Consider the following 115343-nt stretch of genomic DNA (forward strand, 5'->3'; position numbering starts at 1 on the left):
TAATGTGACAATAAAGGGAGGTTGAGATACATACACGGTGGGAGTGTGTATGTATTTATTATAATAATGAATAAGACAATCAAACAACAAGTAATCGCACTATCAACAAGTCTAGTGATTTTAGGGAGTGTACCTTTATCAGCATCAGCAGAAGAGATAAACAAATCTCAAACTGATCAACTTAATATTGCCCAGGGAGAACATGGAACGAGCGGATTAAATTATTCTAATTTCAAGTTGGAAGTTCCTGATCATGTACAAATTAACGAAGCAGAAGTATCTGAAAATGAAAAAATGCTTTTAGAAGAATATAAGCATAAACATGATGAAACAGAAGAATTAAACAAAATGCAAGATGCTAAGAAGGGACAAGTAGCAGAAAAGGAAGCTATTTCAAACATTGAAAAGGCATTTGAATCTGTAGATGGTCGAAATGATGGGTCTGATCGTCAAATGAAACCTGTTGCAAAGCCAAGAGGTATTCAATATAGTGCACAGAGTACGAAGAAATATGGAACACTTGCAGGAGTTCCATTTGTGGAATGGATTGTTCCAGCAGGAAATCCTGATATTCGTCCTGCAAATCCGATGAAAGCACGTTACATTACAATTCATGAGACCGCAAATACAGCCGCTGGTGCTAATGCTGAAAATCATGCGAAATATTTATACAAGCAAGCAACTGAAGGCACTTTCCGAACAGCTTCATGGCATTTTACTGTAGATGATAAACAAATTTATCAACACTTACCAACAAACGAAAATGGTTGGCATGCAGGAGATGGAGATGGTTCAGGAAACAGGGAGTCTATCGGTATCGAGATTGCGGTTAACCAAGACGGTGATTACAATAAAGCGTTAGAAAATGCAAAACGACTTGCAGGTTATTTAATGAACAAAGAAGGAATTGGTGCAGATCATATTTACAAGCATCAACAATGGAGCGGGAAAAAATGTCCTGACATTTTAATTTCACGTGGTAATTGGGCTGGTTTCGTACAAGGAATTCAGTGGTATGCAAATATAAATGCGCAGATTGATACGCCTTTACAAGATAAAAATGACTCATTTAATCCAAATGAAAATAATCCAGCTGAACCTAGCATGGAACTAGTGGTAAATGGTAGTGGCATCAATGTACGTAGTGATGCGGGTATTGAACATCGTGTTGTACGTAAAGCTTCAAACGGAGATCGTTACAAAGTATTAGCGGTTAAAAATGGTTGGTATAAAGTAGGTAATGGAGAATGGATTTTCTATGACCCAAGTTGGATTAAAATTAACTACAATGTACCAAAGGAAGAAGTACAAAAACCAAAAGATGATATTACAGGTGGCTGGTTTGAAGGGCATATTCGTAAATTAAACAGTCTAGGTATTATGCAAGGCGAAGGTAATGGTGTATTTGCGCCATATCGAAATGTAACGAGAGCGGAGTTTGCGAAATTAATCTCGAATGCTCTTAAACTACCAGAGGGAAATAAGTCATTTGTAGATATTAATGAGGCACATCCATCACTTCATGACGGTATTAAACGTTGTGCAAGTGCAGGAATTATTAATGGTCGTGGTGAAGGGATTTTTGATCCTAACTCACCAATTACTCGTGAAGAAGTATCTATTATGATTGACAAAGCATTACGATATAAAGGAATTACAGGTGAGTTAGTAGCATTACCATTTACAGATAAGCATTTAATAACATACAAAGAATCGGTTCAACGATTATACAGTCTAAAGGTAGTTAATGGTATTGGAAATAATGAGTTTGATCCTCGAGGCACAGCAACTCGTGGTCAGGCAGCTGCCTTTATTGTGAAGATGTTAGATTCAATGCAAAAATAAAATGAAACTTTAATCAGTGAGGGTCACTCGCATTGCAATCGAGCAGTTTATTCACCGAATTTTGAAATGAGAGTGTTACTGCCCGCAAATAGCAGAAGAAATTGTATGTAGAAGCTGACATTGGTAGAAGTAAAAAATAAGAAGAGTTTGAAAGGAGCTATCCAAAATAATAATTTGGAATAGCTCCTATTTAGTAGGAAGAACAAATTGTATTTGATAGATTGTAATGTAGAATGCCCTTCCAAGCCCCTCATAAGCCCCTCATAAGCCCCTCATAAGCCCCTACCAAGTAATAAATCACTAAGAAAAAACAAAAACAAAAACAACTACAAGAACAAAACAAGCACGAAAAAATGAAACCGGCGTTGTAGTAGTAAAAAAATTGTAATTCGAATGCCAAAACCATTCCCGTATGCCTATCTTTATAATGAAGGATTAAAATTTTCCTATTTACTAGCAAAGAGTGGAGGGAAACATATGGCGGTATACCGTAATGTGCAGGTGAACTTTTGGCAAGATGAATTCATATTAGATTTAACGCCAGAGGAGCGTTATTTTTACATATATTTGTTAACTGGTACGAAAACAAAGCAATGTGGTATTTACATATTACCGAAGCGTGTGGCAGAGCTTGAAACAGGTTATAGTATGGAGACTGTTGAGAAGTTGCTAAACAGGTTTGTTGAGTATGGAAAGATTTTATATGATACGGAAACGAAAGAGGTATTCATAATAAATTGGTTACAATATAACCCTATTTCAAATACGAATGTGGAGAAGTGCGTATTACGTGAGTTAAAGACTATAAAAAGTAATGAGTTCATACATATATTTTTACGTAAATGCCTTGAAGAAGAATACAAGATTCCATTATTATTGCAGCATTTTGGTATGCCAAAAGAAGAGGATAATAGTAGTTCACAAGTAGTTATTGAAGAGAAAGAAGAAGCGGAAGAGATAGAGGTGGAAACCATAGAAGAGGACGTTCCAAATAGTGAAGTTTATAAGTTTTATGAACAAAATATTAGTAGTTTATCCCCATATATTGTGAAGGAATTGAAGAATTGGATACAAAGACTTTTTGGAGAGAAAGTGTTAGAGGTACTTAAAATTGCGTTTGAAAATAATAAGAAAACGTTAGCTTATGTGAAGGGGATTTTGAGGAATTGGTGTAGTGAAAAATTAAAGGATTTTAGTGGGGAGAAGTGCGTAATGGGAAGTTTAGAGAGAAGGAAATGTATTTTGAGTAGTGTATTTTAATTTACATTAACTTAACATAGAATGTATGTTCGTTTTTGTGAGATTTATGCTATACTACCATTAAATAAGGGTATTTTTATAATAGATAAAAAGATGCGGGGGGTACAAAGTTTGACTACTAGTACATCTGAGTTGTTTCAATATATTAATATGACAGAAGAACAGAAACAATTATCACAACGATATTTACAGACAAAAGAAGAAGAGATTTTAAAAGATATTCAACTAACGACAATTCGTGATCAAAAAAGAAGCGATTTTGCGGAGCGATTTATAAACGATTTTAGGAAAGTGCATAAACAAGATCCGGATTTTTTTCGATTATTTTACCATATACTCGAGGAGCAATTATTAAATGTTCTTGTAGTCCGTTTTGCGCATGTCAGTTTTTCTAAAATGAAGATTTATTTAGAAAAAAGTGCACTTCCTTTGGACAAACTTGTAGCAATCGCATGCAAATATTTATCCAGTATTTCAAGTTATGTGAATGAAGCAGATGTTTTTCTTAGAGAGTTAACAAGAGAGAATCCGAACTATATAGAGGGACAATTACATACTTTACCAACTAATCAGCAAGTAACATTACTTCTTGTAATGTTTGATGTAGATTATGAAAAGTTTCGTACATATAGTTCTTTATTGAATGAGAGGTTAGAAGAACATACAGAATTTATATTGAAACTGCTAGGGGAAGAGGAAAAGGTTGAAGCAGTTAAACGGTATTTAAAAGGTAAAGATGATAGTGAAGTATTTATAGGTGGGAATTTACCGGAACATATTTGGCGGCTATTATTTTGTGTTCATAAATATTCGAATGTTGCGAGGCGATATATTGAAATATTGGCGAAGAAAAATGTTTGGGGTTTTATAAACTATGCAACACGTTATATGTGTCACACTCTCGGTCAGTCTCAAAACTACAAAAAAACTGGTAGTGTAAATAGAGAAACATATGAAGAAATTCAAAGTTTTTGTACACAGTTTTGGATTTCTAAGGAACGATTTTTTGCGCATCGTCTAAGGCAACATGATTTGAATAGTGAGGATTTTTGTAAGACGTATGAATATGAATTGCTATGCTTTATGTTGGAGGAAGATCCTGAATTTATTCAATGTACTTTGCAATATGTAAGTAAAATGAATTATCTCATCATCGCACGCACGTTAGCTGAAAAAGGATATGAGCTAAATATAGGGAAAATGCGAGAAGAATTTTTTGTTGCTGCTTTGCAAATAAAATTGTCTACAGTGCGGGATACATATCGTGATTATTTACTAGGGAAATTGTCACTTGAGGATATGGAGCAAATACTTAAAAATCCGAAATATAGAAGTATGTATTGGGGTATGCCGGTGTTAGAGGTTGCGCTTCTTTGGGATATAGATGATGTAGCGAAGAGGGAAGCTGTACTTACACTACAGTTTGGAGATGAAGATAGTGTTAATTTATACGAACTTCTTTACGAATGTTCTATCAGGGGAGTAGAACCGAAACAAGTATTAGAAGATCTGCTTTCGTATGGATTAAGTAAGGAAAAGCTTATCGCTTATGCAGTTGAAGAAGCTGCATGCTACAGTGAAGAGCGAAATAAGGCGAAGGAAGCGCTTGTTTGTGTAATTGTAAAAGAACAAGCGTACATCATTGAACGATTTGATGAGTATTCTGCTGTGGCCAAAGCATATATTTTAGAAGAGTTAGCAAAGGATAACATGATTAAAATGCGTCCAATTTTAATTAAAAGCTTAGGAGATTCATCTAAAAAAATGCGTGAGTCTGTAGTTAAACTGCTTTCAAAAGATGTAGAAGCTGCAGCAGATGTAGCAGTTGAACTTCATAATAAAAAGAAAATTGTTCGTGAAAATGTGATGAAAATACTTATAGAGTATAAGCTTGAAAAATATACGAAACTTGTACAGGAAGCTTTGCAAGAAAGTAAAAATGAATCTTTCGCAGGAAAATTCTCGTTTTTATTTCAAACGGAGGAAAAAAAGATAGAAGAACTATGTGCACGTATTTTAACTGAACAAACAAGAAATTCACTTCTGCAATTGATTGGGGATGAGCCACAAATCCGTTTACGTGACTCTGATGAAATTGCTGATGCTGCAATTCCGTTAGCCTATTTACAACAGTATATTTCAGATGCTGTTATTGAGAAGAAAGAAACAGCAGAAGTAATTGGTAGAGCTTTAAATGAAGAGGACTTAAAAGAATATGTGCAAACAATATATCAAATATGGATTTCTCAAGACGCAGATGTGAAGAAACGTGGAATTCTTTCGTTATACGGAATGTATAGTGACGACAAAATGGTCGACATACTTATAAAGCAAATTGATGAATGGGTGCTTCAAATGAGAGGAAAGATAGCAGCGGATGCCGTTCGTGCTTTAGGTTTGTCTTCATCTAAGCTTGCACTTATGTCTATTCATGCAATAGCATTTAAATATAAACATAAGCAAGTACGTAATGCAGCAAAAGAAGCGCTAAGTCTTGCTGCGAAAACACGTGGTATAACAGAGGAAGAGCTGGAAGATCAATTGGTGCCGGACCTTGGCTTTACTATACATGGTGAAAAAATAATTGATTTCGGGAATCGAAGTTTTACTGCTATCTTAACTACAGAGTTAAAAATTGAATTAGAGACAGAAGAAGGAAAACGTATGAAGTCACTTCCAAAGCCGAATGCAAAAGATGATGTAGAAAAGGCTGAAGAGGCTAAAAAAGAATTAGCCTCTTTAAAGAAGGAACTCCGAAATACTCTTTCCATGCAAAAACAACGATTGGAAACGGCACTTTCATTAAAGCGTTATTGGTCACATAATGCATGGAAGTCTGTATTTATGGATAATCCAATTATGAAGCAATTTTCTATTTCACTCATTTGGGGTGAGTATAAGAAAGGGAAGTTGCTAAAGGCATTCCGTTATGCAGAAGGTGGCGTGTTCTGTACAATTGACGGGAAGAGTTATGAACTTTCATCTGGCACTGTTATTGGTTTCGTTCATCCATTAGAATTGCCTGAGGCGGAGAAGGAATTATGGAAAGAGCAATTAGAAAGTGCGGGAATTGTTCAGCCGTTCCTACAAATTGAGCGTCCAGTGTTTGTAGTAGAAGAGAATGATGGGAGTGCTATTGAGAGATTTGGCGGTATTTTACTAAATGGTCGTTCGTTATTCGGTAAGATGACGAAGCTTGGATGGATCCGTGGGTCTGTTCAAGATGGCGGTGTATATTATACATTTTACAAAGAAGATACTCGTACCGGATTAGGCGTGCAATTGTCATTTAGCGGAGCGCCGATTGGTTATGAAGATGAAGAAGATGTATGTGTATTTGACATTCAATTTTATAAAGCAGGTACAGTGAATCGTGGTTCATATGAATACGATGAGATTGATGATGAAAGACGCATTGTACCAAAAGAAGTAGATAAACGCTTCTTTAGTGAAATGTTATATGATGTGCAAGTAGCGACAGATTCAAATCTTGGGCATAATGAAAGTTGGCGTAGCGAACGATAAGAAAACCCCCTTCATTGGTAGGAAAATGAAGGGGGTTTTTCAATGTTTCAAAAGGTTCTTTCATAATAAAAGCGAATTAGGGGGAAGAGGATTTTTATCCTTTTAGAAGGGATTGGTATCATGATCAAATAGATGATTGGGTAAATGGAGAGTATCATACGACTACACTGAATACAGCGGGAATAGAAGGGAAAATGTTAACGTTACAGCCACGGTAATGATAGAAAAGACTTTTACTATATGTAAGAGTCTCTTTTTTTGTAAACGCGACAAAATTTGACAAAAAAATTTGCAGGAACTTGTTATAATTTCTGTTGGAATATTTTGTTTAATGAGAAATGGGTGTATAGCGTAAAAGATTTCGATGTCATACAAATACATTTTTTGTTTTACATTCAAGGATTTCATAAGAGAAGAATTACAAAAATGAATGACATGGAGAAGTCATAGGGGGAGAGGAGATTTAGCATGAGTATTAAAGTAATAAGAGCAACAGGGGTAATGGGAGGAGCAGCAAGAGTTGCTGTAAAGGTAGATAACGAAGTAGTAATGAAACTTGAGAATAACGAAGAATATACGCTTCCTTTTGAATTAGATGAAGCGAATATTAAAGTAAAACAATTCTTTTTTGGAAGTAAAGAAAAGAAAGTAAAGGATGGCGATGTAGTAGAAATTAAGATAAATAGTATTGCTATGCTATTACTGATGGTGTCAATGATGGCTGTTTTATTTGGTTCGTCAATTGGTATAAATATTGTTGTTTTTGGTATGATAGGAGCTTTAGTTACATTAGTATACGGATTGAATAACTGGTTTCGTTTAGAGGTTAAATAATTATTGTATATATATTTATTTCAGTTGATTTACTATACATGGGATGAAAATATTTTTAAGTGGGAAATGGGGAGAATCAGTATGAAGAAAATGGTTGTAATATCTAGTTTGGCGCTAATAGTAGGTTTAACAACTGGTTGTAGCAGTGAAAAAACAAGTGGACCTAAAACAGTATCTGTAAAAAAAGAAAAAGAGTTAGTAGCGAAAGATATTTTTAAAAAAGCAGCTGACGGATTAAAACAAGAGGAATATCTTACATTGACATCTCTTATGTCAATGAAGGGGAGCGGCCAATCAGAAGAAATTAAAATGAAAATACAAATGGAGCCGAAACTGAAGAATTCTAGAGCTGAAATGAAAATAAGTGGTACAGATATTGTAACGTATGAAGTAGATGGAAAGGTCGCTGCTCAAGTGAAAAACCCTGATACAGGAGAGTTAGTTACGATACCTAATAATCAATTTAATGTAAATGATGTAATGGTCAGTAAAAATTTACTTAATGAGTTAGATTTACCGGAAGCTTTGGCTAAGAAAATGAAAGCAAAGAAAGATGGAGACACATATAAACTTACACTTGAATTAAAGGGAAAAGAAGCGGTAGATACGTTACAAAAAATTAATGGAGATATGAAAAAATTAACGGAAGGATTTAATATGGATGCGTTTAACATTGAATATATAATAACAAAAGATTATAAATTTGAAGAGATGCGAACAACTATAAAAGTGAGTGAAAGTAACTCAGATAAAAAAGCTAGTACAGATAAGGAAAAATTGGATGCAGTTGTGAGTATAAAGATTGATTCATATGAAAAGTTTGATTCAATTAAGTTACCAGAAGGGATTCAATAATTTCAATCGTAAAAGGATAAAAAGGAGCGGAAATCTGCTCCTTTTTTATTTTTCCTACTATTTTTAGAAGATTTATATGAATATAGTTGAACGGCACTTCATTTTTTTCTGGAATAAATGTGAAACGTTGTATAAAATAATCAAGAAAGGCAAAAATTATAGGGGGAAAGTTGTGAAGAAAAATAAGAGTTTAATAAGTTTTTTAGGAGTGTTTATTATGTTGTTTTCTTTTTGTTTTCAAGGAAATGTACAGGCAGATGTAAATACTGTTCAATCTGGAAAAATCAAATCAGGAAACGTAACAGTATGGGAAGTTGGAAATGTAGCGAAAGTATTAGCGGATGTGGAGCGCTTAAATTTAAATACAGTAAATGTACCGATTCAAGTAGATATCCCAAATGTGACTTCTACTAACATGGTAATTAATCAAGCGCAAAAGCAACAAGCTATTATTTTAATTCAAGAATTATTAAAGCGTAATATTCAAGTTATAGTGGAACCGTTCCCATATATTCAGCAGGGGAATGTTGGAGAGACAGAATGGAACCCAAGTAACATTAATGATTTCTTCTGGAATTGGAAGACGGTTATTCTGCAAGATATTTTTAATTCCATTACAAGTAAATACAATGTGTATGGACTAAAGATTGCTTCTAATTTCGTGAATATGGAGTATGCAGAAGGATACTGGAGCGATACAATTGATTTTGTTCGTAATCAGTATAAAGGAAATATTTTGTATCAAATGAACTGGTGGTTAACAGCAAGCTGGGATCCTTCTTATGAAGAGAAGTTTATAGAGAAAATAAACCGTCCGTATTTAAAGAAGGTAGATATTGTTAGTATCGATAGTTGGTTTGAAGTTTCTGGAAAAAGAAATCCGTCATATGAAGAAGTGAAGCAAAGTTTATTTGCGACGACAGTATATAATCGTGGGCAAAATGTTGTTCAGCAATTGGAACAATTACATAATGCAACAGGAAAGCCAGTTTACTTCGGTGGATTTAACGTTCCAGCACGTGAACTTGGATTACAAAATCCATGGAATCCAGATGTTTCAAATGTGTTTTCGAAAGATGTACAATTAAATGGATGGCGTGCTTACCGCGATGTATTAGAACCGAAACCATATTTTAAAGGTTTTTCAATTTGGTTTATTGGCTCTAATGATAGTACACATGCGTATCAAATACATAGTAAAGAAGCAGAGACAGTTATTAACGGGTGGTACCGAAAATAATTTTTATAAAATAGGTAAGTTTTGAAGTTTACTACATATATTTCTAGTGAAAGGCCTTTCACCATCTTATCACCTAGGGGGCAATCATAATGAAATTTTTGTCTTACCTTACAGTAATTTTGGTGATTCTCGGCGGTTTGAATTGGTTGTTTGTAGCGTTAGATTACAATGTAGTTGAGAAATGGTTTGGTTCTATGCCGGCGCTTGTGGACACTATTTATTGGCTCATTGGTCTTTCTGCTATTTATCAAATTTTTGATCGGTTCTTCACGGACAATTAGCAATTATACTTTATTACTAGAGTGTTAAGTACGATTATGTACTTAACACTTTTTTGTATGTTTATAAAAATAGTTTGCACATGCAAGCGATTCCATTGCGTCTTGCGCCGTAATAATAGAAAACAAATTGACCACGTATTATATTTTGGGTTATAATTCAGAAAGTTTAAAAATTAATAAAAATGAGAAATAGGGAGGTTATGAGGGTAATGGAGAGAGTCTATAATTTTTCAGCAGGACCATCAATACTCCCTTTGCCAGTTTTAGAGAAAGTGCAAAAGGAGCTTGTAAATTATAACGGGACAGGCATGTCTATTATGGAAATGAGTCATCGATCTTCTTATTTTCAAAGTATTATAGAGGAAGCGAGTAACTTACTTCGTGAATTAATGAGCATCCCTGATGAGTATGATGTTTTATTTTTACAAGGCGGTGCGTCATTACAATTTTCTATGATACCACTGAACTTAATGAATACGTATAAAAAAGCTGGATACGTACTAACTGGCTCATGGTCTAAAAAGGCACTGCAAGAAGCCGAAAAAGTTGGGGAAGTACAAGTGATTGCTTCTTCCGAGCAAGAGAAGTTTACTACGATTCCTAAACTGGACGGTTTACTAAGCGATGAAAAACTAGATTATGTACATATTACAACGAATAATACAATTGAGGGGACAAAATATGTGGATATTCCACATATAGAAAGAGTGCCGCTCGTTGCGGATATGTCTTCAAATATTTTGTCAGAACAATATGATGTTTCGAAGTTTGGTCTTATATACGCGGGAGCACAAAAAAATTTAGGACCAGCGGGCTTAACGATTGCTATTATAAAAAGAGATTTAATTGGGGGAGCAGATCGCTCTTGTCCGACAATGTTAAATTATGAAACTTACAGTAAAAATAACTCCTTATATAATACACCGCCATCCTTTAGTATTTACGTAACAAAACTTGTACTAGAGTGGTTGAAAGAGCAAGGCGGAGTATCTGCGATTGAAGAACAAAATAGAATGAAATCTTCACTTATTTATCATTTTTTAGATGAATCTAAATTGTTTACTTCACCAGTTGATCCTGCGTATCGATCACTTATGAACATTCCATTTACAACACCGTCAGAAGAACTTAACAATGAGTTTTTACAAAAAGCGAAGGAACGCGGCCTTGTTACGTTAAAAGGACATCGCTCAGTTGGCGGTATGCGTGCCAGTATTTACAATGCGATGCCAGCACACGGCGTAAAACGATTAGTAGATTATATGAAGGAATTTGAGCTTGAGAATAGATAGGGAGATGGGGATATGTTTCGTGTTCAAACGTTAAATCAAATTGCAGAAAAAGGCTTGCAAGTTTTTACTGAAGAACGTTATGAAGTAGGAGATAGAATCAATCATCCAGATGGAATTTTGCTTCGTAGCTATTCTTTACATCAAGAAGAGTTTTCAAAAGACTTAAAGGCGATTGCAAGAGCTGGCGCTGGTGTAAATAATATTCCTGTCGAGAGATGTACAGAAAAAGGAATTGTAGTATTTAACACGCCGGGGGCAAATGCAAACGCTGTAAAGGAACTCATTATTGCCAGTCTTATTATGTCTTCACGCAACATTATTAATGGTGTAAGTTGGACGAAAAACTTAGAGGGTGAAGAAGTACCACAGCTTGTTGAATCAGGAAAAAAACAATTTGTTGGATCAGAAATTGCAGGGAAACGTCTAGGTGTTATCGGACTTGGCGCAATCGGTGCTTTAGTTGCGAACGATGCGTTAGCGTTAGGCATGGATGTTATCGGATATGATCCTTATATTTCAGTTGAAACAGCTTGGCGTCTTTCTACACATGTGCAAAGAGCATTTAGCCTTGATGAAATTTTTGCAACGTGTGATTATATTACACTGCATATTCCTCTTACGAATCAAACGAAGGGGATCATTGGGGAACACGCTGTAGAGAAGATGAAAAGAGGGATGCGTCTATTTAATTTCTCTAGAGGAGAACTTGTAGATGAAAAGGTTCTTCAAACAGCATTAGAAGAAGATATTATTACACATTACGTAACGGATTTCCCGAATGAAAATGTAATAAAGATGAAAAATGTAACAGCGACGCCTCACCTTGGCGCATCAACGTCTGAATCGGAAGAAAATTGTGCAGTAATGGCGGCGCGTCAATTACGTGAATATTTAGAGACAGGAAATATTCGTAATTCAGTAAACTATCCAAACGTAGAATTGCCGTATATCGGAAAGAAACGAATTACAATTATGCATCAAAACGTCCCGAATATGGTAGGGCAAATTACAGGATGCTTAGCGGAACATCATATTAATATTGCCGATATGATTAATCGTAGTAAACATTCTTGGGCATACACAATGATTGATATCGATAACGGAATTGATGATATAATAAAAGAGAATATTGTGGAAAATATAAGCAAAATTACAGGTGTTGTAGCCGTTCGAATGATTGTGTAAAGGAGAGAGGAATGTGGCAAAAATCCGACCGTTTCGGGCCATTCGTCCAGTAGAGGAAAAAGCAGCACAAGTTGCAGCTTTACCGTATGACGTATTAAATAGTGAAGAGGCAAGGGAAGTTGTAAAAGGGAATCCATATTCTTTCTTGCATGTTGATAAAGCAGAAATTGATTTAGACCCTGCACTGTCACCGTATGATGATCGCGTGTATGAAAAAGCGGGCGACAATTTAAAGCAATTTATACGAGAAGAAGTGTTCATACAAGATGAAGAGCCAGCGCTATATATTTATGAACTGACGATGCAAGGAAGAACGCAGTCAGGCCTTGTCGTTTGTACATCTATTGATGAGTATGAAGATGATACAATTAAAAAACATGAAAGAACACGTCATGAAAAAGAGTTAGATCGTATTCGCCACGTAGATGTGTGTGACGCAAATACAGGTCCGATCTTTTTAACGTACCGTACAAAAGATGAAGTAAAGCATTTAATTAGAAGCTGGAAAGAAGAGCATGCGCCAATTTATACATTTACAGCAGAAGACGGTGTTAAGCATGTTGCGTGGAAGATTGCAGATGAAGATGTAATTACGACTTTAGTAAACGCATTTGAAGATATTCCTAATCTTTATATTGCAGATGGGCATCACCGTTCTGCATCAGCTGCAAAAGTAGGACTTATGCGAAGAGAACAATATCCAAATTACACAGGAGAAGAGGAATTTAACTTCTTCTTATCCGTTCTATTCCCTCATGATGAATTATCGATTTGGGACTATAACCGAGTTGTGAAAGATTTAAACGGTTTATCAGAAGAACAGTTTTTAAAACAAATCAAGCAATACTTCTATGTAGAAGAGGCACCTGTTTCTCCGTATAAACCAAATGAACCAAAAACATTTGGAATGTATGTAAATGAGAAGTGGTATAAGCTTACTGTGAAAGAAGAAACATTTGATGCGAATGATCTTGTTAGAGGTTTAGATGTATCTATCCTGCAAGATCATTTATTAAGCCAAGTACTTGAAATACATGATCCGCGTTCTGATTCACGCATTGATTTTGTTGGCGGAATACGGGGGCTAGAAGAACTAGAACGCCTTGTGAACAGCGGCGAATACAAAGCAGCATTCGCATTATATCCGACATCTATGGAAGATTTATTAGCAATCGCAGATGCCGGAGAAGTCATGCCGCCGAAATCAACGTGGTTTGAACCGAAACTGCGTAGTGGGTTGTTTGTTCATTCTTTAAAGTAAATATTGACTTCTATAGTTTTGAAAAACCGAAATGATTTGAGTTTCGGTTTTTCTTATTTTGGCTCAGTTAACGTTTAATGTTGATTTTCATGTTAAGATTGAAATATGTAACAGCAGGTCGCTACAAAAAAATGGAGGAAATACGATGAAAATGCATCTTCAAAAAAGTTTTTATGTTGAATTGAAAAATGCAATTCGTTGTCATTATAACGAACTTTTAACTAGGTGCGGTGTTGACACAATATATGGGTACTCCATATTAACAGACGATTGTGTCAATAGCATTGGACCAGTGGCTAATGAAGAAAGACTAATCAAAGTTAATAAATCGGACCCTTTATACAATTATTATAGATACGGAGCTGTTGAGTGGAGCGAATGGGACGATTTTGGAATGTTTGATGAAGTGAAAAAAATTATTAAGAAATATCATAATATTGTCGAAGATGACTTTAATATACGAGTAAATACACTGTTGAAAGAAACGTTAAATGTGTTAATGGAACTTGAATCAGAAGGATTGTTTGGAGATAGAGATGATAATCGATTTATTGTCATTTGTGTAACTGATTCTTCGAACGAAATCATGATTGAATCAGCTCGATTGCTTAATACATTAAAGACATACGAAGAATATGCTTCAGAATTTGCATAAGAATAAATATAAGTAAAACTGCTCTCTATAAGAGGCGATTTTCATTTGATCGAAAGTCACCAATTAATAGTAACGATTCGTTGTGACGTAACAATTGAACAATTAGAACCTGATGAAAAAAACGTACAAAGATAATTGCGATGTTTACATGTGTGAATCAAGTTGGAAAAGAAGTTATGAAGGGAAGTTTTTCGGGGATTATTCTTTAATAGGAGAAGTAATGAATAAGTGGGTTCTCCATGCCTCTCAGGCTTAGCGTTTTAATTCCCCCATAACGTATATTCTGTTCTTTTCTTAACTATTAGAAAATAGTTGAATAAGCTCGTCAACAAAAAGGACATTCCGAGTATTACAAGAAATGTCCTTTCTGCTAAAATGTAAGGTATTTTGCTAAAATTCAAACTCTAAAATCAGTTTACTAGTTTGACCTGTAAACTGATAATTATAGGACCCTCTCAGATTTTCTAAGTTACCGGTAGCTTTAATAATTGTTCCTGGGGAATCTAAATTTCCTTTATCAAATATTCCTTGCTCTATAGCTGTGAATGTCCCTTGTTGCCCCTTATAAATTCCTTCAAAGTGTAAAAATCCAGAAATTTTAGCCGTAGCCAAGTGACCATCATTTATATTTGAGTCTACATAATATAATAAGTATTCAACAAAAGCTTTTCCTTTTAATTCTCCATCAATATCATATTCAACATGGGCAATATTAATAGGGAAATCTTTTCTAGTATCATCAATTAGTTTTTCATCCCATTTACTTACTGTAAATGTTACTTCCATACACGTAAATCCCCCTTTATCATTAGATAAGTAATCTTCATATCATTTGAAAAGTACCAATTCACAGTCATATCTTATAGGAGTGTTTTTTATTTATTTGAGTCCTGTCATATCGTTATCTGCTCCTCCCCACGAAGGACTTACTGTCGCCACGGTATCTCCTGGCTGTAATCTCTTTGGTTTTTTTAACATGTTAACTCCGCTCCTACATAATGTAATGGACTACGATTATACAAACTGTATCATTGAAAAACATGATGTATGACATTAGTTTCTTCATCATCAATCCGTTTACCTGCTGGGATTCAAGAATTCAGTCTTAGTGTTGAATATAGGAATAACCGATTTATATTTGAAAATTACAGTATGCAACATTGCATGAGGAAAACGGTTGTTATTTTCACTACCTGTAACTATAATGATTACAGGTTGGTCGATACCAATCAAAAAAATAAAATCATCATGAATGGAGATGTTTCATAATGGGTATGAAAAAATTAATTTTAGCAGGTGCTTTAGGGATCGCAGCATTATCAGGAACAAATTTACCAGGACTAGAAGTAACAAAAGCGAGTGCAGCTTCTATTGAATCGAATTTCTCGACGTTAGAAGGACGAGTAGTAGAAGTAGATAACGGTGTAATTGTTGTAAAATCTAAGCAATATGAGGAACCGGTTAGTGTGTATATTGATTCACTTTCAAATGTGAAAGTAGGAGATGAAGTAAAAGCTACTGGATCTATGATGCGTAATTTTACAGAATATATGGTTGCAACTGCAGTTGAAAATACAACAAACAATTTAGGTATGCACATGAAAGAAGATGGCTCACCTAATTATGTAATTGGAGAAGTATCAAAAGTAGGAACGATGGAAGATGAGGGAGACGGTGCTACTAAATATGTTGTAGTTGAGTATCCATCGCTAAATGGAAAGAAAGCTATTATTGATGTTTTCTTAACAAAGGGACAAGTATTTAATGCGGGTGAGAAAGTGAAAATTGATATGAAGTATGTAGGCTGGGGTGGTATTTCTATTAACTGGAACACAGTTGATCATATTGAAAAAGTTCATGAAGCAAAGACGAACGCTGAAAATAATGACGATGTATGGATTTGGTCTTAATAAGGCGAGTATAGGTCGTTATTTGCAATTTTCTCCAAACAATACATGTAAAAACTAAATGTATCATGCAGTACCCATCTCATTGCGTATAACAATTAGATGGGTACTTTTTTATTTGAAATTTGCGCAAGTCAATGTTCAGCATTTCTTTTTAAGAGTAAATTACGGTTGAAATCAAAACTTTATTTGCAGTATATAATAAATAATGTTGATTTTTTATCTTATATTAAAATAAAAACAAACCACTGTTCGATTTGAATATTCCACGATATAATGGTGAGAGTTTATGACAGAATAAATATTTACATAAGAAGTGAGGTACTGTATGAAAAAAAGAACGACAGACATTATTTTTATTATTATTGGTGCATTTCTTTTTGCGTTAGGTGTCAATTTGTTTGTTATCCCGAACGAGTTTGGTGAGGGTGGGGTAACAGGTATCACGATTATTACGTACTATTTATTTGAATGGTCACCAGGTTTAGTTAACTTAATTTTAAATGCGATTTTGTTAATAGTAGGTTATAAATTTTTAAATAAAATCACAACAATTTATACGATTATCGCTGTAGTGACTAACTCGCTATTTCTTCATTTAACAGAAGGCTGGACAATTGCTTCGGATGAAATGCTTGTAAATGCCATTTTCGGAGGAATATTTATCGGGTGTGGTATTGGTCTTATCATTCGCGTTGGTGGAACGACAGCAGGTACTACGATCTTAGCAAGAATGACGCATAAGTATTTAGGCTGGAGTATTAGCTACGGTCTACTGTTCTTCGATTTAATCGTTGCGTTTTCATCTTATTTCATCATTGGTGCAGAAAAACTGATGATAACAATTATTATGCTATATGTAGCAACGAAAGTGATGGAATTTGTAATTGAAGGGTTAAATCCGAAGAAGGCTATTACGATTATTTCTGATAATCCAGATGAAATTGCCGGGAAGGTGACAACCTTAATGGGGAGAGGGGTTACCGTGTATTCAGGTCATGGCTATTACACGAAAACGCCGAAGGATATTCTTTATGTTGTTATTAATAAGCAAGAAGTAGTGAAGCTAAAACGGATTGTTCAAACTACGGATCCGGCGGCGTTCATCGCTATACACGATGTTCGTGATGTGTTCGGAGAAGGATTTGTTGATATTTCGAAGGCTTAGAAATTGTTTTTGATTAAAATAATTTTAATACTAAAACGTGAGAATCTATTTTGAATAGTCTTTTTTCAAAATAGATTCTTTTTCTTTTTCTTGCAAAAAATTCAATTGTTTCTTAAGGTAAGGATGTAGAAGGATGAACAAGAGAGGGTTTAATGAAGATGATACATATTTTATTAGCTGATGATGATAAGCATATTAGAGAGTTGTTGCATTACCATTTACAAAAAGAGGGGTTTAAAGTTTTTGAAGCAGAAGATGGAAAGGTAGCGCAAGACGTTTTAGAGAAGGAAAATATTCATCTTGCGATCGTAGACATTATGATGCCGTTCGTTGATGGCTATACGTTATGTGAAGAAATCCGGAAGTATCATGATATACCGGTTATTTTATTAACGGCGAAAGATCAGTTAGTTGATAAAGAAAAAGGATTTATTTCTGGTACGGACGATTATATCGTAAAACCATTTGAACCAGCTGAAGTGATTTTCCGTATGAAAGCTTTATTACGACGTTATCAAATGCTGAGTGCAGATATTATTACGTTGCACGGAACGACAATTGATCGAAAAGGTGTAGAAGTAAAGTGTAACGGTCAAACAATTTTGCTTCCTTTAAAGGAATTTGAGTTATTATCACAACTTGCTAGTTATCCTGGAAGAACATTTTCAAGAGAAGAGCTAATTGAATTAGTATGGGGAATGGATTTTGAAGGAGATGAACGAACAGTTGATGTTCATGTGAAAAGGCTGCGAGATCGTTTCTCAAAACGAACGGATGATTTTCAAATTACGACAGTGCGCGGCCTCGGGTATAAGTTGGAGTTGAACTAAGATGAAATCACTATATTCTAGATTTGTATTTATGACGGTCGGCATTATGCTACTTAGTAGTATTATCGGCTTTTTATTAACGAACGTATATTATCAAGTGAAATTAAAACCGTATAACAGTGAAAAGATTTTAAAGTATGCTGAAGAAGTTAAATCGTTATATGAAAAGCAAAGTGAAGAAAATCAAGAGGCGTACTTACATTCTATCGCAAAGTTAGGGTATGAAATTTATATTGTCGATGATCAAAAGAATGGAAAGCGTATCGGTAATGCGTTTCGTAAGACGTCTATTAGCGATGCTACTGTTCATAAAGTATTGCAAGGAGAAACGTTTAATGGTGTTTCTACATATCCAACGCGTCTCTTTATTACAGGGTTTTTCGATAATGAATTAATTAATAGCGTCGGTGTCCCAGTACAACACGGTGATAAACAGTACGCTTTATTCATTCGCCCTGACGTTCAACAACAATTCGGCGAGATGAGAATTTTTCTAGCGGTATTACTAGGGTTTATCGTACTATTAAGTATTATTTTTATAGCGATTGCAGCAGGTTATATCGTTCGCCCAATCCGTAAATTTACGAAGGCTACGCAAAAAATTGCGAGTGGGGAATATGAAATTGAATTAGATGTAAAACGAAAAGATGAAATAGGAACGTTATCTACAAGCTTCCAAAAGATGACGAAAAGTATAAAAGAACTAGATGAAATGAGACAAGAATTCGTTTCGAACGTTTCACATGAATTTCAGTCGCCGCTTTCTTCCATACAAGGTTTTTCAAAGACGTTGCAAACAGAAAAGATGAGTGAGGAAGAAAGAAATCATTACTTACAAATTATTGAGGGTGAAAGTAAGCGAATGTCTAGTTTATGTAAACAGTTACTTACGCTCGCTTCATTAGATAAAGAGGAAAAGGTTCTACAAATAAGAGAATTCAATCTGCAGAAGCAAATTAAAGACGTCATTTTTATGCTTGAGTGGAAATGGCGGGAAAAAGATATCGCCGTTGAATTTAATGTGCCAGATATCACTATAAAAGGTGATGAAAACTTACTTCACCAAGTATGGAGTAACATTTTCACGAATAGCATTAAGTTTTCAAACGATGGTGGAACGATTGAGTTTTTCGTCGAAGAGTTAGAGTCTAGTGTCATTATTTCTATATCAGACAACGGAATCGGTATGGAAAAAGAAGAAATGGATCGTATTTTTGACCGTTTTTACAAAGTAGATACAGCAAGGACGAGAAACGTAGAAGGTAGCGGTTTAGGGTTGTCGATTGTGCAGAAGATTGTTGAACTGCATCATGGAAACGTTTCGGTGTATAGTACGAAGGGGGAAGGAACGACCGTTCGGGTGGAGCTTCCGAAATAGATGGAAAGAAAGAGGCTGTTTCGGAACTGCCTCTTTTTTGTCGTTTTATGTCGGCAAGTCGATATAATCGGAAAATCGCTGATATAATTTGAGCTGCGCCGATATAATTCTATTTGCGCTGATATATTTGAAAAATCGCTGATATAAATTTCATGTACTGTATTTCTGCTATAAAGCCACACCTTTCCCGCGCTCAAAAAGTATCAGATGTAATTTAATTTCCCCTCTGTAATCTTCTGTTCATATTCCGTTCATATTTCTTTTTTATGATAAGTGCATAGAAAGAAAGAGGAAGGAGCGAGCGAAATGTTTTTAGCTCTGCGTGAATTGAAACAATCAAAATTAAGATACGGATTAATCGGACTGATTATGGTGTTATTATCATTTTTAGTTCTTGTTATTTCAGGATTAGCAAATGGACTATCATATGATAATGCTTCATCGATTCAAAATATGGAGGCAAATAAGTTCGTTTTAGCAGATGATGCAGAAAATAAATTACTTCGTTCACAAATTAAGAAAGACGATGTAGATAACGTAGTAAATCAAGTAGGCGAGAAAGAAGCCGTTCCGTTTCGTGTGAAAGTTTCAACATATGAAAAGAAAGATAGTTCGAAAAAAGTGGATGTCGCTATTTTCTCAAGTGAACGTGATTCATTTTTAGAACCCAAAATTGTAAAAGGTGAGAAATTAGGTACAGCAAATAACGAAATGGTTGCTGACGAATCAATTAAAGAAAAAGGAATTGATATTGGAGATACAATTATTGATCCTGTTTCAAAGAAAGAATTTACAATCGTTGGATTTACGAAAGATCAAATGTTTAGCCATACACCAGTTGTGTATGTAAATGAAGACGTATGGGGATCTATTTCACAACCAAATCAAAAAGATTATAGTGCAATTGCGCTGAATACAGATAAAGAAATCAAAAATGCACATGTTATCGACAAAAAAGAAGTACTGCAAAGTATTCCAGGATTTAAAGAAGAGCAAGGAACATTGACGATGATCATTGCATTCTTACTTGTTATCGCTGCGTTATTAATCGGTGTATTCTTCTACGTTATTACACTGCAAAAAACACAGCAATTAGGCGTATTAAAAGCAATTGGTACGAAGAACTCTTATTTAGCAAATAGCTTAGTCGTACAGGCGTTATTCTTATCAGTCGTTGCGATGGTAATAAGTATTGTTCTTGTACAAGGGTTAGAACAAATTTTACCAGCTGGTATGCCATTCTTATTAACAACACCGATGATTGCACAATATGCGGCAATCTTTATCGTTATTAGTATTTTAGGAACACTTATTTCGTTATATCAAGTATTAAAAGTTGATGCATTAGAAGCAATTGGAGGCGGGATGTAATGACTTCATTATTAAAATTAGACAAAGTAAGTAAAGTGTACGGAGAAGGAAATACGGAAGTAACAGCCCTTCATCCGATGTCGCTTGATGTGAAAGCTGGAGAGTTTATCGGAATCGTTGGTCCTTCTGGATCAGGGAAAAGTACATTATTATCAATCGCTGGTGCTTTATTATCACCGTCAAAAGGGGATATTTACATTCGCGAGCAAAATATTACGAAGCTATCAGAAAAGGAAATGACAGACATTCGTTTGAAAAAAATCGGCTTCATTTTCCAGTTTGCAAACCTTGTTCCATATTTAAATGTGAAAGAACAGTTACTTTACATTGCAAAGCTAAAAAAAGAAAGTAAACAAGAATCCGGAAAGCGTGCAGATCATTTATTAGCGGCATTTGGATTAGGAGAAAGAAAGAATCATTATCCAAATCAACTATCTGGCGGGGAAAAACAAAGGGTAGCAATCGCTCGTGCGTTCATGAACAACCCAGATTTAATATTAGCGGATGAGCCAACGGCAAGCTTAGACTCAAAACGCGCACGTGAAGTTGTTGAAATGATGAAACGCGAAGTGAAAGAGAGCCAAAAAGCAGCAATTATGATTACACATGATGAAAGAATGCTTGATGTATGTGATCGTATATTGACGCTTCGAGATGGACAGTTAATATAAAAAAAGGAAAACCGTACATGTATGTGCGGTTTTCCTTTTTTTATGGACTTATTTAGAGAATAACGTTTTAATTTTATTACGAGTAAGTAATAAAACACCGCCTAATACAGATAGCATTCCTAGAGCCATATTGTTTGATTGCTCGCTACCAGCGTTAGGAAGTTCTTTAGCGTTATTGTTTTTAGTACCATTATCTGCTTGCGTTTGTTTAGACTGTGATACTTCATTAATCTTGTTATCAACATTTTGCTTCGTTGTATGTAACTCAGCTAATTTGTCGTCAATTTTTTTCTCAGTATGCTTAAAGTCGTTGATTTTAATATCTAAGTCTTGTTTTTTCTTTGATAAATCATCTGAAACAGTTTGTTTCGATTGTTTAATTTCGTTAATTTTATTAATTAAATCTTGTCTAGCTTCTTGTAAAACAGCTAGTTTGTTTTTTACATCTTGTTTAGCTAATTCTAAGTTAGCGGAAAGACTGTCTAAATTGCCTTTAATTTTCTTAAGTTCCTCTAACGTGTTACCGGTATTCGGCTTGTTTTCTTTTAGTTCAGCGAGTTTGTCCTCAGCAGTTTGTTTCGCTTTTTTTAACTCAGCTAATTTTTCATCTACTTGTTTTTTAACTTCCTTAAGTTCATTAACCTTTTGATCAATGTTCTCTTTATGTTGCTTCATTTCATTCACTTTTTCATCGACAGTTTGTTTATGTTCTTTAATCTCATTCACTTTGTTATCGATATTTTGCTTATGTTCTTTTACTTCAGCAACTTTATCTTCTACTTGTTTTTTATGCTCTTTAATTTCAGCGATTTTATCTTCTGCGATTTGTTTGTCTTGCTGAAGTTTTGCATCTAGTTCTTGTTTATGTTGTTTAATCTCGTTAATTTTTTCATCAGCAACTTGTTTACGTTCATGTAGTTCATTTACCTTCGTATCAACATTTTCCTTAACCTTGTTAAGTTCATTCAATGTTTGATCCACGTTTTCTTTGTGTTGCTGTAATTTCGCATCTAACTCTTGTTTATGTTGCTTAATTTCAGCTAATCGATCTCCCGTACTTTGCTGAGGAGTAGCATCATTTACTTCCGCATGAGCAGGGTTCGCGCCAGCAATCATTGCTAAAGCTAGTGTAGACGCAGCAATTGTTTGTTTTGTTTTCATATTTTTGTACCTCTTTTCTTTCATATGCATGAACTGTTTTGTGTAAAAATGAGCATATAGAAGTAGATTCTTCCATCATTATATACCATCTGCGCCGTCTAGAGGAAGTATTTGCATAATAATCTATGATTATGTAATTTTTATAATCTCTTATTTTGGAGTAGGGGATAAATCTTTAGCTAGATGAACAATTTCTTCAATAGTAAAGCTTATATCTTTATTATTGCGAATAACAAACAAATAATCAGCCTCATTTTCTATAGGATCTACCACATCATCGTGAAGTGATTCAGTTTATTGTCGATCAAATACTTCTTTGAAACTAGAATATCCACCTCTAAAAATATTGGTACTTCGCGTGCTTCGAGCCACTCTTTCGTAAAGTACATCATCTGGAATGTCAAAATGAACGAGTATGCGTACATATTCATTCTGTGGAAATAATTCGTTTAGTAAATATAACCTTCCATTTTTACTGCGATTGGAGTTACTAATAATAAGGTGTAAATTTGAATGTTCTTTCGCATAATCAACAATGAATTTTGAAAGACCGTGCTTAAATGTATTAGGGCCTTTAGCCGGCTGTAATTTTTCGTAATGCGTGTTAATAAATTCAGCTTGATTATCTTGATCCATAACGAAAGAGTGGGGTAACTCTTTTTCTAATGCTCTTGCAAATGTAGTTTTTCCACTGTGTGTTTTTCCAACTGTAATGATGACTAATCTTTTCATGACGCCCTCCATTTGTATTGTTATGAACTGGAATATTCGGTGTAGATCGAAATCTTCCTGCTAGAGATTACACAAATTGTTGAGCGTTAGTAGGCTGAAAACTTTACAAAAAAACTTATTTATGCTATAATTTACCAATATAAAAATAAAGTGTATAATAGGGTTCTCCTGGCCAGGGGAACCCTATTTTTGTTGTAAAAATGAAGGAGAGTGTATGTACGTGAAACAAGGTGAAGCAAGTGTAACGTCGTTAGTATCAGCTTTCAGCAGGGCATATCATAGTGAATTTGATAATCCGAAGGTCTTTGATGATTATATCGCTAAAGAATTCATATCGCCAAAAGAACGTAACAATATTGAAACGAACATGGTTCAAGGGATTCACTTTTTCAATACAGACATTGCAGAGCAGTTTCAAGACAATCCAAAAGAAATATTAAAATGGATTACACAAGTTCAGTTATCACCAACACCTTTAGCACGTGCCGCATATTGTGAAAGAGTATTACTACATGAAATTACATTAGGAGCGAAACAATACGTCATACTCGGTGCAGGCTTAGATACGTTCAGTTTTAGAAACCGAGAGTTAGAGAATAAAATAGAAATATTTGAAGTGGATCATCCTTCTACGCAGGCGTTTAAGAAGGAAAGAATAAAAGAAGTAGAACTTGAAGTTCCAAATAACCTTCATTTTGTTTCGATGGATTTCACGAAAGGATTTTTCTATGAGCAGTTACGAAATGAAGGATTTGAAAATAAAAAGACGTTCTTTAGTCTATTAGGTGTAACGTACTATTTAACGAAAGAGGAACTTTCTAGTTTAATAGAATGTTTATTTGAGGTGGTTCCGGCAGGAAGTTCTATCGTTTTCGATTATCCCGATGAAAACTTGTTTACGGAAAAGGGACTGTCCAATCGAGTTGAAAATATGGTAAAAATGGCTGCGGTAGGCGGAGAACCGATGAAATCATGTTTTTCTTATGCCGAAATGGAAGCATTGTTAGAGAAGGCGGGTTTACTCATTTATGAACATTTATCGCCAGAAGATATAAATACATTATATTTTGAAGGACGAAACGATTATTTAGAAGCTTTTGAGACAGTGCATTATGTGCATGCGGTGAAAAGGTAGGAAATTAGTAGGCATGGGGAGGAATCTCTGTGTCTTTTTTTATAAAAAAGGAAATGAGCTGTAGTGGTGGAAAATATAATTATAAATATGTATAAATTAATGTTTTGTAGAAACTAAAGGGAAGGGGAAATAGAAGATGTTGAAATTACGAGGAAAATACAATGAAGCAAAAGTATATACTACGAATGTAGAAGAAACGGCAGCAGGTCAAATTATTGATCTTTGTAACCAAGAATTCGTAAAGGATAGCAAGATTCGTATTATGCCAGATACACATGCGGGTGCAGGTTGCACGATTGGGACAACAATGACAATTCAAGATAAGATTGTTCCTAATTTAGTCGGGGTTAACTAATCGGCTCAGACTTTAAACTACTCACTCAATTGACTGGGAACCCTAACGATAAAAGGCGAGGGCAATCAGCAGCCAGTGGTTATGGTGACATAATCGAATGGTTCAGAGACTTGTACCATGTTAGCAGACTAAGGTACAGAATTATTCCTCATCCATTTTGAGTTGAAGAGGAATAATTAATACGGTGAGCCTACAGTAGAGACTGCATATCTCGATGACTGTAGAGAAGGTATAGTCCACACTTTCAGGAAACTGGGAGGTAAGTACGATATTGGTTGTGGCATGGAGGTTGTTATAATTAATAAGAAAAAAGAGGAAATCAACTTCGATTACTTAGACGAAACGATACGTAAATTTGTCCCAAGTGGTTTTCGTATTCGAGATAAGGAACATAGATTTTCAAAAATGATTGATTTTGATAGTGTAAGAGCCCCGTTTACATTGCAACGTGCTCAAAAAAGTATTGGTACACTTGGCGGGGGCAATCATTTTGTCGAACTGAATGAGGATGATGAAGGAAATGTATACATTGTTATTCATAGTGGTTCGCGTAATTTAGGGAAACAAGTAGCAGAGTATTATCAAAACTTTGCTTACGAGCAACTTATAAACGTTAAATCTATTAAAGAAGAAATGATTGAGCGTTTAACGAAAGAAGGCAGACAACAAGAAATACATGAAGCTTTACGTGAAATTAAGAAACCGGTGATTCGTAAAGAATTAGCTTATTTAGAAGGACAAGGATTTAAAGATTACATGAATGATATGAAAATTGCACAAAAATATGCGGAGTTAAATCGTAAAGCAATGATTGATGAAATCGTCACTAAAATGGATTGGAAAGTAACAGATCAATTCACTACAATCCATAACTACATCGATATGGACAATATGATTCTAAGAAAAGGTGCTATTTCAGCTCAGAAAGATGAACGAGTAATCATTCCAATCAATATGAGAGATGGTTCAATCATTGCATTTGGTAAAGGAAATCCAGATTGGAACTTTTCTGGCCCTCATGGAGCAGGGCGTATTATGAGTCGCAAGAAGGCGAAAGAAGTACTTAACTTAGAGGATTTTCAAAATACAATGACAGAGGTTTGGACTACATCTGTTGCAGAAAGTACTTTAGATGAAGCACCAATGGTATATAAGCCAATGGATGAAATTATTGAGAATACAAAAGAAACAATTGATATTAAACATATTATTAAGCCACTTTACAATTTTAAGGCTAATTAAAAGAGGAGTAACGTTTATTAAAGAAAGAGAACTTGAAAAGATAGCATATTTTGTGGCGGTTATATAACAGAGATTAAAAAGACAACATATTAAACTAAGAGATTCATCATATTCATTTACATTTATGTAATGTTAAAGACTAGAAAGCTATATTGGCGCGAATTGCTAATTGTGGAGTGTGAAAAAAGACAAAATCTCTTAAAAAACACTTAATTTTTTATTCCATTAATCTTTACAATCTCCCCCTATAATGTGAATTGGACAAGCACCTAAGAGAAAGCAGAATATGTCAGTTTGTACATTCTATTATTAGGGGGAGAATTTGTATGAAAAAGACAGTTGCTTCGTTAGCAGTTATGGCGGCATTATTACCGACATTTTCAGCACATGCGGAAGGGAAAGAGCAAGTTCGAAAATCAGCTACAACTTTTAATGTTATTAGTGACATTCAAGGTGATTTAGGAGATTTTGATCACGTATTAAAAGATATGAATAAAGTAACGCCACTTTCTAGAGCGCTTATTATGAATGGGGATATAACGCCGACTGGACAACAGTCACAATATGATGATGTAAAGCGTGTGTTAAATAAAAATAAGCATCCGGAAAATGTATGGTCTACTGTGGGGAATCATGAGTTTTATGCTGGTAAATGGACAGCGGATGGGAAACTCTCTCAAAGTACATGGCCAAATGGTGTAACGGAAGAAACACTATTTGGTCGCTACTTACAATTTAGTGGACAAGAAAAGGTATATCATAAAAAAGAATTAGATGGCTATCCACTTTTATTTTTAGGAACTGAAAAATATATGAAATACCACGATTCAAAAATGTGGGACGAAGTATATATGAGTGATGAGCAATTAGGTTGGTTAAAACAAAATTTAGAAGAGTATAGTCAAAAAGATAAAAATAAGCCAATCTTTATTTTCTCTCATCACGTTTTACCTGATACGGTATCGGGATCAAGACAATCGCCGTATTTACAAGATTATTTAAACGTGGATAAATTGTACGATATATTAAAAGACTATCCGCAAGTTGTTTTCTTCACGAGCCATACGCATTGGGATTTAAACTTACCTGACTGGGCTGGTAAAAAGAAAATTAAAGGCGGAGATGAAAAAGGTTTCACTGTTGTAAATACGGGCGGGATTGAAACAGGCTGGATGTCAGCAGGACCAAATGGAGGAGAGAAAACTGCTCCAGATGGCTATTCATTTAAACAAGGGTTACAAGTGAAAGCATATGGTAACGATGTAATTGTGACAGCTTACGATTACAAACGTGATAAGGATATAAAGAAGTTATTAATTAGTGATTCAAAAATTGCGCAGATGGCACCAAATGTAACGGCAGATGATAGTAAAAATATAATTGTCGGTGCAACTGAATATATGGAGTATTCTATAGAAGGAACGAATGAGTGGCATACGTATAGTAAAGCAAATCCTCCGAAATTTAATGGAGATAAAGTCGTATACGTACGCCATAAAGGTGAAATGAATTTAGAGCCGGGATTAACACAGTTACTTCGTTTTTCGGTAAATAAGTGATTGGAGGGAGTCTGCATTTGAATGTGTGGGCTCTTTTTATTTTGTCACTTTTTGTCGGTAAGTCGATATATTTGAGAAATCGCCGATATAAATTGAGAATCGCTGATATAAATTGAGAATCGCTGATATATTTGAAAAACCGCCGATATAAATTTCATGTACCGAATTTTAATACATTTTTAACCGAGAAAGGTGACTTCACCATTTTTACGTGTAATAATAGTAACGTTACATATATTGTGAAAGAAGTACAAAAGGAGCGTTACAATGAATTTAGCTAAATTCCCGAGAAAAAAATATACAGAATCATATACACCAATTGAAAAGTTAAACAACTTTTCTGAAGCACTTGGTGGCCCGACTATTTATTTTAAACGAGATGATTTACTTGGTTTAACAGCTGGTGGCAATAAGACGAGAAAATTAGAATTTTTAGTTGCAGATGCACAGGAAAATGGTGCAGATACGTTAATTACAGCTGGTGGTATTCAGTCAAATCATTGCCGCCTGACACTGGCAGCTGCGGTAAAAGAAAAAATGAAATGTATCCTTGTATTAGAGGAAGGGCTTGAGCCAGAAGAGAAGAGAGACTTTAACGGAAACTATTTCTTATATCACTTATTAGGTGCTGAAAATGTAATTGTTGTACCGAACGGAGCAGACCTGATGGAAGAAATGCATAAAGTAGCAAAAGAAGTAAGTGAAAAAGGGAATACACCATATGTAATTCCAGTTGGTGGATCAAACCCTACGGGCGCTATGGGATACGTTGCTTGTGCGCAAGAAATTATGGCGCAATCATTTGAGCAAGGAATTGATTTCAGTTCAGTTGTTTGTGTAAGTGGTAGCGGCGGTATGCATGCTGGGTTAATTACTGGTTTTTCTGGAACACAAAGCCATATTCCTGTAATCGGGATTAACGTAAGTAGAGGAAAAGCTGAGCAAGAAGAGAAAGTAGCAAAACTTGTAGATGAAACTTCAGCACACGTTGGTATTCCAAACTTTATCCCGCGCGACGCTGTTACGTGCTTTGATGAATATGTAGGGCCAGGCTATGCGTTACCAACGCCGGAAATGGTAGAGGCAGTTCAGTTACTTGCGAAAACAGAAGGTATTTTACTTGATCCAGTGTATACAGGTAAGGCGGTAGCGGGATTAATCGACTTAATTAGAAAAGGTAAATTTAATAAGGAAGACAATATTTTATTCGTACATTCAGGTGGTTCACCAGCTTTATATGCGAATACTTCTTTATTTGCGTAAGTGTAAAAAGCATTGGGTATCCAATGCTTTTTTGTTATATACTGGAATTATCTAGAGGTGGGAGGATGATATGAACTCAAATTTAAAATGGATCATATATATGGTACTCGGCAGTTCTATTCTATTAATCTTATTTGTGGCTTATGGGGTGTATTCTTATTTTACATTTTAAAACGTAATGGAAGTGAACCATAATGTAATGTATGTTATAGTTTGATATGTTAATTACTTACAATAATTTCTACAAGGAGAATACATAATGAGAGCAAAGAAACTAGTAACGTTAGCAGTTCCATTTATGCTGTTAGTCGGATGCGAGGTAGGAGATAAAGATTCTACTCATAAGACTGAGCAAACTAGTAAAGCAATAACGAAAACAGTAATTTCTGAACAACAGTATCCGTACTACATATGTGAGCAAGTGGTAGAGTTCCAATTTAAGAAGGATGAACTATTACTAAACTTAGGAGAATCCTTAAAGGACAAAGAAAAAGCAAAAGCTGTTTTAAAAACATCAAACGAGATAGATAAAATTTTAGACAATATGGAACACATAAAAGTACCTGATACATACAAAGACATTCACAAATCCATACAAGAAGGGGTAACAGAGGCAAGAAAAGCAACGAAGTTAATTAAGGATGCTGGTAAAGAAGATAAACAGAAGATTCAAGAAGCTACAATGAAAGGTACTGAATTTTTATCAGGTGTAGACGGAGAGCATTGGAAAAAAGCAATTTATGAGTTATCACAGGAAAACAAAGATGCTTATAGTAAGGCACTTGATAAGAAAGTAAAGGAGCACTCAAAGTAAAACGGCAACTTGTAACAATACATATCCACCTAAAATTTCCGCGAATGCTATGCTAGGAAGTTAGGTGGGAGATTACTGTCCTTAAATGTGGTTGATTAAAGCTACAGCCACATTCTCCTGTTCTAATTAACTAAAAGAAGAACTTCCCCATCCCGATTAGACTACTGATCATTCCTATTCCACTCATGGTGCCTTTTCCTGCTGTAAGTAAGTTTCCAAGCATTCCTAGCTGACCGTTACCTCCGTTATTTCCCCATCCCATTGGGGCCCACGGACCACCCCATCCTGGAGGGTTTCCAAAAACACCTGAGTTATTGGTATTGAAATGAAAAGGCTTGGCTGGCGGCGATAGTAAAGCTGCAAGATGACCTTGTGCGAACATCCCTGTATGATTGAATGGTTGTGCCCAGGGGAAGGGAGGTTTTTGAAAATTAAAACCTGCATGACTTGGTAATGGAGTCCAATTAGCAGGATGACCTTGGGGCATTATCCCTGCATAATTAATTGGCTGCCCCCAAGAGAAGAGAGGGGGGTGGGGATTGAACCCCGTATAATTGGCTGATGAATCCCAACTAACTGGATAGACTCGGTAACTCCAATTCTCAGGAATCTTCAAATCATTCATTACCTCAGATGTAGTTATTTCGGACTGTGAATATAATGAAATTTGGTTATTATATTGTTGCCCATTTCCCTGTGAATTCAAATACCAATATTGGTCCATACGCTTATTCTCCTCACTTTAAAAATGTAATGTTAGACTTAGCCTATGTAATATTCCTTTTTATGGATGGTTACATAACTAGATCTACAAGCCTGTATTTAAAGGAATGGGTGCGTGGTCTTTTTGGTTTTTCTCGCTGCCTGTAAAATTCCCATTGATTTAAAGCTTCACTTTATTTTAGAAGGGGATTTTCAGTTGCTTATTTTGTGTATTTCAGCCTAATTTAAATTCCGTTAACAAACATTTTTATAAAGGTTTAATCAACAAAAAGATTTTAAAATGGTATGTTGAGCAAGTGGAATTGCTAAAAAGAGAATATCCATTCGAAGAGTTTGGCAAAATACTGCAAGGGTAATATTTTCTTGTGCAAATATGTAAACGATTTAAACGAATCAATGAAATTTATAATGAAGGGGCAATTAAATATATGAGTGAAACATTACATAAAAGAAAACCACCATATGTAATGCTTGTAATCCTTTTTATTGGGGCATTTGTTTCATTTCTAAATAACTCCCTTTTAAATGTAGCCTTGCCATCAATAATGAAAGATTTAAACATTCAAGATTATTCAACGATCCAGTGGCTTTCTACAGGGTATATGCTTGTAAGTGGTATATTAATTCCGGCCTCAGCATTTTTAATAACGCGTTTCTCGAATAGGAGCCTATTTATTACATCTATGGTGATTTTTATTCTTGGTACTGCCTTAGCGGCTGTAGCACCTAACTTTGGTTTATTACTTACTGGTCGGATGGTTCAAGCGGCAGGCTCTTCAGTTATGGGACCTTTGTTAATGAATATTATGCTAGTAAGCTTTCCAAGAGAAAAAAGGGGAACAGCAATGGGGATTTTTGGACTAGTTATGATTACAGCTCCAGCAATTGGGCCGACACTATCAGGTTATATTGTAGAGTATTATGACTGGCGTTTGCTTTTTGAAATGATTTTACCGTTAGCAATCATTAGCTTACTGTTAGGGATTTGGAAATCTGAGAATGTCATGAAACAAAACAAAAATGCAAAACTTGATTATCTCTCATTACTATTATCTTCTGTCGGTTTTGGCGGTTTGTTATATGGATTCAGTTCTGCAAGCTCCGATGGCTGGACGAATAAAGTTGTCTTAACAACCTTAATCATAGGCGCTATTGCCCTAATTGCTTTCATTATTCGTCAATTAAAAATGGATGAGCCGTTATTGGATTTACGTGTTTACAAGTACCCAATGTTTGCACTTGCGTCTGTAATTGCAATTGTCAACGCGGTGGCCATGTTTTCGGGTATGATTTTAACACCAGCTTATGTACAAAACGTCCGTGGTATTTCGCCGCTGAGCTCTGGGCTGATGATGCTTCCAGGTGCGGTAATAATGGGGATTATGTCACCAATTACAGGTAAACTATTTGATAAATATGGTCCTCGGATTCTTGGCATAGTGGGGCTTTCCATTACAGCTGTTTCAACGTATATGTTGGCAAGTCTGCAAATTGACTCTAGTCACACACATATTATTCTTATCTACACACTGCGGATGTTTGGGATGGCGATGGTTATGATGCCACTTATGACAAATGGTCTTAATCAATTGCCAACTCGCTTAAATCCGCACGGTACAGCTGTTAATAATACAGCTCAACAAGTGTCCGGTTCGATTGGTACTGCTATTCTTGTTACGATTATGAATTCTGTAACAAAAACGAAAGCTGAAAGTTTAATGTCTCATATAGATCCAACAACCTTCACAGAAACTACGAAGGCAATAGTAACTCAGAAAGCTTTATTATCTGGAATTCAATATTCATTTTATGTAGCGCTTGGCATGAATGTTGTTGCACTACTACTAGTTTTTTTCGTTAAACGTGTAGATACAAGTGCGGAAGCTGTCGAGAAGTTAAATCGGTAGAGAAGAATAAAACCTTAGATAATGATTCCTACAAGTTTTTTGCTGCTAAGGCGCCAGTATTTAAAATGGGAAAAGAACTGAAAGAAGCAGTGACATAATTATGTAGTGAAAGAGGACCTGATGTTCATATCAGGTCCTCTTTCACTAGTAACACGGTATATTTGCTTATCGTATTGCTTTAACTAAACTACTGATTTTTCGAATACTACAATCTTAAGAGCGTCAACTTCTTTGTTTTGGGGTGTTGTAGAAGAAAATGAATCAAAATAATCGTTTTTATAAACAAATACAAGAGATGAGATCCATTTGCAATTTCTCATAAACATTACAAGTTTAGATTATCTTTTAACCTCAACATTAAAAGGCTCCAACTATATTTATTCGCTTCATTTTAATTTAGTATTTTTCTACAAGTTATAAATCTAATTGCCAAGCTTATACGTAATATCATAATCATGAATAGTTAGGGAAAAGATAAAATAAGGTAATCAATTACATATCTTTATCCCAGGCGATTAGTTGCTATTTCCTCTTTATTAAATGGGATATGTTATTTCATGCTTTTTTGAAAGGGTGTTTTAAATGGAAAAAAAAGTATCTGCCATTCCTCAGCCGAAAACATATGGACCGCTGGGTAATCTCCCATTAATCGATAAAGATAAACCGACTCTATCGTTTATTAAGCTGGCGGAAGAGTATGGTCCCATTTTTCGAATTCAAACTTTAAGTGATGCCATAATTGTCGTTTCCGGACATGAACTGGTAGCAGAAGTCTGTGACGAAACACGGTTCGATAAAAGTATAGATGGTGCTTTAGCAAAAGTTCGTGCCTTTGCTGGAGACGGATTATTTACAAGCGAGACTCACGAGCCTAACTGGAAAAAAGCTCATAATATTTTGATGCCTACATTTAGCCAACGGGCAATGAAAGATTACCATGCCATGATGGTCGATATTGCTGTACAACTCGTTCAAAAATGGGCACGGCTGAATCCGAATGAAAACGTAGATGTTCCAGAGGATATGACTCGGCTTACGTTAGATACAATTGGTCTATGTGGTTTTAATTACCGATTTAATAGCTTTTATCGTGAGACACCTCATCCTTTTATTACTAGCATGACCCGTGCTCTAGATGAGGCGATGCACCAATTGCAGCGGCTGGATATAGAAGACAAACTTATGTGGAGAACGAAACGTCAATTTCAGCATGATATCCAATCTATGTTTTCTTTAGTAGATAATATTATTGCTGAACGTAAAAGTAGTGGAGATCAGGAAGAAAATGATTTACTTTCCCGTATGTTAAATGTGCCAGATCCGGAAACTGGTGAAAAATTAGATGATGAAAACATTCGTTTCCAAATTATCACTTTTTTAATAGCTGGGCATGAGACAACAAGTGGATTGTTATCTTTTGCAATTTACTTTTTATTAAAGAATCCGGATAAATTGAAAAAAGCCTATGAAGAAGTAGACCGTGTTTTGACAGATGCTACTCCAACATACCAACAAGTTATGAAACTGAAGTATATCCGGATGATTTTAAATGAATCACTGCGTCTATGGCCTACCGCTCCAGCATTCAGTCTCTATGCAAAAGAAGATACAGTGATTGGCGGGAAATACCCAATTAAGAAAGGAGAAGATCGTATTTCTGTTCTTATTCCACAGCTACATAGGGATAAAGATGCATGGGGAGACAATGTGGAAGAATTCCAACCTGAACGATTTGAAGAGCTGGATAAGGTTCCTCATCATGCTTATAAGCCATTTGGAAATGGCCAGAGAGCATGTATCGGTATGCAATTTGCACTTCATGAAGCCACTCTTGTAATGGGAATGCTTCTTCAACATTTTGAATTAATCGATTATCAAAACTATCAGCTGGAAGTAAAACAAACATTAACGCTAAAGCCCGGCGATTTTAAGATTAGGATTCTACCCCGAAAACAAACTATTAGCCATCCTACTGTTCTTGCACCTACAGAGGACAAGCTGAAAAACGATGAAATTAAGCAGCACGTTCAGAAGACACCTTCTATTATTGGGGCCGATAATCTTTCACTTCTTGTTCTGTACGGCTCGGATACAGGTGTAGCAGAAGGTATTGCAAGAGAATTAGCGGATACAGCTAGTTTAGAAGGAGTTCAAACGGAAGTGGTAGCTCTTAACGATCGAATTGGAAGTTTGCCAAAAGAAGGAGCGGTACTTATTGTGACTTCTTCTTATAATGGAAAACCGCCAAGTAATGCAGGGCAGTTTGTGCAATGGTTGGAGGAACTAAAACCGGATGAGCTAAAAGGGGTTCAATACGCAGTTTTTGGTTGTGGAGATCATAATTGGGCTAGTACCTATCAACGGATTCCAAGATACATTGATGAGCAGATGGCTCAAAAAGGAGCAACAAGATTTTCTAAACGCGGAGAAGCAGATGCAAGTGGTGATTTCGAGGAACAGCTCGAGCAATGGAAACAAAGTATGTGGTCTGATGCAATGAAGGCATTTGGATTGGAGCTCAACAAAAATATGGAAAAAGAGCGCAGTACTTTGAGTTTGCAATTTGTCAGTCGTCTTGGAGGATCTCCTCTTGCACGAACATATGAAGCAGTTTATGCATCTATACTAGAAAATCGTGAACTCCAATCATCCAGTAGTGATAGAAGTACACGACATATCGAGGTATCCTTGCCAGAAGGCGCTACATATAAAGAAGGAGACCACCTTGGAGTGCTGCCAGTTAATAGCGAGAAAAATATCAACCGAATTTTAAAACGTTTTGGATTAAATGGGAAGGATCAAGTTATACTGAGTGCAAGTGGACGAAGTATAAATCACATACCTTTAGACAGTCCTGTTAGTTTATTGGACCTTCTTAGTTATAGTGTCGAAGTTCAAGAAGCAGCCACTCGTGCACAAATACGAGAAATGGTAACATTCACAGCATGTCCTCCTCATAAAAAAGAATTGGAAGCATTATTAGAAGAAGGAGTTTACCATGAACAAATATTAAAGAAACGGATTTCAATGTTGGACCTTCTTGAAAAGTATGAGGCTTGTGAAATCCGATTTGAACGCTTTTTAGAACTTCTTCCTGCGCTCAAACCGCGTTACTATTCTATTTCAAGCTCTCCACTCGTTGCACAGAATCGTCTGAGCATTACGGTCGGTGTTGTTAATGCGCCTGCATGGAGTGGGGAAGGGACATATGAAGGAGTCGCTTCTAATTACTTAGCTCAGCGTCATAATAAAGATGAGATTATCTGTTTCATTCGAACGCCACAATCAAACTTTGAATTACCTAAAGATCCAGAAACACCAATTATTATGGTTGGTCCAGGTACTGGAATTGCACCATTCCGTGGATTCTTGCAAGCGCGTCGTGTTCAAAAGCAAAAAGGTATTAACTTAGGACAAGCACATCTATATTTTGGTTGTCGTCATCCTGAAAAAGATTATCTTTATCGTACAGAACTAGAAAATGATGAAAGAGATGGATTAATCTCTTTACACACAGCTTTTTCTCGTCTAGAGGGACATCCAAAAACATATGTACAGCATTTAATAAAACAAGATAGAATCAATTTAATTTCGTTATTAGATAATGGAGCTCATCTTTATATATGTGGTGATGGAAGTAAAATGGCTCCGGATGTAGAAGATACCCTTTGTCAAGCATATCAAGAAATTCATGAAGTCAGTGAACAAGAAGCAAGAAATTGGTTGGATCGTGTGCAAGATGAAGGGCGATATGGAAAAGATGTTTGGGCTGGTATATGACTGTTTCTTAATTAGATACATATTAACTAATGAACTTCTTTCGAATAAATTTCACTTTATTAGTATAGTGTATTTAGATGAATAGTGATTAACCGGACTATTTAGTATCTACTAAATAAAAAAACAGGACCTGATATGCATCTATCGGGTCCTGTTTCACATAGACATTATACATCGATATTTTCCACGCATTATTAATGTTTGTAATGTAGTTAGCCTTTTGAGTCAGCTATAAAATCAGATATTATTTTTTCAATATCGAAAGGAGTAATCCCTTTATCCAAAGAAAAAATGCTTTCTGCTTCTTTGATGTCTTGAACGAGTTCACCTCTAGCTTCAATATGTAATCGGAACAAGTCATATAAATTCGGTTTAACTAAATTAGTTAAAGCCTTTCCGACTAGTATCATACCTTTTTGATTAGCCTCGATGGTATTATCATAAGTTAGATCTCTTGTAAGAGACAAATCTGTCCAAATCAATTTTCGTTCCTTTAAGTCTAAAATAACTGGAATAGAGATTTGGGTGTCGGCAGTAATATCCACTTTATCTTGAACAGTAGAAGGTTCAAATATTTCACCTGAACCAGGATATTGACGAACCATCCAACCAGTAAAGCATTCTGGTAAATCTTTATACGGTTGGTCTGTGTAAGAAAGCAAAGTCATGACTACATAGCGTGCACCATATTTCAGCACAGACGGAATATCGAAATCAATGAATTCAGATGCCCCCTTTGGTGCAGAAGTAATATCTCCGCTATGGTAGGCTTTGAAATTTTTTGAACGTAAGTTCGTGAAGGATACATGTTCTTTGTATTGCCAATCTTCGTCGTACATTGCAGCAGATAAATCAATGTCAACACGTCCTGTATGTTGTCCATTCACATAGCCTTCTTTCCACCATAGGAAAAAACGAATCGTATCTCCTTCTGGCAAATCTACTTTACTTCCTCGAGATAATGTGCGAAGCGCTTTGCTGGCTGAACGTTGAGAGAAGGGAACTAAGTGATTTTTTAACTGTTCATCCAAAAATACTTTTCCGAGACTTGGAAGTTCTGCGAAGCGATTTTTTAAAGTATCTTCACACATTTTTACAATCATTAAACAAATATCCTCTGAGATAAATGGAAGTGTATTTTCAATACCTATAGCTTTTGCTACATTTCCCTTTGGAAAAAAGGTGCGAAATTCATTTTTATCATTTCGATGCTTAAAATGAGCTGTGAGTTGAAGTAATACAGGAGTAGAAACGTTTCCTATTATACTTAGAAAATCTTCGAGAATATTGAAAACATCTGTTGACTTATCACTACATAAACGGATTAAATGATCCAAGCGTCTGGCAAATTCCCCCGGGCGAGTTTTTAAAAGATTTTTTGCTGTCATGATATCACGATTCAACAAAGCTGCTTCTATTTTTCCATTAAATGTTTCAACTTTAATGTTGTTGCGAAGAATCTCAAATGCTCGGTGAGTTTTTGGGAAACGAGTATGATATTCTGCTGGATGAAGAATTTCACCTAAACGAATCCAACGTTTTTTGTATCGAAGCATATCTTCGGTAATGTTTTCGCATTGCTCTAACAATCCTAAAAGGAAGCGTCTTTCTGCTCGGTTAAACTTCTTGAATCGGACGGAGGATGCTAAACTTACATCCCCTTCAGATAAAGCAACTGCAAGGCGAAGAACATCAGTTGCTGTTTTAAAATACTTTGCAGCAGCATCGGCTGATATTTTTCTGTTTATTAATAAAACCCCAATTATAAAAGACATATTTTCCTTATGAGGAATTACATTAGGTAGAAAACAGGAAACATCTTCAGTGTGTGTAATAGCCCATTCTACATCCGTCTTATCAGTTGAGGAAATAGAGCTGTTTGCACTAATCAATTGAGAAATCATTTGATTGAAATCTTCTTCACTTCCTAAGTCAATAACTTTCAAATCAACTCTATCTAAAAGAGGGAGTCGTTCTTCTACTTTTGATACAGGTAGGCGCAACGTCACATAATGAATAATGGCATTAATGTATAAATCAGCGTCACTTAAATCCATCATTTGTTGCGGAAAGTTTGGATACATAGGAGTAAACTGAATATGTGCTCCAACCATTTCTTTTAAATGTTTTACCAACTCTTTGTAAAACGATGTGAATGCATCAACCGAAAGTGTTTGCAACTCTTCTATTAAAGGCTCGGAAAAAGTAAATCCTAAACTTTCCAAGTTTTTTAAAACAGTGGCTAAATAAATGTTCGGTAGTTTATTTTCTTCTCTTTTTATAATTACTTTTAAACTTCTTCTTATGTAAATAGAATTTTTCATGAGAACGCCAGCTATTCACGCCTTATAAAAGAGGGGAATAGTCTGACTGTCCTCCTTTCAGTGGTAGATTTTTATTTTTATATGTATAAACACACTAATTGTAGAAAAATGTACAGAGGGTACATAGCTATTTTTTAGTGGAAAATTAGGGATATAACATTTAGTTGTTAAGTGGTAATTTGTTAATTAAGAAAAGAAAACCTCTACATCAATGGTTGATAAACTAAAGTTTATTCAATCCCAAAGAAGAAAGAGGTTTTATAGTCTAATTATTTTTCATAGGGAATTGACAACTCTAAAACAATTTGAAATTTCTACAAAGAAGGAAGAATTGTCATAGCCTATGTGTTTAGCAGGAAAGTAACATCCCTATTTCGCCAAAGAAGTTAGAAGGAAGGAACGTCATAGCCTGCTTTATTAGTATATTCTCTTGCGAAGAGCAATTCAAGTATACTGTCTGATTTTTTATTTTTTTCTTAAAGGGGAATTTTCATGATTATCCCGCATAAACGGGCAGCCAGATTGGTGAGGGTGATGAAAGTTTCACTTTATAAATAGGGAGACCATCACATGCCCTTTTTATAATACTATTACGGGAGGATTTTTATTTTTGATATATTATACCATTTATTTAATGGTATAATATGGTGTGCGTTCTGTGGAATGGAGTTGAATGAGTATTATAAATACAAAAGGTGAAATTAAAAAAACAAAAAGAAAAGTATTACTAACTATACTTACTATGTTAGTAATTATAATTGGATTTGGATATTGGAAACTTTTTAGTTTGCAAGGTGTTCCAAAAGGGGAATTCATTCGAACAGTGAAATCTCCAGATGGAAAATATCTCATCAAGACTTATTTTCATAATGCAGGATCATTAAGTGCGGATGCTGTTAGGGGTGAATTAGTTAACCTTGATACAGATTCAGAGAAAAATATATATTGGAACTATCCAGATACAGATCCATATATTGAATGGGTAAATAAGAATATTGTTAGAATTGGAGATCAAACTTTAGATGTTTCACAGAAAGAAACCTATGATTGGCGTGATGACGATAAGCACGTTAAAGAAATGCCTAAACAGTTTATTAGATAAAATAAGAAAAATTAAATTTATTTAATCTTATTCGTTTAACTATAGATAGGATTATATGAGTGAAAAAGTCCATTTAGATTTTCTAAATGGACTTTTTTAGATTTCTAGATACGACTACTGATAAAAATGGAACAAACTTGTTATTTAGGTTGTCTATTAAGTATACGTATAAAACAGGGGTTCATGATAGTTCACTCATTTTATGAAAAGTGAGATGCAAGAGAGTGATATCCGATACACTCTTTAATTGTATCGATATGTATAACACCTAAAAAAACATATATTCTTGAAAGAGGTTGAAAATGTATGATAGTCTTAAACAAGTTTTTTAACATTTTACATTACAAAAAGATGGTACCTGTAGTAGTTCTTTCATGTGCAACGCTTATAGGCTGTTCTGATGGTAATACTCAATCTGAATTACCTAAACAAACGAAACAAACAAATCAAATCAAACAAGAAATTACTGGTAATGATTCTTTTGTTAAACTTGAAAAAGAATTTGATGCTAAACTCGGTATTTATGCATTGGACACTGATACGAATCAAACCGTTACTTATCAATCAGATGAACGGTTTGCATACGCATCTACCCACAAAGCTTTAGCTGTGGGAGTACTTTTACAAAAGAAATCAATAGAAGATCTAAATCAAAGAGTTTTGTATACCCGTGAAGATCTTGTTAATTACAATCCAATTACAGAAAAGTATGTTGATAGTGGTATGACCCTGAAAGAGCTTGCAGATGCTTCTCTTCGATATAGTGATAATACTGCACAAAATCTTATTCTTAAACAATTAGGTGGACCTAGTGAATTCAAAAAATCACTAAGAGAAGTAGGAGACACCGTTACAAATCCTGAACGTTTTGAACCAGAATTAAACGAAGTGCCTCCAGGAGACGTACGTGATACTAGTACCCCAAAGGCATTAGCTACTAGTCTTCAGGCTTTTACGCTAGGAGATGTACTTTCAACTGAGAAACGGGATTTATTAATAGATTGGATGAAAAGGAATACTACCGGAGACAACTTAATTCGTGCCGGAGTTCCAGGAGGATGGGAAGTAGCTGATAAGACTGGCTCGGGATCTTATGGAACCAGAAATGATATCGCAATTATTTGGCCACCAAATAAAAAACCAATTGTTCTTGCGATACTTTCTAATCATGATAAAGAGGATGCTAAATACGATGATAAGCTTATTGCAGAAGCAACCAAGATAGTGTTAGATGCTTTAAAAGTGACAAATAAATAATAATTGTAAATAGTTATTATTATTTTCCCGGTTTTTCGTCACAATATTGTGAGTCATGATTTTGCTAGCGGACTAATGTTTATGGGGTTCTTCGTTGGAGTTGCATTTTTAGCAACGATGGCAAGTTGCTTAATGTTTAAAGTTCTGTCGGGAGCATCAAAAGATGTGGCACGTTATCAAACGTTTCGTAAAATTGTTGTCCGCCGAGAATTATTAACAAACTCAATCTATAAAGAGTTATACTTCATATTTTTATTCCCAGCAATTGTCGGGATTACTCATATATTATTTGGTATGAACATGTTTAGTCCTATTTTAATCGATCCGTACTCTCGTATTTGGTTACCACTTGTTATTTTTGTAGTAATTTACCCGATTTATTACTTGATTACAGTTCAATTATATAAAGGAATTGTACTCTCGAAAAAAAGATCAATGTAATGATGTTATTCATAAAGAATGATAGATAATCCTTTTTGGAAAGAATAATTAAGAGAGAGATAACATTAATTATCGACTGTATCGAAAGTGAAATCACTTCTTTACAGAAGGAGATGGAGAATTAAGTCAATCGAATGAATATTATAGCCTGCTAATATCCCAGAGTATGTTATAAATAATATTGCCACTTGGGTGCAAGGAAGATTGAAATGAAATTAGCAACCATATTTTTAAATAGTTATTTTCAGAGGCAACAAGTGTATTAGGGAGGGGGCATTTGGCTTAGAGGAATCTTCATGTGAAAAGACCTGAAACAGCCTTCCCTATAGCAATAATAAAGATGTCTAATTTCTAATATAGAAAATAATAGCGTTGCTACATTCAATATGTAGCAACGCTATTTAAATTTTTTAAACAGGGTTAAATTTTTCAAGAAATTTACCTATAAAAAATGATATCCAATTAAATTTATAAGTTTATCCTCTATGTATTTTGTAACTACATTTCATCTTGCTGTAAAGAAACAAAAAACACTTTTTTATTCAATAATTCCAATTTCTAGAGCCCTTTGAACAGCTTCTTCTTTGTTACAGACTCCTAGCTTTGTATAAGCTGTGGAAGCATAATTTCTGACCGTACCATTCGATAAATATAACCTTGATGCTATGGTAGTGTATCGAAGTCCCTTTGCTACTAGCTGTAATATTTCTATCTCCCTAGCTGTTAGCTCATAAGCGGCTGCTTTTGATTGTGGTGTCTCTTTTTGCTCATCGAACTTCTCAAATATTTTGTGAGACATTCCCTGATCAATCAGTGTTCCACCTTTGTGAATAAGTCGGATCGTATTAGCTAGCTCCAACGTTTCAATAGATTTAAGTAAAAAGCCATCCGCACCGTTGCGAAGTGATTCCAACGCCTGTTCGGTATCCTGAAACGTTGTGAAAATTAATACGCGGATATGTGGCCATTGTTGCTTGATTTTTTTGGTTGCTTCGACTCCATCCATGTGCTGCATATCTAAATCCATAAGTATAACATGGGGTTGAAGGCGCCCACACAAATCGATGGCTTCATTGCCATCTTCAGCTAAACCGACTACATTTAAATCTTCATATCTATCGAGTAGTGTCCTCAAACTTTCCCGGACAAATGGCTGATCGTCTACAATTAACAAACGAATAAGTCCATCTTTTATTTCAGTTTGTCGCGGTATGGTACAAGTAACAAGCATTCCTTCCTCTGGCTTTGTATATACAGACAATTGACCTTGCAAGTTCATTGCTCGTTCTTTCATCGCATTCATACCGAAGCCTTCCTGCCATTCTACATTTCCTTTTCCATTATCTTGAACTTCTAATCTCGTATATTGTTGTTCAAACTGCAATGAAACTATAATTTCAGTTCCCTGACCATGGCGTACTGCATTCGTAAGGGACTCTTGTAAGCAACGAATGAACGCTATCTTTGCTTGCCGAGACAATTCATATTCCTCTCCGTATGCTCGAAAACTTACATTAACCTGAGCGTGCTCCTGAAATTCGGCTCCAAGATTTTGGAGAGATTGAATTAAGGAAGGCGATTGACACGGAGAATCCATTTGATGTAGGTAACCTCTCACGTCCTCGATGCTTTTCCGTCCCATTTCAAGCAGAGAATCTAGCCTCTGTATACCCATTTCAGTAGCAAGTTCGGTGCGCAACGTTTCCATCCCCATAATAATAGAAGTATAAGCGTGACCAACTGTATCATGAAGCTCACTCGACAGTCTGTTCCGTTCTTCGGCCAGTGTAATGCGTTCAATCTGAGACATATATTGCTCAAGTACCGCGTTTTGTTTACGAATCGCTTCATTTTGTTTATGATTGACGATTAATAAATGAAAAGCGAAGCCCATTACATATGCGAATCCATAATAGGTGACCATAACCCAATAGCTATTACTTGGCGCAACCGCATAGAAAATTCCAGTCGTTATAAAAACTGTTATTGGAGCTGTCCAATAATAGGACAAATGCTTACTATTCGCAGCAATTAGAAACACTGATATAAGAAATATGTTGTAAGCTTCCGGAAATAATGAGGTTAAATATATACATTGTCCACCATATAGCAGTATTTCTGTGAACAAATAATATTTATAATTGAATAGTAAGGCTACCCATGGAACAGAGAAGGCAATAATTTCCCAAAGAATAATAATCCAAAGTGGTAATGTTAAACCATCCTGAAAATTTAATGTAGCTAGGATGATAGACACACTAGTAAGTAGACGTATCCCTAACATAATCCAATCGTACCAAAACCAATACTTAACCATATCTAACAAGTTCTTTACCCCCTAAATAGCCTACCATTTTCTTCCTATATTATAATTTAATCCTTCCTGCCTTATTATACTTTTTAATTTAAAACTACGATACTACTCACAGACTGCAAACTTTTATTGATTTAGTTGCCGAATCATACTACGTGTATAGCCCCCAATTTTCTTTGTCAAACCTTCTACTATTCTAATACTTATGGCGGTAAATACTATCCCCATAAACATTACAAAGAGTGACTTGGCAAAAGTATCTATCTGTATGAATATAATATTCATATCGATGTATCGATACAGTAGTGGTGCCAACAGGAGCATAAGTGGCATTACATAAAAAATGATTGCACTAATGAGACTGAAAATGCCAATCACTAATTTCTGCATTAACCAAAAGACAGCAGACCAAGTACGACGATCTGTAAGCACTAATTTCACCTGAGCCCAGTTCGATGTATCTATTGTTATACTTTTATCATAAGAGTCTGTTGAAATATCTGTATAAATTTTCGTCTGTATGCGCTCGAATTGGATAAAAGGTGTCGTAGTCTGTAGTACGCGCATAATTAATGGAATCCCAACAACAGTAAATGAAAGGGTGAAACTAAATAGCAGAGCTATAAGATAAAAACAAAAATAAAACAATCCTGTAACGAAAGTTAGCAATAAAAAATAACCATTCTGGATGAATTTTGATTTCATAAAGTTCATCGCTCCTATCTATGTAATAACCGAATTGTACTGCTTTTTTTGTCATTCTCACTAGTGTAAAAGTGTCATATGACATTTTTAAATGATGATAAAAAGGGGAGAGTAACCTACTTCTGGTTAAAAAAGATGCTTATATGAATCACCATAAAACAATCCCGTTCTTGCATCTGCAAGAACGGGATTGTTTTGTACTTTTATTCCACTTTAATGGGCAGTAAGACCCCCACCTCAAAATGCAGCGAAAGCAAAGAATTTAGGTGGGGGATCAACTGCCCATAAAAGTCCGATTGGTTCAACTAATAATCAGTGGGGGATGAAGAAAATCCCCACTGATTAAAGTTTCACTTTATTTAATATGAGATGGACTTGTTTTTCGAATATGAAAAATAATATCAAATTGCTCAAGCAATGACGTATCAAAGTATGCCGATTCGTTCGGGAAGATTTGTCCCCCTATACTTAGTAATGGTCTTTTTGCTTTAACCCATTTTTCTGCTTGTCCTTTAAGGTGACGGTTATCCAATAAAAACATGTTATATGGTACTTTTCCGAGAGTATAATTGAAACTTTTTACATCTTGTGGAATAGTGTCGGTTGTAATCTTACCTCCAGTGGAAGGATCATATTCGCTGTATAAGGTAAAATTCCCCTCCGTAGTTGTACTACCAATTGTGACATAATTATTGTCTAAACGTTCCTTCAAAAATTGCCCCGCAACATAAGGGTATAATTTCTCATCGATAATTCCTTTAGCTATATGAATATTGTGTGCCCATACCATCGTTTTACCACCAAATGTTTCTTGTGCCCACATTGCATGATCGGCCAAGTATTGCTCATGTAGCTTTAACATACTTGGATAGTCGTTAGGAATTAGCATTGTGGTAAATTTCTCTATTGCACTTGCCGTTGCTTGTGCCCAGATGTACTCGGGTGAAGCTATTTCTGTGTTGGCTTGCCCATTCTCATCTTTTAGTAATTGGGCTACTCTCTCAGCGTTTGCTTTGAACTTTTCTTTTATTTCAGGAGCAAGGTCCATATATTCCTTTGTACTTCCATTAAAAGCCGACAATTCTTTATAATTTTCTTCTACTTTTGCCAGCAAATCTGGTCGATGTAGTCTTACATAATCAATCACTTTATTAAAGCAACCTTGGTCCAACTCCTTTAAGTCGAGCCCAATAAATTGGATCTTTTTTTTATTGGATGGATCAGCATTATAATCTTTCATCCACTCAATCATGGCTATAATTTCATCAGTAGGATATAACAAGTTTAAAAATTCCCTAGGGTTTCCTTTTCCTGTTTGGATATATTCATTTAGTTTTAAGCCGTTTCCCCAATCTTCTTCCATTGTGAAATTCGTAAAACCCATCTCAGTAACCAAATATTTCACAAGGCGAAACTTCATAGTGAAAATTTCAGAGCTTCCATGAGTATTCTCTCCTAATCCTACATATTGTGCGCTCCCAATCATTTTCTTAAGTGGTTTTAAATCCTCAAATGATTTTGACGGCTCTATCGTTTTTAATGGGTAAGCCTGTGATTGTATGGATTTAACTATATTTTTTTGTATTGATTGACCTGAATTTTCGACTGCTACTGTTTGAGCCTTTCCTACTTCCGCGCATCCTGTGACTAATAGAGCTGTACTAACCATTGCAATTATTTTTTTCTTATTCATTTTTTTCCACCTCAATTGAATTATTTGTAAAAGCAAGAATGATTCATTGTACTTGCACGAATCAATTGCCTTAATTCAATTGTTATTTATTCCATATCATATTTTCTAGTTACATAGTGTCATAAGGTTAATTGACACAGGTCATAGACTAATCATTACACTTTTGTACTATCGGTTATGACAACTTATAAATAATAATTACATGGATGAGTTGCAAGTAAAACTAGATTATAAATTTGGGAGTGATGTTAAAGATGAATGAATCTGTATGCCAAAATATTTTTATTCTAAGGTGTGTCTGTAGAAATGACAAGAAGTAAATTTGATAAACAAGTGAATGAAAGGGGAAGGCGGATTACAATGATATTACACGCAAAATCGTTCCACAATAAAGATAAAATTCAACGTGCTAAAATAGGACTTCAACTCTTTCTGAGTATTTTAATCATTACTTCTATTATCCTAAATGTAGTAGTAATAATTACGAAAAGTATGCCGCTTATTGTGGTATATATGTTTACCCCAGCACTTTCTTCTATTTTGACTCGCATAATACTGAAAGAAGGGTTTAAAGATGTATCTTTTGGTCTCGGTAACTTAAAGGTATGGAAGGGGATTGGTTTTGCTCTGCTAATCCCTATGATTATTTGTGGAATTACTTATTCTATCGCCTGGCTGAGCGGAATTGCGAGGTTTCAGCATCCTGAAGGTGGTATGTTAGAACCGATCTACAATATACTTGGACTTCAGTATGTAGCGGCACCATTCAGTTTCATTTATCTAGTTGTATTGAGCGGCATCTTCGGAAGTTTGCTTAACTTAATCCCAGTTTTGGGAGAAGAAATGGGTTGGCGAGGTTATATGCTCACAAGGCTAGTCGATGCAGAGTTTTCACGGCCGATCCTTATTAGTGGATTGATTTGGGCAACGTGGCATGTTCCAATTGTTATTGCTGGTCTATATGTAGAGGGACCATCTGTCCTACTTTCAGTGCTTGGCATCTATTTATGTATTGTGCCATTCAGTTATATTACAGCTTATTTACGACTTATCACAGGTAGCGTTTGGCCTTCGGTTATCATCCATACTACTTGGAATGCCATTATTCAAGGACCTTTCGCACGTGCAAGTACAGGATATCAAACTGAGATTTGGATTGGAGAATCTGGCTTGATAACCGCTATTATTATCTTGATTACTGCAATAATTACGTCTCGAATCGTAAATTTTACTAAATAGCATACGGATGTGTTTTAAATTCAATTAGTGAAATATGACGAGGCGAAATAAGATGCTCCTAAAAATATTAGAAAAAATCTAGTTGAACAGACTCTTACTTCATCTTAGGCTGCTGGATATGTGGGGGACATCAAGCTAAGAAAATAAACTTGGTTTGCCATAAAAAACATAATGTTTTCATTTAAAGGCTATGAGATGAAATTTCATCATTTTCATCACGTTTGACCTTCAGGAAATAAAAAGTTAAACGATTATACAAATACTCTAACTGAAAAAACGATAGTCCTTCTACATTTTAGATAGAAGGACTATCGTTTATTTTTTTGACAAAATTAGGAGGTGATGTTTATAAAATGGATAATATAATTCGTATTTTGCGTAAAGAGAAAAAATTTTCCGAAGAAGATGTAGTTAATTCCTTTGGTATAACGGTTGATTGAAATTTCATTTTATAACTTGTAAAGGGCTGTTCAATGCATCGTACTATTAAAAAATCTAAATTTAATCATTAAATTGCGATAAAATGTGTTCGGAAATAATGAAATTTTAGGAAAAATAAGGTACACTAGTTTATGATTTTAGTTGAAAATCGTTTGACGTTAATGCATACGGGGGAAAGATTGATGAACAACAATACAACAAATGAATCAGTTGAAGAAATTGATCAAAAACGAGTAAGATCAAAAAAACGTTATACAAATTGGAAGTTTATCGCAGTGGGTATTGGTGTAATTGCACTTCTTATTGGGGGAATGAGTTATTATCAGGCAACTCACTTCAATTCGAATGTTACAATTAATGACACAAAAGTTGGTGGTCTGAGCGCTGATCAGGCAATACAGAAACTAAAGACATCTGGACTAGCAAACAAAGTCTATGTTGATCAACAACAAATTTTAGATGAAAAAGATACAAAAACGGAACTTACGGAAAAAGATTTGCCTCAGGTTAAGAAACTATTAAAAAGTCAGTGGACATTTTTTCCTTCCTCAAAGGGAGAAAATTATTCATTGCTACCAGAGAAGGCAGATCAGTATCGTAGTGAAACGATGAAAAAACTTGTAGAAGAAAAGCTCATCTCTATGAATGAGAAATTAAAAGCGCCTCAAGATGCTATGGCGAAGCTAGAACAAGGGAAAATTGTTATTTCGAAAAGTGTTGAAGGAAAACAGTATGATGTTACTAGTCTACTGAAAGATTATGATAAACAAAAATATAAAAGCGAAATTCATCTGAAGTCTGCATACATAAAACCTATTAAAGAAGACGATCCGATTGTCAAAAAAGAGGAGAAAGCACTACAGGATCTTCTTGGGCAGTCTGTTGAGTATAAAGTGCAGGATGAAGTTTATCCTTTAAAAGCGAAAGATTTAATTCAAAATGCCTCTATGTCAAAGGATATGAAAGTTACAATTGATGCGAGTGACATTAAGAAGAAAATTACTGAAATTAATAATGCCAAATCAACATTAAATAAAGATTTCTCATTTAAAACTCATTCCGGTTCAGTCATATCAGTAAAAGGACAAGGATACGGCTGGGCACTAGATGTTGAAAAAGAAACTAAACAAGTTCAACAAGCCTTTGAGAAAGGCGACAAATCGCTTTCTGCTTCTAATATTCACGGGAATGGTTGGGAGAAGGAAGGTATCGGTTATAAAACAACATCGAATAATGGCATCGGAGACACGTATGCAGAAGTTTCAATTGCAGAGCAACAAATTTGGATTTACAAAGATGGAAAATTAGTCGTTACAACAAATGTAGTAACTGGTAAACATAGTACTGGTGAAGATACATCACCAGGTGTGTGGTACGTCCTATATAAACGAACACCATATACGCTAAGAGGTAACGCAGTAGGAAAAGCTGATTATGCGGTTAAAGTAGATTACTGGGTTCCATTCACAAATAGTGGTCAAGGATTTCACGATGCGGGCTGGCGAAAAGACTGGGGAAATAATGCTTATTTAACAGGAGGATCAGGTGGGTGTGTGAACCTTCTTCCTAATGTTGCAAAAACTGTATATGATAGTTTGAACACGTATGATCCAGTTATTGTGTATTAAAAAATAGCTACGTATCAAGAAATAAACAAAGCAGGAAATCTTACCTGATGGTATATGAAAAAACACCTCTTGCATTCGCATACTAAGTGTGCAAATGCAATGGAGGTGTTTTTGTTTGAATACAAGAGCGTATTGCTTATAAGAAACAAAGTAGAAAGAAATAATAAGTATTCAAATAGTCAATAAAATTGACAATGAATATCATTTTCACTTAATATAGAATCGTTGCATTTAATTAGACATGAATTTTTTGTTAATATAATAGATTTCTATTAAGTTGTCACATTTAAGAACTATCATTAAATATTTTAAGAATTTAAACGTAGGAAAGGGTAATATAAAATGAACTGGAAAAAAGGCGGATTATGGGTTATTATTTTTTTCGTTGTAAAAGGCACGATTTCTACACTTTTAATCGTTACAGGTGCTAAATATTTTGATTTATCATTTATGCAACTTATCTTATTAATTCTGACCTTATTAGTGATTTCTCTAATAAGCCGAAAATTGCTGTATAGATATAAACAAAACAAAAAGCAAAAAGAGCTAAATATATAAGGAAGCCCCAGAGACCATTGGATTTCTGGGGTTTTATTTTGATAGTTTTTTCGCATGTATATCAATTTAACAGAATAGGTTGTCCAAAATGATAAAATCGATGATGTTTAAAATGCGTCAGTTATTTTTAATAACGATTGATACCCGTATTTCTACAATCTATATAAATGACTCAAGCTTCGCATCTTATGAATTCCCTGAAGTGCTAAACCTAAGCAAAGTAATGAACTATCTTAAGGAAGAAAGTTGAGTTAGCCAATCGCATATGTTTTATTGAAAGGATGTGATTGAATTATGGAACGGCCGAATTGGGGAATTGGAGGATTAGTATTCGTTGGCTGTATGTTTCTTGGTGGAGGAGTGGGATCTATGTTAGGTAATGCCCAAACTGGATGGCTAATAGGAATGGGCGCTGGATTTCTTGGTATGGCTTTAACGAGACTGTTCAGAAAATAATGTAACTGAGATTCTTCTTCTGGTAAATAAGGAAATATGTAAGTAAGTCATGGCATAAGAGTTCTATAAATTATAGTTAGAATCTTCTCTTTTGTATTTGTTTTTTCTAAATTTCTCCATACATAGATACGATTCTCAAGTCGGAGGATAGCACCTTAGGGTGTCTTTTTTATGCTTTTTAAAAATGTCTTACCATATAATAGCTGAGTTTTGCTTTCAGTCTCCGATGCCCATTAAGCATAGAATAAAAATTCTGCACCATTTAAACTCTGATAACAATTCATACAATCAAGAATAATTGAGTTAATAGCTTTCGGTAGATTGCCATCATTTTTTTATAATAGATTAGATTCATTGCCGTTTCAGACCTATGTATGAATTCATAATCTAATAGTAAAAGGAGGAATGATTAAAGGTATGGCGGTTAATGAGGAATCAATTTGTCAACAGTTTGCAAGAATCATTGGCGGTCAAGAAGGATTCGCCGGTGGGAAATGCGTGGCAACAATAAACCGAGATGAAATACGAGCAACAATCTTGGGAAAACGTTTTAGAGTAACAACTTCCTTTTCATTCGAATCACGAGACAATAAAACCGGACGGGCATTATGCCTAGGCCGAGTAGCACTCTTACAAAAAGAAGTCACTGAATTTGTGGCGACAATTATTAAACAAGGAATAATCGTTTCGTCTATACACAATGAGTGGTTATGTGATGATCCAAATTTAATTTACGTTAATATCGAAGACGTTGATGATCCACTAAATTTTGCAAGAAAAGTGAGAAGAGCGTTATGCACGTAATCAATTTCTTTAGTTAAACGAGTCATTATATTAAATTGAAAAGTTCAGCGTGTTGGATGGTTTTATAAAAGGAAAGAAGGTGTTTCATATTTGGAATGCCTTTTCTTTATGTTTTCGTTACTAATGTGGGTGGTTAACTGATTACATGCTGTTTATCTTGCAACAGCAAGAACTGGATGAGGTATCTTTAAAGGTGTTTGACTGTCTATAGATACCATATTTTATCAAATGTTATTAGCATATCATAAAACGATAAGGGAGAAATCGCCTTCATACCAACCAATCAAAATCTTGAGGTACTATTCTTTATGTTGTAAGGTTCCACTATTATTTTCATCAATTACTCAACGTACTGCTTCGATGTTTTGATGAGTCATTTTAATAAATCCTTGCTTTTCATGAGATAATACTTTTTGATGAGTCATTTTGTGCATGGCATTGATTATATGACGATTAGAATTGAGGTCAAGTATTACCTCTTCACCTTTAATTCTATCAGTCTGCTTTTCCTTAACTCCTGATTATATTAGCTTCAATAACATATGATCATTCTTAAGAATATCATTGAAATGTACGAATAGATGTTAGTGCAGCAAAATAAATTGTGTTATGATATGAGGAAATATAAAGCTATGTAACGGAGGGAATAACATGCCGCATGTTGTGTTTCGTGGAATTACTACTGAACAATTAAAAAGCATAAGCAAGCCATTAGTAGAAGAACTCGCAGATATCTGTGAGTGTGGTACGGATAATTTCACCTTGGAACTACCAAGTTCTACGTTTGTATTCAATGGAGAAGAAATAGAAGCGTTTCCTCTTATTGAAGTGAAATGGTTCGAGCGTGGACAGGAAATTCGTGATCGATTTGCCAAGGCCATTACTACATATGTAATGGATTTTGGACTTCCAGAAGTAGAGGTTGTATTTACAGTTTTCACAGAATCAGCGTATTATATTAACGGGAAGCATTGTGCAAGTTAGAGCTATTAGAAAGATTTTTATTCCTATAATAAAATATGTTTCATTAAAAACAAGGGCCGGAATTCCGGCTCCTTTTCTATCCTAAAGCTTCATTTTATCTCTCCGTCTCAAAAAACTCAATCCATTCTCCATCAGGACCAGCGAAGAATATGTAACGTGTTCCATCTGGTAATGTTTCAATTTCTTCTCCTAGTAAAAAGGTTACTTTTTGTTTCTTCAGTCTTTCGATCTCATCCTCTAATGAATCCACTTTAAAGCAAATGTGATGTACTTTTCCTTCTGCCGGAAGAGAAGAGTTGTAGCCTTCAATGAGTTCTAGTATCGTTTCTTTTGATTCTTCCACACCTAAAAAAGCGAGTTTTAAGTCTGGATTCGGGTGTCCCATACGTTTCATGAGTTGTAAGCCGACTACTTCTTCATAAAATGAAATAGATGTTTCTAAGTTTGCAACCATAAGTCCGACGTGTTCAATTCTTCTAACTGGCATGTAGATTCCTTCTTTCTGAAAATTATATACAATATGTTATTGAAAATTAAGAAAATAAGCAAGATAAAAACCTTACAAATTTTAGCGTTTTATATGGTATAGTGAGAAAGTATGTTTGGGGAGAAGGAAGGAGATTATACGATGAATACAACTACTCAAACTCCTTCATTATCGGAAACGATGAAAGAGTGGCATTATGCATTAGCATATGAAATTAAACATTGGAAAACGATAGGTGGTAGTAAAATTTCTATCATGAATGGTCGTTTTTTATATACAGATTATGAAAGTACAGTATACGTATTTCAGCTTATTTCGGAAGTAAGCTTACCTGAAGGTTCACCCATTCGAATTGAGTTTGATGGTGAGGAAGCGACAGGAGAAGTATTGTCTGTACATGGATTAGAAATAGAACTGAAATTAAATGATTATATACAAGGTGAAATACGAGAAGCTGTTTTATATAGTGAACCGTGGCAATTGTTAGAGCAACTACAAGAGAGGTTGAAGGAAGCACGTAAAGATAAGCTAAAACGTAATCGTATAAAGCGTCTTGTTGATGGGACGAGCAGTCCGAAACATATTGAGAAGATGAAAAATCCGAAAAATGAATTGGCATATCGTGCGTTTTATAATCCGACAACTTACGTATGGGGACCACCAGGAACAGGGAAGTCTTACAATTTATCACGTATTATTTCGGCTCATTATCAAAAAGGAAAATCGGTACTTGTGTTGGCTCATAGTAATGCGGCAGTAGACGTATTAATGAGTGAAGTAACGAAGCAAATTGAGAAGAAAAAGAAATGGACGCCTGGCGAAATTGTTCGTTACGGTTATAGTCAACATGAACATATACGAAATCATGAAACGTTACTTGCGTCGAAGTTAGTTGAAACGACGAACGGATCTTGGGGTGAGGAAAGACTCTATTTAGAAGAGACGCGACAAGATCTTCGTGAAAAAATCTTATCGTATAAAGCAACATCTGCTGATAAGAAGCGTATACAAGAGATTGAAAGTGATCTTCGAAAGCAAAAGGCTAAAATTAAAGAAGTAGAAAAAGAATATATTGAAAATGCGAAAGTAATCGGCGCAACTTTATCGAAATGTGCCATTGATTCACTTATTTATGAGCGCACATTTGATTTAGTTGTTGTAGATGAAGTAAGTATGGCATATGTTCCGCAAATTGCATTAGCTGCTTCACTTGGAAAACGTATCGTCGTTTGCGGTGACTTTTTACAGTTACCTCCAATTGCGATGGCAAATCATGAACTCGTTCGCAAATGGCTTGGGGAAGATATGTTTTACCATGCTGGGATTGTTGAGTCTGTTAATAAATCAGAAGCACACCCAAACCTATTTATGTTGCAGGAACAAAGACGTATGCATGCGGATATATCGAAGTTTACGAATTCGTTTATTTATAAAAATAGAGTATACGATCATCCGTCTGTTTCAGAGCGTAAAGAACTTGCGCAATTGCAGCCGTTCGCAAATGAAGCGAGTGTTTTATTTGATACGAGCCAAATGGGAGCTTTTTCGTTAAAAGATGCTGCTTCTGGTTCACGTTTTAACATTATGTCTGGTTTAGTAGCAATGCAAATGATGTTAATCGGATTGTTAGACGGTGTGCAATCAATCGGTATTGTGACACCTTACAGGGCGCAGTCACGCTTTTTATCAACGTGTATTAGAGAAATGTTGCAGAGAACGAAATATCAAAACATACCAGTTTTAGCGGCGACAGTTCATAAGTTCCAAGGTTCTGAAAGAGATATGATGATCTTTGATACGGTTGACAGTTATCCGCAAGAACGACCTGGCGTATTATTCTTTGATCACAAAAACCATCGCCTCGTCAATGTAGCAGTGACAAGGGCGAGAGGGAAGTTCATTCAATTATCAGATTGCCATTATATGCGTAAAAACCTTTCAAGAAAACAAGCGTTATCGCAATTAACAGCTCATATAGAACGTCACGGAGATGTGTATGATCGTACGACATCAAGACAATTGTGGGAACGGAAAATTTCGAAACGTTTACGCTGGTTTATGGAAATGAATCTTGAGGAAACGAAAGGGTTATTGAAAGATATTTTAGTCGCAAAACGAAAAATTATTATTTCACTTCCAAGTACAAAACAAGTGGATAAACGAGTATGGCAAGCGTTAATGCGTACAAATGCGCAAATAACAGTGTATAGTGATGGACCAGTTCCACTGAAAAATGTAAAGTTACAAAGACAAAATAAAGCATTCCCGTTTATCGTAATTGATGATGAAATCTTCTGGGCAGGCGCACCCCTTACATCCCAAATGATGTTTGAAGGTAGTACGGAATTTCCGTACGTATGTGCAAGACTGCAAGCACCTGAGACAATTGGTGTATTAAAAGGATTTTTAGATATTCGGTAAATTCGGATAGGAATTCCTTGACTTTTACTTGGAATGAACTTAGAATAAAAAATAATTTAATATAATTTTATGAAAATTCTTATCACGAGAGGTGGAGGGACTGGCCCTATGATACCTCGGCAGCGGATTCGTTATGAATACTGTGCCAATTCCAGCAAGGTAACTTGAAAGATAAGAAAGAAGCTCATTTTGACTGTATATACAGAAGCCTCTTTCTATCTTTTAGAAAGAGGCTTTTTTATGTGAAAATAAAAGGAGGAAGAAAAATGGGAGCGACAGGAGTAGCGTCACAAAGAAAAACAATTGAAGAGAGTATCGAAAGAAATAAGGAAAAGTACATAGAAACAAGTCATGATATTCATGCGAATCCGGAAATTGGTAACCAAGAGTTTTATGCATCTAGAACGTTAAGTTTATTGCTAGGCAGTGCAGGATTTCAGTTGCAGCACAATATAGCTGGACATGAAACGGGATTTATCGCGCGAAAAAGCTCTGGAAAACAAGGACCTGCAATCGCATTTTTAGCGGAGTACGACGCTTTACCAGGACTAGGTCATGCGTGTGGTCACAATTTAATTGGCACAATTAGCGTTGCAGCAGCAATCGCATTATCAGCAACGCTTGAAGAAATTGGCGGGGAAGTTGTCGTGTTTGGTACGCCAGCAGAAGAAGGCGGGCCAAATGGTAGCGCGAAATCAAGTTATGTAAAGGCAGGTTTATTTAAAGACATTGATGCGGCGCTTATGATTCATCCGAGCGGAAAGACAGCGACAACGAGTCCTTCATTAGCAGTCGATCCACTTGATTTTCATTTTTATGGAAAAACAGCTCATGCTGCAGCTTCGCCAGAAGAAGGGATTAATGCATTAGATGCGGTTATTCAGCTCTATAACGGTATTAACGCACTTCGCCAACAACTTCCGTCAGACGTGAGAATTCATGGGGTCATTACAGAGGGCGGAAAAGCACCTAATATTATTCCTGACTACGCTGCAGCAAGATTCTTCATCCGTGCAGCAACGCGAAAAAGATGCGCGGAAGTAACAGAAAAAGTAAGAAACATTGCACAGGGAGCAGCGTTAGCAACAGGTGCAAAAGTAAAAATCCATCAATTCCAAAATGAAATCGATGAATTACTCGTAACAAAAACATATAACGATATCGTAGCGGAAGAACTAGAACTATTAGGTGAAGATGTAAATCGTAAAGAAAGAGTAGGGATTGGTTCAACCGACGCAGGAAACGTAAGTCAAGTCGTACCGACAATTCATCCGTACATTAAAATCGGACCAGATGATTTAATTGCACATACGAATGAATTTAGAGAAGCAGCACGTTCAGAACTTGGAGATAAAGCATTAATTACATCGGCAAAAGCATTAGCGAATACGGCATATCGATTAATTACGGAAGAAGGGTTGTTAGAGAAGGTGAAGGAGGAGTTTAGAGAAGCGCAGAAGAATCAGGGGTAGATGGTTAAAGGGAGTGGGGGATCCACTCCCTTTCTTTTTTGCGTAACACTGATGCTAAGATTTTTTTGCAGTAAAATCAATATTAGTAGAATTTTTTTAATCAAACTTTTTTCTAAATGAACATAAATACTTGCAATATTTAAATTAGTACTATATAGTTCTAGTTATGACAAAGGTAAAATTAATGAATCAAAGACGTGTGATTGAAGTAGCTGCAACATTATTTTTAGAAAAAGGGTTTGCTTATACAAGTATGGATGAATTAGTACGTGTAAGCAAAGTTTCAAAGTCTAATGTGTATTATCACTTTTCTAATAAGGAAGTATTATTAGAAGGGGTCGTTGATTATTGGATTGAAATGTATCAATCTGCAATTGATGACGTACTTTCTCAGAACCAATTTTTAGTTGAAGATCGTATCCAACTGTTTTTAAAGCAATTATCACAAGGAGTTCAGTCGAGAGAGTATAAGGGGAGCTGTCCATTTATCACTCTTTATATTCAAAGTCCTAAACAGGCCACGCAAATAAAAGAAAAAATAGGTCTTTTTTTTACAGGATTACAAAAGAAAGTTTCTCTATTACTTAAACAAGGGGTAGAGAATGGAGAATTCAGAAATACGATTCATATTGATGAGGTTGCATCACTTTTTATTACAAATCTTGAAGGAGCGTTATTTATTTCAGAAACATTGAAGGATGCAACTGTAATCACGAAAACAGCAGATCATTTTTTAAAATTGCTTCGATAAAAGAAGCATTTTTTTTACATCAAATTAGTACTGAGTAGTACTAAAAAGGGGGATTTTATATGAGAACAGTATTTTTAACTGGTGGAACAGGCTTTATTGGAAAGCAATTAGTGAAAGAATTAGCCAAAGAGGATGTGAAAATTCTTCTTTTAGTCAGGTCGAAAAGTAAAGCAATACGCCTTTTTCAAGAAAGAGGCATCTTAAAAAAGGAAGTTATGCACTTTATTGAAGGTGATTTGACGAAAATAGATTTAGGTCTAAGTGCTGAAGATAAGGAGAGGGTATTGAAAACGGATGTGATTATTCACGCAGGAGGCCCCATGGATATTCAAGCGACAAGTAAAGAGGCAGCTTCCGTATTTTTAAATGGCGCGAAACATATTAGTGAATTAGCTAAAAGTATTCATCAATTGAAGGGCTTGCAACAATTTATTCATGTTGTAGGTTATATGAGTCCCTTTGATGATAAAAATAGCAAGATTGCAATTGATGTGTTTCAAGAAGGAAACAATTATTTGAAAATAAAAAATCCATATGAGAGAACAAAATTTTTAGCAGATCTTTATATCCGTCAGCAGGCATCAGCAGTAGGTTATCCGCTTTCTGTAATTAATCCGCCAACTGTAGTCGGTAGTAGTAAAACAGGGAGTACAGAGCAGATAGCAGGATTAGGTTTGCTTGTGAAGAGTATGCGAAGAGGGCTCATGCCAATGATTCCTGGAGGTAAGGGATATAGGTTACCACTTATTTCAAACGATGGGCTTGCGAAGTTTATTGTGCAGGTTTTCAGATTGGAGCAATCGACTATTCAAACATATACACTTGTTGAAGACAAACCGCACGATCAGAACATGGCTGAATTATTAAGTATTATGTCGGAAAGTATGAATATGAGGGCACCAAAAATCTCGGTCCCAATGCCACTTATGAAAGCAATTATGAATAGTGGAGTAGGTAAAATAACAAAAATTCCTTCTGATGGACTGAATTTTATTACAAAACGAAAATTTTCAAATGTTTCAGCGAAAAAAATTATGGGAGGAGATTGGTTTAAGAAGGCGAGTGTAATGAAATTTTTCCCTGCCGTAGTAGCTGATTTGGATTATCGAATGATGTATCAAAATGGCCAGCATAATCATGTATTTAAACGAACATTATGCGATAGCACTACTCTTTACCAATTACAAGGAGAGGGTAAACCGTTTATTTTATTACATGGTTTATTGAGTGATGGAGAGGATTTATTTCCTTTGGCACAAGAGCTTCATGAAAAAACTGGTCAACCTGTATGGATCTTGGATCTTCCAGGTTTGGGACGTTCTCCTTTTAAACGAGAGAAAAATCTTCTAGCTATCTATTTGAATGTAGTGAAAAAGTTATTGGAGAAAGCTACGAATGGTGCACATCTAATTGGCCATTCATTCGGTGCGTTTATTCTTCTGGAAGCATTGGTACAAGAGTACATAGATGAGAAGTATGCAATCACTTTACTTCAGCCACCTGTTGCTAAAAAAAATGCTAAATCGCTAAATGTTCCTCAATTTATAAACAAATGGACATTAAAATTGGCAACTACTAATTTGATAGGGCGTTATTTATTAAGTAATGGTTTGTTTGAAAGTATGGAGAGTATCCCTGAACATTATATTGAAAAAATAAGTAAAAGTTTTACTTCTCCTAGAATTTTAAATACAACGGTTCAGCTTAACAGTTTACTACTGAAAAACGATCAAGATGATTTCAATGAAGTAACAAAGTATAATCTTCACATTATTTGGGGGGAGTATGACAGAGCCTATTCTGCTCCATCGCATCTTGGTAAAGTTGATTTTGTTCCATATGGCCATCATTTTCCTCTTAGCCATCCGAGTGAAACGGCAACATTAGTAATAAAAAATAGTAATACTAGCAGATGAGAGTGTGGGATAAATAAAAAGTGTGTAGTAAGATTGTTGTGTCTTTGAAATAAAATCGTACTGTGTGGGGTCTCGCGAACAAGACGCGAATTTTGCACGCTAAGCAAAAAAACAATAAGCTGCCCACATGGACAGCTTATTTACATTATTCTCGTTATTGGAAGTTATTTTAACTTTTCCTGATCCGAAAGAGTCAATCTTTGTTTTGTTCTTCTAACAGTTGAATAACCTTATCTAATTTTGTGCGACTGAATCTTGCTTTTTACGATTGTTAGTATGACGAATTATACGTATAATGCCCCTAAACATTGCACAGATAATTAATAAAATAATAGCAACTCCTATGGAATAAATAGAGTTTTCCATAAGATAATTTATCAATAATTATTCTTTTTTCTCCGGCTGATAGGAAAGAATAACGACACCTGAACTGGTCGTTCTTGTTTCTATAAGTTTTAATGCTTTTGTATTGTTCTGGTCTTTAAAGAGACGCTTTCCGCTCCCTACGATAACGGGATTGACTATAAAGTGATATTCATCAATGAGGTCATGTTGCATTAATGTTTGTGTAAGATCACTGCTGCCATAGATTAAAAGGTTCTGACCAGGCTGTTCCCTCAGTTTCGATATTTCTTCTACAATATTACCCTTGATAAGATTTGCATTCCATTCGGTTTTTTCCAAAGTTGTTGAAGCAACAAATTTAGGCATGCTGTTCATCTTATCAGCAAAACCCTCTTCATCAGTCATAGAAGGCCAAGCAGCTGCAAAACCTTGATAGGTTACTCGCCCTAGTAGAAGAGCTTCACTTTCAAACAGTAAATCGGATTGAAACTTTGCTACTTCTTCATTGAAATATGGAGCAGTCCAAGCTGGTTCCTCCATGACACCATCTAGTGAGAGGTACATCGATACAATTATTTGTCCCATTTTGTTCTCCTTTAGTTTTAAATTGAGATTTTTACATATTGGTAACACAATTATTAATTCTTCAGCTAGAGAAATTCTCCCTTTTTAATAGTTTCGACAAAATATATTTATGTGTGTTTCGGAATAATCTAATATATATTAATAACTTTGAAATATTGTATAACTTCTAATTTTTATGCATTATTGATTAGAATTGCTTATTGTGCTAACGAATCAGGATAGTGTGGCGACCGACTAAATAGTTGCTTAGCCTCAATTATTAGAAGGGAAGTTCTATCATTTCGCGAATTTATTAGACATAGACGAGTGCTATAATTTTCTATATCTACATAAAGAGGTGACTACGCATGAATCAAAGACCGTCAGAAGAAGAATACGCTGGGAGCTCCGGCGAATATATCCGTTTGGTGCCAGACGGTAACATCATCGACATTTTGCTCGCTCAGGAAAAGCAAATGACCGAGCTCCTGGCATCGTTGACCGAAAGCCAGGCCGCATATCGGTATGCGGAAGGAAAATGGACACTGAAAGAAGTTGTGGGCCACATTACAGACGCGGAACGCGTCATGACCTACCGCCTGCTCCGGTTCGCAAGAGGGGACCAGACTCCGCTGACCGGTTTCGATCAGGAATTGTTCATGCCTCCTTTTGGAAGCTGGACAATCGCGCAACTGGCCGAAGACTACCAGGCCGTCCGGCAATCAACGATCACATTGCTGCGCGGGCTACCGGCTGAGGCGTGGAATCGTAAGGGTACAGCCAACAACCTAAGCATTACGGCGCGCGCCCTCGCGTACGGCATCGCAGGACACGAACTTCATCACATGGGGGTCATCCGAAATCGGTACTTGAGTTAATCGTCGGCTGAGGCCTTTTGAATGGAACTAACACTTAGATACCGTTCTTATTGGGGCCCGCCCCACAACCATCAACTTAAGGATTTAAACTATTTTTATGAATATGCACCAAAAACAAGAGTTATATCGATTTTTCTCATTTTGGGGTATTTGTTTTTCTTAGCTTGATGGGGCACTACTCTATAATGGTCAAATTAAAATTTAAAACAGTTATAGAGACTCCATCGCTGGGAAATATTATAACTATTAAGTTGTAAAAAGAACCGTAGTTTTTCATTGTTGAAAAAGCTATGGTCTTTTTTACTGTAACAAAGATAGGATGCGAGGAAGTTTTTTTGATAAATCAAAAAAACTTGATTAATTAGTTGCATATAGAACCCATCTGCGTATATACTATAAATATCAAAAAAAATTGATGAAGGGAGAGGAAACTACAGTGGCACAAGATTTTAAGTTATATGAGAAAAAGTTTAAAGCGTTGGCTGATCAGAAGCGTTTAGAGATTATGTATGAACTTTGCCAGCGAGGCCAGACTTGTGTATGTGATTTAACAGAGATTTTTGAAATGACGCAATCTAAGTTGTCCTATCATTTAAAGATTTTATTAGACGCAGGTTTAATTGTAAAAGAAACAAAAGGTACGTGGAGTTATTATGATTTAAATGATGCGGAAGTAAATAATTTATTATCAGAAGAATTATGCTGTATCTTTAGAAAAACAGGTAAAGGTAGCTGCTGTTAAAATTTTGAGTAATTAATCAAAAAAAATTGATTAATAATATATAAAGAGGAGGAATAAGGTATGAGATATATTCACGTCGGTATAAACGTTACGAATTTAGAGAAGTCTATTGAATTTTACGAAAAGGTATTTGGTGTATCACCAGTTAAAGTGAAAACAGATTATGCAAAATTTTTATTAGAGACGCCAGGACTTAATTTCACGCTGAACGTGCGAGATGAGGTGAATGGAAATCAAGTAAATCATTTTGGTTTCCAAGTGGATACAGCTGAAGAAATTACATTGCATAAAGAAAGATTAGAAAAAGAAGGTTTCTTCGCGCGTGATGAGATGGATACGACTTGTTGCTATGCAGTACAAGATAAGTTTTGGGTAACGGATCCTGATGGGAACGAGTGGGAATTCTTTTATACAAAAGCACAGAGTGATGTTCATAAAATAGAAGAGGCATCTTGTTGCACGACTTCTAACGTAGTAGAAAAAAATTCTTGTTGTTAATAGGAGATGGAAAATAAAATGAAACGTTTATCTTTTCTAGATCGATATTTAACACTATGGATTTTTCTAGCTATGGCTGTTGGGATTGGTTTAGGGTTTGTATTTCCTAGTGTAGTAGATGGACTGAATACATTACAAGTTGGAACAACGTCTATCCCGCTCGCTGTTGGTTTAATTGTCATGATGTATCCACCATTAGCGAAAGTTCGCTATGAGGAAATGGGCCGAGTATTTAAAGACGTAAAAGTATTGGTTTTATCTTTAGTACAAAACTGGATTATTGGTCCGGTACTTATGTTTGTTTTAGCGATTATTTTTCTTCCTGATAAGCCAGAATACATGGTCGGGCTCATTATGATTGGTTTGGCACGCTGTATTGCCATGGTAATTGTTTGGAACGATCTTGCAGATGGGGATAAAGAGTATGCAGCAGGTTTAGTGGCTTTTAACTCAGTATTTCAAATGTTATTCTTCTCCGTTTATGCATACGTGTTTGTAACAGTCATTCCAGAATGGTTAGGGATTGAAGGGGCTATTGTCGATATTACAATGGGAGAAGTAGCGAAATCTGTATTTATCTATTTGGGAATTCCTTTTATAGCAGGCATGTTAACACGTTTTGTACTCGTTAAGTTAAAAGGAAGAGAATGGTATGAAAAGGTGTTTATACCGAAGATTAGTCCACTTACATTACTTGCATTATTATTTACAATCATCATTATGTTCTCTTTAAAAGGGGAAATGATTGTTAGCGTACCATTAGATGTAGTAAGAATAGCAATTCCATTACTCATTTATTTTATTGTGATGTTTTTTGTTTCTTTCTTTATGGGAAGAAAAATTGGTGCAAACTATCCGGTGACAACAACGTTAGCATTTACAGCAGGTAGTAATAATTTTGAGTTAGCAATTGCTGTAGCAGTTGGGGTGTTTGGTATTCATTCAGGTGCAGCATTTGCAGCAGTTATCGGACCATTAGTTGAAGTACCTGTAATGATTGCACTTGTAAACGTTGCTTTTTGGTTTAAGCGTAAATATTTTAATGATCAACCAGCATAATTAAAAAACAAAGGCGGAAAACAACATGGAAAACAAAAAGACAATCTATTTCTTATGCACAGGAAATTCATGCCGAAGCCAAATGGCAGAAGCATGGGGTAAACAATATTTAGGTGATAAATGGAATGTATATTCTGCAGGAATTGAAGCACATGGAGTAAATCCAAATGCTATTAAAGCGATGAATGAAGTAAATATTGATATAACGAATCAAACATCAGATATAATCGATTCAAATATTTTAAACAACGCTGATTTAGTCGTTACGCTGTGTAGTCATGCAGATTCTGTTTGTCCTTCGACACCTCCGCACGTAAATCGTGTTCATTGGGGATTTGATGATCCAGCAGGAAAAGAGTGGTCTGAATTTCAACGTGTTCGCGATGAAATTGGAGAACGTATAAAGAGATTTTCTGAAACAGGGGAGTAAATAAAGGAAAGAGCCAATCTTCTATCTTATAGAGGATTGGCTCTTTTTTTATTGTACATAGTCATGACTGTATTGGTTCGCATAAATTACCGGAAAATAGAGGGTATTCTATTGAATTGATAAAATTAGAAATCTATTTAATCATGTAGGTGTTCACAAATAATAAATTCATTTAAAAGATAATATAGTTGCTTAGAATTAGAGATGGTATGATGAATAATTACAATATCTTCCTTGTTTTATGTATAATTTAATAAGGGGATTTTTAGATATTGAAATAAAGGGTAGTATATTAGCGCGAGGGGGAGAATGATGGATAAGTTGTTACAAGAAATTATAAATTGGTTAAGGATGAGCGATGAAAAAATTGTTATTGGTATTTCAGGACATGGTGCAGCTGGAAAAACAACGTTTGCTAATAGACTCGTAAATCTACTAAATCAAAATGAAGTAAATTATATTAATACAGATCCTTACATTGTCAGTTCGGATATCCGTAAGCATGCAGTGATTCACTATACATATCAAAATGAAAATCATCGTTATAAAATGACAGCTTGTCATCCAGCGGCACACCATTTGGCAGCTTTAGAAAGAGATATTCAGATGGTTAGAGCTGGGCTAGATTTTTATACGATAGATACGCATTATATGAAAAGTAAGTTGATTTCTTCGAAAAATAAAGTAACGATTGTGGAGGGAATGAGTGCCGCATTTATTAACCCTGATTTATTTGATTTGAAAATTTATTTTTATACAGATGGCGAAACGGAACTAATGAGAAGATCAAGCCGGGATATAGCTGAAAGGGGAGCGGATATAAGTTATTTAAGGCAGTCTCATGAAGAACGACGGATTCAATATGAAGTATTTATGCATTCGTATAGTCAGCGTTTTGATATCATTATCAAAACTTCTGATGAAACAATATGTTTAGAAAAGAATACATTTGAGTTTTATAAAATTTAAATGAAAATCCTCACTTTGTTAATTACATTATGACGGTTAATTTTTCTTACGGAGTACTTGTATTAAACAAATGTATTATTTAATCAATAATACATTCACTATGAAATATCTAAATTTTAAAAAAGATTTAGTAGCCTTCTTTTATCTACATAGATAGAAGGCTACTGTAATTTTTGCATGAAAGGAGAATAGAATGAAACACATAATAAAAGACATATTAATAAATTATTTTAAAGAAATTCATTCACTAGCAGTGGAAGAAGAATTGCATAAGGATAGTTGGAATACGGATCTGCATTATAAAATAATGGTAAATGGAAAGCGATATTCCGCAAGATTTATAAATAGCAAGCGAACAATCAATCCAGCCTTTGGGGCGTTATCAAACGAACAACTGATAGAGCAAGTACGGTTTACCTATTATTTACGCGAACATGAAATTCCTTTTATGCAGATAAACAAGAATAGGGCAGGAGAGCCATTTACACTTGTCGCTTGGAATGATGAACAATACCGATTTGTATTGTCTAATTGGATTGAGGGAGAACATATTATGCATTGCACAGAAAATATTGTAGAAGCCTTCGGAAAGGAAGCAAGAAAGATTCATGATATTTCTTGCGCATTTCAAAGCTCGATTTTTCAAAAAATATCTCATTTGGATGGGTATGTTGAGTTTATTAATATGTTAGAAAGTAGGGCAAGCGCATGTAAGGAATTGCGGGAGTATATAGATCTTGCTAAATATCATATAGAGTGCGCATATACGAGTGAACTAGAATTTATCGTACAAACAGATTTAAATCCTTTGAATGTTTTATGGGACTCAAGTCAAAAGGTAAAAGGAATTGTGGATTTTGAATCTATTAGTTATGTTGACCGCATTGAAGGACTAGCCTTTTTAATAAAATGGTATTCTCGAACAGAAGGAGTACAGTCTCATGAGGTGTGTTCGAAGGTTGCTAGTTCATTTTTAGTAGGGTATAAGGCCCATAATATTTTAACACCAAATGATTATAAGAGATTTTCTTCCTTGTTATGGTTATCCGGTAGTTTGAATTGGAATTTTGTGAAGAAAACGCTAGGTGTAATAAGTGATGAGAGGGAATTAGAAGAACATTTGGAAGTTTATAGAGTGAGGGGAGAAAGACTATCTTCATTATTAACTTGTACATAACATGTATTCTCCTAGTCTGGGACTCAAATAAGAAACCATTTTGTTAATTGTACCTGGTGGTGGCTGGAATCATAAAGCAGAGCATGGGGCACGAAAGCAAGCAGAGCTTGGAACTTTGACTAAAATGATTAGCGAGATGCACAATGCAGGAACAATCGTTGCTGGTTGTGTACAGGAGGTATGCTATTAGCTGCCTCTGGTATATTGAACGGTCGAAAGGCAACGATGCACTATTTGGCACAGGATGAAATGAGTGAATACGGGGCAGAGCTTCTTCATTACAGAATTGCGGATCAAGGGGATGTTATCACTGCAAGAGGAGTCACTTCAGGAGTTGATTTGGGACTTTGGATCACGGAAAGATTCGCAAGCCCTAAAATTGCGGCTGCTGTTGAATACAGAATGGAATATGAGAGGCGAGGTGTTGTTTGGAAGTAATTTGCTTTCTTTTTTATCCTATTTTAAATGGGAGGGGGAGCTGCCCATAAAAGCCCAATTCATATGTACTAATAATCAGTCGGGATGCCAAAACTCCTACTGATTAAAGTTTCATTTTATAATTTTTACTTTATTAAAAGTTGATTTGTTAGAAAGGATAATCATTTATTGATATAATGAATGGATGCGTGGCAGGAAATAGATAGAAAGATACTGCTAGTAATTTATACTTAAAATGTAGGGAGATTGAACAGAGTTATGGGGACAGAAAAAGAAATTAGTTCCGCTAAATTAATATGGAAGATGACGCGCCCACATACATTAACGGCGACGTTTTCTCCTGTAATTTTAGGAACAGTGGCATCACTTTATGTTGCCAAAATTGATTGGCTGTTATTTATTGCGATGATGGTTGCATGTTTAGCATTACAAATAGCAACGAACTTATTTAATGAGTACTATGATTTCAAACGTGGATTAGATACCGCTGAATCCGTTGGCATCGGTGGCGGAATTGTCCGTCATGGATTGAAGCCAAAAAATGTGTTAACAGTTGCGCTTTTATTATATGTCGTAGCAGCTTTTATTGGCATTTATATTTGTATGAATAGCAGCTGGTGGTTAGTGGTTATTGGTTTAATTGGGATGGCAGTTGGCTATTTATATACAGGCGGTCCATTACCAATTGCGTACACCCCGTTTGGAGAATTAGTTTCCGGGTTGTTAATGGGGACATGTTTTGTACTCATTGCTTTCTTTATTCAAACGAATACGATAACGATGGAAAGTGTATTGATTTCCATTCCAATTGGAATTTTAGTCGGTGCAATCAATATGTCGAATAACATCAGAGATATCGAAGAAGATATTAAAGGTGGAAGAAAGACATTAGTAATCCTCCTTGGGAGAGAGAAAGCTGTGGTAACACTAGCGGTAGCCTTTTTCATTGCGTATTTATGGATTGCCGTAATTGTATTAATGGGTTATATAAGCCCTTGGGCATTAGTTATGTTCCTAGGTTTGAGAAAGCCAATTTCTGCGATTCAAAGTTTCCAAAAAGGGGCAAAGGATCCTGGGTATATGCGCATCGCAATGAAATCAACAGCGATGACAAATACGATTTTTGGCTTCTTATTATCAGCAGGATTATTAATTAGTTACTTGTTTTAAATAAAAAATATGGTTAAATAACTTAACCCAATTTCTCAATTTTAATATGGAGAGATTGGGGTTTTTATTTTTGTATTTCTTTAATAATGATTAAACTCTTTTATAAATCTACACTATTTAATAGTTTAGTTGAGATAAAGGTTAGGATGGTTAGAGGAATGATTTTTATATTTGTTTAAGTTTAGTACTTACTGTCATGTAGTATTCCTCCTTGTAAATGTACTTCAAAATATAGAGTGCCTATTTTGAAGTACATTTACAATGTTAGGGTTATGCGAATGAGAAATTTTATAGTTAATCATTCAAAGAAGGAATGCATGGAATAGTTTTGTCCCAATAACAAAAACTAACAGAAATAAAACGATAATATATAAAGGAGATTAAATATGCTGAAAAAGATAGGAAGAATTTTCCGAGTATTCCTCTTTTTATTTATCGGTGGATGTTTAGTTCTGTTTGTTTGGGGTGAAATTGACAGAATTCTAGCCGAAAAAAATGGGGTATTTAGCCAGAATTCTAGCCAATATCCTATGCGCCAAAGTGATATTACTATGTATACAGATGGGAAACAGTTAAACAATCAACTATTCTCAGATATAGAGAAAGCAAAGCATTACGTGCATATTAGCTTTTTTTCTATTGCTGATGATAAAGTAAGCCATCAGTTTCTAGAGTTATTGCGAAAAAAAAGTCAAGAAGGTGTAGAAGTATACTATGCTTTGGACAGGTTAGGTGGAATTTTACTAAAGAAAAAGGAAAGAGAATTATTAGTTAAAAAAGGAGTTCATTTTACATATTACAATAAACCTGCTTTCCCTTATCTTTTTTCTTCTTTGGATCATCGGAATCATCGTCGTATTTCAGTTATTGATGGAAAGGTTGGTTACATTGGCGGATTCAACATCGGGAATAAGTATTTGGGGGGAAAGGAAAAACTTGGTTATTGGAGGGATTATCATCTTCAAATACGAGGAGAAGGAGTTCAAGATTTAGAACGCCAATTTGTATTAGATTGGAAGAGAAACTCAGAGAAACCGATTCCGATACACATTGCGATAAAGGAAAAGGGAGCAACCTCGCAACGATTTACTGCATATTATAGTGGAAAAAAACTTGGGCAAGATTATAAAATGCTGTTTGAACAAGCAAAGGAATCCATTATTATATTAACACCTTATTTTATACCAAAAGACAAAACTATTTGGAACGCATTAGTAGATGCAAGAAAGAGGGGAGTCCGTGTCAAAATTCTATTCTCACCTCATTCGGATGCACTATTAGTTAAAGAAGCAGCATATCCATATATCCGAAAAGCATTAAAACAGGAGATGGAAGTATATGGTTATAAAAAAGGGGTGTTACACGGTAAAGTATTTTTGATTGATGAAAAAGTATTGATGGTTGGGACCGTGAATTTTGATTCACGCTCGTTTCATTTAAATGAAGAAATGAACTGTTATATTCATGACCCTATCTATATTTCGAGAATAAAACCAGTGATTAATGCAGACTTACAAAATTCAAAGCAAGTAACATCCTCTGACGTCAATCAATTATCTATAAAAGAAAAAATAAAAGAAAGGGTTGCAAAAATGTTTGAGTATTATTTGTAAAGACAATGTATTTTTATACTTGGGTAACAGGGGTTATATGTTTAGTGATTTTACGTATTCTCCATGGAATCAGCTGGGCAGTTGCTACAAGTTCGATAGAAAAGGTTGTGATTGATGTATTCCACGATCTCGTCGTGGAGAAGCAATGGTATGGCATGGTTTTAGGACCAGTATTAGGTCTTTGGTTAATAAAATCATTTTCATTCCATTATCTATTTCTTCTATGTACAGGATTAGCACTTGTTGCATTCATACTTGAACTTGGTACAAAAATAACATCAATTCAACATGCATCAAAAAAACGCTAAGCAAAAAATACAATAAGCTGCCCATATGGACAGCTTATTTACATAATTTTCGTTACAGGTAGTTCATTATTTATAAGTTAAACTCATTTATTTTTTGCCCTCTTTACTTGACGTTGTTATAGAAGAAAAAGTATAAATTATAAGAGCTAACCAAATAAAGGTAAAAGATATAAAATGAGCTTTTGTTAACGTTTCGTTATAAAGAAAAACACCGGCTATTAGTGACAGAGTTGGTGAAATATATTGGAGAATACCAAGCATAGATAATGAAACTTTTTTAGCACTCTTTGTAAATAATAAAAGTGGTAGAGCTGTTACTACGCCACTCCCTATTAATAATAAACTGGTTGAAACAGAATTGAAAAATTGTATTTGAGATTGAAACATCAAATAAGCCAAATATACTAACGCAATAGGCGAAATTACCATCGTTTCAAGTGTTAATCCAATGACTGAATCTGTTTTAATCATTTTTTTGGCTAAACCATAGAATCCAAAGGTAAGCGCCAAACTAAGAGAAATCCAAGGAATCACACCATAATGGAACGTTAGTGTTAATACACCAATGCCTGCTAATATAAACGCAAGAATTTGAGAACCACTTAACTTTTCTTTTAATGCAATTACACCGATTAACATACTTGTTAAAGGATTAATGTATTGACCAAGACTTGCTTCTAATATTTTCCCATTGAGCACTGCCCACATAAAGATGCCCCAGTTTGAACTAATCAGTACTGAAGCAATAAAAAGTGACCAAACTAATTTTGGATTTTTAACAATTTCTTTCATGAATTCAACATATGTAGACCATTTCTTCATGAAAAATAAAAGTACAAGCATAAAAATAAAGGACCAAAAAACTCGTTGTGCTAGAATTTCTCCTGAAGATACGTGTTGAATAAGCTTCCAGTAAATTGGAGTAATACCCCACATAATATAAGAAAGTACTGCAAACACAATGCCATCTTTTTCATTATTTAATTTCATTCTGAGCCTTCTTCCTAAATATTTAAGTGTTAAATTACCTGGTTTGTTTTAAATAGCTATTAGTAGTAGGGGAGTAGGGAAAGTACTGGTGTAATCCATTTTATTACAAATCATGATTTTAAATCAATATATTATCGTTCTTTTTTGATCGGAAAAGGAACGTCGAGTTTTTTTATATCGTCCGAATGAGATAGCCTATTTTCAATAAAATTCATATTTTCTGCGAGTGATGGAAACATAGGCTTTATTTTAGTTGTTGACTGCTTTGAGTTTTGATGAGTCTGTTTTATAATTTTTACCCCATATCAAATAAAGTTAGGCTGTTACCTTTTGTCTTTTATAGAGACATTATGTTAATCATTTCATCATATATAGCTTTTGGTTTCTTATTTTATTTGTAACTAAACGATTTTTGGCTGAATTTATAGACATTGAACAAAATTTAATGTCCTTTATCTATTTGCAATCTAAATATAGAGATCTAAAATATTCACATTTAATTCAACAGAAAAGATAATGTCTTTTTTGCTTTATAAATAGTGCAAAATCTTAGTTTAATATTGGTGGGATGTTTTTAAATAAATTTTTCGGTACCTTGCAATGAACAGTAGCATATGGTAAGTTATTACATAATATGTATCAAATAATGTTCAGTACTGTTTAATGAATAGTACTGAACATTCAAGAAAGGAGTGAGGATTTATTAAATATACAAATATAAAAAGGATATTTTGGAACAGTTTGTCCTTGTGTGGGTGTATGAGTCGGAATTTTCAGTCTATTGAATTTTAAGGAAGACTTCAACTTAAATCAAAATGAAAAAATAGTAACAAGAGTGTTCTAAGGAAAAGAAGTAATTTCTAGGTTTAAAATACATGTGAAAAGAGTAGGATTACCGTTTGTTAAGACAGAGTGATGCTTGTAAAAATAATCATTATGAAGATGATTACGAATTTGATGTTACCCTTTTAACATTGGTGGAGATAATAGAGCTAAGTAGTTAATACGAACAAGCAAGCAACTACACTTACAATACGAATAGAGGAGAGGAATGCCTTTTGAAAATACGTAGTCAAATTACATGTGCAAGTCTGGCCCTTTTAATAGCTGGAAGCTCTCTATTATACACAACACCAACTTCAATTGTAAAAGCAGAGCCCACTCAAAATATAGTTGGTTCATTACAAACAAGTACTCAACGAAATCGTACCTTTGTCAAACAAGCAATGCAAGATACATTGCAACTTGGATACCCAGGAATACTCGCTAAAACTTCTCAGGGTAGAAAAACGTGGGGGTATGCCGCTGGTGTAGCGGATTTAAGAACTAAGAAACCAATGAAAACGGATTTTCGTTTTCGCATTGGAAGCGTGACGAAGACGTTCACGGCAACAGTTATCCTTCAATTGGCCGGAGAAAATCGATTAAACCTAGATGATTCAATTGAAAAATGGTTACCGGATGTTATACAAGGAAATGGATATGATGCTAAACAGATTACTATCCGTCAAATGTTGAACCATACAAGTGGTATCGCTGAGTACTCAAGATCAAAAGAAGCTGATTTTACGAATACCAAAAGATTGTATACCGCTGAGGAGCTAGTGAAGATTGGAATCTCAGCACCTCCAGATTTTGCTCCAGGAAAGGGCTGGTCCTATTCAAATACAGGATACGTATTACTGGGTATGCTTATTGAAAAAGTAACTGGAAATAACTATGCAGAAGAGATTGAAAATCGAATTATTGAACCACTTGAATTGTCAAATACATTCTTACCTGGAAATTCAAGTATCATTCCAGGCAACAAGCACGCCCGTGGCTATGTCCAACAAGAAGAGGGAAGCGAGCTAAAAGACGTTACTTATTTTAATCCAAGTATAGCTAGCTCAGCTGGTGATATGATTTCTACTGCAGACGACTTAAATAAATTTTTTTCTTATTTGCTTGGTGGCAAATTACTGAAAGAAAAGCAACTAAATCAAATGTTTACTACAGTTCCCGCAGGAAGGGGAGGAATCAATGGATATGGTCTAGGAATTTTTGAAATTAAACTTCCTAACGGTGTCCCGATATGGGGACATACAGGTGGCATTCCAGGGTTTGATACTTTTGTTGGAGGGACACATGGAGGTAGGCATATGTTGGCCGTCAATTTGAACAGTATGGGTAGAACTGAGAGTCCTGGTCTTTTTAAAAGTATTTTACTTGCTGAATTTAGCAAGTAGATAGAAAGATAAAATGGTAATTTATGAGATGTTTGTAGTTGAACAAATAAGGAATGAAATCAATCATTTATCTAAGGAGGTAGTTCTCTTATGGAAAATAAACAATTTGGGATGTTAGCCGCTACCTTGGCTCTAACGATGACCCTACCAACAGGAGCGATAGCGTTTTCTAGCAGTAAGGATCCGATTGTAGCTAGCCAAGAAGTTGCTAGTAAAGAATTAGAAAAGATTGCTGCAGAGAACGCTGCACTGCTTACGAAGTCCTATGAGACGACTAGCGTGCAGTATGCGGTAATTGATAATGGTAAACTGATTTTGTCGGGTCAGACAGGAAAGAACGATATAGAAGGGAAACAGCCATTAACCAAAGATACTCTATACGGGATTGGTTCAACTAGTAAAGTATATACAGCTGCGGCTGTTATGAAACTAGTAGACGAAGGAAAAGTTGATTTGGATGCTCCTGTTGCCCGCTATATTCCTGAGTTCAAAATGAAAGATAATCGATACAAGCGCATTACACCACGTATGCTATTGAATCACTCTTCGGGTTTGCAAGGTATGACGTTCAATAATGCATTTTTATTTAAAGATAATGATACTTATGCCCATGATATGTTGTTGCGGCAACTATCCAGTCAAAGCTTGAAGGCGGACCCTGGCGCATTCTCGGTATATTGTAACGACGGCTTTACACTGGCTGAGATTTTGGTAGAAAAAGTAAGTAGGATGAGTTTGACTGAATTTCTACATCAAAAGTTTACAAAGCCATTAAAACTAGAGCATACGCAAACACCTCAGGACAAATGGAGGGACGAAAAGCGGGCTGGACTTTATTCTCCGAAGTACCAAGGACAGCTTCCCATTGAAATGGTGAATGTGATTGGTACGGGAGGAATCTCTTCTACTGCAGAAGATGTGGTGCGATTCTCGCAATTATTTATGGGACAGGGAAAAGAAATCCTTTCTAATAAAGCAATCAAGGAGATGGAACAAGAGGAATATAAAAAAGGAATGTGGCCAGAGGATGGAGATAATGTGTTCAACTATGGCCTTGGCTGGGATAGTGTGAAACTATACCCATTTGATAGATATGGGATAAAAGCTTTGTCTAAGGGTGGCGACACGGTCCTGCAACATGCGTCATTGGTCGTGCTTCCAGAACAGAAGCTGGCAGCAGCTGTATTGTCCTCCGGCGGCTCCAGCATGACTAATCAACTGTTGGCAAACAAATTACTGCTAGCCAGGCTTAAAGAGAAAGGGACAATTAAGGATATAAAACCAGATAAATCTTTCGGCAAGCCAATCAAGGCTAAAGTGCCTCAAGACGTGGTAAAAAAAGCAGGATTTTATGGAAATAGCTACAGCCATTTCAAAATAGAAATTACGAAGAAGGGAGAACTGTTTTTACCAACTAAACCAGAAGAAAAATATGTATATACGGCGGATGGAAGCTTTATAAATGAAAAGGGTACTTCCAAGCTTAACTTCGTCACTGAGAAGAATGGAAAAGTTTATTTAAGAGAGAGCACATATGAATTATCACCGGGATTGGGGCAAAATGTGCTGACTCACTATTTAGCTCAGAAATTAGAAAACAATGTGTTACCGAAGAAAACAGCTGCTGCATGGGCGAAGCGCGAGGGCGGCAAATTCTACCTCGTTAACGAAAAATTTAATTCTATGAACTATCTAGGACAACTAATACCTCTTAACACACAAATTACGCTCAAAGATGGATATTGGGACGGCAAAAAAATTACAGGTCCCAATACGGCGACGCATCAAATTCAGATTCCCGTGATGAATGGGCGTGATACGAAGGAAGCACATTTCTATATAGAGGACGGTAATGAATACATGAAGATGGCCAGTTTTTTATACGTCAGTGAATCCAACGTGAAATCGCTTGATGCAGGTCAATTATCAAAGGTTACACTGCAAGCAAATGGGCATGCGAAATGGTTTACGATCCCGCAAGAGGCAGCAGGGAAAACAATGACGGTGGATTTGCCATCAGGGAGTTCATTCTCGGTGTATGATGAGAATGAAGTATGCATCAATTTTACCGTTGTGAGCGGCAATAACATAGTGAAACTACCGGAGAAGGGAACGGTTGTATTTGCTGGCGCACCGAACTCAGAATTTACTATCACATTGAACTAGATACAATTCAGGATAGACTTCAATAAAACAATACGACATGGAAACGATGTTTTATTTGTATTTTAAGCATTTCCTTTACAAAGAGAAATTCCACGAATGATATTACTCTTAAATTCTTAGCTTAATATTAATGGGTATTTCTTTTTGTTCGTAAATTTAAAATGTTTAATATGAGGGATTGTGTTTCCGAACGACGCTCTAGCGCTCTAACCAAAAAGGCTTGGGGAAAGAAAAATAAAATTTTATAGATTAATATTCCAATTGTATTCTATATATTTACATTTAAGTAATTAATTTGTATTATTTGTTTGTTAAAAATATAATTAAAGGAGTAGTTAAAATGAAAAAAAGAATTCTTATTCCTGTAATGAGTATAGGTTTTCTAGTCTTTGGTGCATTTTATAGTCCTGATCAGAATACAGTTTCTGCCCAAATTAACACTGAAAAATTATCCGTTAATGAAAGTGAGTTTTGGCTTGGTAATGGAAATCCAATAAAATATTCCCCATATTACAACACTATTATTGGGAGTGCTGATTTAAGCTCATCTAACGAAGGAAAAAGAAGCTATGTAGTATTTGAGTTTTATAATTTACGAGGTGATTTATCACATGTAGCAAGTGCCAATATTCTTCATCACTCGAATCTTCAAAAATTCTCAGTTCCTATAAAATATTTAGAAGAAGGTAGTTATTCCGTAAAGGTCAAGGTTATAAACGCAAAGGTAAATCCAAAAACCATTAAATTTGTTCATAAATAGTAAGGTGTTAATGCAATTCAATAATTAGTACAATATGATGGTTTAAATAGCATAGAGACACCTTTGGGTGTCTCTATGTATACAAAAGCCCTACTATCCTATGAGAATGGTAGGACCTTTCTATACTATTTATTATCCAATCCATCATTTTTTTATAAACATATTGGGTTTCTCAAAAATACACCAGTATTCCATTCGTCACTATAATGAGCATACTTGTATTTGTTGGGGCACTTATTTTCGATTAATTAGAAATTATTAATCTTAAAAGGAGAATTAATAAATATGAGCACGAAGAAAAAAATAGGGAAGAAGTTATTACTTGTTAGTGCACTTTGTGCAACAACAATTCCTTCAGTTTCCTATGCGGAGGAAGGAATTTCACCTAAAAATTTCGAGGGTACTCCAAGCATGTTTGAGGGGCAGAATAAGGATGTATTGAAATCAAATCTATATCCCAATACATATAAAAATCCGTTCAGCCACCAATTTAAATCGACATTAAAGGAAACAAACACAAATATAAGAAAAATAGACAATATTGACGATAAAAATCCATTTATACCTAATGCTCTTTCATTTATCCGTTATATGCATAATGAAGATTATAAATCTGCATTTGATTTAACTTCTCGGTCATTACAGAAAGTAATATCCGAAAAATGGCTGAAGAACTATTGGAAAGAAATCCCTACGCAATTACAAGCGGGTTCTTTTATAGAAATCGGGAAGGTTTCACAAAAAGAGATAAATTCCGTCCATACAAATGTAGAGATTCAATTAGTTTTTGAACAAATTACTGTACCTTTACTAATGAAACTGGATCCATCTGGTAAAATAGATGATTTTCAACTCAGTATGCCGTTTAGTCCTGTTGTAAATCGGCCATCGTATAGTAAGCCTGAATCATTTGTTGATAAAGAAGTAGTAGTTGGAAGTGGTGCATTTCCATTACCAGGAACATTGTCTGTTCCAAAAGGAAAGGGTCCTTTCCCAGCGGTTATTCTTGTTCACGGAGGTGGAGCAGCCGATCAGGATTCAACTGCGTATGCTTTAAAACCATTTCGTGATTTAGCTGAAGGTCTTGCCTCGAAAGGAATTGCTGTCCTTCGCTATAATAAACGAACCTATGAACATGGATTGAAAACAGAACTTAGTCCTTTTTATACAGTTGATAAAGAGACAACAGATGATGCTCTTCTTGTGACTCATTTTCTTCAAAATGAACCTATGATAGATAAAAAACAAATTTATATTCTTGGTCATAGTCAAGGTGGGATGGTGATTCCAAGGATAATTGAAAAAGATCAAAATCAAAATATTGCGGGGGCAATTGTGATGGGAGGAGCGGCCCGTACAATTCAAGATGCTGCTTTAGACCAATTGAAGTATCGTTTGTCTATTGGAGCAATAAACCTAGAAGAATATCAATTTTACAAATCGCAATTTGAATTATTAAACAACCCTAATTTCTCTAGTCAGAATCCTCCAAAAGATTTTTATTTAGGATCACCAGTATTTTGGGATTCTATTCGCAAAATTAAAGCAGCAGAAATGTCAAAAAAACAACAGACACCGTTATTGATTATGCAAGGAGAAAGAGACTATCAAGTTCAATCCAAAATCGAAATTCCTCTTTGGAAAGAACAATTAAAAGAGCGAGATAACATTGATTATCGACTATATCCAAAATTAAATCACTTCTTTACAGAAGGAGATGGGGAATTAAGTAAACCGGATGAATATTATAGTCCTGCTAATATTCCTGAGTATGTTATAAATGATATTGCTAATTGGGTGCAAGGAAGATCGAAATAAAATTAGCAACCATATTTTTTAGTAGCTATTTTCAGTTCTTAAGATAGACTCATTTTTAATAAGATAAATATAATTATATCATGATGTAAATAACTATAACGAACGGATTAAAGTTTCTTATTCAAATACTTTAGATACTCATATCTGGGGACATCATCCATGCTTATCGATTTAATATTTGGAAGTATATACAAATACCCTAAACAAAAAATGTTTAGGGTATTTGCTTTTCTTAGGTTGCTGGCGATGTGGCGGTACCTCTGGTTTTAAGTTAAAAAAATCCCTGGAAATAAACCTTTTATAAATAGGATTATTTTATTTCGAGGGGCTCCTTATAAATCTTAGCTATATATTTTACGAAATCAATGACGGGATAGTGTATGAGTGAACGGTGCTGCGTAAAACGGATCCCTTCTTTTTCCATTTTCGAAATGAGTTGTTCAATTTCCAACTCTTTTTGTTGTATTCTATTATAATTTTGATATACAATGTTTTTCCATTGATAGGAAGAACCGTGAAAAAAATTCTCTCCTTTTACCCTGTGACTAAATATAATTTCTATTTTTTCTCTACGTTGTTTTTCCTTCATATGCGCTTCTGTTGACTGCATGTTTATCGCCTCTTCCCTTTTTGTTGTATACTGTTTCACAAAATTTGGTCTAACTCATCATAGCCAATGTACATTAAGCTTGTTGGGAATTGTCGTTTAAGGCTATCTCATCAACTGTATTTTTTTCAAGCGCTTAATCTAATATATTGGATTATAATCTTACGTCTAAATAAATTGATAGTGTACATAAAACACTATCAATCTTTATTATAAAACGATTCTTTATAGGCATGCACTTTTTTACACTCACCAAAATTTACAACATGACGAGTATCTTTATCCATGAATGTTATTCTGTATTTACTGAGGTTAGTTTTTTATTTTGACTAACTAACATATTGTATGCCTCATTATCTATTTTATAAAAAAGAAAATAGCTATAACGTTCCCTCTTTTGATAAAAAAATCTTATGAAAATATAGCGCTCTTAAAGAGTTTTGTTACAAGTTTGTTATGTTTGATTTAAAAAAAGGAAAGTAATATTTATTTGTAGAAAATTTTTAAGGATAAAAATAAACTGAATATTCATGATAAGAAAAGGGGGCACTTATATGCTAACAAATGATTTAGATTTCCGATTAGAAACACGTTTAAAAGAACTGTATGAACAACATAAAATAAGAGCGCAGAAGATAGACTGGGGTTATCATGAGTTTTTACCATGGGATAAGGGAATGGACTTTAAACGAGTTCCTTGGGATGAAAGTCAAGTTACTCTCCCTTCTGGTGTAATTACGGCCATTGAAACAGCTTTATTAACAGAAGTGAATTTACCATGGTTTACAACGTATTTATCTGCGACTTTTAAAGGTTCCCTTTCTGTTATTACAGACTTTATTCATACTTGGACCTCAGAAGAGGATCAACATTCGAATTTATTAGAGACATATTTACTACTCACTCGAAGTGTAAACCCTAAACGTATACATGAATTAAGAAAATCAGTCGTTGAGTGTGGATTTGAGCCTGATTTTCATACACCAATCGAAGCCATGACATATACGACGCTACAAGAACTTGCAACAATGGTGTTTTACAATAATGTAGCTAAGGTGGCAAGTAAGCATGATCCAGATCTTGCTACATTATTACGCCGTCTTGCAAAAGATGAAACACTTCATTATGCGTTTTATCGAGACGTTATTCGAACACATTTAGAATTGGAACCAAATTATTGCTACTATATTGCCAATGTGATTAGGAATTTTAAAATGCCAGGTGCCGTCATGCCTGATTTTGAAAATAGAATGGCTGTGATTGCAAAAGAAGCAAACTATGGGCCACTACAATATTTTGATCAAGTACTTGATGTAGTGGTTGAGTATTGGGGGTTAAAAGACTTACGACCAATTGCCCCTCTAGCAGAAAAAGCAAGAATTGAGATTTTGGAGTATCATATAAGATTGAAAAAAATACGGGATCGATTTGGCCGTTTTCAAGGAAAAACTGATCTACGTTAATGAGTAGAGATTTCAGAATATACGCGTGGGAATTCCCTTTTCTTTTATTTGAAATCTAGAACGCTCTCTATTATTTTGAGGCTGTTTTCCTTAATTTAACTTCTGAAAAAAGTAATTGACACCAAAAATAAACTCATGATATTATTAAATATTTGATAAAAAATAACGTATGTGTTAAGCTTGAGAGGGTTACCACATATGGAGGTGGGTTATATGTTTCAAATTGGCGATAACATTGTTTATCCAATGCACGGAGCAGGTATAATTGAAGCCATAGAAGAAAAAGAATTCTCAGGGGAAAAACAACAGTATTATGTAATAAAAATGTCAATCAGTAAGATGCAAGTCATGATTCCTACGGGTAAAATATTGAATTCGAATATACGGCCAGTTACTGATATACTTGCATTAAAACACATTATACACATTTTTCAGCATGAAGAATCATGTAAATTACTGCCGTGGAAACAAAGGCATAAAGTGAACACGGACAAAATAAAAACGGGTGAAATACAAGAAGGTGCTGAAGTTGTACGTGATTTAATGCGTATGAAGAAAGAAAAAGCACTGAATACAAGCGAAAAAAAATTGTTGGATGATGCATATAAATTTTTGGTCAGTGAGCTAGAATTAATTAAAGGAATCACTGAAAAACAAATAAAAAGTTTCTGTTAAGGTTTATTATAAATACTGTATAACATCCCTCGGAAATATCCTGAATTTTCTGGGTATATGTTGATTATTAAAAGGAAAGTATTTCAAAGATATTCAATTTCTTCAACTCACTTTTAGAGTAGATACCTCTTTTGTTATTACTTCAATCTAATCCATTTTTATTTTTAAATTTCTTTTACGAACGTTTGAAGTTTCATCAAATAACTCGATTAAATAGTCACTTGATTTTTACAATCCTGATTCACACTGGCACGGACAAGGAGCCGTAAGGATGAAAGAGAGGTAGGGCTTTCATTGTTTTAGGTAATATACTATCTAAGTCATTATTTCTAGAAGAAAAAACAATCAATCTCACCACTATCTGTAAGAGTGCCTTATATCTACTGAGACGGTGAATAGTAATTGTTTATCTTCTTTACGTAAAATTGATAAACGAACTGGTAACACCATATGGTCAACTACAAAAAATTGGTTTCCAGACCAGGAAACCAATTTAAATTTTATTTACATACCAATAGTAAATTAAGCAGTAAGAAGGAGTACACACATGAAAAAAATGTTAACAAAAGAATTAAGTAATGAATTAAAGAAGCGAGAAGGGATCATCTCTATTACAGTTGAGTCTTATGAAAAAATCGAAGTTGGTGGAATTCGTGTAGATGGACCAGCTATTATTCTAATTAATCAAGAATAGGTAAAAATAGTTGCATACAAGGAGAAAAGGATCGGCCTTTAAGAGAAGGGGGATCCTTTTTGTTTGTTGCAGCCAATATGGGATATAAATAACTTTTATCTGATGTGTTGGGGTTAAAAGGAAGGAGAGGATGGAAATTATCATGGTGGAAAGCTTAATATTGGTAGGATTTCTTTTTACGTTATATAAATTAGTTGATAAAAAAACAAACTAATTATTTAAAACGATAGATTGTTTCTTTTTTTAGGGCGAGATTTATCTGAGAGTGAAATGGATCATCTAAAGGAGGAATTAAAATGGATGCAAGGAAAAAACGCATAAAATACGAGAAGATGTCAAAGAATTATGATCGTATTTATTTAGTTTCGTTTATCCTATTAATTGTACTTGTTTGTAGTAGTGTGATTATCATAGGAGCTACAGGGGGAAAATATGGAGTATTTTTATTGTTAGCAATTTTACTTAACGCACGTATTACGAAAGAATCTCAAAAAAAGTATGAGCACTATTCTAATAAAGGGCGTATTTAAAATGATACATAACCAGAAAGGAACAACCTAGATGTATATTCAAAATATCCCTTTATCATCTCCTATTAACTAGTAAAAGTAACTTTATATAAATAATTTTTTAGCAATGTAGAAATAGAAACCGTACCCTATTAAAATGTTATTTCCGTCCATATAATGAATTATCCTTCTAGCATATTTATAAGATTTATATCATATATTAGTAGAAAGAATGCAAGTTAGAAAGGAGTCTTATAGAATGAGTTATTTGGAGGGAAATGACTTTAGTAAACAAAATATGGTAAGTGTGCCTAATCCCTATGTATATCAGACATTACAATCAGTAATTGGTAAACATGTGGTTATTGAAACTGTAAGAGGAAATATAAGAGGGAAATTAAAGGATGTGAAACCAGATCATTTGCTCATTGAAGATACGGTGCCATATATTGTACGCATTCAACAAATTGTATGGATTATGCCAAAACAATAATCAAATTACATGTAATTTGATTTATAACAGATTAGCGTTATAAATCAAATAAAAACACAGGGTTTTATCTCTGTGTTTCTTCAAATTTTCGTTTTTGAATATATGCTTGAGCATGGATAATTTCTTTCTGAAGTTCTTTTAATTCTTCCGTAGATCCAGATTCAATCCTCATGTACGTAGTAACTAGACTAATCATCATATCCATCTTCTCTACTATATTTTGAATGACCTGTTCAGATTGCTCTTTTTTAGGGTGTTGTATTGCTATTAAAGCATTTTCTATATAATTGTTCTTTCGTTGCTGGATATCATAAATAAACTGTTTTGTGTTTGAGTTCATTTGTTATTCCTCCGTTTTGGATATACTTCTATTCTATCATATTTGAATGGGAAATATGATATTACCCTAAATTCACACCTGTCCATGTTTTAAGGTATTCATAATGTGTTCTAAATCAACTTTGATGTACTGAGACTGTTTTTTTACTGTTCCATTTCGAAAGTATTCAGGAAACTCATTTTTGATATACGCTATATTATTTAGTTTAAGTCGCGATATCATAGTATTTCTTTTGGTTTTTTATTTGATTCAAATTGATTCCAATTACAAAATTATAATAGCATTTCAATAGTAAGGCTATCTCTGCATTTTATCTTTATACCGTCATGCTATTATCTTGATATAATTATGTTGAATGTAGTAGTGACGGAAATAGTGAAAGATTTCTAATTGGTTAACATATAAAATGAACTATTTCTTCCTTACAATAAAATAAATCGTGGAGAAAATAAAAGATGCAAAGAACAATATTAATTGTAGAAGATGAAGATATTTTACGTGAAATTATGAAAGATTACTTATTAAACGAAGGGTATAACGTCTTAGAGGCGATTGATGGGAAAGAAGCGTTATCTATATTTGAAGAGCATGAGGTGCATTTAATTATTTTAGATATTATGTTACCGGAATTAGATGGTTGGACGGTTTGTCGGCGAATTCGGAAGAAATCTAATGTACCTATTATTATGCTAACGGCTCGGGTGGATGAAGATGATACTTTACTTGGATTTGAACTAGGAGCAGATGATTATGTTACAAAGCCGTATAGTCCTCCTATTTTATTAGCAAGAGCAAAACGATTAATGGAAAGCCGATATTCTTCAGCTGTTAATGTACCAGCTGAAGACACATTAACGAGTAGTGGTATCCATGTACATTTTCCTTCTCGTACAGTAACTATAGATGGGGAAGACATAAATTTGACTCATACAGAATTTGAAATAGTAACGTATCTCATGCGAAATCAAGGAATTGTAATTTCGAGAGAACAACTAATCAATAAAATTTGGGGTTATGAATTCGCTGGGGATGATCGCACTGTTAATAGTCATATTCGTAATTTGCGTCATAAATTAGGACAAAAAGCAGCTTGTATTGTAACGGTTGTACGAGCTGGTTATAAATTTGAGGGACAAGTATGAAAAAAGGAATTGTATTAAAGTTATTTATGTTAACAACAGCATTATGCACACTTATTTTAGTAACTATTTTTATTGGACAAACTATATTTTTTAAGCAATACTACGCAAATCGAAAAGTTAATGATATTAAAACAAATATTCAATCCTTTGAAAAAGCATATATAAAAGCTGGAGATGATGCGAAAGTAATTCAAGAATTAGAACAAAATTTCTATCAAGAGAATGCGACATGGATTACAACGTTAGATAGTGTAGGTAATATAAAATATGCAAATGATTTTTCTATAGAAATTCAATTAGACCCAAACGAAAATAAGATATTTTCTGAACGTTCCATTCACATACCGTTGTATAGTTTTATCAATTTAGAAGATATACAGAGGATGAAATATAGTTTAGAACAAGGGAGTCATATTATTATCGACGGAGTACAGAAGGGGGATATAGTAGTCCCTGCGATGTTAACAATAAAAGAGAAGAATGTTGGGCTAGAGAACAAGCAACTGTCAGAAAGGTTGTATGGGCCAAAAGCCGTATCTTCAAAAGAAAGTTCACAATTATATTTAGCGGGAAGCATTCAAAACGTGCAATTACCGGAGGGGACTGTAGGAACGAACTTTATATATGGAAATCGTGTGCTTATAGATAGAATAAAAAAATTTCAGGTTGATTTATTATTGAATCAAAAATTTAATGATGTTACTTCTACAGAAATAATGGATTACGAAGAAAATGATATTAAATATAAAGTTTTAATCAAGCCAACAAAAGACGCGGGGGGTAAGACAAACTATATATTTGCTATGACATCATTGCAACCAGTTGATGAAGCGGTACAAATGATAAAGGATTATTATGTATATTTAATTATTTTTGTATTGATTTTAATTGTTTTGATATCGTTCTATTACTCAAAAAAAATCGCCAAGCCATTATTACAAATAAATGATACTACAAAAAAAATCGCGGGTTTAGATTTCTCTGAGACGATACCTATTACTACAAAGGATGAAATAGGTGATTTATCACAAAATATTAATACACTTTCTAAAGCTTTGCATTCGTATATTCATCAATTGCAGCAAGATATAGAAAAAGAAAAGCAATTAGAGAATACACGTAAAGAATTTATCGCTGGTGTTTCACATGAGTTAAAAACACCTTTAAGTATTATGAAGAGCTGTATTTCAATTTTAGAGGATGGTGTTGCTAGTAATAAAAAGGAGTATTACTTTAAAGCAATGTCAAAAGAAGTAGATAAAATGGATATGCTCATTATTGATATGCTGGAGTTAGCGAAATTCGAATCTGGTACATATAAAATGGAAATGGATGTTTTCCATATTGATGAAATGATCGATTACATATGTGAGCAATTAACCTCGGATATAACAGCTAAGCAATTACATGTTCATAAACAACTTTCTAAAATTGAAGTTGTTGCAAACCAGCATCGCATAGAACAAGTTATAACGAACTTTATTACAAATGCGATTCGTTACACACCAGAACAGGAGAATATTATTATTTCTACAATAGAAGAGAATGAACGTGTAAAAGTATGTGTAGAAAATAAAGGGGCTCATATCGCGCCAGAACATTTAGAGAAAATATGGGATCGTTTCTATCGAGGGGATACGTCTCGTCAACGTTCAAAAGGTGGAACAGGATTGGGACTTGCTATTTCAAAAAATATATTAGAGCTACATGATGCGGAATATGGTGTTTCAAATACAGAAGATGGAGTATTATTTTATTTCTATTTACATAAAAACGTGTAGAATTTTTTCTACACGTTTTTATTATTTTTAAACAAAATCGACATTATCTGCATTTTATCTTTATCAGCATTCATTACTATTTTCATTAGAAAGAGAATGAAAAGTTGATAAGGAGATTGTTAAAATGAAAAAAAGAGCGATATTGCTTTTGCTTATTATAATAATAATGGGTACAGGCGTTAGTTTCATACATGCTAAAGGGCACAAAAACATATCAAAAGAGGATTTACGATTAAAAGGAAAAACTATTGTAATTGATCCAGGGCATGGTGGAGGAGATAGAGGGACGAAAGGAAAGGAATTAGGAACGATTGAAAAAGAGCTTAATTTAAAAGTAGCACAAAATATAAAGAAAGAATTAGAAGAAAGAACGGATGCAAAAGTTATATTAACACGTGAAAAAGATACGAGCTTACTTCCAGAAACAAAGCAAAAGGAAGAATTACAAGCACGTGTCAAAGTAGCGAAAGACCATGCGGCGGATCTTTATATTAGCATTCATCATGATGCTTTTGAGGATACAAATGTAAAAGGAATAACAACTCATTTTGGATCTAATAAAAGGAAAGATAAAAAGTTAGCTAAGAACGTACAAGAAGCTATTTTTGATCAAAATATAGACAGCCGTGATAGAGGCATTCATGGAAGTGATTTTCTTGTCTTACGAGAAAATCCTTCTCCGGCTATCTTAATTGAATTAGGGTTTACATCTAATGCGAGTGATGAAAAAAGAATGAATTCAGAAGAATTCCAAGCAAAATCGCAACAAGGTATTGTGGATGGCATTATTAATTATTTTACGATGTAATAAAATAGGTAAATAGAAAAATACTATTCTTTCTAAATCTTAATTAGAAAGAATAGTATTTTTTATTTTGGGTGTATATCCAGTTTTCAAATTTAAGAATTAACTTAACCTTATTCTTTAACTGATTTCGACACTATCTGCATTTTATCTTTACCTCTCTCTATTAATCTATTTATTGTAAACACCGGTTGAAACGAATGATTCAGTCGAATAAAGGCTCAGCCTTATAAATAATGAAAATTAATAGGGAAAGGATCGGAAAATCATGAAAGAATCGAAAAGTAAGAAAAAAACAAGTGTAGTAACGAAGGCAATCATATCTTTAGGAGTTGTTTTAGCAACGACCTTTTTCACATTCTTTTTAATTGGGAAATGGAACTCTACCCCAGCGAAGGGAGTAGCTAATGAAAGTATTAAACAAGTTAATACGCAACAACAAGAAAAGAAAAAAGAAACACCACCGGCAAAACAGAAAAGACCTGATGGAAAACCGGTAGGAAAGGTTGTGTATTTAACATTCGATGACGGTCCTAGCGAATTAACTGGAAAATTTTTAGATGTACTAAAAGAGCAAAATGTTGCTTCGACATTTTTTATGCAAGGTAGTAATTTACAAAATACAGGTTTTCAGGAAAACGTAAAACGAGCGGTAAAAGAAGGACATTATATTGGTGCACATAGTATGACACATAATAGTGATAAACTATACAAAAAGGGACAATTTGTACCGGAAATGAAAGAAACGTTAGCTCTTATCCATAATATTACGGGTACAACTCCTAAACTAGTCCGTCCACCATATGGATCTGCACCAGGATTAAAGGGTGAGGAAATTCGTAATCAAATTGTAGAAGCAGCAATAAAAGTTTGGGATTGGACAATAGACTCAAATGATTGGAAATTAAAAGATAATCCAACTCAGATTATCGAAAATGTAAAGAAACAAACAACAGAAGAAGTAGAAGTTGTTTTAATGCATGAAAAGGCGCAAACATTACAAGCACTTCCGGAAATCATTAAATTCTATAAGGAAAATGGATATGAATTTGGTGTTTACAATGATGCAGATCATTTTCGACTAAATTTCCAAAAAGATCAACGTCTATAGTATAAACATAGTTATTTTAAAAGGTGTTTTTATTACTAAATCAATAATTAAGCAAAAGTCGATTTCCTATTTTATAAAGAAATCGACTCTTTCGTTTATGTATTATGTCACAAGAGTTTCCTTATTTTCTCCGGAATGTCCTTTTTAGAAATCTATGCAACAGAGCCTTTATAGTAAGAGTATCTTGTTGGGAATGATCAAAAAAATCTATATTGTAATATAAAAAATCGCTATGATATGAAAGGATACCATACAACAATCCCAATAAATTCTTCTCAATAATTGAAAATAAAATCAATCCGGATTATTATATTGTTATTGTAAATTTATTTTATTGAAGGAGGATACATAGATGAAAAGCTCAAAAGGCTCTATTGAATCAGAGATAAGCAAAGCAATTACTCACTGGGAAAAGGACTACCTAGGACGCGGGTCTATATCCGTTAAGACAGATATATTACGGGATATGATTATCGTAAATTTACAAGGTGTTTTAACGCCGGCTGAATATAGTGTTTGCGAAACAAAAGACGGGATGCTAACGATAAAGAAGAATCGTTCGGAGCTAGTTGAATCTGGAATTGATGATCTGAAAGAGATTATACTAGAATTAACTGGAGAGAAAGTGAAGAGCTTTCATACGGATATAAGCTCCCGTACAGGCGAACGAGTAATGATTTTTAAATTGCTTCATAATCTTGAGGAGAAATTTTAAAAATACCTTAAGGTTAGTGGAAGGATTAAGAAACCTACAAGTTTTGCACTTTATTAACAGGCTAATAATTAAAAACTTGAAGTTATTTAGGTATAATAAATCGTAATTCTAATAACTCTTAAAAAACTGATAAAGAAATTGACAAACTGCTTAATATGGTTTATCTTATAATTGTTTTAAAAAATTGATAGATGCTCATTTTAACAGCTTGCTATAATTAAGGCTTTAGCATTTTTTTAATATGTAATATTGACTAAATGAAAAAGTTTCTTAATTAAAAGATAGCGTATAACATAAATTGATATATTGATTGCATAATCTAGGAGATCAGAAATATACATTTCTTTTTAACAGGAGTAATACATACATTATTATTCTCTATAAAATGGGAGCTCTTCAAAAAACTTTATTGAAGTTAGTTGAAGGGAAACCGACAATCTCCATAATTCAATGATGATATAAAATCATTGAATTATGGAAGTTGTCGGTTTTTTTTATGGGAAAAAACGATGCACTAAAAAGAGTGAATGAAAATTGAAATTTAAAAAAACATCTTAATTAAAAGGAATTTTTATAGGTTATTTTCGCTTAGAAGGGAGTATTTAACATGTTAATTTCGCTGAGTTCATCAACACTGTTAACATTATTTTTTATAGCGCTTAGTGCTTCTTGGCTAAGTGGATTATTGTTTTTACATGCAAGGATGCCTTTACGTTTTGTTCATATCCATATTGGTATCGCTGCTTTGCCTTCATTGATTTCTTTACTCGCACTTGTTAATAACAATGGAGATAGAGTTGTGGGGCCTTGGCATCTAGATACTTTAGCTTGGTTAATGGCTTTCTTTGTTCTTACAATTGGTTTAATCATTCAGCGTTTTTCTGTACGTTACTTAATGGGAGATCGCTCATATCGAAAATACTTTGCACTTTTTACATTTACTACAGGTGTATCTTCGGTTGCATGGTTAAGTGACGATCTTCGTTTCATGATCATTTGTTGGGGAGCAACGCTTATAGGATTGGTTCTACTCATAGGGCTAAATAAAGGGTGGAAAGTAGTTAGTGAAGCAACAAAAATCTCTGGCTATTTATTTACAATAAGTTGGATTGCGTTGCTATCAGCTATCATTTGGCTTTTTCAAATAACAGGACAGTGGCAATTAACATCAGTTTTAACGAATGAAAATGTAGCGCTACATGGAACATTGGAGAGAACAGGAATTAACTTATTAATTATATTAGCGGTGATGATTCCAGCAGCACAATGGCCTTTTCAAAGATGGTTAATTGAGTCTGCCGTTGCTCCAACTCCTGTTTCAGCTATTATGCATGCAGGTTTAGTAAATGCTGGCGGTATCATGTTAACTAGATTTTCACCTCTTTTTCATGATGATATTGCACAAATCTTTTTACTTATTTTCTCTAGTATTTCTGTCTTAATCGGAACAGGAATTAGTTTAGTCCAAGTTGATTATAAACGTCAGCTAGTAGGTTCAACTATTGCACAAATGGGATTTATGCTTATTCAATGTGCATTAGGCGCTTATTTAGCGGCTATTATTCATTTAATTTTACATGGTTTGTTTAAAGCTACACTGTTTTTACAAGCTGGTTCTTCAGTGCAACGTTTTGGGATAGTGAATCAGTCTAATGAAAAGATGTCCAATTTATGGATTATAGTCGGGCGTGTTTTAGGAGTATTTATAGCAATTACTTTCTGGTTTATGACTTCTGGAGAGGGGTATCAACTAGTTAGTGCGTTAATCTTAGGCTGGTCACTATACTTTTCATGGAAACAGCTTGTTGTTTTTGGAGAGGGAAGAATGGGACGAATTGCTGGCGTAATTGTTTTGATTGGATTTTCTCTCATTTACTTTACCGTTCATAATTCTCTTTATAAATGGTTGCATACTGATATTTATCAAAGTGTTCAACCTTCAGCTCCAGCCGTTATCTTTGTTATATGTATTTTACTATTTAGTAGTGTTACTAGTACTTTCGTTACTCGTAATCAATCTTCTACTTTATTCGCTGTACTTTATCTTTGGTTAGTTCGAGTAGGTGAGGCGAGAAGAAAATCAGTAGAAAGTCACCCAAGCTATCTGAAACATTATGTATCAAAGGGAGGTAATTCGTGATGAGCATATCGTCAATATTAAAGAAAGATACAAACATTGATATGCAAGAAAATAATATAAATGATTTAGTTGCATCTGCTAGCCGAGTTATTGCACCACTTTGGCCTATCTCTACGTTTGCAGCTCACCACCCTTGGATGGGACTTGAAAAGCAATCATTTGAACAAGTCGCAAATTGGTTAAAAGAAGCTCGTAATGTGGATATGTATCCTAGTACTTCCATGATTCATTCGGCAAAAGCGAAAGGTGAGATTGAGGAATCATTTTTACAAAGTAGTTTGTCTCGTTGGCTGGATTCACAATCTTTTCATATTCCGCGAGAGAAAGTAGAGCGATTTTGCCAAGCGGCTTTAAAGTTAGAAAAATTACCTTCTAGTCTATTATCATCGCCAGAATTAAATAAATTGGCAGAAGAACTGAGTTATATAAATACAGCAAATATGAAAGCCTCTGTTATGCAATCAATAAGTTCGCTTATAGAGAATCAAAATAGTGAAAACCTATCTGATATTCTTAATTATCATATCATTAAATGGTGTAAATTATATCTTGATGACTCCGGATCAAGTTGGACGATGCCAAATCGAGAGAAAGGTTTTTATCGTGCATGGCAACACCTTATTACATTTGATCCAGCGCTCAGTAAAAATGAGCGTAAAGTTTTAAAAGATTGGCCACAAGATGCCGAAGTAGCTTTAGCGAGAGCGTTATTTGAACTAGGAATTTCTGAATCTAACATACAAGCTTATCTTGAAGGGCACTTACTTTCTTTACCCGGGTGGGCAGGAATGATACGATGGCGCTCACAACAATCAATTCAGGAACAGGGGCTTTTAATAGAATATTTAGCAGTTCGAATTTCTATGGAGCTGGCTATTGCAAAACCTTATTTACCTTTAAAAAATCAAAAGGTTGAGAAAAAAGTTTCGATCGTCCCACTTATAGCTTCTTGGATCTATTGGGGGAATATTTCAACACGGGAATGGTCACAAATGTCTACAGCTGAACAAAGCGAATTGTTAGCATTTGCATATCGTTTTGATGAAAATATTCGCAGAAAACTTTGGCTGGAAGCTTGGGAACAAACGCATGCAGAGCAATTAAGGGAGAAGATTGCTTCTAAACAACGTGCAACTAATGATAAAAAGCGTGTATTAGCTCAATTAGCATTTTGTATTGATGTACGTTCAGAACCGTTTCGTCGCCACCTTGAAAAATTAGGTCCGTTTGAAACATTTGGAATAGCTGGTTTCTTTGGATTACCAATTGCAACTAGTGAACTAGGTAGTAATAACAACCATCCTTCTTTGCCAGTTATACTCAAACCGAAACATCAAATAAAAGAGCTCACAAATGAAAATGAACTTAAATCTTATGAGCAACGTAAGAGGATAGGTAGTTCGGTGCGTTATACATTTAAAACGATGAAACAGAACGTACTGACAAGTATGGCGCTACCTGAGTTAAGTGGTCCTTTACTTGGTCTACAGATGGTGACAAGAAGCTTTGTCCCAAGAGGAGTTGGTGGTTTCATTCGTAACCTTCGTAAAACTATGTTACAAAAACCTGATACAACATTCTCGCTTAATCATGTTCATGACACAAAAGGTGAGATACCTATCGGTTTTACGAAAGAAGAAAAAGTGAACTATGTGCGTCAAGCTTTAAAAATGGTGGGACTGACAGAAAAATTTGCTCCTTTAGTTGTAATGTGTGGACACAGTAGTCAAAGTACGAACAATCCTTATGCTGCAGCACTTGAGTGTGGTGCTTGTGGCGGAGCAGCAGGGGGATTCAATGCAAGAGTTTTCGCTACTTTATGTAATCTTCCAGAAGTAAGAGAGGCGTTGTCTGCTGAAGGCATTAACATTCCTGAGGATACCATTTTTGCAGCAGCTGAACATAAAACAACAGTGGACGAATTGGAATGGATTTACGTCCCAGAACTTTCGAAAACTGCGCAAGAAGCGTTTGATTGTATCGGGACGATTATGCCAAATGTGAGCCAACATGCAAATAGAGAACGTTTAACGCAATTACCTAATTTTAAAACGAAAATAAAAAATCCGAGTATAGAGGCACATCGATTTGCAGAAGATTGGAGTGAAATACGTCCAGAATGGGGATTAGCGCGTAATGCATCTTTTATTATCGGACAGCGTGAATTAACTCAAGATTGTGACTTAGAAGGCAGGGCTTTCCTTCATAATTATGATTGGAAACAGGATGAAAGTGGCGATATATTAGCTAACATTATTGCAGGACCAGGAACAGTTGCACAGTGGATAAATCTACAATATTACGCATCAACTGTAGCTCCTCATTATTATGGTAGTGGAAATAAAACAACCCAAACCGTAACGGCGGGTCTCGGTGTTATGCAAGGGAATGCTAGTGACCTGTTGCCAGGCTTACCTTGGCAATCTGTTATGCAGTCAGATAGTGAGACGTATCATTCACCACTTCGTTTACTAATTGTCATTCAAGCACCTATTGAATATATAGAACGTTTGTTAAATAATGATTTCACATTTCGAGAAAAAGTTCAAAATGGATGGGTTAGACTTGCAAGTGTTGATCCAGAGGGACGCTGGAAAAACTGGTAACAATTATTATTGTTACTAGCTTAAAAGTTTCATAAATACAATAATGAAGAAGGAGTGCTCCATATGAATTCAAAGAATAAAAAAGTTTTATTATTAACAGACATTGAACACGGAATAGAGCCTAGTATCCAACAAGTAACTAACATTCAACAAGAAAACATGTTGACTATTCACAGCTATGATTCTGTAATTGTACATCCTTATGGAGATATAATGAGATCTATTATTATTGCTATTTATCAAGAAAATGTTAAAGAAATTTTTGTTGTCGGAATAGAGGATAAAGAAACTTCTTCAGTTAATCTACAAACTCAACGTGATTTCATAAAAGATAATATAGAATTAGACTATCTCTTTAAAAATTGCATGCCTGAATTTTCAAGTGGTAGCCTTAATCAATGGCTGAGTGGACAAAAAAATGTTAGTGAAAATATTGAAAAGAGTATAGATATGATCCGTCATCATCCATTAGTACCTTCTGATATTGAAGTTCATGGTTTCATGATTGATAGAACAGGTGAAAAAGAAACGGTTGTTAAAGTTTCTGCTAATAAAGTACTGAAACAAATGGATTTTTATGTGTAAGTTATCGATAGATAAGCAACTTTTATTTGGACTTGTGTCCTTTACAAAGAGCAAAAGAAATCTTCTATAAATGGGGATCTTTTGCTCTTTTTGTTTGAATTTTTAATGTGTTTTATAGGAGATACCTAATATGTACATAATAAAAATATATAACTTTTTGCATAAAATTTTAAGGACGGATTAGCAGGCGGAAAATAAAAATTTATGTTGTGATTTATTTCAAGATTATTACTAAAAAGAATGGAGATTCTTTAATTATGAGAATAAAACAGTTAAAACCTAAAGTGATATGGAAAAAAAGAATGTTGCTAACTCTTTTTATTGTTTTCGGATTGATTATTGCGGGGGTTGTTTTTTGGAATGTTTCACCTATTCCGAAAGCGTTTCTCATAAAAAAAGCATTTGAAGGTGGAATGTTTGTTCAATCTAATAATTATAAAAACGCTCTAAAAGAGACACGAATTGTTAAAGATATCAATTATAATTCTAAATTTCCTGATGGTACATTAGACATTATTTATCCCAAAAATTTTATAGGGAAAACACCTGTTATTTTTTGGGTGCACGGGGGTGGATTTGTAGGTGGAGATAAATCAGACATTACTGGTTATGCAGTAGAATTAGCTGCTCGTGGTTATACAGTGATAAATATAAATTACGCTCTTGCTCCTAAAAGAAAGTATCCTACACCAGTACTACAACTTGGTGAGGCTTATGAATATATAAAAGCAAATGCAAAGAAATATAATGTAAAACTAGATGACCTATATTTTGCAGGAGATTCTGCGGGAGCGCAAATATCTGGACAATTTGTTACTATTCAAACATCTCCAGATTATGCGAAATTAACCGGGATTGACGCTGTTGTTGCTCCTTCTACAATTAAAGGTATATTGCTATTTTGCGGCCCGTATAATATGCCTGCATTAGCTAAAATGGAAACATCCAAAGAAGTGCAAGACTTTATGCGTACTACTGGCTGGGCTTACTTTGGGAAAAAGAAATTTGAAACATTACCTGAAATGGAAATCGCCTCTATTTATAAACACGTTACAAAAGATTACCCACCAACGTTCATCACAGATGGAAATACTGCATCATTTGAAGAGCAAGGTAAAGCATTAGCTTCTACTTTACAAAATAAAGGAGTATCTGTAGATACACTTTTCTTTGATAAAAATATCTCTGGCGAGTTAGCACATGAATTTCAATTTAAAATGAACACTCCAGCAGGTGAAGAAGCTTTTAACCAAGTTCTTAAATTTCTAAATGAAAATAAATAATATATATACTATTAACTTTTTATAAGCTTAGTTTAATACCATATATGGGTGAACAAAATATTGCATTAATAATCTAATGGTAGCAAAAATAAATTTGATAAGAAGTATATAGTAAGAATGATTTGGAGATACAGATGGGGATATAACTATTTTATTTAGGACGGTGCACTTTAAATGGATTTACAGAAAGGGAAATTATATTGGAACACAACTTTTTCTAATACACCTTCTTATCCTCGGTTGGAAGAAGATATAAAATGTGACGTACTAATAATAGGAGCAGGAAGTTCAGGTGCTCAATCAGCATACTATTTGAGTGAATCAGATTTAAATATTGTTGTCGTTGATAAAAGAAAGGTAGGACACGGGAGTAACCTTACAAATACAGCACTTATTCAATATTTAGGTGACAAGATGTTTTTTGAACTTGTAAATACATTTGGAGAAGAGTATGCAGTTAAGCATATGAAATTATGTGAACAAGCTATTAATGATATTGAATATGCTGATCAAAACTTGCCTTATTGCTCTGATTTTAAACGACGTGACAGTTTATATTATGCAAGTTATGAAGAGGATATAAAGAAATTAGAAAAAGAACTGTATTATTTACATAAGCATGATTTTAAAGCGACTTGGCTATCAGAGGAACAAATTGGACAGAGATATCCATTTAAAAAACGTGCAGCTATTTATACGTATAATGATGGTGAAATAAATCCTTATAAATTTACACATAGTTTATTAGAACAAGCTTCTAATAAAGGAGTTCAAATTTATGAAGATACAGAGATTGTTGGCAAAAAGTTAGAGAAAGAATGTGCTATCTTTTATACAAAGGGGGGCAATTCTATTACTGCCAATAAAGTAATTGTGGCTGCAGGATATGAAGGGTTAGAATTTAAAAAGGAAAAGAACGCTACACTGATTAGCTCATATGCAGTTGTTACTAATCCTATAGAAGATTTATCTTCTTGGTATAAACGTACTCTCATTTGGGAAACTGCGAGACCATATATTTATATGAGAACTACTGCAGATAACAGGATTATTATAGGTGGGTTAGATGAAGATACAAACATTGCTCAAGAAAGAGATTCAAAATTAATCCATAAAAAAGAGAAATTAGTAAATGAATTTAATAAGCTCTTTCCCAATATAACAGTTGAACCTGAATTTTATTTAAGTGCTTTTTATGGTGGTACTCATGATGGTTTACCTATAATTGGAATGTATGAAGAGTTTCCAAATTGTCACTTTATCTATGCGTATGGAGATAATGGATTAGTATATAGTATGGTGTTTTCTAAAATTGTTCGAGATATAATTATTAACGGTTCAAGTCCGGATTTGAATTTATATTTACAAACTAGACCAAAACTAAATGAGTAAGCTACATGTATGCAAAATCAAGGTAGTATAAAAAAGTAATAGTTTTTACGGTTTTAATTACTTTATATAGGAAGCAATTCTACAATTATAATCTCTCCAATATATTTGGGGGGATTTATTTTTTTTTTAATGATTTATTGAAAAATAGTCTAATTAGACTATAATGAGTATATAGTTTAATTAGACTATTTATTTTGTTGAGTGTGAAAAAAGGAGGAAAGAGGTATGGTTGCAAAAGAGAGCAACTTACGCTTAGTGATAGCTGGGTTAATGCTAGGTATTTTAATGGCTGCAATGGATAATACAATTGTTGCCACTTCAATTGGTACAATTGTCTCAGATTTGGGTGGATTGGATAAATTCATCTGGGTTACTTCTGCTTATATGGTTGCAGTTATGGCGGGTATGCCTATTTTCGGGAAATTATCTGATATGTATGGTAGAAAGAGGTTTTATATTTTTGGTTTATTAATCTTCTTAATTGGTTCTGCATTATGTGGTACTGCGCAAAGTATTGTTCAGCTAAGTATTTATCGTGCAATTCAAGGTATAGGTGGGGGGGCACTGATGCCAATCGCCTTTACCATTGTATTTGATATTTTTCCTATTGAAAAAAGAGGGAAAATGACTGGGTTATTAGGGGCCGTATTTGGTTCTTCAAGTGTATTAGGACCTTTATTAGGTGCGTATATAACAGAAAATATAAGTTGGCATTGGATTTTTTACGTCAATATTCCAATTGGTCTAATGTCATTAATTTTTATTTTAAAAGCTTATAAAGAAAATAATCCACCTACTAAGCAAAATATTGATTGGTGGGGGGCGATAACACTCGTCATAGCAGTAATTAGCTTAATGTTCGCTTTAGAATTGGGAGGAAAAGAATTTAAGTGGGATTCGATACAAATCATTGGGTTATTTGCATCGTTTATTGTATTTTTTGTTGGCTTCCTATTGGTAGAAAGAAAAGTGAAAGATCCGATAATATCATTTTGGATGTTTAAGCGTAAGGAGTTTGCAATATCACAAATTATTACGTTTTTCTATGGAGCAACATTTGTTATTTTAACAGTATTTATTCCTATTTTTGTTCAGGCTGTATATGGTGGAACAGCAACTAATGCTGGATTAATTTTAACCCCAATGATGTTAGGTTCTGTAGTAGGTAGTGCAATTGGTGGAATATTTCAAACGAAAATTAGTTACCGCAACTTGATGTTATTATCTATAATATCCTTTGGGATAGGTATGTATTTGTTAGGAACGATGGATCCACAAACAAGCCGTGTACTTTTAACGATATACATGATTATAACGGGGTTTGGAGTTGGATTTTCGTTCTCTTTGCTTCCCACAGTTTCTATTCATAATATGGAACCGAGATTCCGTGGTTCAGCTACTTCAACAAATTCATTCTTTCGTTCACTAGGTATGACAATTGGAGTAACGATTTTTGGCTCCATTCAAAATAGTACCTTTACAGCTAACTTAAAGGATGCTTTTAAGGGAATAGAACATGGTTCCAGCATGTTAAATAATCTAGGTGATCCGAGTGCAATATTTCGCTCAGATGTAAGGTCCAGTATACCTACTTTTATTCTTGAAAAGGTTATAGCTGCTATGTCATCTTCCATTACTACTGTTTTTCTATTAGCTTTAATTCCAATTATCGTTTCGTTTATGGCAATATTATTTATGGGGAATGTCAAAGCTGGTACAAAGGATAATAAAGTGAATTTGAAGTTATAAATTTTATAAAACAAAAAGATTCTTTACTTATTTTTAGCTTATACTATTGGTATAGGTTATTAAGGAGTGGAGAGTTATGAATACAAAGCTTTTTATGCTGGGTCTTCTTATGGAGAAAAATAGGCATCCGTATGAAGTCCAGCAACTTTTAAAAAATAGTGAAATGAAATATTATATAAAAATTACTAAAGGCTCTTTATATTATACATTTGAGCAACTTGAAAAGAAGGGTTTTATAGAGGTTGTTGATATTATTCGTAATGAACAACGTCCTGAACGGACTATTTACGGTATTACTAAAAGTGGTAAACAAGAATTTGAACATTTATTATTAGAGCAAATGATAAAGAAAGAGGATATGCATCGTCCTATATATGAAGCGCTACTTTTTGCACAATATGGGGAAGAAGAATTAATTCTAGAACAGCTGAAAACTAAAATTTCTCAACTGACGTTATATCTTACTACCCTTCAAAAAGTATATGAAGAGAAGTGTGGAAAAGAGAGTGTAGCTAAGTTATATATATTATCTAGTGTCATTTTACATTTAAGAACAGAGTTAAAAGTTTTACAGAGTTTATATAACACTATAAAAAATGAAAAGATAGATAATATTGGAAATGATGTACTTAGAGAGATAGAAAATCAATGTTTATAGTGACAGATATTATAAAATAAAGAAAAGTATAATATTTTAATTCATAAATTAAAAACGTTAATTTGGACAGGTCTAATAGTATAGGGAACTGTCCATTTTTAATATGTAAATTCTCCATTCAATGTTAAGAAATCTTAATATTTTTGTAGGGTGAAAATTAAGATTTTTTCAGTAGATTGATTGTATGTTCTAAATTAACATTGGAGAGGAATTTATGAATGTTATTTGTTTTATGTAAGAGTATGTGAAGCGGCCTCGGATCGTAGGGGGCTATTTTACCCAGTTCAAATCAACTTGCAAAACAGATGGTTTCTTCAATATGTTTAAAAAAGCAAAGTGTATTATCACGCATTAACGGGTAGTAAGACCCACATCTCAAAATTAAGTGGAAGCAAAGAAGTTAGGTGGGGGGCGGGATTCCCGTAAAAGACCGATTGGTGAGGGCTGATTAAAGTTTCACTTTATACGTGTAAGGTAAAACTAAATGTATAATACTACAGCATAGAACGAGATGTCAGAGAGGAAGAAAATATGATGCAGAAAGAAAAAATTTTGATTGTAGATGATGATATAGAGATAAGAAAAATCGTATCCATTTATTTAAAAAATGAAGGGTATGAAATTATAGATGCATCGGATGCTATAGAAGCTTTAGAAACTTTAAGAAATACAACAATTGATTTAATCATTTTAGATATTATGTTACCGAAAATGGATGGCATAGAGGCTTGTTTAAAAATAAGAGAACAGTATCAAATGCCTATAATTTTTTTGTCAGCTAAAGATGAGGATATAGATAAGATCCAGGGATTAATGAGTGGGGCAGAAGACTACATTACCAAACCGTTTAATCCACTTGAATTAATGGCAAGAATTAAATCTCAATTACGAAGATATCGTGTTTATCAAACAGAAGAAGTAAAACAATTTATTCATGAAATAGGCCATCTTAAGGTAGACGAGGAGACAAGACAAGTTTTCATTAGAAATGAAGAATTAAGGTTAACTCCAAAGGAATTTGACATACTTTCTTTATTAGTGAGAAATAAAGGAAAGGTTTTTAGTGTAGAAAAAATATACGAGATGGTCTGGGAAGATTCATTTTATAAATCAGATAATACAGTCATGGTTCATATTACTAAAATACGGGAAAAAATTGAAGAAAACCCTCGTCAGCCTGTTTATTTAAAAACAGTATGGGGAGTTGGCTATAGAGTATGATCGATCGTACGAAATTAAGGGATAATATATTCTTTTCTACACGCTTAAATATAAAGCTTATTTTAATTTTTTTGCTCTGTTTCATCGTTGCGGTTGTTACTTTTTTTCTCATAGCAATGAAAAGTGCAAATCTACTTTCTTATAATCAACAGATTGAAAAAGAAGCCGAAATAAGGGAAATAGCGATAGGGATAACTAATGATATACAAAAGCGTAATTTGGAATCTGGGCATATAGAACAAGTTATACCGATGATTCAATCTATCCAAAAGAAGAATGAAAATTTAAGGTTTTTAGTATTAGATTATAAAGGCCATATTATCTATCGTTCACATAATTTTCAATTGCAGGATAATCTCCCACAGGAATTATTACAGGAGAAATTAAATGTTACACCAAACGTCAGAAATCCTTTGTTTGAGAAGTTCATATTGTTTGTTTCACCAGTTTCATTTCAAGATGGAATTGGATATGTAATGGTACAATCTCCAAATTCGAATAAAACAATCTCACCAACTCAATATAATCAAAATTTATTACTTGCTTTGGTGAGCAGTATATTAATTTTCATCCTTTTATTTTTGCTGTTTATGATCCCTATTACAAGATACATTAAAGAAATTGAACGAGGTATTCAAAAGATTGTAAAAAAAGATTGGAAACATTCCATACGTGTTAAAGGAAAAGATGAATTATCTTCTTTAGCTTATAATATTAATTGGATGGCTAGTCAATTAAGGGAGCGTTTTGAGAAAGAGAGAGCAATTGAGAAAGGTAAAAGTGAATTTATTACCAATATTTCTCATGATTTGCGTACCCCTTTAACGTCTATTATTGGATATTTAGCATTAGTAAATGAAAAACAATATCGAAATAAAGAAGAATTAGAAATGTATATTCAAAATACGTATAATTTAACATTAAAATTAAAAACTCTCATTAATGAATTGTTTGAATACACAAAATTATCTTTACCTGATGTTAAGTTGAGAAAAGAAAAAGTAGAATTGGGCAATTTGTTAGGTCAGCTAGTAGGAGAGTATATCCCGATTTTTGAAAAACAGCAATTAATTGTTAAACTAAATATCATTAATAAGGATATTTGGGTATGGGCAGATATAGAAAAACTGGTGCGTGTATTTGATAATTTACTATCTAATACTGAAAAATATAGTTTTTCAAATTCAACAGTAATAGTGGAACTAAAAAAAGAAGAAGATAAGGCATTTATTTGTATTACAAATAAAACAGATCATCTTGAAGCACAAGAATTAAGCAAGATGTTTGAGAAGTTTTATCGAGTTGATAAATCACGGTCGAGTCAAATACATGGATCCGGAATTGGTTTAGCAATTGTAAAGCGCACAATTGAATTGCATGAGGGTAAAGTATGGGCTGAAAGTCATGGAAATAGTCTTACGATACATGTAGAATTACAACTTTTAAAAAATGTTTAAAAACTATTTAAGAATTTTCATTATGTAACTAATATAAATGCTTAAATAAAGCATTTATAAATAATAGTAGGCTTCTTTTGGTAACCATTGCATGAATGCCATGCCCAAATGGGGAAATCTATAGTAAAGTCAATACCTTTCTGTTTCATGTGTCTTACAATGTATTTATATGCTGTGCAATCTTCTTTACTAACAAAAATAGGATTGGCTATAAGCTTACCTTCATTCAAAAGTGTATTTATAGCATTTTGGTCTTGAAAAGTCCATAGGATTGTTGAATCAATAAATGTATTTAAGTTTGATTGTTTATCAAATTGTTTTTTCATCTTTCGCTCCATTTTCTTTTTTATTTTGCAGAATTAAGAATAAATATGAGTAATCGGACAATAAGAAATACCTATGCTAGATACAATTTTAAAGTAACAGCAAGGAATAACCTTTGTATATAGAGTGTACAATACATGCAAAACAGGATTAAAGAAGATTTTAAATATAATATGAAATAGTACAAAATAAGAATTTGATATATCTTTTATATATAAACTATTAATTGAAGTTTGTAATTACACATTATAGTTAGTGTACTAACTATATAATTAGTGTACTAACTATATTGGAGGTTATATGAATAATTTAGGCTATTTATTACACAAGGTAAGTATAATGACGAAAACAGAATTATCAAATCAATTAAAAGAATATAAAATAACAGCTCAGCAATGGTCTGTGTTAAAGGATATATCTCTTTATCCAAATGGAACCACCCCGGCTATGATTGCTGAAAGGCTCTTAGCAGACCGTCCAACAGTAACCGGAATTATACAAAGATTATTGCAAAAAGAATGGATTCTTATAAAACATAATCCTAAAGATAAACGGTCACATTTAATATTTTTAACAGATGAAACTAAGGCATTAATACAGGAGATAGAAAATGTAAGCGATGAAGTTATAAAAAATGCTACAGCTAGTATTCCTAAAGAGGAAGTAGAAAATGCAGTTCGAGTTTAGCAAAGTATGATTCAAAATTTACAAAAAAATAAAGGGTGATTAAAATGATTTTAGTAACAGGTGCTACAGGGAATGTAGGAAAAGAGGTTGTAAAATGCCTAATAAAAAGAAATGCTACTTTCAAAGTCACAACGCGCAGTAGAGAAACTGAAGGAGTGTATTTTGATTTTGAAAACCCCTCATCTGTAAAGGCGGCTTTAACAGGTGTTACTAAAGTCTTTCTAATAAGACCACCACATCTAGCTGATGCAAAAAAGTATTTCCAGCCTGTTGTAGATGTCGCAAAAGAAATAGGTATAAAACACATTGTATTTTTATCTTTATTAGGTGTAGAAAAAAATCCGATAGTACCTCATGCTAAAATTGAAGCTATGATAAAGGCTTCTGGGATCCCTTACACATTCCTAAGACCGAGTTTTTTTATGCAAAATTTATTATCACAACATGGTGATGAATTAAGAAATGAAAAAATAATTGAAGTACCTGCTGGTAAAGGGGAAACAAGTTTTATAGATGTACGGGATATTGGAGAAGTTGCAGCTAAGATATTAACCGAAGAGGGACATGAATTTAAAGCCTATTCTTTAACGGGAAATGAGGCATTAACATATTATGAAGTTGCTGCTATTATTTCAAAAATAATAAATAAAGATATTACTTATACAAATCCAAGTATATTTAAATTTAGAAAAAGAATGATTCAAAAGGGACTTAACAGTGACTTTATTTGGGTTATGATTGGAATATATACAACTGCAAAATTAGGGTTAGCTAAAAAAGTCACATCAGATTTATCGAATTTACTAGATAGAAGTCCAATAACTATGGAAACGTTTGTTTATGATTACAAAGAATTATTAATATAATAATGCAAAAGCAAAAAAGAGGATTATTCACATAAAGAATCTATTATGTTTTAAGAGTAAGAGGGGATAGCCATGCAAAATAAAATTATCGTTATGTTTCAAAAAGATTTTCGCTTATATGATAACCCAGCTCTATTTGAGGCTGTTCAGTCCGGGGAGGTTCTTCCGGTATATGTACAAGATGAAACTTTTTCAATAGGAAGTGCAGCAAAGTGGTGGTTACACCATGCTATAATAGATGTCCAAAAGCAACTTGAGGCATTGGGCTCTACTTTAATAATCCGCAAAGGAAATACACAAGAAGAAATACTTTCTCTTATAAAACAATTAGATATAACAGCTGTATATTGGAATAGTTGTTATGATCCAGACAGGTTAAAATCTAATCAAAAAATGAAAATGATGTTAGAAGATAAAGGTATTATTTGTAAGAAATTTAATTCGCATTTATTATTAGAACCGTGGATTATAAAAAAGAAGGATAACACTGAATATAAGGTGTTTACGCCTTTTTACAATGCATTTCAAAAGCAGGTAATACCTAAACCTATTAGCAGAGTACAGAGTATAAAGTGGGGAAGCTCTTTACCAGCAAGCTTATCTGTCTCAGAATTACACTTGTTGCCGACTATACCGTGGACATCTCATATGGAAGCAATATGGGAGCCTACAGAGGAAGGGGCATACAAAACATTTAAGAAATTTTTCTCTAGTAAATTAGCCTCTTATAGTGAAGGAAGAGATTTTCCAAATCAAAATGCTCATTCAACGTTGGCGCCATATCTTTCATTTGGCCAAATATCAGTGAAGTTAATGTATCACTACTTAATAAATAAAAATACCGAAAGACAATGTAGTTTTTTTGAAAAACAAGTGATTAGTTTTATACGCCAATTAATTTGGAGAGAGTTTTCTTATTATTTGCTATATCACTATCCGTTTACAGTATATAAACCTCTTAATAAAAACTTTGAACATTTTCCATGGAATAAGGAAGAGGAGTTATTAAGAGTATGGCAGAAGGGTGAAACTGGTTATCCGTTTATTGATGCGGGAATGCGAGAACTATGGCAAACTGGTTTTATGCATAATCGGGCAAGAATGGCTGTAGCCTCTTTTCTTGTAAAGCATTTGTTAATTCCGTGGCAAGAAGGTGCAAAATGGTTTATGGATACACTACTAGATGCTGATATTGCAAATAATACAATGGGATGGCAATGGGTTGCTGGAAGTGGAGCAGATGCATCACCGTACTTTCGTATTTTTAATCCTATCACACAAGGAGAAAAGTTTGATAAAAATGGAGAGTATATAAGAAAATGGGTACCAGAATTAAGAGATATACCGAATAAGTATATACATAAACCTTGGGAAGCACCTGAGCATATTTTACAAAAGGCCAATATTAAGCTTGGTCATACATATCCTTTGCCAGTTGTTGAACATAAGGCAGCACGAGAGAGAGCGCTTTGTGCATATAAAAGTATGAAAGAACTTGTATAAAATAAATGAATCAATATGAATTTCATATGTAAAGATTATAATGTAAAGTATAGGAATGTCCATTTACACATTAAAATTTTATTCATTGAAAGAGCACACGAATCAAATAGAGTTTCTAAAACTTTCTATTAAAAAAGGAGAATGTTTATGAAAAAATCTAGTATTATAGTATTTTTATTAACATATGGCTTGTTTTATGTTTCTAGTATTTTATTTCCTATTGATCGTGCTTGGTATGATGCGTTAGAAAAGCCGTCTTGGACACCTCCTGGTATGACAATCGGCATAGTTTGGGCTGTATTATATGGACTCATTGCATTATCAGTTGCAATTATTTATAACAAATATGGATTTAAGCCAAAAACATTTTGGTTTATATTCCTTTTAAATTATATGTGCAATCAAGCTTTCAGCTATTTTCAATTCAGTCAAAAAAATTTGTTTTTAGCAACAGTAGATTGTTTACTTGTCGCTATTACTACGTTACTTCTCATAGCAGTTTCTTCCAAATTATCTAAAGTATCGACATGGTTGCTAATTCCGTATTTTTTATGGTCTGCATTTGCTACATATTTATCTTGGACAATTTATAGTATAAATTAAAGACGGAACTAAAAACTTGAGCATAATAAAAATGCTCGAGTTTTTATGTGTGTTAATGATAATCCGAAATATGGAATATATACATCTTAGGGAGGTCATCTTTGTGAAGAAATGGATAAAAATTATGCTGTACTCTTTACTAGCTATTTTAATTATAGGAAGTATTACTTTTTTGACTTGGTCTCAGTTTACTTATAAACCGACGAAAGAGGCTTTGTCGTTAGTAGATGATAAAAAAGATGAAGATAATATCGTTTTTGGAGCGAAAGATGCGAAAGTAGGGGTTATTTTTTATCAAGGTGCTAAAGTAGAAGCTGAGGCTTATAGTTATTTAGGAGAAGCTCTTGCAAAAAATGGGCAATTTGTAGTAATGCCTAAGTTACCATTAAATTTAGCGATACTTGGAATAAATGAGGTAGATAGTGTAATTGAAAAGTATCCGGAAGTTCAAAAATGGTATGTTGCAGGGCATTCAATGGGAGGAGCTATGATTTCTAAGTATGCCTTTCAACATGAAGATAAGGTAGACGGGATCATTTTCTTAGGTTCGTATCCTGCAGATGACTTTTCTACGAAATCAATTCCGATGTTATCAATTTATGGAGAAGTAGATGCTTTAGCAACTGTAGAAAAAATAGAGAACAATAAAAAGTTAATGTCGAAAAATACAACTATGCACATGATAAAAGGGGGCAATCATGCTCATTTTGGCATGTATGGTGAGCAAAAAGGTGATAATGCGAGTTTAATTGCGCCAAAAGCACAACGAGATGAAACAGTGAAAGTAATTGAAGAATGGTTGTTAAAACAATGATAATGAATGTAATAAATCTACCGAAAGAATTCTCCAAACGATAGATAGGAGCGATAATAAAGAGCCAACTCGTACGAATTGGCTCTTTTATTTATTTGCTATCTCCAATTGTCCCCTTATTTTCTCTGGAATGTCCTTTTCAGAAATAACGTCGTAAGAATAGACATACTTTCCTTTCACATGAATTTTCAAGTAAGTTTTTCTTCTAAAATCATTAGGCGTGTTCGTTCCAACTTTATATTCTTTTTCATTGCTTAATTCATCAACACCTTTTAGTGAGTACATAGCTCTTCCTTTATGATGATAATCTGGAACACCATATCCTTTCGCAACGGCATATACATTTTTTTCTTCAGCAATCGGATTAAATCTGTCTAAATCTCCGCGTAATATGAAAGGTAGTAAGTATATAGGGAGGCCTATTCCTAGTATGCAAATTACAAATTTCTTCATGATCGTTTCTCCTTTTGTCTATTTACATTTTTGAGTATAGAAAAAAGTTCTTATGAATATAGAGGGAAATTCTTTAAGTTTTTCTTAATAAAGTTTAACTTTGTGAAAAAACTAATTTGAGCATTAAGTTTACGAAATGAATAGAAAAATAACCTGTTTTCTTTATTTTTTGATGGTAGGTTATTAGGTTTTATATTGGTATGAGTGAATTAAGAAATAAGTGAGATTTAGGAAATAGCATGAATTTATCTTACAGTAATAAGAGAATTACCTAAATAAATGATAGTGAGAACAATTAAAGAAAGCATCTAGTGGGGTGCTTTTTTCTTTTGAAACAGAGAATCTCATGGGTAGGTTACATGTAATTTCGTGCTGTGCTTCTAGGTCATTGGAAAATCCAACAATAAAAAAAGAGGGGGAAGGCGTTTTTTATTGAAGTTTGTTAATGATAGATTTTTAACTTGAGAGGGGGATCGTAAAATAGATTATTAATCTCTTTGGTAATTTTTATTTTCCTTATAGTTGGCATATTGTATTAGAAATTTTAAATTTTGAAGGGAGAATCAATAAGTATGGGTAAGAAAAGAAGAATAAGTAATAAGTTATTACTTATCAGTGCAATTTTTACAATAGCAATTCCCTCAGTCTCATATGCGGAGGAAGTAATTTCACCTGAAAAGTTTACGAGTTCTTCAAGTTTGTATAAGGCACGGAATACGGAAATTTTGAAAACAAATTTATATCCTAATACATATAATAATCCATTTAACCACCAATTTATTTCAAAATTAAAGGAAGTAAACACAAATATAAAAAAAATAGACAATAGTGATGATGAAAATCCTATTATATCTACTACTCTTTCATTTATTCGCCATATGAATAGTGAAGATTATAAATCTGCATTTGATTTAACCTCAAGGTCATTACAGAAAATAATATCCGAAGAATGGTTGAAGAGCTATTGGGAGGGACTTCCAGTTCAATTACAAGCAGGTTCTTTTATAGAAATTGGAGAGGTTACACAAAAAGAGACAAATCCTGTTCATACAAATGTGGAGATTCAATTAGTTTTTGAAAAAATGACTGTACCTTTACTAATTAAACTAGATCCATCTGGAAAAATAGACGATTTTCAACTAAGCATGTCGTTTAGTCCTGTTGCTGAGCGTCCATCATATAGTAAGCCTGAATCATTTGTTGATAAAGAAGTAGTAGTTGGAAGTGGTGCATTTCCATTACCAGGAACATTGTCGGTTCCAAAAGGAAAGGGTCCTTTTCCAGCGGTTATTCTTGTTCAAGGATCAGGAGCAACTGATCAGGATGAAACAGCGTTTGCTTTAAAACCATTTCGCGATTTAGCTGAAGGTCTTGCATCGAAGGGAATTGCTGTCCTTCGCTATAATAAACGAACGTATGAACATGGGCTGAAAACACAATTCAGTCCCTTCTATACAGTTGATAAAGAGACAACAGATGATGCTCTTCTTGTAACTCAATTTCTTAAAAATGAGCCTCTAATAAATAAGAATCAAATATATATTCTTGGTCATAGTCAAGGTGGAATGATGCTTCCGAAAATGATTGAAAAAGACCAAAATCAAAATATTGCTGGGGCAATTGTAATGGGTGGGCCAGCTCGTACGATTCAAGACGTTGTTTTAGATCAATTTGAGTATCTTTTTTCTATTGGAGCAATGAACCAGGAGCAATATAAATTCTACAAATCGCAATTTGAATTATTAAATGATCCAAATTTCTCTGGTCAGAATCCTCCAAAAGATTTTTACTTAGGATCAGCAGTATTTTGGGATTCTATTCGGAAAATTAAAGCAGCAGAAATGTCAAAAGAACAAAAGACACCGCTTCTTATTATTCAAGGGGAAAGAGACTATCAAGTTCAATCAAAAATCGAAATTCCTCTTTGGAAAGAACAATTAAAAGAACGAGATAACGTTGATTACCAGCTATATCCAAAGTTAAATCATTTCTTTACAGAAGGGGATGGAGAAATAAGTAAACCGGATGAATATTATAGTCCTGCTAATATTCCTGAGTATGTTATAAATGATATTGCTGCTTGGGTGCAAGGAAGATCACAATTAAATTAGCAACTATATGTTTTAATAAAGACTTTCTTTCTGTAATCAAACTAGAAACATTAGTAGGTTATATGTTTTTTAGCACTCTTTTAAAAAGAGTGTTTTTTTATTTTCCTTTGATTTAATTAACGAAAAAAATATCTTGTACTCCTTTTGTAACTTTTTAAATAGAAATTTTCTATAAAATAATGGACTTGTCTTCCAAACAAAGCGTTATTTGTAACACTGTTATCAAAGCAAAGTGCTCGTGACATTTCCTTGATATTCAAAAACATTAATAACCTATTATGTGAAGTTTTTTGAAAATTTAGGTTTAACATCTTTAAAATAGGTGTATTACATATTACATAACAACTAAATAAGAAAATAAAAAATCTAAGGGAGGAAAAATACGATGCATAAGAATGAAAGAAAACCGGTGGTTCATGAATATGATAATGAACAGGAAGTAGTTATGAAAATAAAAGAGCTAGAATTGAAAGGGATTCACCAAGATGACATTTACGTCTTAACACATGAAAAACATATAACAAAAAAGATTGCGGATGATACAAACACAAATACGATTGGAGTAAAAGAACAAGGATTGGGCACAAGTATTATCAACTTTTTCTCCAAAAAAGGGGACGAGCTCCGAAATCAAATGGAGGAAATGGGGTTGTCGAAAGAGGAAGCTAACTTATATGAAGAAAAACTAGATCAAGGGAGAATTTTACTTCTAGTAACAGCTGAAACACTAACGGCGAGTGATAGGCAGCCACAAAACTATCATTCTCTCTAATAGATTGCAATATCTAATAAATAGATAAGTTAATTATTTTAGGTTGTAGCATGGAAGAAAATAAAAGTAGAGAAGGGTGAGAAAAATGAAACATACAATATTTAAATATGCTGTGATTGGGATTACGACCGGAGTCATGGTATCTCTGTTAAAAAAAGAAAATCGGAAAGCTATACAAACAAAAGGAAAAAGCGTAAAAGACAAACTACAAGAAGGAAACATAAAGGAAACATAAAGGAAACATTAGAGAAGGTAACCGAGACAAGTAAACAATTCTCTGTAACTGCAGCTAATGTTGCAAAACAAACATTACCACAACTGCTTACAGCCACACCAGTTGTCATTTCTACTATTAAAGATTTAACAGAAAACGAAAATAACAAAAAGAAAAAAGATGAAAAGGATAATGAAATAAATCAAAATAGTAAGGACATAGACGGAGAAAAAACGGAAAATGAAAAGAAATATGTGAAAGAAGGGAAAGAAGAGAGTGCTTAGATTTAATTCTAAAAAGAGAAAGTGAGGAAAAAAGTATGAAATCTCTGTATGCAATTGATGTAGGAATTGGTTTTACTAAGCGGGCATATCGACAGGATGTAGATTCTGAGGTGACGACTAAGAGTGAAGCTGCCACACTAGCTCCTGTACCTAATCATGCTGAAAGTGAAGATTTAACAAAGGTAAGTTTTATAGACTTAGACTTTGCATACTACATGGGAAATGAAGCACATCAATCTGACGCTTCATTTCTTCCTCCATTTGAAGAAGAAATAGAAAATTATTATGAAAGCGAAGAGTTTAAACAACAAATATTTGGTTGCATTGCAAAGGATTATAAAGAAAATGTCGTGTTACCTTTAGTTGTTACCGGGCTTCCAGTCACTTGTTTTGGTAGTCAGCATGAGCAATTACAACGTGCACTAAAAAAAGAAACTTCCGTACAAATTGATGGGAAATTTATTAATATTACGGTTGAAAATGCTTTGATTCTTCAGCAACCGATCGCTTTACATGCCTATTTCTTAAAAGAGGGAATCATTCAGGAACAAGATCGCATCTTAATTATTGATGGTGGATTTCGTACATTAGAAATGACAGATATGAAACAGAATCTCATTTTAAATCATTATGAGACGGAACTAGGATGTAGCAAGCCTTTGAAAAATATTAAGAATATCCTGCAGAATCATGCGGGTGAAAGTAATCAATTGCATATTAATGACATGCCAAAAATATTAGAAAAAGGATATGGAGATAAAGAAGAAAATTATGAGACAAGTCAGGTGGATATTTTAATTCAAAAAGAGTTGGATACACATTTCCAAGACATCATGCGTGTATTACAAGAACAATTTAAGTTAGACCAGTATGATACTATTATTTGGACAGGAGGAATAGTAGATCTCCACAAAAAACAAATTGAAAAAATGCAAGGTGAAATTGTTTCTTTCCGTATGGTAGACGCTTCAAAAGAGGCCGCGCTTCATGGATACTATATTATTGGAAGTCAAGTATTTGAGGACATCACCAATCAATCTGCATATAAATCCAAATTATAATGACGACCGAAATGGAGTTCGTTGAATAGACGTGCCAAATTGTGTGGCTTCTTTTCCACATATAAATAAGAAAAGATAAAAAGTGCTTGTATAGAGGAAATGTTTAAAATTGAGAATAAAAATAACTAATATATAGGGGGTCTTCCTTTTTTAAGAATAAGACCTCCTATGCATTTATTTTGTAATTTAGATGATTTAAAAACTTTTCCTCCAAGATATGGATACCTACATACAAATTTCATATTACGGATATGATTCAATCAAACATAAAACTATTTAGAAAGGAAGAATAATATGGAATGCATAAAAATGACGAAATGGAGTTGGTATCATGTGAAAACTAGTGAGCTTGAAGAAATTTCTTCTATAATCCCCCGTGATGTAACATCTTATTTCTCTCAATTTGTAAAAAAAATAAGTTCTCCTTGTGAAAATGGATTATATGTTTATACGTTATCACCAAGTCAAACTTGTGTATATGGTTCGTTTTTATATGATCAAGATAAAAAGGACGCCAAAATTCAAAAATTTCTTCATTACTTCGTAGCTCATGGGATACTGATAACGGTCCAAGAAAAAGAGGAAGAGGATTTTCAAGAATTAATACATAATTTCCCTATAGGTATAAAAAATTGTAATAGTTCCGCTGAAGGACTATGTGCCATCTTATCGATATTTATATCTCACTATTTACGAAAGGTTGACTATTTTGAAAACAATTTCAGAAATGTGTTATGGGATTTTTATCATCATAATAACATAGCAGTTTTAGAAAGGATTTATCATATTCGTCATGAATTATTTATGAACACACATGTGTTTCGCTTAATACAAGAAGTGTTACAAGGCTTGGAGGAAGCTTGGTTAGAAAAACTAACAAACACCCTTTGTTATAAACAAACGCACGTAAAATTAGAGCGTGGATTACAACTCGTTAAAGAGTACCAAGAAGAATTAGACACGATGATTCATTTACAAGAAGTTGTTTCTTCTCATCGTGGGAATGAAATTATGAAAGCTCTTACTGTATTAACTGCTGTAAGTACGCCTTTGACAGCCTTAGGAGCATTATGGGGTATGAATTTTAAATACATGCCTGAACTTGAATGGAAATATAGCTATTTAATCGCTCTCTTATTTATTATTTTCACAACAGGGGGTATGTATATGTATATGCGATTCAAAGGGTGGACAGGTGATTTATTACGAGTAAAGAAAAAGAAATCTTTTTTTAAATCTAATTGATCCTGTTTATAAAAAATATGATAGATATGAACCATAGATATATGGTTAGTAATATTTATTAATAGAGGTAGTGCCATATCCCCATCAAGTTAAAGTTTTGATGTCTCCGCAATAATAAAAAAGGTGAAAATTCATATGAAAGATTAGAGCTCTCCTTCTTGTAGGAGGGCTCTAATCTTTGTTTAAAAACTATATCATATACATGGGCAGACTCAATATGTGAACTTTGTCCGGATTCAATTTAGAATATAAAAAAGGAGAACTTGCGTTAGAATACAAGCTCTCTTTAAAAGAAATAACGTAATTGAGATACTTATATATTAACAATTTTTTTCTTCTAATTCCATATGTCTTATGTTGAGAAATAAATGATAAGGGGCTTAATAAAACTAAAATGAATTATTGACATAATATTTCGACGATAATATAATAAATCTCGAATTCAAGATAACTTGTAAAGGATTGGTAATTATGAGTGTGATTAATGATGAGGCTTATCTTTAAAGTTATTTGTTACATTATCAAGGGCAGCACAGGCAATTACTAAGCGTATTGAAGAGGATATAAAAAGTTATGGACTTAATCCAACTGAATTTGCAGTGCTTGAGCTACTATATAGTAAAGGCGATCAGCCTATACAAAAAATTGGAGGGAAAATATTACTTGCAAGTAGTAGTATCACGTATGTAGTGGATAAGTTGGAAAAGAAGAGGTTCTTAATACGAAAACCATGTCCAAAAGACCGCCGTGTCACGTATGCGTCAATTACTTCAGATGGTATTCAGTTAATGGATAGTATTTTTCCTCAGCATAAAGAGGCGATTCGGCATATATTTGGTGGTTTGAACTATATTGAGAAAAAAATGATAATCGAAAAGTTGAAAAAATTAGGGTATTATGCACTAGAATTATAAATTTTTAGAAATATATCTCGAATTAGTAATGTCCTAATTAAATATAAGTTAAATGAATAGGAGGAAAAATTAATAAATGGTAGTAAATTTATTATAATACAAAATGAATAAAACATGTAATTTCAAGTGGTATAGTAGAAAAGATGGTTGTTATGTTAACGTATACATATCGTCCTTTAAATTATAAATCTTTCATAAAGCGGAGAGTGGGTATCAAGAATGGAATTACGTCATTTAGAGTATTTTATTCAAGTTTGTAATAATAATAGTTTTACTAAAGCTGCGGAAGTTCTAGGTATTTCACAGCCGACTTTAAGTCAACAAATCCGTGTGTTAGAAGGTGAACTTGATACACCCTTGTTTCATCGAGTTGGAAGAGGTATCAAAATGACAGAAGCGGGTAAGCTGCTATTTGATAAAGGAAAATTTATCATGCAACAATTTGATGACGTTTATAATGAAATTTTTGAATTAAAGGGTGTAAAAAGAGGTGTAATTACTGTAGGAGGTTTATTAGAGGATCTCACTTATTTAACACCTTATATTATGAAGTTTCAACAACATTATCCCAACATCGTAGTAAAGATTATAGAATCTGAAGTTGCTGTAAATCAAATCGTTGACAAAAATATTGATTTCGGGATTACACGTAGTGCTCAAATTCCAGACACATTAACAAACACCCTTTTGTATAGTGAAGAGCTCGTCCTTGTCATTCCCAAAAATCATCCTTTGAATGAAAAATCATTTGTTTCTTTTCGAGAATTAGTAGGGCTGAGTAGAATAATGGTTTCATGTAGTTGTCGTGAATCTATTAAGATATATTGTGAGAGTTTAGGGTTATCTTTATCTGAAGCAAATATAGAAACAAAATCTTCTATTTCTCTATTGAGCCTTGTATACAATGGACATGGGGTTGCCATAATACCTCTTTCACTGGTTAACTTTGTTAATAATGATACTTTGAGCATAGTTCGTATTACTGACCCAACACCAAGCCAAGATATTAATCTTATTCACTTTGATGATAAATTTTTAAGTTTTGCAGCACGTATCTTTATGCAGAAGTTAAATGATTCGCAAAAAGTATCAGTGTAATAGAAATAATAATGATTCTAGTGTAAAATTTGAAAAAATCTATAAGTCTTAAGATAAAGCAAATATTAAAGTCAAAGGGTAGTGGCTTTATATGTGTGGTGTGATCGATTTTTGACTTTTACTTAAGGGAAAGGGGTAGACTTTGCACGGAGAGAAGGATGTAAAAAACAAATCAAGTTTAAGCTATCAACTCTTTGGTCCTATTGAATAGTAATAGATTCCATGTAGGGATATACAATGTTATTTCGAATCTACATACCCTTATTGCAGAAAGAAAACCACCGGCATTATACCGGTGGTTTGGACTTAGAAAGCAAAGCAAGTACAACCGATACCCCATGTAGTTCCATCTTTTCCTATTACGGTATGAGTGTGTTGATGGAGAGGGTTACTGCAACTATGTAACTTGTTATTATGGGAATCGTGGGAAAGTATAGTGTTGGCTAGGTTAGCACCACCATAACCGTAAACGCCCGTCGGTGACCAATCAGGTGATGCTGGCGGCAATTCAGGTGATAAATTTTTAAATTCATCATTTCCATAAACAACCTGTCCACCCATAATGGTGAGTAATGATTCAAGGTTTTTGATTTCTTCTTCTGGCACAGTAAAGTAGTCAGCAGACAATACAGCAATATCAGCAAACTGACCTACTGCCAGGGTTCCCTTTTTACCTTCATCATCAGAGAACCACGCACTTCCTTTTGAATATAATTCCAGGGCTACTTTTCTATCAAGTTTATTTTTTTCATCGTATATGGAAAGCCCACCAATGGTTTTTCCGGCAACCATCCAGTAAAGGGCAACCCAAGGGTTATAGCTGGAAACCCTAGTTGCATCACTACCGGCGCCAACAGGTATACCAAGGTCTAACATACGATAAATCGGAGGAGTACGCTTTGCAGCTTCCTTTCCGTATAAATCAACAAAGTATTCACCTTGAAAAGCCATGCGGTCTTGGATGGCAATACCGCCATTTAAAGCCTTAACACGTTCCATACTACGATCTGAGATTGTTTCTGCATGGTCAAACCACCATCGTAGACCATTAAAAGGAATTTCACTGTTAACTTCCTCAAATACATTTAAGAAACGTGTGATTGACTCATCATAAGTTGCATGTAAACGGAAGGGCCAACGGTTTTCCACCAATAGAGAAATTACTTTCTTTAAGTCAGCTTCCATCATCGTAGCTAGTTCAGGCCGTGGCATTTGAAATTTTTCAAAATCGGCTGCTGAGAATACTAACATCTCTCCGGCACCATTCATTTTATACTTATCAGTTCCTTGACCTGGAGAAACAATTTTTGCCCATGAAGCAAAGTCTTCATATTCATGATTTGGATTTTGCGTAAATAGATTATAAGCAATACGCAAAGTTAATTGTTCCTTCTCGGCTAAATGTTCAACAACTTTGTAATCATCAGGATAATTTTGGAATCCACCACCTGCGTCAATAGCACTTGTAATACCTAATCTATTTAATTCGCGCATAAAATGGCGAGTTGAATTAATCTGGTCGTCAAAATTAAGTGTTGGTGCTTTACCCAAACTTGAATAAAGAATAGAAGCGTTAGGATTCGCAATTAAAAG

At 34.2% G+C, this 115343-nt stretch carries 93 protein-coding genes, 11 pseudogenes and 1 riboswitch (1 of these 105 running past the window's edge); of the genes and pseudogenes, 85 read left to right on the top strand and 19 right to left on the bottom strand.

Annotated elements, in window-relative coordinates; all coding sequences use genetic code 11:
• The first annotated feature begins 66 nt into the window (after nucleotides 1–66).
• From ACTFRY_RS08165 to ACTFRY_RS08215, 11 genes are all read left to right on the top strand, one after another.
• Nucleotides 67–1845: an S-layer homology domain-containing protein gene (locus ACTFRY_RS08165; RefSeq protein WP_002000187.1), complete on the top strand. Its 1779-nt coding sequence runs from the start codon at nucleotides 67–69 to the stop codon at nucleotides 1843–1845.
• A gap of 477 nt (nucleotides 1846–2322) precedes the next feature.
• Complete coding sequence (locus tag ACTFRY_RS08170; RefSeq protein WP_000312101.1) at nucleotides 2323–3105, top strand: DnaD domain-containing protein; 783 nt, start codon at nucleotides 2323–2325, stop codon at nucleotides 3103–3105.
• 111 nt (nucleotides 3106–3216) lie between these two features.
• Nucleotides 3217–6630 carry a DUF4132 domain-containing protein gene (locus tag ACTFRY_RS08175; protein WP_000213792.1) on the top strand — a complete coding sequence of 1138 codons (3414 nt, stop codon included), beginning with the start codon at nucleotides 3217–3219 and terminating at the stop codon, nucleotides 6628–6630.
• 468 nt (nucleotides 6631–7098) lie between these two features.
• Nucleotides 7099–7464 (top strand): hypothetical protein, encoded by a 366-nt coding sequence (locus ACTFRY_RS08180; RefSeq protein ID WP_000025025.1) that lies wholly within the window; start codon nucleotides 7099–7101, stop codon nucleotides 7462–7464.
• A gap of 81 nt (nucleotides 7465–7545) precedes the next feature.
• Complete coding sequence (locus ACTFRY_RS08185) at nucleotides 7546–8319, top strand: DUF6612 family protein (RefSeq protein ID WP_000738993.1); 774 nt, start codon at nucleotides 7546–7548, stop codon at nucleotides 8317–8319.
• A gap of 172 nt (nucleotides 8320–8491) precedes the next feature.
• Nucleotides 8492–9559 (top strand): glycoside hydrolase family 113, encoded by a 1068-nt coding sequence (locus ACTFRY_RS08190; protein WP_000739760.1) that lies wholly within the window; start codon nucleotides 8492–8494, stop codon nucleotides 9557–9559.
• Between the two features lie 89 nt (nucleotides 9560–9648).
• Nucleotides 9649–9840 (top strand): DUF378 domain-containing protein, encoded by a 192-nt coding sequence (locus tag ACTFRY_RS08195; RefSeq protein WP_000670803.1) that lies wholly within the window; start codon nucleotides 9649–9651, stop codon nucleotides 9838–9840.
• 209 nt (nucleotides 9841–10049) lie between these two features.
• Nucleotides 10050–11132 carry a 3-phosphoserine/phosphohydroxythreonine transaminase gene (serC, locus tag ACTFRY_RS08200; protein ID WP_000442937.1) on the top strand — a complete coding sequence of 361 codons (1083 nt, stop codon included), beginning with the start codon at nucleotides 10050–10052 and terminating at the stop codon, nucleotides 11130–11132.
• A gap of 12 nt (nucleotides 11133–11144) precedes the next feature.
• The gene (locus ACTFRY_RS08205) at nucleotides 11145–12317 is read left to right on the top strand and encodes a 3-phosphoglycerate dehydrogenase family protein (RefSeq protein WP_000490230.1); all 1173 of its coding nucleotides are present in this window, start codon (nucleotides 11145–11147) and stop codon (nucleotides 12315–12317) included.
• Nucleotides 12318–12330: 13 nt separating this feature from the next.
• Complete coding sequence (locus ACTFRY_RS08210) at nucleotides 12331–13578, top strand: DUF1015 domain-containing protein (RefSeq protein ID WP_001063054.1); 1248 nt, start codon at nucleotides 12331–12333, stop codon at nucleotides 13576–13578.
• Between the two features lie 145 nt (nucleotides 13579–13723).
• Nucleotides 13724–14233, top strand: coding sequence for a DUF4303 domain-containing protein (locus ACTFRY_RS08215; RefSeq protein ID WP_000781769.1), 510 nt, complete (start codon nucleotides 13724–13726; stop codon nucleotides 14231–14233).
• 390 nt (nucleotides 14234–14623) lie between these two features.
• On the opposite strand, the gene ACTFRY_RS08220 is transcribed toward ACTFRY_RS08215, so the two are convergent.
• Nucleotides 14624–15019 (bottom strand): DUF3224 domain-containing protein, encoded by a 396-nt coding sequence (locus ACTFRY_RS08220; RefSeq protein WP_000454083.1) that lies wholly within the window; start codon nucleotides 15017–15019, stop codon nucleotides 14624–14626.
• A gap of 482 nt (nucleotides 15020–15501) precedes the next feature.
• On the opposite strand from ACTFRY_RS08220, the gene ACTFRY_RS08225 reads away from it, so the two are divergent.
• The 6 genes from ACTFRY_RS08225 (at nucleotide 15502) to ACTFRY_RS08250 (ending at nucleotide 21558) form a co-directional block, all read left to right on the top strand.
• Nucleotides 15502–16143, top strand: coding sequence for an ATP F0F1 synthase subunit alpha (locus ACTFRY_RS08225; RefSeq protein WP_025966675.1), 642 nt, complete (start codon nucleotides 15502–15504; stop codon nucleotides 16141–16143).
• A gap of 325 nt (nucleotides 16144–16468) precedes the next feature.
• Nucleotides 16469–17308, top strand: a complete 840-nt coding sequence (locus tag ACTFRY_RS08230) for a YitT family protein (protein ID WP_016118250.1) — start codon at nucleotides 16469–16471, stop codon at nucleotides 17306–17308.
• Nucleotides 17309–17460: 152 nt separating this feature from the next.
• Nucleotides 17461–18138 carry a response regulator transcription factor gene (locus ACTFRY_RS08235; RefSeq protein ID WP_000781962.1) on the top strand — a complete coding sequence of 226 codons (678 nt, stop codon included), beginning with the start codon at nucleotides 17461–17463 and terminating at the stop codon, nucleotides 18136–18138.
• 1 nt (nucleotide 18139) lies between these two features.
• A complete protein-coding gene (locus ACTFRY_RS08240; RefSeq protein ID WP_016118249.1) occupies nucleotides 18140–19516 on the top strand; it encodes a sensor histidine kinase in 1377 nt (458 codons plus the stop codon).
• Between the two features lie 306 nt (nucleotides 19517–19822).
• Nucleotides 19823–20887 carry an ABC transporter permease gene (locus ACTFRY_RS08245; protein ID WP_000477762.1) on the top strand — a complete coding sequence of 355 codons (1065 nt, stop codon included), beginning with the start codon at nucleotides 19823–19825 and terminating at the stop codon, nucleotides 20885–20887.
• Nucleotides 20887–21558 (top strand): ABC transporter ATP-binding protein, encoded by a 672-nt coding sequence (locus ACTFRY_RS08250; protein ID WP_000202607.1) that lies wholly within the window; start codon nucleotides 20887–20889, stop codon nucleotides 21556–21558. Before ACTFRY_RS08245 ends, ACTFRY_RS08250 begins: the two co-directional genes overlap by 1 nt.
• Before the next feature lie 48 nt (nucleotides 21559–21606).
• Here the strand turns inward: ACTFRY_RS08250 and ACTFRY_RS08255 are convergent, their stop codons facing one another.
• Together ACTFRY_RS08255 and ACTFRY_RS08260 are read right to left on the bottom strand one after the other, a co-directional pair.
• Nucleotides 21607–22719, bottom strand: coding sequence for an LPXTG cell wall anchor domain-containing protein (locus ACTFRY_RS08255; RefSeq protein ID WP_016118247.1), 1113 nt, complete (start codon nucleotides 22717–22719; stop codon nucleotides 21607–21609).
• A 150-nt stretch (nucleotides 22720–22869) separates the two neighbouring features.
• Nucleotides 22870–23451: pseudogene (locus tag ACTFRY_RS08260) on the bottom strand (ATP-binding protein).
• A 214-nt stretch (nucleotides 23452–23665) separates the two neighbouring features.
• Between ACTFRY_RS08260 and ACTFRY_RS08265 the strand changes: the two are divergent.
• The 6 genes from ACTFRY_RS08265 to ACTFRY_RS08290 all read left to right on the top strand — a co-directional run bounded on the left by ACTFRY_RS08265 (nucleotide 23666) and on the right by ACTFRY_RS08290 (nucleotide 29819).
• Nucleotides 23666–24586: a class I SAM-dependent methyltransferase gene (locus ACTFRY_RS08265; protein ID WP_098616823.1), complete on the top strand. Its 921-nt coding sequence runs from the start codon at nucleotides 23666–23668 to the stop codon at nucleotides 24584–24586.
• Nucleotides 24587–24722: 136 nt separating this feature from the next.
• Entirely contained in the window at nucleotides 24723–24941 is a 219-nt protein-coding gene (locus tag ACTFRY_RS08270) for an RtcB family protein (RefSeq protein WP_000916247.1), read from the top strand.
• A gap of 282 nt (nucleotides 24942–25223) precedes the next feature.
• Nucleotides 25224–26183, top strand: coding sequence for an RNA-splicing ligase RtcB (locus ACTFRY_RS08275; RefSeq protein WP_016118245.1), 960 nt, complete (start codon nucleotides 25224–25226; stop codon nucleotides 26181–26183).
• 326 nt (nucleotides 26184–26509) lie between these two features.
• Nucleotides 26510–27742, top strand: a complete 1233-nt coding sequence (locus ACTFRY_RS08280) for a DUF4073 domain-containing protein (RefSeq protein ID WP_016118244.1) — start codon at nucleotides 26510–26512, stop codon at nucleotides 27740–27742.
• A gap of 267 nt (nucleotides 27743–28009) precedes the next feature.
• Nucleotides 28010–29005, top strand: coding sequence for a D-cysteine desulfhydrase (locus ACTFRY_RS08285; protein WP_001046613.1), 996 nt, complete (start codon nucleotides 28010–28012; stop codon nucleotides 29003–29005).
• Nucleotides 29006–29264: 259 nt separating this feature from the next.
• Nucleotides 29265–29819: a hypothetical protein gene (locus ACTFRY_RS08290; RefSeq protein ID WP_001201801.1), complete on the top strand. Its 555-nt coding sequence runs from the start codon at nucleotides 29265–29267 to the stop codon at nucleotides 29817–29819.
• Between the two features lie 130 nt (nucleotides 29820–29949).
• Here the strand turns inward: ACTFRY_RS08290 and ACTFRY_RS08295 are convergent, their stop codons facing one another.
• Entirely contained in the window at nucleotides 29950–30543 is a 594-nt protein-coding gene (locus ACTFRY_RS08295; RefSeq protein WP_000373143.1) for a hypothetical protein, read from the bottom strand.
• Nucleotides 30544–30970: 427 nt separating this feature from the next.
• Here ACTFRY_RS08295 and ACTFRY_RS08300 point away from each other — a divergent pair, with 427 nt between their 5' ends.
• Nucleotides 30971–32449, top strand: coding sequence for a DHA2 family efflux MFS transporter permease subunit (locus ACTFRY_RS08300; RefSeq protein WP_000005138.1), 1479 nt, complete (start codon nucleotides 30971–30973; stop codon nucleotides 32447–32449).
• Between the two features lie 582 nt (nucleotides 32450–33031).
• Nucleotides 33032–36229 carry a bifunctional P-450/NADPH--P450 reductase gene (gene cypD / locus ACTFRY_RS08305; RefSeq protein ID WP_016118240.1) on the top strand — a complete coding sequence of 1066 codons (3198 nt, stop codon included), beginning with the start codon at nucleotides 33032–33034 and terminating at the stop codon, nucleotides 36227–36229.
• Nucleotides 36230–36441: 212 nt separating this feature from the next.
• On the opposite strand, the gene ACTFRY_RS08310 is transcribed toward cypD, so the two are convergent.
• Nucleotides 36442–38553, bottom strand: a complete 2112-nt coding sequence (locus tag ACTFRY_RS08310) for a TerD family protein (protein WP_141541481.1) — start codon at nucleotides 38551–38553, stop codon at nucleotides 36442–36444.
• A 673-nt stretch (nucleotides 38554–39226) separates the two neighbouring features.
• Between ACTFRY_RS08310 and ACTFRY_RS08315 the strand changes: the two genes are divergently transcribed.
• The 4 genes and pseudogenes from ACTFRY_RS08315 to ACTFRY_RS08330 form a co-directional block, all read left to right on the top strand.
• Nucleotides 39227–39655: a DUF5412 domain-containing protein gene (locus tag ACTFRY_RS08315; RefSeq protein WP_000022538.1), complete on the top strand. Its 429-nt coding sequence runs from the start codon at nucleotides 39227–39229 to the stop codon at nucleotides 39653–39655.
• A 306-nt stretch (nucleotides 39656–39961) separates the two neighbouring features.
• Nucleotides 39962–40912 (top strand): class A beta-lactamase, encoded by a 951-nt coding sequence (bla, locus tag ACTFRY_RS08320; protein ID WP_098616821.1) that lies wholly within the window; start codon nucleotides 39962–39964, stop codon nucleotides 40910–40912.
• A 45-nt stretch (nucleotides 40913–40957) separates the two neighbouring features.
• Nucleotides 40958–41353 (top strand): annotated as a pseudogene (locus tag ACTFRY_RS08325) (ABC transporter permease); the annotation flags it as partial.
• Nucleotides 41354–41405: 52 nt separating this feature from the next.
• Nucleotides 41406–41566: pseudogene (locus ACTFRY_RS08330) on the top strand (alpha/beta hydrolase); the annotation flags it as partial.
• Nucleotides 41567–41891: 325 nt separating this feature from the next.
• Here the strand turns inward: ACTFRY_RS08330 and ACTFRY_RS08335 are convergent.
• The 3 genes from ACTFRY_RS08335 to ACTFRY_RS08345 form a co-directional block, all read right to left on the bottom strand.
• Nucleotides 41892–43679 carry a helix-turn-helix transcriptional regulator gene (locus ACTFRY_RS08335; RefSeq protein ID WP_098616819.1) on the bottom strand — a complete coding sequence of 596 codons (1788 nt, stop codon included), beginning with the start codon at nucleotides 43677–43679 and terminating at the stop codon, nucleotides 41892–41894.
• A 114-nt stretch (nucleotides 43680–43793) separates the two neighbouring features.
• Complete coding sequence (locus ACTFRY_RS08340; RefSeq protein ID WP_086423264.1) at nucleotides 43794–44372, bottom strand: sensor domain-containing protein; 579 nt, start codon at nucleotides 44370–44372, stop codon at nucleotides 43794–43796.
• A 355-nt stretch (nucleotides 44373–44727) separates the two neighbouring features.
• Complete coding sequence (locus tag ACTFRY_RS08345; protein ID WP_001035214.1) at nucleotides 44728–46065, bottom strand: erythromycin esterase family protein; 1338 nt, start codon at nucleotides 46063–46065, stop codon at nucleotides 44728–44730.
• A gap of 360 nt (nucleotides 46066–46425) precedes the next feature.
• Here ACTFRY_RS08345 and ACTFRY_RS08350 point away from each other — a divergent pair, with 360 nt between their 5' ends.
• The 5 genes from ACTFRY_RS08350 to ACTFRY_RS08370 all read left to right on the top strand — a co-directional run bounded on the left by ACTFRY_RS08350 (nucleotide 46426) and on the right by ACTFRY_RS08370 (nucleotide 51191).
• Nucleotides 46426–47304, top strand: a complete 879-nt coding sequence (locus ACTFRY_RS08350; RefSeq protein ID WP_074595638.1) for a CPBP family intramembrane glutamic endopeptidase — start codon at nucleotides 46426–46428, stop codon at nucleotides 47302–47304.
• Nucleotides 47305–47927: 623 nt separating this feature from the next.
• Entirely contained in the window at nucleotides 47928–49373 is a 1446-nt protein-coding gene (locus ACTFRY_RS08355) for a L,D-transpeptidase family protein (RefSeq protein WP_074595476.1), read from the top strand.
• Nucleotides 49374–49715: 342 nt separating this feature from the next.
• Nucleotides 49716–49931 carry a hypothetical protein gene (locus tag ACTFRY_RS08360; protein ID WP_001104105.1) on the top strand — a complete coding sequence of 72 codons (216 nt, stop codon included), beginning with the start codon at nucleotides 49716–49718 and terminating at the stop codon, nucleotides 49929–49931.
• Nucleotides 49932–50225: 294 nt separating this feature from the next.
• The gene (locus tag ACTFRY_RS08365; RefSeq protein WP_000441008.1) at nucleotides 50226–50387 is read left to right on the top strand and encodes a hypothetical protein; all 162 of its coding nucleotides are present in this window, start codon (nucleotides 50226–50228) and stop codon (nucleotides 50385–50387) included.
• Between the two features lie 417 nt (nucleotides 50388–50804).
• Entirely contained in the window at nucleotides 50805–51191 is a 387-nt protein-coding gene (locus ACTFRY_RS08370; protein ID WP_001986336.1) for a DUF1259 domain-containing protein, read from the top strand.
• A gap of 302 nt (nucleotides 51192–51493) precedes the next feature.
• Here ACTFRY_RS08370 and ACTFRY_RS08375 read toward each other — a convergent pair.
• Nucleotides 51494–51712: pseudogene (locus ACTFRY_RS08375) on the bottom strand (DUF6241 domain-containing protein); the annotation flags it as partial.
• A gap of 130 nt (nucleotides 51713–51842) precedes the next feature.
• On the opposite strand from ACTFRY_RS08375, the gene ACTFRY_RS08380 reads away from it, so the two are divergent.
• Entirely contained in the window at nucleotides 51843–52175 is a 333-nt protein-coding gene (locus ACTFRY_RS08380) for a DUF1904 family protein (RefSeq protein WP_001120970.1), read from the top strand.
• A gap of 94 nt (nucleotides 52176–52269) precedes the next feature.
• Here the strand turns inward: ACTFRY_RS08380 and ACTFRY_RS08385 are convergent, their stop codons facing one another.
• Entirely contained in the window at nucleotides 52270–52662 is a 393-nt protein-coding gene (locus tag ACTFRY_RS08385) for a VOC family protein (protein ID WP_001145286.1), read from the bottom strand.
• Between the two features lie 111 nt (nucleotides 52663–52773).
• On the opposite strand from ACTFRY_RS08385, the gene ACTFRY_RS08390 reads away from it, so the two are divergent.
• The 4 genes from ACTFRY_RS08390 to ACTFRY_RS08405 all read left to right on the top strand — a co-directional run bounded on the left by ACTFRY_RS08390 (nucleotide 52774) and on the right by ACTFRY_RS08405 (nucleotide 59222).
• Nucleotides 52774–55083 (top strand): AAA domain-containing protein, encoded by a 2310-nt coding sequence (locus ACTFRY_RS08390; RefSeq protein ID WP_016118237.1) that lies wholly within the window; start codon nucleotides 52774–52776, stop codon nucleotides 55081–55083.
• Nucleotides 55084–55159: 76 nt separating this feature from the next.
• Nucleotides 55160–55261, top strand: a riboswitch (SAM riboswitch).
• Nucleotides 55262–55349: 88 nt separating this feature from the next.
• A complete protein-coding gene (locus ACTFRY_RS08395) occupies nucleotides 55350–56555 on the top strand; it encodes a M20 family metallopeptidase (protein WP_000501337.1) in 1206 nt (401 codons plus the stop codon).
• 184 nt (nucleotides 56556–56739) lie between these two features.
• The gene (locus tag ACTFRY_RS08400; protein WP_001076337.1) at nucleotides 56740–57306 is read left to right on the top strand and encodes a TetR/AcrR family transcriptional regulator; all 567 of its coding nucleotides are present in this window, start codon (nucleotides 56740–56742) and stop codon (nucleotides 57304–57306) included.
• A gap of 59 nt (nucleotides 57307–57365) precedes the next feature.
• On the top strand, nucleotides 57366–59222 hold the full coding sequence (locus ACTFRY_RS08405) for an alpha/beta fold hydrolase (protein ID WP_086392800.1): 1857 nt from the start codon (nucleotides 57366–57368) through the stop codon (nucleotides 59220–59222).
• Between the two features lie 193 nt (nucleotides 59223–59415).
• On the opposite strand, the pseudogene ACTFRY_RS08410 reads toward ACTFRY_RS08405, so the two are convergent.
• A pseudogene (locus ACTFRY_RS08410) lies at nucleotides 59416–59588 on the bottom strand (DUF4083 family protein).
• Nucleotides 59589–59606: 18 nt separating this feature from the next.
• The gene (locus ACTFRY_RS08415) at nucleotides 59607–60152 is read right to left on the bottom strand and encodes a dihydrofolate reductase family protein (RefSeq protein ID WP_098616818.1); all 546 of its coding nucleotides are present in this window, start codon (nucleotides 60150–60152) and stop codon (nucleotides 59607–59609) included.
• A 347-nt stretch (nucleotides 60153–60499) separates the two neighbouring features.
• Between ACTFRY_RS08415 and ACTFRY_RS08420 the strand changes: the two genes are divergently transcribed.
• The 11 genes and pseudogenes from ACTFRY_RS08420 to ACTFRY_RS08470 form a co-directional block, all read left to right on the top strand.
• The gene (locus ACTFRY_RS08420; protein ID WP_001076316.1) at nucleotides 60500–61009 is read left to right on the top strand and encodes a DinB family protein; all 510 of its coding nucleotides are present in this window, start codon (nucleotides 60500–60502) and stop codon (nucleotides 61007–61009) included.
• A gap of 415 nt (nucleotides 61010–61424) precedes the next feature.
• Nucleotides 61425–61751, top strand: a complete 327-nt coding sequence (gene arsR / locus ACTFRY_RS08425; RefSeq protein ID WP_002000155.1) for an arsenical resistance operon transcriptional regulator ArsR — start codon at nucleotides 61425–61427, stop codon at nucleotides 61749–61751.
• A 60-nt stretch (nucleotides 61752–61811) separates the two neighbouring features.
• The gene (locus ACTFRY_RS08430; protein WP_001269068.1) at nucleotides 61812–62249 is read left to right on the top strand and encodes an ArsI/CadI family heavy metal resistance metalloenzyme; all 438 of its coding nucleotides are present in this window, start codon (nucleotides 61812–61814) and stop codon (nucleotides 62247–62249) included.
• A gap of 18 nt (nucleotides 62250–62267) precedes the next feature.
• On the top strand, nucleotides 62268–63308 hold the full coding sequence (arsB, locus tag ACTFRY_RS08435; protein WP_061663761.1) for an ACR3 family arsenite efflux transporter: 1041 nt from the start codon (nucleotides 62268–62270) through the stop codon (nucleotides 63306–63308).
• 25 nt (nucleotides 63309–63333) lie between these two features.
• Nucleotides 63334–63738, top strand: coding sequence for an arsenate reductase (thioredoxin) (gene arsC, locus ACTFRY_RS08440; protein ID WP_000428357.1), 405 nt, complete (start codon nucleotides 63334–63336; stop codon nucleotides 63736–63738).
• 312 nt (nucleotides 63739–64050) lie between these two features.
• Nucleotides 64051–64707: a uridine kinase family protein gene (locus ACTFRY_RS08445; protein WP_000359535.1), complete on the top strand. Its 657-nt coding sequence runs from the start codon at nucleotides 64051–64053 to the stop codon at nucleotides 64705–64707.
• Nucleotides 64708–64900: 193 nt separating this feature from the next.
• Nucleotides 64901–65884 carry a phosphotransferase gene (locus ACTFRY_RS08450; protein ID WP_044795119.1) on the top strand — a complete coding sequence of 328 codons (984 nt, stop codon included), beginning with the start codon at nucleotides 64901–64903 and terminating at the stop codon, nucleotides 65882–65884.
• 40 nt (nucleotides 65885–65924) lie between these two features.
• Nucleotides 65925–66322: pseudogene (locus ACTFRY_RS08455) on the top strand (DJ-1/PfpI family protein); the annotation flags it as partial.
• A gap of 258 nt (nucleotides 66323–66580) precedes the next feature.
• Nucleotides 66581–67492 carry a 1,4-dihydroxy-2-naphthoate polyprenyltransferase gene (menA, locus tag ACTFRY_RS08460; protein WP_044795118.1) on the top strand — a complete coding sequence of 304 codons (912 nt, stop codon included), beginning with the start codon at nucleotides 66581–66583 and terminating at the stop codon, nucleotides 67490–67492.
• Nucleotides 67493–67878: 386 nt separating this feature from the next.
• On the top strand, nucleotides 67879–69105 hold the full coding sequence (locus tag ACTFRY_RS08465; protein WP_098616817.1) for a phospholipase D-like domain-containing protein: 1227 nt from the start codon (nucleotides 67879–67881) through the stop codon (nucleotides 69103–69105).
• A pseudogene (locus tag ACTFRY_RS08470) lies at nucleotides 69093–69407 on the top strand (MFS transporter); the annotation flags it as partial. The gene ACTFRY_RS08465 and the pseudogene ACTFRY_RS08470, both read left to right, overlap by 13 nt.
• Before the next feature lie 93 nt (nucleotides 69408–69500).
• On the opposite strand, the gene rarD reads toward ACTFRY_RS08470, so the two are convergent.
• Nucleotides 69501–70403 carry an EamA family transporter RarD gene (gene rarD, locus ACTFRY_RS08475; protein WP_098616816.1) on the bottom strand — a complete coding sequence of 301 codons (903 nt, stop codon included), beginning with the start codon at nucleotides 70401–70403 and terminating at the stop codon, nucleotides 69501–69503.
• Between the two features lie 1058 nt (nucleotides 70404–71461).
• Between rarD and ACTFRY_RS08480 the strand changes: the two genes are divergently transcribed.
• From ACTFRY_RS08480 to ACTFRY_RS08495, 4 genes are all read left to right on the top strand, one after another.
• Nucleotides 71462–72631: a serine hydrolase domain-containing protein gene (locus tag ACTFRY_RS08480; protein WP_016118226.1), complete on the top strand. Its 1170-nt coding sequence runs from the start codon at nucleotides 71462–71464 to the stop codon at nucleotides 72629–72631.
• A 90-nt stretch (nucleotides 72632–72721) separates the two neighbouring features.
• Entirely contained in the window at nucleotides 72722–74797 is a 2076-nt protein-coding gene (locus ACTFRY_RS08485; protein ID WP_098616815.1) for a serine hydrolase domain-containing protein, read from the top strand.
• Between the two features lie 340 nt (nucleotides 74798–75137).
• Nucleotides 75138–75557 carry a hypothetical protein gene (locus ACTFRY_RS08490; RefSeq protein WP_061663746.1) on the top strand — a complete coding sequence of 140 codons (420 nt, stop codon included), beginning with the start codon at nucleotides 75138–75140 and terminating at the stop codon, nucleotides 75555–75557.
• A 285-nt stretch (nucleotides 75558–75842) separates the two neighbouring features.
• On the top strand, nucleotides 75843–77375 hold the full coding sequence (locus tag ACTFRY_RS08495; protein WP_000104852.1) for an alpha/beta hydrolase: 1533 nt from the start codon (nucleotides 75843–75845) through the stop codon (nucleotides 77373–77375).
• A gap of 310 nt (nucleotides 77376–77685) precedes the next feature.
• On the opposite strand, the gene ACTFRY_RS08500 is transcribed toward ACTFRY_RS08495, so the two are convergent.
• Nucleotides 77686–77985: a hypothetical protein gene (locus tag ACTFRY_RS08500; RefSeq protein ID WP_001191994.1), complete on the bottom strand. Its 300-nt coding sequence runs from the start codon at nucleotides 77983–77985 to the stop codon at nucleotides 77686–77688.
• Nucleotides 77986–78536: 551 nt separating this feature from the next.
• Between ACTFRY_RS08500 and ACTFRY_RS08505 the strand changes: the two genes are divergently transcribed.
• The 5 genes from ACTFRY_RS08505 to ACTFRY_RS08525 all read left to right on the top strand — a co-directional run bounded on the left by ACTFRY_RS08505 (nucleotide 78537) and on the right by ACTFRY_RS08525 (nucleotide 81816).
• The gene (locus tag ACTFRY_RS08505) at nucleotides 78537–79445 is read left to right on the top strand and encodes an acyl-ACP desaturase (RefSeq protein ID WP_098616814.1); all 909 of its coding nucleotides are present in this window, start codon (nucleotides 78537–78539) and stop codon (nucleotides 79443–79445) included.
• 213 nt (nucleotides 79446–79658) lie between these two features.
• Nucleotides 79659–80120 carry a CarD family transcriptional regulator gene (locus tag ACTFRY_RS08510; RefSeq protein ID WP_000486292.1) on the top strand — a complete coding sequence of 154 codons (462 nt, stop codon included), beginning with the start codon at nucleotides 79659–79661 and terminating at the stop codon, nucleotides 80118–80120.
• A 547-nt stretch (nucleotides 80121–80667) separates the two neighbouring features.
• Entirely contained in the window at nucleotides 80668–80814 is a 147-nt protein-coding gene (locus ACTFRY_RS08515; protein WP_000738548.1) for a BC1881 family protein, read from the top strand.
• Nucleotides 80815–81110: 296 nt separating this feature from the next.
• Nucleotides 81111–81344 carry a hypothetical protein gene (locus ACTFRY_RS08520; protein WP_000340044.1) on the top strand — a complete coding sequence of 78 codons (234 nt, stop codon included), beginning with the start codon at nucleotides 81111–81113 and terminating at the stop codon, nucleotides 81342–81344.
• Between the two features lie 238 nt (nucleotides 81345–81582).
• A complete protein-coding gene (locus ACTFRY_RS08525; protein WP_000120818.1) occupies nucleotides 81583–81816 on the top strand; it encodes a YuzF family protein in 234 nt (77 codons plus the stop codon).
• A 64-nt stretch (nucleotides 81817–81880) separates the two neighbouring features.
• Here the strand turns inward: ACTFRY_RS08525 and ACTFRY_RS08530 are convergent, their stop codons facing one another.
• Nucleotides 81881–82156 carry a hypothetical protein gene (locus tag ACTFRY_RS08530; RefSeq protein ID WP_001087712.1) on the bottom strand — a complete coding sequence of 92 codons (276 nt, stop codon included), beginning with the start codon at nucleotides 82154–82156 and terminating at the stop codon, nucleotides 81881–81883.
• Between the two features lie 455 nt (nucleotides 82157–82611).
• Here ACTFRY_RS08530 and ACTFRY_RS08535 point away from each other — a divergent pair, with 455 nt between their 5' ends.
• From ACTFRY_RS08535 to ACTFRY_RS08600, 14 genes are all read left to right on the top strand, one after another.
• Complete coding sequence (locus ACTFRY_RS08535; RefSeq protein WP_001189871.1) at nucleotides 82612–83298, top strand: response regulator transcription factor; 687 nt, start codon at nucleotides 82612–82614, stop codon at nucleotides 83296–83298.
• Complete coding sequence (locus tag ACTFRY_RS08540) at nucleotides 83295–85079, top strand: sensor histidine kinase (protein ID WP_098616813.1); 1785 nt, start codon at nucleotides 83295–83297, stop codon at nucleotides 85077–85079. The genes ACTFRY_RS08535 and ACTFRY_RS08540 overlap by 4 nt, the downstream gene beginning before the upstream one ends.
• 124 nt (nucleotides 85080–85203) lie before the next feature.
• Nucleotides 85204–85887, top strand: coding sequence for an N-acetylmuramoyl-L-alanine amidase family protein (locus ACTFRY_RS08545; protein WP_098616812.1), 684 nt, complete (start codon nucleotides 85204–85206; stop codon nucleotides 85885–85887).
• Nucleotides 85888–86152: 265 nt separating this feature from the next.
• Entirely contained in the window at nucleotides 86153–86995 is an 843-nt protein-coding gene (locus tag ACTFRY_RS08550) for a polysaccharide deacetylase family protein (protein WP_000665062.1), read from the top strand.
• 352 nt (nucleotides 86996–87347) lie between these two features.
• The gene (locus ACTFRY_RS08555; RefSeq protein ID WP_000842548.1) at nucleotides 87348–87710 is read left to right on the top strand and encodes a DUF2294 domain-containing protein; all 363 of its coding nucleotides are present in this window, start codon (nucleotides 87348–87350) and stop codon (nucleotides 87708–87710) included.
• A gap of 607 nt (nucleotides 87711–88317) precedes the next feature.
• Nucleotides 88318–89850 (top strand): NADH dehydrogenase subunit 5, encoded by a 1533-nt coding sequence (locus ACTFRY_RS08560; RefSeq protein WP_098616811.1) that lies wholly within the window; start codon nucleotides 88318–88320, stop codon nucleotides 89848–89850.
• The gene (locus ACTFRY_RS08565) at nucleotides 89850–92456 is read left to right on the top strand and encodes a DUF2309 domain-containing protein (protein ID WP_098616810.1); all 2607 of its coding nucleotides are present in this window, start codon (nucleotides 89850–89852) and stop codon (nucleotides 92454–92456) included. The genes ACTFRY_RS08560 and ACTFRY_RS08565 overlap by 1 nt, the downstream gene beginning before the upstream one ends.
• A gap of 63 nt (nucleotides 92457–92519) precedes the next feature.
• Nucleotides 92520–93041 carry a carbonic anhydrase gene (locus tag ACTFRY_RS08570; RefSeq protein ID WP_098616809.1) on the top strand — a complete coding sequence of 174 codons (522 nt, stop codon included), beginning with the start codon at nucleotides 92520–92522 and terminating at the stop codon, nucleotides 93039–93041.
• A 257-nt stretch (nucleotides 93042–93298) separates the two neighbouring features.
• Nucleotides 93299–94324 (top strand): alpha/beta hydrolase, encoded by a 1026-nt coding sequence (locus tag ACTFRY_RS08575; RefSeq protein ID WP_001220685.1) that lies wholly within the window; start codon nucleotides 93299–93301, stop codon nucleotides 94322–94324.
• 174 nt (nucleotides 94325–94498) lie between these two features.
• Nucleotides 94499–95716: an NAD(P)/FAD-dependent oxidoreductase gene (locus ACTFRY_RS08580; protein ID WP_000365644.1), complete on the top strand. Its 1218-nt coding sequence runs from the start codon at nucleotides 94499–94501 to the stop codon at nucleotides 95714–95716.
• A gap of 225 nt (nucleotides 95717–95941) precedes the next feature.
• Entirely contained in the window at nucleotides 95942–97465 is a 1524-nt protein-coding gene (locus ACTFRY_RS08585; RefSeq protein ID WP_000225814.1) for an MDR family MFS transporter, read from the top strand.
• Nucleotides 97466–97541: 76 nt separating this feature from the next.
• A complete protein-coding gene (locus tag ACTFRY_RS08590) occupies nucleotides 97542–98123 on the top strand; it encodes a PadR family transcriptional regulator (protein ID WP_001093176.1) in 582 nt (193 codons plus the stop codon).
• Nucleotides 98124–98657: 534 nt separating this feature from the next.
• Nucleotides 98658–99344, top strand: coding sequence for a response regulator transcription factor (locus tag ACTFRY_RS08595; protein WP_423748770.1), 687 nt, complete (start codon nucleotides 98658–98660; stop codon nucleotides 99342–99344).
• Entirely contained in the window at nucleotides 99341–100801 is a 1461-nt protein-coding gene (locus tag ACTFRY_RS08600; protein WP_000567229.1) for a sensor histidine kinase, read from the top strand. Before ACTFRY_RS08595 ends, ACTFRY_RS08600 begins: the two co-directional genes overlap by 4 nt.
• A 65-nt stretch (nucleotides 100802–100866) precedes the next feature.
• On the opposite strand, the pseudogene ACTFRY_RS08605 reads toward ACTFRY_RS08600, so the two are convergent.
• Nucleotides 100867–101127: pseudogene (locus ACTFRY_RS08605) on the bottom strand (DUF3841 domain-containing protein); the annotation flags it as partial.
• Between the two features lie 298 nt (nucleotides 101128–101425).
• On the opposite strand from ACTFRY_RS08605, the gene ACTFRY_RS08610 reads away from it, so the two are divergent.
• The 5 genes from ACTFRY_RS08610 (at nucleotide 101426) to ACTFRY_RS08630 (ending at nucleotide 105598) form a co-directional block, all read left to right on the top strand.
• On the top strand, nucleotides 101426–101812 hold the full coding sequence (locus tag ACTFRY_RS08610) for a MarR family winged helix-turn-helix transcriptional regulator (RefSeq protein WP_086391509.1): 387 nt from the start codon (nucleotides 101426–101428) through the stop codon (nucleotides 101810–101812).
• Nucleotides 101813–101856: 44 nt separating this feature from the next.
• Nucleotides 101857–102678 carry an SDR family oxidoreductase gene (locus ACTFRY_RS08615; protein ID WP_000604774.1) on the top strand — a complete coding sequence of 274 codons (822 nt, stop codon included), beginning with the start codon at nucleotides 101857–101859 and terminating at the stop codon, nucleotides 102676–102678.
• A gap of 72 nt (nucleotides 102679–102750) precedes the next feature.
• Nucleotides 102751–104181, top strand: a complete 1431-nt coding sequence (locus ACTFRY_RS08620; RefSeq protein WP_098616806.1) for a cryptochrome/photolyase family protein — start codon at nucleotides 102751–102753, stop codon at nucleotides 104179–104181.
• A 147-nt stretch (nucleotides 104182–104328) separates the two neighbouring features.
• On the top strand, nucleotides 104329–104784 hold the full coding sequence (locus ACTFRY_RS08625; protein ID WP_000749728.1) for a TspO/MBR family protein: 456 nt from the start codon (nucleotides 104329–104331) through the stop codon (nucleotides 104782–104784).
• Nucleotides 104785–104887: 103 nt separating this feature from the next.
• Nucleotides 104888–105598, top strand: a complete 711-nt coding sequence (locus tag ACTFRY_RS08630) for an alpha/beta hydrolase (protein ID WP_000758815.1) — start codon at nucleotides 104888–104890, stop codon at nucleotides 105596–105598.
• 87 nt (nucleotides 105599–105685) lie between these two features.
• On the opposite strand, the gene ACTFRY_RS08635 is transcribed toward ACTFRY_RS08630, so the two are convergent.
• A complete protein-coding gene (locus ACTFRY_RS08635) occupies nucleotides 105686–106051 on the bottom strand; it encodes a YxeA family protein (RefSeq protein ID WP_000714888.1) in 366 nt (121 codons plus the stop codon).
• A 572-nt stretch (nucleotides 106052–106623) separates the two neighbouring features.
• On the opposite strand from ACTFRY_RS08635, the gene ACTFRY_RS08640 reads away from it, so the two are divergent.
• Entirely contained in the window at nucleotides 106624–108162 is a 1539-nt protein-coding gene (locus tag ACTFRY_RS08640; RefSeq protein ID WP_063264080.1) for an alpha/beta hydrolase, read from the top strand.
• Nucleotides 108163–108274: 112 nt separating this feature from the next.
• Here ACTFRY_RS08640 and ACTFRY_RS08645 read toward each other — a convergent pair.
• Nucleotides 108275–108428, bottom strand: a pseudogene (locus ACTFRY_RS08645) (acyl dehydratase).
• A gap of 119 nt (nucleotides 108429–108547) precedes the next feature.
• On the opposite strand from ACTFRY_RS08645, the gene ACTFRY_RS08650 reads away from it, so the two are divergent.
• From ACTFRY_RS08650 to ACTFRY_RS08675, 6 genes and pseudogenes are all read left to right on the top strand, one after another.
• Nucleotides 108548–108934: a general stress protein gene (locus ACTFRY_RS08650; protein WP_000549421.1), complete on the top strand. Its 387-nt coding sequence runs from the start codon at nucleotides 108548–108550 to the stop codon at nucleotides 108932–108934.
• An 85-nt stretch (nucleotides 108935–109019) separates the two neighbouring features.
• Nucleotides 109020–109432, top strand: a pseudogene (locus ACTFRY_RS08655) (peptidase U61).
• Nucleotides 109433–109467: 35 nt separating this feature from the next.
• On the top strand, nucleotides 109468–110493 hold the full coding sequence (locus ACTFRY_RS08660) for a ParM/StbA family protein (protein ID WP_098616805.1): 1026 nt from the start codon (nucleotides 109468–109470) through the stop codon (nucleotides 110491–110493).
• 294 nt (nucleotides 110494–110787) lie between these two features.
• Nucleotides 110788–111738 (top strand): magnesium transporter CorA family protein, encoded by a 951-nt coding sequence (locus ACTFRY_RS08665; RefSeq protein WP_000388917.1) that lies wholly within the window; start codon nucleotides 110788–110790, stop codon nucleotides 111736–111738.
• Between the two features lie 471 nt (nucleotides 111739–112209).
• A pseudogene (locus tag ACTFRY_RS08670) lies at nucleotides 112210–112652 on the top strand (MarR family winged helix-turn-helix transcriptional regulator).
• A 219-nt stretch (nucleotides 112653–112871) separates the two neighbouring features.
• Entirely contained in the window at nucleotides 112872–113750 is an 879-nt protein-coding gene (locus ACTFRY_RS08675; RefSeq protein WP_000423208.1) for a LysR family transcriptional regulator, read from the top strand.
• Nucleotides 113751–114056: 306 nt separating this feature from the next.
• Here ACTFRY_RS08675 and ACTFRY_RS08680 read toward each other — a convergent pair whose 3' ends face one another.
• A protein-coding gene (locus ACTFRY_RS08680) for an amidohydrolase (protein ID WP_136986573.1) crosses the window boundary here: on the bottom strand, nucleotides 114057–115343 show its 3' portion. The gene runs 549 nt beyond the window's last position; the window shows 1287 of its 1836 coding nt (coding positions 550–1836); its start codon lies beyond the right edge, outside the window; the stop codon is at nucleotides 114057–114059.

It is taken from the genome of Bacillus cereus group sp. MYBK195-1 (assembly GCF_051916605.1).
Lineage (GTDB): Bacteria > Bacillota > Bacilli > Bacillales > Bacillaceae_G > Bacillus_A > Bacillus_A cereus.

Bases quoted from the DNA above. Each gene is read 5' to 3' on its own strand.
- ACTFRY_RS08580 (WP_000365644.1), top strand. From the start codon at position 94,499: ATGGATTTACAGAAAGGGAAATTATATTGGAACACAACTTTTTCTAAT.
- ACTFRY_RS08380 (WP_001120970.1), top strand. From the start codon at position 51,843: ATGCCGCATGTTGTGTTTCGTGGAATTACTACTGAACAATTAAAAAGC.
- ACTFRY_RS08650 (WP_000549421.1), top strand. From the start codon at position 108,548: ATGCATAAGAATGAAAGAAAACCGGTGGTTCATGAATATGATAATGAA.
- ACTFRY_RS08565 (WP_098616810.1), top strand. From the start codon at position 89,850: ATGAGCATATCGTCAATATTAAAGAAAGATACAAACATTGATATGCAA.
- ACTFRY_RS08600 (WP_000567229.1), top strand. From the start codon at position 99,341: ATGATCGATCGTACGAAATTAAGGGATAATATATTCTTTTCTACACGC.
- ACTFRY_RS08450 (WP_044795119.1), top strand. From the start codon at position 64,901: ATGAAACACATAATAAAAGACATATTAATAAATTATTTTAAAGAAATT.
- ACTFRY_RS08230 (WP_016118250.1), top strand. From the start codon at position 16,469: ATGAAAAAAAGAACGACAGACATTATTTTTATTATTATTGGTGCATTT.
- ACTFRY_RS08255 (WP_016118247.1), bottom strand. From the start codon at position 22,719: ATGAAAACAAAACAAACAATTGCTGCGTCTACACTAGCTTTAGCAATG.
- ACTFRY_RS08310 (WP_141541481.1), bottom strand. From the start codon at position 38,553: ATGAAAAATTCTATTTACATAAGAAGAAGTTTAAAAGTAATTATAAAA.
- ACTFRY_RS08515 (WP_000738548.1), top strand. From the start codon at position 80,668: ATGAAAAAAATGTTAACAAAAGAATTAAGTAATGAATTAAAGAAGCGA.
- ACTFRY_RS08660 (WP_098616805.1), top strand. From the start codon at position 109,468: ATGAAATCTCTGTATGCAATTGATGTAGGAATTGGTTTTACTAAGCGG.
- ACTFRY_RS08395 (WP_000501337.1), top strand. From the start codon at position 55,350: ATGGGAGCGACAGGAGTAGCGTCACAAAGAAAAACAATTGAAGAGAGT.
- ACTFRY_RS08250 (WP_000202607.1), top strand. From the start codon at position 20,887: ATGACTTCATTATTAAAATTAGACAAAGTAAGTAAAGTGTACGGAGAA.
- arsB (WP_061663761.1), top strand. From the start codon at position 62,268: ATGAAACGTTTATCTTTTCTAGATCGATATTTAACACTATGGATTTTT.
- ACTFRY_RS08610 (WP_086391509.1), top strand. From the start codon at position 101,426: ATGAATAATTTAGGCTATTTATTACACAAGGTAAGTATAATGACGAAA.
- bla (WP_098616821.1), top strand. From the start codon at position 39,962: ATGATAGTCTTAAACAAGTTTTTTAACATTTTACATTACAAAAAGATG.
- ACTFRY_RS08185 (WP_000738993.1), top strand. From the start codon at position 7,546: ATGAAGAAAATGGTTGTAATATCTAGTTTGGCGCTAATAGTAGGTTTA.
- ACTFRY_RS08280 (WP_016118244.1), top strand. From the start codon at position 26,510: ATGAAAAAGACAGTTGCTTCGTTAGCAGTTATGGCGGCATTATTACCG.
- ACTFRY_RS08485 (WP_098616815.1), top strand. From the start codon at position 72,722: ATGGAAAATAAACAATTTGGGATGTTAGCCGCTACCTTGGCTCTAACG.
- menA (WP_044795118.1), top strand. From the start codon at position 66,581: ATGGGGACAGAAAAAGAAATTAGTTCCGCTAAATTAATATGGAAGATG.
- serC (WP_000442937.1), top strand. From the start codon at position 10,050: ATGGAGAGAGTCTATAATTTTTCAGCAGGACCATCAATACTCCCTTTG.
- ACTFRY_RS08415 (WP_098616818.1), bottom strand. From the start codon at position 60,152: ATGGGACAAATAATTGTATCGATGTACCTCTCACTAGATGGTGTCATG.
- ACTFRY_RS08530 (WP_001087712.1), bottom strand. From the start codon at position 82,156: ATGAACTCAAACACAAAACAGTTTATTTATGATATCCAGCAACGAAAG.
- ACTFRY_RS08205 (WP_000490230.1), top strand. From the start codon at position 11,145: ATGTTTCGTGTTCAAACGTTAAATCAAATTGCAGAAAAAGGCTTGCAA.
- ACTFRY_RS08220 (WP_000454083.1), bottom strand. From the start codon at position 15,019: ATGGAAGTAACATTTACAGTAAGTAAATGGGATGAAAAACTAATTGAT.
- ACTFRY_RS08570 (WP_098616809.1), top strand. From the start codon at position 92,520: ATGAATTCAAAGAATAAAAAAGTTTTATTATTAACAGACATTGAACAC.
- ACTFRY_RS08490 (WP_061663746.1), top strand. From the start codon at position 75,138: ATGAAAAAAAGAATTCTTATTCCTGTAATGAGTATAGGTTTTCTAGTC.
- ACTFRY_RS08525 (WP_000120818.1), top strand. From the start codon at position 81,583: ATGAGTTATTTGGAGGGAAATGACTTTAGTAAACAAAATATGGTAAGT.
- ACTFRY_RS08445 (WP_000359535.1), top strand. From the start codon at position 64,051: ATGGATAAGTTGTTACAAGAAATTATAAATTGGTTAAGGATGAGCGAT.
- ACTFRY_RS08345 (WP_001035214.1), bottom strand. From the start codon at position 46,065: ATGAATAAGAAAAAAATAATTGCAATGGTTAGTACAGCTCTATTAGTC.
- ACTFRY_RS08365 (WP_000441008.1), top strand. From the start codon at position 50,226: ATGGAACGGCCGAATTGGGGAATTGGAGGATTAGTATTCGTTGGCTGT.
- ACTFRY_RS08560 (WP_098616811.1), top strand. From the start codon at position 88,318: ATGTTAATTTCGCTGAGTTCATCAACACTGTTAACATTATTTTTTATA.
- ACTFRY_RS08550 (WP_000665062.1), top strand. From the start codon at position 86,153: ATGAAAGAATCGAAAAGTAAGAAAAAAACAAGTGTAGTAACGAAGGCA.
- ACTFRY_RS08595 (WP_423748770.1), top strand. From the start codon at position 98,658: ATGCAGAAAGAAAAAATTTTGATTGTAGATGATGATATAGAGATAAGA.
- ACTFRY_RS08625 (WP_000749728.1), top strand. From the start codon at position 104,329: ATGAAAAAATCTAGTATTATAGTATTTTTATTAACATATGGCTTGTTT.
- ACTFRY_RS08430 (WP_001269068.1), top strand. From the start codon at position 61,812: ATGAGATATATTCACGTCGGTATAAACGTTACGAATTTAGAGAAGTCT.
- ACTFRY_RS08300 (WP_000005138.1), top strand. From the start codon at position 30,971: ATGAGTGAAACATTACATAAAAGAAAACCACCATATGTAATGCTTGTA.
- ACTFRY_RS08275 (WP_016118245.1), top strand. From the start codon at position 25,224: ATGGAGGTTGTTATAATTAATAAGAAAAAAGAGGAAATCAACTTCGAT.
- ACTFRY_RS08505 (WP_098616814.1), top strand. From the start codon at position 78,537: ATGCTAACAAATGATTTAGATTTCCGATTAGAAACACGTTTAAAAGAA.
- ACTFRY_RS08465 (WP_098616817.1), top strand. From the start codon at position 67,879: ATGCTGAAAAAGATAGGAAGAATTTTCCGAGTATTCCTCTTTTTATTT.
- ACTFRY_RS08635 (WP_000714888.1), bottom strand. From the start codon at position 106,051: ATGAAGAAATTTGTAATTTGCATACTAGGAATAGGCCTCCCTATATAC.
- ACTFRY_RS08170 (WP_000312101.1), top strand. From the start codon at position 2,323: ATGGCGGTATACCGTAATGTGCAGGTGAACTTTTGGCAAGATGAATTC.
- ACTFRY_RS08520 (WP_000340044.1), top strand. From the start codon at position 81,111: ATGGATGCAAGGAAAAAACGCATAAAATACGAGAAGATGTCAAAGAAT.
- ACTFRY_RS08225 (WP_025966675.1), top strand. From the start codon at position 15,502: ATGGGTATGAAAAAATTAATTTTAGCAGGTGCTTTAGGGATCGCAGCA.
- ACTFRY_RS08370 (WP_001986336.1), top strand. From the start codon at position 50,805: ATGGCGGTTAATGAGGAATCAATTTGTCAACAGTTTGCAAGAATCATT.
- ACTFRY_RS08495 (WP_000104852.1), top strand. From the start codon at position 75,843: ATGAGCACGAAGAAAAAAATAGGGAAGAAGTTATTACTTGTTAGTGCA.
- ACTFRY_RS08510 (WP_000486292.1), top strand. From the start codon at position 79,659: ATGTTTCAAATTGGCGATAACATTGTTTATCCAATGCACGGAGCAGGT.
- ACTFRY_RS08245 (WP_000477762.1), top strand. From the start codon at position 19,823: ATGTTTTTAGCTCTGCGTGAATTGAAACAATCAAAATTAAGATACGGA.
- ACTFRY_RS08360 (WP_001104105.1), top strand. From the start codon at position 49,716: ATGAACTGGAAAAAAGGCGGATTATGGGTTATTATTTTTTTCGTTGTA.
- ACTFRY_RS08585 (WP_000225814.1), top strand. From the start codon at position 95,942: ATGGTTGCAAAAGAGAGCAACTTACGCTTAGTGATAGCTGGGTTAATG.
- arsR (WP_002000155.1), top strand. From the start codon at position 61,425: ATGAAGGGAGAGGAAACTACAGTGGCACAAGATTTTAAGTTATATGAG.
- ACTFRY_RS08545 (WP_098616812.1), top strand. From the start codon at position 85,204: ATGAAAAAAAGAGCGATATTGCTTTTGCTTATTATAATAATAATGGGT.
- ACTFRY_RS08265 (WP_098616823.1), top strand. From the start codon at position 23,666: ATGTACGTGAAACAAGGTGAAGCAAGTGTAACGTCGTTAGTATCAGCT.
- ACTFRY_RS08615 (WP_000604774.1), top strand. From the start codon at position 101,857: ATGATTTTAGTAACAGGTGCTACAGGGAATGTAGGAAAAGAGGTTGTA.
- ACTFRY_RS08640 (WP_063264080.1), top strand. From the start codon at position 106,624: ATGGGTAAGAAAAGAAGAATAAGTAATAAGTTATTACTTATCAGTGCA.
- rarD (WP_098616816.1), bottom strand. From the start codon at position 70,403: ATGAAATTAAATAATGAAAAAGATGGCATTGTGTTTGCAGTACTTTCT.
- ACTFRY_RS08620 (WP_098616806.1), top strand. From the start codon at position 102,751: ATGCAAAATAAAATTATCGTTATGTTTCAAAAAGATTTTCGCTTATAT.
- ACTFRY_RS08540 (WP_098616813.1), top strand. From the start codon at position 83,295: ATGAAAAAAGGAATTGTATTAAAGTTATTTATGTTAACAACAGCATTA.
- ACTFRY_RS08315 (WP_000022538.1), top strand. From the start codon at position 39,227: ATGAGTATTATAAATACAAAAGGTGAAATTAAAAAAACAAAAAGAAAA.
- cypD (WP_016118240.1), top strand. From the start codon at position 33,032: ATGGAAAAAAAAGTATCTGCCATTCCTCAGCCGAAAACATATGGACCG.
- ACTFRY_RS08535 (WP_001189871.1), top strand. From the start codon at position 82,612: ATGCAAAGAACAATATTAATTGTAGAAGATGAAGATATTTTACGTGAA.
- ACTFRY_RS08390 (WP_016118237.1), top strand. From the start codon at position 52,774: ATGTTTGGGGAGAAGGAAGGAGATTATACGATGAATACAACTACTCAA.
- ACTFRY_RS08295 (WP_000373143.1), bottom strand. From the start codon at position 30,543: ATGGACCAATATTGGTATTTGAATTCACAGGGAAATGGGCAACAATAT.
- ACTFRY_RS08665 (WP_000388917.1), top strand. From the start codon at position 110,788: ATGGAATGCATAAAAATGACGAAATGGAGTTGGTATCATGTGAAAACT.
- ACTFRY_RS08400 (WP_001076337.1), top strand. From the start codon at position 56,740: ATGAATCAAAGACGTGTGATTGAAGTAGCTGCAACATTATTTTTAGAA.
- ACTFRY_RS08555 (WP_000842548.1), top strand. From the start codon at position 87,348: ATGAAAAGCTCAAAAGGCTCTATTGAATCAGAGATAAGCAAAGCAATT.
- ACTFRY_RS08195 (WP_000670803.1), top strand. From the start codon at position 9,649: ATGAAATTTTTGTCTTACCTTACAGTAATTTTGGTGATTCTCGGCGGT.
- arsC (WP_000428357.1), top strand. From the start codon at position 63,334: ATGGAAAACAAAAAGACAATCTATTTCTTATGCACAGGAAATTCATGC.
- ACTFRY_RS08500 (WP_001191994.1), bottom strand. From the start codon at position 77,985: ATGCAGTCAACAGAAGCGCATATGAAGGAAAAACAACGTAGAGAAAAA.
- ACTFRY_RS08385 (WP_001145286.1), bottom strand. From the start codon at position 52,662: ATGCCAGTTAGAAGAATTGAACACGTCGGACTTATGGTTGCAAACTTA.
- ACTFRY_RS08270 (WP_000916247.1), top strand. From the start codon at position 24,723: ATGTTGAAATTACGAGGAAAATACAATGAAGCAAAAGTATATACTACG.
- ACTFRY_RS08575 (WP_001220685.1), top strand. From the start codon at position 93,299: ATGAGAATAAAACAGTTAAAACCTAAAGTGATATGGAAAAAAAGAATG.
- ACTFRY_RS08235 (WP_000781962.1), top strand. From the start codon at position 17,461: ATGAAGATGATACATATTTTATTAGCTGATGATGATAAGCATATTAGA.
- ACTFRY_RS08215 (WP_000781769.1), top strand. From the start codon at position 13,724: ATGAAAATGCATCTTCAAAAAAGTTTTTATGTTGAATTGAAAAATGCA.
- ACTFRY_RS08590 (WP_001093176.1), top strand. From the start codon at position 97,542: ATGAATACAAAGCTTTTTATGCTGGGTCTTCTTATGGAGAAAAATAGG.
- ACTFRY_RS08355 (WP_074595476.1), top strand. From the start codon at position 47,928: ATGAACAACAATACAACAAATGAATCAGTTGAAGAAATTGATCAAAAA.
- ACTFRY_RS08165 (WP_002000187.1), top strand. From the start codon at position 67: ATGAATAAGACAATCAAACAACAAGTAATCGCACTATCAACAAGTCTA.
- ACTFRY_RS08405 (WP_086392800.1), top strand. From the start codon at position 57,366: ATGAGAACAGTATTTTTAACTGGTGGAACAGGCTTTATTGGAAAGCAA.
- ACTFRY_RS08240 (WP_016118249.1), top strand. From the start codon at position 18,140: ATGAAATCACTATATTCTAGATTTGTATTTATGACGGTCGGCATTATG.
- ACTFRY_RS08340 (WP_086423264.1), bottom strand. From the start codon at position 44,372: ATGAAATCAAAATTCATCCAGAATGGTTATTTTTTATTGCTAACTTTC.
- ACTFRY_RS08675 (WP_000423208.1), top strand. From the start codon at position 112,872: ATGGAATTACGTCATTTAGAGTATTTTATTCAAGTTTGTAATAATAAT.
- ACTFRY_RS08420 (WP_001076316.1), top strand. From the start codon at position 60,500: ATGAATCAAAGACCGTCAGAAGAAGAATACGCTGGGAGCTCCGGCGAA.
- ACTFRY_RS08290 (WP_001201801.1), top strand. From the start codon at position 29,265: ATGAGAGCAAAGAAACTAGTAACGTTAGCAGTTCCATTTATGCTGTTA.
- ACTFRY_RS08180 (WP_000025025.1), top strand. From the start codon at position 7,099: ATGAGTATTAAAGTAATAAGAGCAACAGGGGTAATGGGAGGAGCAGCA.
- ACTFRY_RS08285 (WP_001046613.1), top strand. From the start codon at position 28,010: ATGAATTTAGCTAAATTCCCGAGAAAAAAATATACAGAATCATATACA.
- ACTFRY_RS08350 (WP_074595638.1), top strand. From the start codon at position 46,426: ATGATATTACACGCAAAATCGTTCCACAATAAAGATAAAATTCAACGT.